Source organism: Parasutterella excrementihominis YIT 11859, from assembly GCF_000205025.1.
Taxonomy (GTDB): domain Bacteria; phylum Pseudomonadota; class Gammaproteobacteria; order Burkholderiales; family Burkholderiaceae_F; genus Parasutterella; species Parasutterella excrementihominis.
Genome location: NZ_GL883690.1, coordinates 1 through 107,713, shown reverse-complemented (window position 1 = coordinate 107,713; position 107,713 = coordinate 1). Strand labels below are relative to the sequence as shown.

The window sequence follows — 107,713 nt, the reverse complement described above, 5'->3', positions numbered from 1 at the left end:
TAGTACAAATAATTGAGAAACCTTTAATTAATTAAATTAAAGGTTTGAAATAAGACGGAGCCCAGAATAAACCGGGCTCTTTTCTTGTGTCAGTCCCCAAGAAAGGAAATAAACTAAAAAAGAGGTTTTTTCCTGGTGCATTACAAGAATTAACCCCTTAATAATTTAGTGATTATTGAATCTAAGAAATCTATTCAATTAAGGTTAACTCTACAAACAACATAAATTTTTTCTATAAGAAAGATTAAAAATATTTAATGTAGGAGGAATTTTTAGGACCCTGTCGGAAACTTGAGGTATGCAGACGAGGACTTGAAAATGAACTTCATATCTAACCTTGTAGAAAGCCTTTTCTTCAGATCTGACTCAATGAGATATTGGTCCGCTTCGCTTTACGGCCTTGAGTCGATCAAAGGAAAAGCGAAAAACCTTTCTGATCCCACAAAGCCCGAAATAAGTTTTGAAATTCTTGTGCCGAAAGAAACCGGAAAGATAAAAAAAGAAAAGCTCAAAACTTTGCCGGTTGTTCTTTACTTCCAAAGCGCTCAATTCAATATGAGTTACAGCATGCAGCAGGTCGCTTTTCTTGCACTTGAGAGCGTCCCGGTTATTTTGTTTGACTATCAGGGCGTTGGGGAAACTGAAGGTGAGGCTCGATTAGACAATTTAGACAAAGATGCAGGTGCGGTTTGGGAATGCGTCAAGAATTCTGATTTGATAAAGGGAAGAAAACTTGTTCTTTTCGGTCAAGGCGTTGGGGCCGATGCTGCGCTTCGTTTCTACCTCAGCCATAAGGATCAAGTGAAAGGTGTTGTCCTTGAATCCATTTACGCATCTCAAAAAGGTCTGATTCAGGAAAGACACGGATTTATTCTTGGCGATCTTTTAGCCAGGACTTTAAAGGAAACAGATATTCAGCCCGCGCAAGCGATCACCCTCGTTACATGCCCCTTAGTCGTCGTTAATCCTGGAAAAGATAATTTTGTGAGAAAAGGACAAAGGAAACTTTTCGAGTTCTCTCTTCCAAAACAGGCAGAAATTTGGAATGTTCCCGGCAAGAACTATTTATGCGTATTTGCCGACAATAATTCGCCTGTCCGAGAAAAATTATTAGATTTCATAAAGAATGTCGATTAATCAAAAAGATATTTTCAAACATTTTTCGAGTTCTCAAGAAGTGGCGGGGGAACATTTTTTTTCTCGTTCCTTCTCAGTGTTTATGAAGGTTATGGAGGAAAAGAAGTTTTCGGCAGCCGCTGTAAAACTTCAGCTCACACAATCCTCAATCTCTCAAACGATTGCGGGACTTGAAAGGTCTTTGGGAGTGGACCTGTTTAACAGAGAAAGCAGGCCTCCTCAACCGACAAAAGAAGCGGTCAAACTCTACGAGGCGCTCAAAGAAAGCGAAAAGAACGTAAGCCAAATCTTAGTCAATATTCAGTATGAAAATCTTGTCAAGCCTGCTGTTCGTATCGGCATGATTGAATCTGCGGGGAAAGTCATTGCTGCAGATCTCTGCAAACAGATGCAGAAAACCCTCGGTCTCGTTTCTCTTACGTCCGAACCCAGCGGAACTTTGATGGAACAATTGAAAGAGGGAAGCTTGGATATTGCTGTATTGGCCGGAGAGGAAAGTCATGAAGACATTAATAAGTATTTTCTTGGGGAAGACCCTTGGTATTTTATATTTCCGAAAGAATTTACCCTGAATCAAGAAAAATTGACTTTTGAAAAACTCAAGCTTTGCGGTCTTCCCTTTATCTATCATTCAAAAGAAACCGCTGACGGAGGCTTGCTCAATGAATACTTCAGAAAGCACAATTTATATTTTCCGAAGGTTTTTGAAATACAAAGCAACGCCTTTGTTTACGACCTTGTCGGTGCGGGCCTGGGCTGGTCCGTGTCGCATATGCTTGGTTTAATGTCGCACGAGAAAAATACCCTGAATATTTGTCCTATTTCTGATGACTTTAATCCAAGAAAGATATATTTCTGTGTCCGCAAGGATTTCGACGTGAGAATTTCTAACCTTGTTCTCGATTGTGTCCGAGGTCTAATCGAAAGCCTCCGAGCTGTCAAACATGACCAGTAGAAATAGAAAAGGGAGGTGATTTACCTCCCAAGTTCTTAATTAAGACTCATTATCTTCTTTGAGCCTTCAGCTGACCGCGTTTTTCTTTTTCTTTGGTGATAAAGCCCATAAAAGCCAACATGGTCATAGCACCGAGACGAGCTGTGATACCTGACGGATCATATTGAGGGGCTACTTCAACTAAGTCGAAAGCCACGACGTTTCCTTTCTTAGCAATTCCCTCTAAGACGTCTGTGACGAAGTTATAGTTCAAACCGCCTGGGGAAGGAGAGCCGACACCGGGGGCCGTGCTCATGTCATATCCGTCGATGTCTATCGTGACAAAATAGTTCTTGGACTCAGGAATCATTTTGATGACTTCTTCGGCTCCAAGAGACAAGGCTTTTCTGGAAGGGATAACAACAGAACCATAATCATAGGCTGATTGGAAGTCTTCTCTAGTGTTGCTTCCTAATCCGCGCATACCGATTTGGCACATTTGAGTAAAGTGCGGCATCTCAGAAATCATTCTCATCGGAGATCCGTTGGTCCATCTCCTCTTGCCGAAATCCAAATGGGCATCAAACTGAACTACGCAAAGATCGCTGTACATATCCAATGCACGGGCAGTCGGGATAGTTACGGAGTGATCGCCGCCCATAAAAACGGGGAGTGCACCTTTAGAAATAATCTTTCTTGCAGCTTCCGTCACATTATCGAAGCTCGCATGAAAGTCCATTGGATCCATGTCGACGTCTCCTGCATCAACAACTTTTACAGGAGCTTCTAAGTACTGAGTCATTCTCTCAGGATCCCAGAAACCGGCATCTCCTCGTCCGTAATGGCAGGAGACCTCGCGGATTCTGCGGGGACCGAACTTAGTACCGCTCAGGTAAGGAGCACCCATATCGTAAGGAATACCCATGACGCAAACGTCTGCGTCATCTAATTGATCCAAATCCGTGCAGATCGGATATTTCGCAAAGCTTGCAATTCCGGTAATCGGAAGGTTATGAATAATCTTTGGCATCGTTTCTCCTAAAATTTTGAAGTTCTAGGATTAGCTTAAAGAGAAAGTTTCGAAGGTCCAAAGAGCATTAATTAAAGAGGATAAGATCTTTAATTAAATTTAAGAAAATTCAGCCAACTAACGGATTATCCTGAATTACCATCTTCTGAAAATTATGAAAAAATTAATCGATAAATAACCAATCTGAAGAAAAATGAGCGACCTCAATCTCATTAATACATTGCAGCTAAAAATTTTTGTTACCGTGGCCGAGGAACGGACGCTTAAAGCAGCAGCTGTAAAAATAGGTCAAACACCTTCGGCGATCAGCCAAAACATCAAAGCATTAGAGAACTTTCTCGGAGTAACGTTATTCGAACGGGATTCAAGACCGATTCTGCTGACTAAAGCCGGAAGGCGTTTATTTGCCCTGGCAAGAGAACTTTTACAGAAAAATGATGAAATCTTAGAAGCAGTCAGAAGTGAAAAGAAAAAATATGAGACCCTTCGCTTAGGGCTCGGGGAGTCGGCGGCAGGTTCTTTCGGGCCCCAGCTTATTGCAGAGCTCAATAAAATCATCACTTCCGTGGATGTCGTTTCCGGCCTGACACTCCCACTGGTATCGGCATTGATGTCTGAAAAAATAGATGTTCTTCTTTCACCTTACCCGATTAAAGACGAAGAAGAACTCGAACGAGAAGTCCTTTTCCAAGAAGATTTTGTATTAGTTGTGAAAAAGGGTCACGAACCGATCATTTCGGAAGAGGCGTTTCAAACGTTGATTATCTCTCGGCCCTTGATTGAATATAACCAGGACAGTTCCGATAGAATTCAGGCCGACCGCTTACTTAGATCTCTTGGGCAGAAGCCGGCATTGCACACTTCAGTGTCCACAAGTTATTTAGTCGTAGGATTGGTATCTCAATTGGACGGATGGTCGTTGATTCCCCCATTCAATCTTTGGGCTGCAGGCCTTAGTAGCAGTGAGGTTGATTTTTATCCGATCCCGGGCCGTTCGCTGACCAGAACTTACTGGATGGTTCGTAAACAGATCAGGAATCATGCTCTCTCTCAATTGGTCGGAGAAATAACCAAAAAGGTGCTGACAGAGCGTTTTTTGGTCAAAATGGAACGCCAGCTCCCGGGACTTTCTCGATTTATTCATGTTCCCGGCAAATAACAAAAAGGGCTTTGGCAATTACAACCTTGCCAAAGCCGGGGAGGATTTAGAAATTTTTATGAAGGGTTTCTTTTCTTACTGTTTTTGCTTTTCTCCCTTCCATCGAGCGATGACTTCAGCCATTTTCTCGGGGTTAACCAAAAGTGCCGGATCCAAAAGCATATCTGCTTCTTCCTTGGTCATGATTCCCATCTCAAGAACGGCATCGGCAACAGCTAAATTGTGTTCCTGTGCATACTTCGCAACTTTGACGCCTTCAGGGTAGCCTAGCGTAGCTGCAACGACGGTGGACAAAGCAATGGTTTCTTTCGCTTCTTTTGCACAGCGGTCACGATTTGCTGTAATACCATTGATACATTTGTCAATAAAGAGCGGAATCACTTTCGTCAGCAAATCGAAGGACTCAAAAAGATTCTTGTAAAGTGTAGGAGCCCAGACACTGATCTCTAACTCACCCTGTTCAAAGGCCATGGAAATAACGACATCATTACCGCAGGTTTGCTGAGCGACTTGACTGACGAGTTCAGGGAGGATCGGGTTGATCTTTCCGGGCATGATGGAAGATCCCGGAGAAAGAGAGGGCAGAGTAATTTCTCCGAACCCAGCTCTCGGACCGGAACTCATAATTCTCAGGTCTTTTGCGATTTTTGAAATACCGCAGGCTGCCTGCTTCACGGCTGCAGATACTTTTACGCAGAAGTCATCGTTTTGCATACCGTCAAAAAGGTCGGCCGTGCTTTTAACGTCTTCACCGAGCTGAACGGAGAGATGTTTATAGAAAGCTTCCTGATACCCTGGAGCTGCACCCAAGCCCGTTCCGACCGCTGTAGCACCGACCAGCAGATAGAAGCACTCTGCTCTTAAACTGCGGATGTTTTCTGCCTGACGGCGGCAAAATTCGGCGTAGCCTCCGAATTCTTGCCCAAGCGTTAAGGGAACGGCATCCTGAAGGCACGTTCTGCCAACCTTGATGACATCGGCAAATTCAATAGCTTTCTTTGCAAAAGCGTCTGCAAGCTTGTCGAGTTCCGGTGCTAATTTATCCAATGCCGGATAAATGCAAAGGTGTTCTGCACTCGTAACAATATCATTAGTTGACTGTCCCATATTGACATGGGTATTGGGATGAACTTCATCTTGTCCTTTATGACCGGTCAGATGTTCGTTCGCAAGGTTGCCGATCACCTCATTTACGTTCATATTGACGCAGGTGTAACCGCCGCCTTGGAACATATCCAGCGGAAATTGGTCATCATATTTTCCGGTAAGTACTTTGTCGCAAGCCCAAGCAATGGCTTCGGCTCTTCTTTCATCTAAGGCACCGATCTCTTTGTTTGCTAAGGCAGCGGCTTTTTTCATCTGCACTAAAGCTCTGTGGAGGTAGGGATATTTAATAACCTTCTCACCTAGAATGCCCGATACTCCCATGACGCGAAGGGTCTGGATTCCGTAGTAAACGTCATCCGGGACTTCCATTTGGCCTAAACAGTCTTTCTCAATACGGCTCATAACTTTCCTTTAGAAATTTGAGGTTAACGTTTTATCTTTCTATGAACATTCTCCGATAAAACGGTTAACATCGTTAAGTAGATAAGTGATTTTTAACGATGACGATTTGATTTCCTTATAAGAGCTTCGCCAGACGTTCAATATGCTTGAGCAGAAGGTAGTTACTCACGGAAATTCCGATTGGAGTCTGGAATGCGAAATTTTTCTCTCGAATTAAATCAGCTGAAAGTGTTCATGGAAGTTGCAAAGGATTGCAATATGACACGAGCCGCACAAAAGCTCGGCCTTACTCAGCCGGCAATTTCGACTGTCATTAAAAAAATAGAGAATGGTCTGGGAATTGAACTTTTTGATCGGGCCTCTCGTCCGATGAGACTTACTGCAGCCGGACACGTTCTTTTTAAACGAGGTAATGGCGCTATTGAACTCATCGAAACCATCCTTGCGGATATGTACAGGACAGCCAATGGAAAAAATCCCGATATCAGGCTCGGTTGCTCTGAGGCCATTATGAATATTTTCGGGGGTGAATTAGTTTCTCTTTTGGCTTCCAAACCCGGCAGACTAACGCTATCCAGCGGAACCTCTCTTGAAGTTTCCGATAAATTAAGAAACAAAGAAATTGACATCTCTTTGTCCACTGATCCTTTAACAAAGGACGACGGAGTTCAGAATATTCAGCTTCTTGAGGATGAGTTTCTTTTGGTTATCCCGAAAGAAATCCACGACAAAATTCGGCCGAAGTCAATTTCCGACTTAAATGAATTTTTAGAGAAAACGCCATATGTAAGAGCGGGAAAAACTACGATGGATTACTTTCAGACAGAAAGGCTTCTTCGTACGCTCAACTTTCAGAAGTTCGATTCGATCGAGATCGATTCGTGCCTCGCTATGGCAATAGTCGTCGCGGAAGGCAACGGCTGGGCCATTTTGCCTACTTTCTCTTTACTCCAGGCAAGCTATTTTCTGCCTCAGCTTTCTTTTCTCTCTTTTAAAGGAAAAAATGCTGAACGACGATTCTATATTTCTTATGAAGATACAGTATTTGAACCGACGGCAGAGAACATTTCTTCAAGCCTAAAAACATACCTTCATGAAAAGGTAATACCGATGGTTCGTGAACTCAAACCCGGACTCGAGAAGTTCATTAAGGCTTAATCCGACAGAAAGCAGCGCCTGATTAAGCCTTACGGAATTATTTGAAAGACTTTCGATAAATTTCAGCGCAGTCTTCAATTGTTAAGAGCGTCGGATCGCATTCAAAAGCCGGCGCTAGAGATTCTCTGACTTCTTTTGCCATTGCAGGAAGCTCTTCGGCTTTGATTCCGAATTCACTCATTGTTAAATTGGAGACTCCGCAGTCTTCTAATAATTTATCGAGCGCAGAAAGAAAATCCTGAGGTTCGGAGGCATTTTTATTCCCGAGAGCGCGAGCCATGTCAATGAATTTTTGGCGGCAAAGGCCTTTGTCGATAAAAAAGCCGAAATAGGCACGAGATATAAGGATCAGTCCGGCACCGTGGGGCAAGTTCGGATGATATGCACTCAAGATATGTTCCAAAGAATGCTGACTGAGGAGTTTTCCTGTGGACATCACAAAGCCACCGAGCGTATTGGCGAAGGCCACATTTTCACGAGCTTCTAAGTCGTTTCCTTCTATAACGGCTCGCGCCAGATAGGCTCCGATCTTTTCGATGCCCGTGATGGAAAACATCTCGTTAAAGTAATTTGCCTTCTTCGAAAGATAGCCTTCTGCTAGATGGAAGAAGGTATCAAGGCCTTGATAAGCAGTTAAACGAGGAGGCACGGAACGCATTAATTCCGGGTCTACAACAGAGAGAACGGGGAAGAGACTTTGGAAGCCGATGCCCAATTTTTCGTGTGTGATCGGATTTGTGACCATACCACTGTTGTCTGCTTCGGAACCGGTTCCGGCTGTGGTGGAAATACATACGACAGGAAGAGGCTGATTCGTCGGCAGCTTTCTTCCGCCGGAGCCTTTCTGGCAATAATCCCAAATGTTTCCAGGATTGGTCGCCGCCAGAGCGATAAGTTTAGCCGAGTCCATAGGGGAGCCGCCTCCGAAACCGATAATAAAGTCGCAGGCAGAGTCCTTCGCGGTTTTAGCTGCGTCCATGATGCTGTCAGTAGTCGGATTCGGGGTAATACCGTCAAAAACTTCATACTCTTTGCCGGCTAAGGAGAGTTGATTTTCCAACTCCGCGAGATATCCGCTGTTCCGAATGGATTTACCGTTAGTTATCACAATGAGAGCTTTCTTTCCCGGTAGATTGTATTTATGAAGTTCTTTAAAACAACCGGTGCCGAAGACAAACTCGGTAGGGATGCAGAATGAAAACATAGCTGACCTTTGAATAAAAGGGGCAGAAAGGATTAACCTTGCCGCCCCGAAAATGAACAAATACCTATTTAGGCAAGAAGCGCTTGAATTTTAACTTCGGTTTTTTGTTTGGCTCCTTCTAATTGAGCTCTGCGCTGAGTTACTACTGAGATGTTTTCTTCCAAACGTGCCATAAGTTCATCGAGTTGGCGGAGGACCTCCTCAGGTGCTGAGCCGCCTAAAGAGTCCTTTGAGTTGGCATTTTTGACCGGATCAAGGCCAAGCTGAATTTCTTCATTGGTCACCTTGGTCTCAATGTTAAACAACTGCTTAGCAATCGGTGCGATAACATCCACGTCAATCTCACTGGCTTTCTTTCCATGTGTGAGCATGAAGTCAACGACGTGCGCAACAATATCATGAGCGGTACGGAAAGAGATATGGTCTGCGCGAACCAGAGTATTGGCAAGTTCAGCCATAGTGCAGAAGTTATTTGATGCGGTCTCAACCATCAATTCTTTATTGAGCTTAATTCCGCGGAAAGTTATGTTCAGAAGCTCTATGCAGGCTTTCATTTCATCGAATGCATTCCAGAGGAAAGTCGGGCCTTCTCCGCTGCTTTCGTTATTGTGAGTATACGGGGTGTTTTTCATAACAGCCCAAGCGCCGACACAAAGACCTTCGATGTTGGCAGATTTCCCCTTAATGTGTTCCAACGTCCAGGGATTCTTTTTCTGCGGCATGATGGAGGAGCAGACAGCGACTTCATCCGCAACTTCGACGTATCCGTAATCAGGTGTTGCCCAAACGTATAAATCCTGACAGAGGCGGGTAAAGGTGCTGGCGGCAATTCCGAAGGCAGACAGAATTTCCAAAATGTAATCTCTAGAGCCGACGGCATCAATGGAGTTGCCTAAAGGTGCATTAAAACCGAGAAGTTCAGAAGTGAACTGGCGATCGATCTTCCATGTGGTTGAGCCCATGGAGCCGCCGCCCAGCGGGCAAAGGTTCAGCTGTTCCCAAGCATTTTGGATTCGCTGATAGTCACGGTCCATTCCATAAAGAATAGCTGCGCAATACTGAGCAAAGGTGATGGGTTCGGACGGCTGAAGGTGAGTATAACCGGCCATAACGGCGTCTGTATTATTCCTCGCCACCTGCTGAATCGTCTTGCGCATTTCGTTGTAAAGTTCACATACTTCCAAATAGAACTTACGAACATCCATCCTAACAACGGTAGCGTATAAATCATTGCGGGAGCGGGCAGTGTGCTGCTGACCGCCGACTTCAATGCCAACCTTGGAAATCAAGTAGTTTTCAAGGTTGAAATACATCTCTTCGAGTTCTGGACGAAGTGCAAAGGAAGGTTTGCTTCCCATAGCAGTCATCTCTTCAGCGACTTCAAGAATCTTTTTAGCGACTTCCTTTTTGATAATACCTTGTTTTTCAAGCATTAAAACGTGAGCTTTGTTGCATTCGACATAATTTTGGAAGGAGCGCTCAGCCTCAGCGTCAGAGATGCTCGGATTGATGATGTATTTAATGACCTCTTTTGCAGGGGGCTGTTTAATTTTTCCGCGATTATTACCTTGAATCATTTTTACCTCTTGGGAGTTGAAGAAATTATGTTTCTATTTTGGGTTAGGAAATTCAAAAACGAAATCAGTATTAACAAACTTTATTCAGAAGTATTAAAAAACGATAAGCTGAGTGAGTCCGAACCGTTTCAAATCTTTCTGCGTTTTCGGTTGCTCGGAAAAGAAAAACCTGACCTTCGCCGTAATTCAAATTCTGTTAATTAGAGCAACTCTTCCAATATCTGAGCTTTTCGATCGAAGTTTTCAAGCTGCATGTAGTATTCACAGCAGTCCATCAGGGCGCTTTGGGAAACCATGCCGCAAATGTCTGTTCCGATGATGGATAAGCCGTAACGCTTAGCTTCAGAACGCACCATTTCGATAATTCGGTAGAGCGATACGATCTGCGGATTGATCATGCAGCTGACCTGGCAGATGTTTCTGTCCTCCAGATAAACGCCGATTGCCCGGGCCTCTGCATAGCCGCCTTTGGCTTCGCGGAAAGATTGTGCAATTTTTTTAGCTATAGCGACATCCGAAGTATTTAACGAAATATTGAAGGCGACCATGGGATTGCGAACGCCGAGCGGCATGGCTCCGGCCGTCGGGTGCATCTTTGCCTCACCGTAATCAGGCGCCCATTCCGGTTTGTCAATTAACTCCAACAAACCTTCATATTCCGGGTGGCGGATATTCTGTAACTTCACTCGTTCTGGTCTTTTAGCCGCTTTTTCATAAAGATAGACCGGGACCTGAAGTTCTTTGGCAACACGTTCGCCTAGGCGATTGCAAAGATCAACGCATTCTTTGGCCGTCATATCTTCCAGAGGAATAAACGGAGAAGCATCTACAGCTCCGATACGAGGATGTTCTCCTTTATGGTGATTCATGTCGATCAGCTCGACTGCTTTTTGGCACATGCGGAAGCCTGCTTCCAATACAGCTTCGGGATCTCCTACAACCGTATGGACACAACGGTTATAGGAAGGCTCAACATTGACATTGATAAGTTTGGCACCGGGGACGCCTTGAGCTGCTTCACTTATTTGATCGATAACTTCCTGACGGCGTCCTTCAGAAAAGTTGGGTATGAATTCCACAAGCTTTGTCATGGCTTTTTCTCCAAAGAATTTATTGATTGAGTAATTGGTAACCAATCTCCGTTATTTCTTTTTCCTGCTCATTGGTCAAAGTTTCCAGGCGCAGAACTTCTTCTAATGTGGTTCGAACGAACTCGGGATCATGGATTGAACGCAGATTAATGCGTACATTAAGTAGCGCTCCGATAGCTGCTGTTCTAGCGGCCAGAGCGCTCACCATTGCATCGGTTGCCGCGTTTTTATTTCCTCGTTCAAGCATGAGACGCGAAAATTTGAAAATCCTGACAGACTGTCCGGCCACTTTCAAAGGGACGAGGGAGGCAGTTTTTAAGGCTTGGGACATGGCGGTTTTCCTCAGCGCTTTTTCTTCCTCGGTATTCTTAGGCATTTTTAAGGCCGTCATAAAGCCGATAAAGCTTTCTGAATCTTCATCAATCGCTTTCAGGAGTATGGTGCGAATTTCTTCGAGCTCAGCTAAGGCTTCCCTGATTGATTCTTGAGCATCATCGCAGCCGCGGCGTCCAAGAGTCAAATTTCCGACCATTTCCGCGAGTGCTGCTGCCAATGAGCCGCACAGTGCAGAGACACTGCCCCCGCCCGGGGCAGGTGCGTCCGAAGCAGTCAAAGCACAGAACTCATCAACAGGCATAGAACTTAATCGCATATGAGAACTTCCTTTAGGGAAAGCAGCCGCGGCAATGACACAAGGGCCATGTAAAGCGACTTTAATACTAAAAACCGTTGCTTCATTTATATCGTTGAAAACAATAAAATCACCTGCGGGCACTTCTACGGAAAAATCTCCGCTGCGGATTTCGGCATCCTCAACCGCATAGAAGCCAATAATTCCCGATTTTTCTATCTTGATGGATTCATTTTGCAGAAGTGGTTTCAGCCTTCCGGTCCAGTTTTCCGAACAAAGAAGATTAAAGTCAACGGTTTTCCCGATGTGATGTGTGTTCCAGCTGCCGTCAAAAATGTCAATGTCAAACGGATTGAGCAATACTTCGTGATGACCTTCATGAAACATGTGCATCGAACCTTTTAAAGGCAGGATGTGACGTGTGAAGCCGATAAAGTCAGAGTAGGGAGCCCCGTCAACACGACAGTCCGCTGAAGAAATCCTAATTTGAAAGTCTTTCTTCTCCCAACAGGAAGAAGGAGGAAAAAGAAAGATTTCAGATGTTGTTCCTCCGGACCATCGGTGGACAATAAAATCTTCTCTTTTGATGATTTGATATTGCATTCAGAACTCTCAGGTTTGAATCTTTAATCAAATAGTTAAGTCGAATCACAAAACTTTAAATAGATCACATTCCGCCGGCGCTGCTTTCAGCTTCACTGACGACAGGTTCGTTAAGTGAGTTAAACAACATCAACGTATAAACTACACCGCTCACGAGCAATACCATTCCAATAAAAAGGGTTGCGGTAGGAAAGGCTCGGGCGTAAACACATCCCCAGGTAACAGAGAAAATGGTTTCAAAGACCAGCATAGGTCCTGCAACGGCGGTCGGTACTTTCTGACTCATAGCATTCCATAAGGCAGTTGCGCCGAAAGAGCAAACCACACCGGCAAAAAGGGACCATCCGATAAAGGCGAAAGGCGAAGGACCGAAAAATTCCTTGAGATCTCCTGAAAACAGCCAAAGAGCAACGTATAGAACGATTCCGAACGGAAGCAGCAGACTGCATTGCATACTGGTAAAGAAGACAGGACTGATTTTAGGATGGTCAAGCAGCCAGTCTGCATTGCGAATCGGATACCAGGTCCACATCGCTGTCGAGAGTACGGAGTAAATCACGCCGATAAGAAAATTGGGGTTTGACTTATAGTCTTCCAGGACATTGATGAGGCCCTCGAAATTGGCCAAAATCAGTCCGATGAAAATGACAGACAGCGGGAGGATGAGTTTTGAAAGCGGCAAGTACTTTTTCCCCTTCCGCTTGTCTCTTTCATTCGCAATTAGAGCAACTAAAACCGGAATTAAACCGAAAAAAGTAGCTGCTAAGGCCACACCAGCATACTGCACCGCGGAAAACAGACACCAAGGCTGAATCAGATTGCCTATTAAGGTGAGCCAGAAAGCTGTATTCCAATCTTTCAGATTTACCTGTTTTAAATACTGCCTCTGCAGGGCTAAACCCGCAAGAGCGGTAACGCCCATTACAATACCCCTGGCTACCGAAATATAAGTTGTGGGATAGTCAGGAAGCAGAAGGGGTAAGAGATATGTAAAGCCCCACAGCACACAAGCAGCAAGACCGAAAGAAATACCTATGAGCATATTTTTATCCAATATTAGAGCGGACTATAGCCAAAGCATATTTCTTTGAAAACCTCAATTAACAACTCTAATGGCCAGATATAAATCTGATTTATACGAAGAATTTTCCGAAGAATTTAGCGTTAAAGATCATCATGGGGTTATTATTTCTCACTGAATATCTTTGGAATGTTAATAATGAACAGAGAAGGAAACCTTGACTTAACCTCGTTGAGGATATTCATCGAAACCGCAACAGACTGCAACATGACGAGGGCCGCTGCTGCTCTTGGCATCAGTCAACCTGCGGTTTCTGCTGCGATCAAGAAAATTGAAAATTCATTAGGTTCTCCGGTATTTGACCGAGATAGGAGGCCGATTCAGTTAACAACGGCCGGACGGCTACTTTGGAATCGATCCTTTTTGATTCTTGAGCAGTTAGATGATCTTACCCGTTCTATTCAGTTTTCCCTTGAAAATGAGAAACCGGATTTAAGGTTAGGAGCTTCCGATTGCATGAGCGCCTGCGTCTGTCCCTCTCTTATAGATTACTTATTAAATGAGACAGAGAATATTTCTGCTTGTACGGGAAGCACGCCTAAGGTAACAGATCTTCTTAAGCACAGAGCTGTCGATATCGGACTTTCTTCCGATTCTATCGAAGACGTTCCTCACTTCCAGGCTTTACACTTCTTGACAGAACGATTCCTCTTTGTCTTGCCAAGGAGCCTTACTAAACAGAGGAACATTTCTTGTAATCAAGACCTTGTTGCTGCGGTTGAAAGTCTTCCTTACCTCCGTTTTGGAAAAGAGACGTTTGACTTCGTGCAGTCAGAAAGAATTTATCGTTCTCTGCACTTTATTGATCAGCGCAGAATCGAAGTAGATACGAATTTTACCATGATGGAGTTGGTTGCTCGAGGAAAAGGCTGGACAATTCTTCCTCCTCTAAGTTTGTGGATGGTCAACCGTAAGTTAGAAGACGTGGATTTTTTACCGCTTTCAATCGAAGCTACTCGTCGGTACTTTGTTGTTTACCAAGAACAGGCATTCACTGTTTTAGCTAATAAGATCCTGAAAAAGACGCGCAAAATATTTGAGAAAGAAATCTTTCCGGAGATGAAAAAGGTACGCCCGGAGCTTTTGCAATTCATAGAACTCGAATAGACATCTCCTAGAAATCCTTTACTTATAGAAGTTTTCGGACGGAGTTTTTTGATTCAAGCACAGTGAAACGGCTGCTTTCTCGAATGAGAAGGCAGCCGTTCAACTTATTCAGAAAAAACTGTTATTGTTAAGCGAAAAAGCTGACAAGTCCAAAGGCAGTCACGACGGAGATTGCAACCATCACAAGACCGGGGAGTTGGAATGAATGGTTGAGAATGTACTTGCCGATGTAAGTCGTACCTGAACGGTCCATACCCACTGCAGCCAGAGCCGGACCTGTTGTCGGAAGAATAAACAGGCAGTTAACGGCCGGGAACATAGCGATAAGATACCAGGGGTTAATACCCAAAGCAAAACCTAAAGGCATAATGGCACGAGTTGTAGCGCCCTGGCTGGCCAGAAGAGCTGACATACCGGCCAAAATGAATGTGAAGAGCCACGGAGCTACCTGAGCCAAAGAACCGGCAACCTGCATGAATACGTCTTTATTGGCAGCAATAAAAGAGTCGGACATCCATGCCACACCGAAAACGCAAGTGATAGAAACAACGCAGGCTTCCATTACAGGGCTCTTGACGATTTTCTTAACGTCGGGTTTGCAGAAAAGCATCATAAAGGCGCCTGCAGCAAGCATAACGGCTTCAATGACAAGAGCCATACCGACAGCCTTTGTTCCACCGGGCAAAACTCTGAGATTCGGGAAGAAGCCGGCTAAAACGATGACAACGATAGCACCGAAGAAAATAAGCACGGACCAAGCAGCCTGAGGAGGAAGCTTTCTGTCGGAAAGCTTTTCGGGAGGAAGAACGAGGCCGGCCTTAAGACGAGCTTGATAAGCCGGATCATTCTTGAGATCTTTGCCGAAGAATACGCAAATGATAGATCCGAGGATGACACCGATCAAACAGGCCGGGAATGTGATCATAAGAATCTGACCCAATCCGATATCGCCGTGACCGTTTTGTGCAAACAAGCCGATCATCGCAGCCATAGCAGCGGCAATCGGGCTGGCTGTAATACCAACCTGACCGGCGACTGCCGTTCCGGCCATTGCGGGTTCAGGACGAACACCCGCGTTATAGGAAACTTCATAAACGACAGGAAGAAGAGCATAAACAGCGTTACCTGTACCGGCGAAGAATGTCAGGAAAAAGCTGACGACCGGAGCAACCACTCCGACCATCTTAGGTTTGGCACGAATGATTTTTGCTGCGAATCTAACGAGAATGTCCAAGCCGCCGACAGCTTCCATGCAGGAGGCGGCCGTGCAGACGGCCAAGATGATCAGCATAACGTCGATCGGGGGCGCCGTCGGGAAGACGCCGAAAACTACAGCTAAGACGATTAAGCCGAGACCGCCCCAAAAACCGAGGGCCAATCCGCCATGCCGCACGCCCATGAAAATCGCCAGGAATACGATTGCAAGTTCTATTAAGGTGACCATATTTGTCGAAGCAATCGAAAAGACTTGCTTCTCCTCCGTGGGTTAAAAGTTATGTAATGAGATTGATTGGGAAAACTCATACCACTATCGGTTTTCCCTTCATTCATGGTCAAAGTTTTTAAGCCTTTCGTCATTTTTGATAACCGAAAATAAGGTATTCGGATAAATTTGCTTTATGGCGAAGGACAGTAAGACAATTGATCACGAAAGCAAGCTCAGATTAAATTCACGAAGAAATAGTCAAAAGAAGCGTTAGCTGAATTAAGGATAAGTTAAAGAAATCTAAATCTATTTAGTCCGACGAATAATTTGTCGAATGGGAGAGCGGGGCCAAGCAACGTGCAGCTAAAAATTACCTCAACGACTCAAAAGTTAAACTTACATCGTCACTGCATTACGTCCCGCAATCCTTCCAAAAACAAAGGCAGAAGTTAATGCAACACCGCCTAACCGATCATGTCCATGAGGACCGCCTGATGCTTCACCGCAAACATACAATCCGGGAATAATTGAACCATCAAGTTTCACAACTTCAGCATTTTTATTTAACTTGATTCCACCGCAGCAAAAATGGACAGCCAGTTTTTCTTTGCCGAAATAAAAAGGCGGTTGATTAATTTGTTGAGTAAAAACCTTTTTGCCAAAAATCGGATCCATTCCTTCGGCAGAAAACTTGTTGTAGCTTCGAATTGTTTCTTCTAAGTTTTGTATAGGAACGCCCATGGCTTTTGCCATTTCTTTAATCGTAGAAGCCTTTTTTACAGTACCGTTCATTAATTTCACACCAAGGCTGGCTCCTTTTTTAGATTGGGAATCTGTAATAGCCCACATTTCCCGCTTGTCCTGTTCCAAAATCGCGTTGGAAACATCTCGCCAGGAAGCCGCTTCATTTACAAAACGGAACCCTTGGTTGTTGACGTAAATGTCTGCGCCTACATAATCAAGAAGACGGCCGCCCCAGAAAGGTATGAGCTGAAGGAATTCCGCATCCTTGGTCGCGGCGCCTAATTTCTGAGCCATTATCAGACCGTCCCCGGTGGCACCGTCAAAGGATTTTCGATTCGGATTTGCCGTCGTCGGGAATTCAGACCCTAATCTCGGATCAAATTTGCTCCTTAATTCGACATTGGCGGTGAAGCCGCCTGTAGCAAGGATAACTGCTTTTGCAAAGAGATCGGTTATTGAACCATCGGGGTTTTGAACGCGAATTCCGATAACTCTCTCGTCCTTTTCTATTAGGTCTAAAGCTTTTGTGTTCAACGCCAATTTGGCGCCCATTCGTTTTGCCGAGGAGAGCAACGCCATCACATAGTCGTATCCGGCTCGCACAAAATTCGTTATATGGCTGCGAGGATGAAGACCGGCGACAGTTTGATATATATTACCGTCCCACTTAACACCCATCCTTTCTAACCAATAAACGGTATCTTCGGAATTCTCACAAACGATTTTTGCAAGCTCTACATCATTCAGGTAACCGCCGACCTCAAGCATGTTTTGAAGCATAAGAGAAGGAGAATCTTCAATGCCGGCTCTTTGTTGTCTCGGCTTGTCCACAGCTGCAACGTAGCCGGTCGATAAGATGGAATGACCTCCGACAACAGGAGATTTTTCAAGAATGAGAACATTTCCGGCGCCGGCCTCTAATGCAGAGCAAGCTGCTGCAAGACCTGCGACTCCCGTTCCGACAACAATGACATCCCAATCTTATACTTCGGAAGCAAAAGCGGGTATGCCGGAAAGAAGCATAGAAGCAAGAAGGTTTCTCCTGGACAGCATCAACGATCCTTATCTTTTACTGCATTCAGCTTATGAAGGGCCTCTATAGAGGAGTGCACGGACATTTTCTCAAAAGCATTGGCCCGGTGCATCTTTACGGTCGCCACAGCAATATCCAAATCTGAAGCGATTTCTTTATTGGATTTGCCGCCGGCTGCGAGCTCAAAGATTTCTTTTTCTCTAGGCGTCAGAGATTTGAAAGCTTTTATTACTTCTCGATCTTCGAGAGATGCTCCGAAATTATCCAGACTTAATCGACATGCTTCTTCGATAGTCCTATTGAATTTCAGTGGATTCACCGGTTTTTGGAGAAAATCAAAGGCACCTCTTTTTAATGTATGCACTGCTGATTCAACGTCACCGTGGCCGGTAAGAAAGATAATGGGAAGAGCTTTCTCTTTATCATTAATAAGTTGCCTTTGAAGTTCTAAACCGGTCATCCCAGGCATCCGCATATCTAGCACGATGCATCCGGGAACCTTGAAGTTTTCTTCTTGTAGGAAATCCTGAGCAAGAGAAAAATCTCGAACCTTCCAGCCCATCATTTCCAGCATTAACTTCATAGAACGAAGAAAATCCTTGTCATCGTCGACGAGGCGAACAATGACTTTGTCCTGAAGTTCGGGGGTATCTAAAAATTCGGACACGTTTCCTCCTTAGACATGCAGCTGATCGATTCTTAATGAGGCGATGACACCGCCTTTATCTCGTCCGGTGAAACCCAAATCGGCCCCATGAAGATCGGCAATGCCTCTAATGATCGACAAACCTAGGCCGAGGCCGTCCGGCTTGACGCTTTCTCCTAAAGATACCAATCTCGATAAATCCTTGTCAGTCATGAGTTTCCCCGAATTTTCTACTAACAGAATAAAGCTCTTGTTATCGTTTGATAAGGAGAGTTCTACTTTCAGAATCGGACTTCCTTTTGCTGTGTTTGAGACGGCTTCCTGGGCCCCATTTCTCAGGAGATTAAGTATCAGTAGTTCTAACGAAAACGGATCTGCCAGAACAAGGGCTGTCTTAAGCTTTGAGTTAAATGAAATTTTTACTTTTTCTATATCCGGCTCTGTTGCCTCCAAGTTCCTTATTGCTTTTTGCGTGATGAGAACAAGGTCGGTTTTAACCTGAGGATTCTGCTTTTGTTTTGCGAAATTCCTAACGGAATTCACCAAAGTATTCAAGCGAGAAACCTGGTTTTCCATATTTTCAAAAACATCTTTGGAAAAAGCGTCGTTATCGTTTTTTCTATCCAAATACATCTTGAAAATCTGTAAGTAATTCGTCAGAGTTGCGATTGGCTGCTTGGCCTCGTGCGCAATAATCGTGCCCAACTGGGCAATAATTCCGTTTTTTTCCAATGTTGCGAACTTTTTGCGCTCTTCTGCCGCTTCTCTATCAGCTTCCTCTTTTGCTTTTAAAGCATCGGAGAGCTGGCGAGTTCGTTTGTTAACTAAACGACGTAGATTAAACTCGTTGAAGATAAGAAAAAGCAAGATACCGACAAAGGCGATGATTTCGGTTTTATACCGTTTTGCCAATCCGGTTAATGAGTTATCTCTGAGGTATGAGTAGGGTCCGAGCCGGAGCTCCCGGAGAAGTTTACGGATGGAATACTGATCATTCTCTACAGACCAACGTGAATGATCAAAAACCGGCATAGAAAGAAGGGCAACAGTCACTTCTCTAACTAAAGGCTCCGGAACACCTTGAAGGCTGACGAAAGACATGTCGGAGTAAAGCTGGGTAGATCTCGCACAATGAATTGGAGATAAGTCATCCGTCTTTTTGTTAATCACACGAAGGCTGCCTTTTTCGATCATCCCTAAAACCTCCGCCTCTTCCAAAATGCATGTCGAAAGAATGCCGACATCGGAAGATCCGCTGAGGACTGAATTTAGTACATCAGGTACCTGGAACTGTGTAAAGTTTTTTGTTTTAAAGAAGTTGTCCGGATCGAATCCGTGCTCCTTAATTTCCCCGAGAGCGGCAAGCCAGCCCCCCAAGGAATCGGGAAGGGAGGCTGCGCAATTTTTACCTCTTAAATCTTTGATACTTTGAATATCATTTCGCTCGGCACGAACAACGAATGTACTTCCGACGGTTTTTGCTGGATCTTTTGTACCGTCGAAAATCCGAGTTGCTAGGTGCGTGAAGGGAATGCCTCCTGAGAGTTCTACAAAGAAATTACTTGGCGCGATTAGAAAATCTATCTTTTCTTTCTTAATGTCTTCCTGAGTATCTACGGAGGATATCGGCAATAACTCAAACCGATAATTTGGAATCTTTTTCTGGAGATACTCCAGAGTTTCTTTCAATATTGAAGATTGATGGTAAAGCTCAAGCCCCTGCGCGTATCCGATTTTGACGGTTAAACCTTCATAAGCTAAGCAAGGGACGCTGATCACAAGGATCAGAACCCATAGAAAAGTACTCAGTAGTTTCTTGAGATTCATAGGCAAAATCCGAAAGGAGGCTTTTTAGTCTCCCTTCGGAATTGTGGATCAAGGTTCTTAGAACTTAATCTTACTTGTTCAGTGACTGGACGGCACGTTCGGCAGCTAACTTACCGCTGGTCATAGCCCAGGCCATGTTGCCTCCGGGAGGGGAGTCATCGCCCATAGCGCCGCCGACGAGTTCACCTGCTGCAAACAAACCTTTTATCGGCTTGTTGTTCTCATCCAAAACATTGAGGTTCATGTCAGTGACCACACCGCCCATCGTTGTAGCAAAACGAGGCTGTTGTTCAACGATGTAGTAAGGTCCTTTATCAGCAATGACTTCTTTCATGAACTTGGCCGGACGATTGAAGTCTGCGTCTTTGCCGGCTTTCACGAAACCGTTGTAACGAGCAACTGTCTTGAGAAGTTCTGCGCCGTCAACACCGGCTTTCTTAGCGACGGCAGGAATGCTGTCAGCTTTAACAACGATCGGATAGCCTTTGCCGTTCTGGGCGAGCCACTTGTCCATGTCACCTTTGCTGATGCCGGTAATGGAAAGTTTGGTCAGGAAAGCATCGTAAGAGGGCTGATCCATCAGGATGAAGAGCTTGCCGCCTTGTTTAACTTCTTCATTCTTAATATTGTGGTTCGTGTCGAGCTCGCTGATGACGCGCTTACCGGCTTTGTTGACCATAATGCCGCTGTGGTCCTCAAAGGCTGCCTTGTTAGACCAAATGGTGGACTTAGCAATTCCGGGAGCGACTTCCATGCCGTTCGGGTAGATCTTGCCCAGATCCATCATCTGAGTCTTGGCACCGATCTTCATCGCCATTTGGTGGCCTTCGCCGTTGGAACTCTTTACACCATAGTAGAGAGAGTTCTTAAGGCTGCCGGCAAGCATCGACTTATTGGCACCGAAACCACCTGTCGTCAAGATAACCACAGGAGCCTTAATGGTGTAGTGGATGCCGTTTTCGCCTTCCGCTTTGACACCAACCACGCGGCCATTGTCAACGATGAGTTCTTTCGCCGGAGTAGCTAAAAGAACTTTCGCGCCGGATTTTTCAACAGAAGCTTTGAAGTTACGAGTTGCACCCTGAGCACCGTCAACCCAACGCATGACGCGAGGTTTGCTGTGTTCAGCTTCATTGGTGAAGCCTGCTTTTGTATTGAGCTGCATTCCGCCTTCGGTCGTTGCCCAATCAACCATGGGGCCGACGTTGTTGACGTAAAGCTCAAGCATTCTGCGGTCGTTCAGATTGTGGCCGTTTTTGATGTAGTCCTCGGTCATGATGGCAGGAGAGTCATCTTTAACACCGGCTTCTTTCTGGATCTTAGAACCCTGAATCACAACCGTGCCGCCGTTAACCGCTGCAGCGCCCCCAGCAAAAGGCATCTTTTCAATCAGAATGACTTTCTTGCCGAGCTGGCTTGCACGGATAGTGGCAGTCTGACCAGCAGCACCGGCGCCGACGACTGCGATGTCAGCATTCAAAGTTTCATTTTTGACGACAGCTTTCTGTGCTTTGGCTTTGGAAAGTTCGTCAACATTGCCGCCGGCTTGTTTCACGCAGGCAGCAACAGCTGCGAGGATTGCGTGACTTGTGATGGAGGCGCCGCTCACACCGTTCACAGCCAGACTTTGGCTATCAACGATTGCTTTAGGAAGTTTTTCGATGGCAATAGAACCGATTCCCGGTGTTTCTTTGTTTGCACCGATCTTGACGGATTCGATCGCATTCTTGGTAAAGGTCACCGTGACCGGAACTTCACCGCCGTTGCCTTTCGAAACGGCTGTGTAGGTTCCCGGATTGAACGTTGCTGCCTGGGCTGCGCCAGAGAGTGCAACAACGCTCAATGCGGAGAGAAATACTAATTTATTCAGCATGTTCGTTCCTTGAGAGGAGTTTCTCTTAAGAATTATTTAACCGGGTACATGGCCTTGTGAATGGAATTCAGGATCTGTTCGGCTTCTTCACTAGGGATCTGGCCCGGAGCGGAAGGTTTGCCGCCAACCATGCAGAAAGTGATGTCGGAACCTGTGAATTCACCGGTCATGCGGCTTAAGACGCCATCTTTGCCCATAGCCATTGTGAGCATCGGTTTGCGGGAGAAGTAATTGCGTGTCTTCCAAGTTGCGTTCATCAGGTTGAGTGCGTCACCGGTGTTGTGGGCCATTACAGCAATCTTCAGAATGTCGGAGCCTAATTGTTCCTGAAGGAGAAGACGACGAATGATTTCAGCTTCAGAGGGAGTCCATCCGAATTCGTGGTCGCTCATCACAACTTTGACGCCTTTTTCTTTGGCTTTTTTCACGATCTGCTTGCAGATATCGGCGTTGCGGAACATTTCGATGTCGATAAGGTCAATCTTGCCATTGTCGAGAACGTCAAAATAGAAGTCTCTGTAGTATTCGTCGGAAACGTGTCTGCCGCCGCCTTCGGTCTTGTCGCGGAAGGTCATGAGAATCGGTTTGTTCTTGACGATTTCATAGACCTGCTTAGTGAGCTTGGCAAATTCTTTACCGGAAATTTCACCGATGTAGTCAGGGCGGAGCTCGATCATCTGAAGTTCAGGACGACTGTTGTAGTCCTGAACCAACGCGATGAAAGCTTCGGGCGTCTTAGCAGTCGTGGAAGCAATGATCTTAGGACGGCCTTCACCGATTCTGACGCCCTTGATTTCCAAGACTTCAACAGGTTCTTTGTCCCAGCCGGGTTCGTGGTTCAGGGTGTCGACCGGCATCATCTTTTCATTGCCTTTCAATTTTGTGCTGGCAAAGGCAGAGGCAGAGAAGGCAGCAGCCAAACCGCCGATGCCGGATTGAATCATGGTTCTTCTTTTCATATTTCCTCCGAAACAGATTGAATTGAGATTCGATCAATAAAGTCATTGTTGACTTTTTCAGGAGGATCAAAAACAGATCAAAGGCGGTTAAATACATCCCGTGGGATGTATTCGAAGAGAGTTTATGCGGGATCAGGCTATGGGTGTTTTCCCGAAAAACTTTATTTTTTGATTCACCAGGAGTTGAAATCGCGCACAGTGTTCCAAGCAATACGCTGTAATTTTTTACCGGTTTCCGGAGCCACAATCAAATCGTCAAAACGTCCGTAGAAATCGCAATCCGTCGGTGTGATTCCTGTCAAGGAAGCAAAGAACACCGCTGCCTCTAAATAAGTTCCGGCTACCGTCGGATGTCTGTTATCAGATCGAATGAGCTCAATCTCGGGAAAATCTTTCGAGGATCGTTCAAATGCCATGCCACAGGGTATAACGGAAGCAGAATTTTCGTTAGCCACTTCAATCGTTGCATCGGCTAAAAGACTGGTCATCTCAGGTTTGTCTTTGTAGGCCCAGGTCATCATAAAAAACGGTCTGGCGCCGGCTTCACGAATATCCTGACAATGTTTCCTAGCCGACTCCCGAAAAAGCTCTTTTAGCTCCGGATGAATCGGCCCTTGACTCGAATCTTCTAAAACAACGGCATCAAAGATCTTTCCGTCTAGATAATCCAAGAACGTTACTTTGTTCGTACCGTCGCTCGCGATTTTGTAGCTTCTTAGAGCATTCGGTCGCAAATAACTCTTCACGTCGTGCCAATACAGGCTAGCGCCTCCGATACCGACAAGCGTGATGACGAGATCTCGGTGTTTTGCTTTTGCAAAACCGTTTATCATTCCGTTAACACCGCAGTTATAGAACATGAAAGAGTTACCAACAAGAAGAACATTTTTTATGCCGACCGGCTTATCAGTCATTAACGGTTTCATAACGTTTTTATAGAACATGTTGAAAAATTTAGATGCAGGATTATCCCTCCGACACTATTTTTTCACGGCCGTTCTGCAGCGCTTCGCCGGGAGCTGCTTCATGAATCTGAAGTAGAGGAACGTCAGGCAGATCGAAGTCACGAGCCAACTGAGCGGGTAGACCATCATCAAAATTTCATAGGTCGGCTTAGCCGCGAACACCGAATACACCCAAACGATTCGGATGGTACAAATGACCACTACTGTGATAATGGCAGGCGGCAGGGAATAACCGTAACCGCGCATTGAGTCGGAAAGAACTTCCATAACGGAGTTCAAGGGTTCGGGAATCACGACCCAGAGCAATCGAATCATACCCAAAGAAATAATCTCTTCGGATTGTGTGAAGAAACCAAGCAAATATCGGCCGAAGCCATAGATCAGAACGCTCAACACCACCGTGATGCCGATATTCAAAGCCATGTTGACGCGAGTAATTCGTTTGCAGCGTTCCAGATTGCCGGCGCCGTAGTTCTGACTAATAAACGTCGTTGCTGCCAGGCCGAAACCGTTAATCACGCAGTAGCAGTTAATTTCGATCGTGAAAGCTGCAACGGAGGCCGCCATTACATCAGCGCCCAACGAGTTGATGGCGCTCTGAATAATTAAGTTAGAAAGGGAGAAAACCGAACTCTGCAAACCGGCTGGCCAGCCGATTTTGATCATGGAGCGCAGGGCCTTCTTATCCATCTTGAAGAGGCGTTTGGGATAAAGACGGAGCGGTCCGTCTGTGCGCATGAGCCTGTAAACAAGGATGCCGGATGCCAACAGATTGGCTAACGCCGTCATCAATGCCACGCCGCCGATACCCCAGTCGACAACGGTAACGACAAATAAATCTCCCAGAGCGTTAAAGACGCTGGCGATACAAAGGGCCCACAGAGGTGTCTGGGTGTCGCCCTGGCTTCTCATGACGGCAGACAAGAAGTTATAGATGGAAATGAAGGGCATCCCCAGCAAGTACATCTGAAGATAAATCTCTGAATGGCGTACAACGTTAGGAGGAACCTGCATCCATACCATCAAAATGGAGGAGCAAAGCTCTCCAATCACCATAGCGATGACGCCGAATATCACAGCCGTGGCAAAAGCCGTGTGGACTGCCTTGGACGCGTCATCATATTTGCGCATGCCCAAATACCGAGCAACCACAACGTTTGCGCCGATGGATAGACCAATACAGAAGGCGACAATAAGACCGACAATCGGAACATTAGTACCGACGGCAGCAACGGCTTCGTTAGATACAAAATGTCCGAGAACGGCAACGTCTGCAAGGTTGTAAAGCTGCTGAAGTACGCCGGTCAGGGCTAGGGGGATTGCGAAGACAACCATCTTGTCCCAGATGGTTCCGTTAAGCATGTCGATATTCTTGCTAAAGAAAGCCATGACCGATCCTTATTTTTATAGTTTGTTTGAGTTAGAAATAAGAATACTCCTACAAACACAAAGCCTGCGCGGTTTTAGTTCGGCGCAGGCACTTGATTATCTAATTAAGAAAATCGGACAAAGATTGTCATGCTTTAGGCTGAGGCACAGTCTCTTCTCTAATCTTGACGGTAGGCAGAACGCCTTGGAATTTTTCTACTTCGACGAGTCCTGAGGAGGCGACGTTGCCGCATGCAAGCTTCGAAGTCGGTACATCCATGGTCAAAGTGTTCGCGTTGCCATGAACATCCAGAGTTGAGCCGTCTGCTTGTTTTTGCGGCTCAAACCAGCCGCCGTGACGAATAAGAACAACATCTTTTCTGACCTTATCGGTAACAACGGCGCCGGCGAGAACGTTTCCACGATCGTTGCGAACAAGAACGACATCACCGGTTTGAATTCCTCTCTCGGCAGCGTTATCGGGATGAATCCATATCGGCTCTCGATCTCCGATGTTATGCGAGGCTGTATGTGTTGTTCCGTCTAACTGACTATGAAGTCTGTGAGCGCTTTTGCCAGACATGTAGGCCAGCGGATACTTCTTCTTATTGTTTAAAGATTCGCTCGGCTCAAAATAACTCGGATATCCGCGGCAGTCGTCATAACCGTAACTTGCGATCCTAGGACTAAAGATTTGGATTTTGCCGCTCTCGGTCCTAAGAGGATGGTTTGCAGGATCTTTTCTAAATTCCTCAAAAGCTACGAACTCCTTGCTCGTTTCATCTTCCGGATAAAAAACGATGCCCTTTGACCAGAACTCTTCGAAGGTAGGGAGTTGGATTCCGGAGCTTAAGCCTCGATTCTTTGCTTCTTGGTAGATCGCCTGAATCCATCCGATCTCATCTAGACCAAGAGTAAATTCCTGCTCCACTCCCATACGACGAGCCAATTCTGAATAAATCCGGTAATCGGAACGAGATTCACCAATCGGCGCAATCATTGCGTGGTTTGCTGCTATGCCGTCGTTCGTGTAAGTGCCGATCGGACAGATGTCGTTGTGCTCAAACACGGTTTGTGCCGGAAGCACAATATCCGCATGACGAGCGGTAGCCGTCATAAAGCAATCGGTGACGACGATGGTTTCCGGTTTCTTCCAAGCAGAGAGAAGGCGATTCGTTTCGGGCTGATGTGCAAAAGGATTGCCGCCCGTCCACATCACCATTCGGATGTCAGGGTAAGTAAGTCTTTTACCGTTATGTTCGATCGTCTTTCCGGGGTTCAGGAAACAATCCGCAAACCGCATAACCGGAATATAAGCACTTCCTTTCCAAGGCTTTAATCTCGGAAGCACAGGTTCTACTCGAGACGCTAAGCCTCCGATCATCGGGCCGATATGGAAAGGGCAGCCGCCGGAAGAATAGTGGTAGTTCGTGCCCACGCCTCCGCCTGGCAACCCGATTTGCCCCAGCATGCTTGCCAGGGTGAATGCCATCCAATGCGGCTGCTCGCCGTACTGAATTCGTTGTATGCCCCATCCCATAATGATCATGGTGCGGTTGTCCGCTAATTCATGAGTTAAGGAGTGGATTTTGTCAGTAGGGATACCGGTAATTTCTGAAGCCCATTCAGGCGATTTAGGAATTCCGTCTGACTTTCCGAGAAGGTGGTCCTGGAAGACCTCAAATCCGGAAGTACAGTTTTGAAGGATGTTCTTATCCGTTTTGCCTGAACATTCGAGTTCATACATCATGCCGAGCATTAAGGCGCAATCTGTTCCGGGCTTGGGTGCGATCCATTCGCTGCCTAAAAACTCGCCGGTTTCTGTTCTAACCGGATTGATGTCGATGGTTTTGATATCAGAGGTTTTGAGTTTTTCCAAGTAAGGGAAGTAGTTGTGAAGCGTTGTAGACCAGTCAATATCGTTTGTGACGATCGGATCTGTGCCCCAGAACACAACTCTTCTGCTGTTTTTAAGAACAACATTCCAGTCCGTCGATTGTGGATCGCCTGTTCCCACAACATAAGGCAATATGGTTCCGATGGCAGCAGTTGAATAAGAATTGACGCCGGAAACATAACCTCCGCAAAGACTCAGCAGCCGCCTCTGAAGCGTACTGGCTGAATTTACGGTACCGGGAGACTTCCATCCGTAAGATTGACCGAAAACAGCACTCGGGCCGTACTCCGAATAGATACGTTTAAGTTCGGAGGCAATCAAATCCAGCGCCTCCTCCCAAGAAACTCGTATCCATTTATCTTCTCCGCGGCGATCTCTTGAAGATATTCCTTCTTTAAAATAACCTTCGCGCACCATCGGATAACGAATCCGAGAAGGTGCATAAGGCAGTTCCGCCAGAGCTTTTAAATTCGGAGAAGGGCGCCGGTCTTCCGGAATCGGTTCGATTTTAGAAATCTTGCCATCAACAGCTGTCGTCTTAACGATTCCCCAATGGGTTACGGAAGTTCCTTCTCGGACGTCGGAGCTCAGTTTTTCTGAGATGCTTTCGGTCATACAAACGTGTTTTCTGTCAGTCGAATAATCGTATTGTGCGTTGAATGGCTGACGGTTTCCTGATTAATCGGAGAAATAACATTCTGAAACTTTTTCAAATGCAAATCATTCTCAATACTTAATAAAATTTTAAGCAGTCGCTCCTAAGCTCGACCTGAAGATTCTGTATTTCTCCTTGTATTTTGGTGAGTGTCAGATGTTGGAATATGAACTTAAAAAGTTAAATCTCAGCGAAAAACGCGAACAGCAGCTCAAACTTCCTTATATCGCTAAGGATGTTGAGACGATTCGCATCATGACCGAGATTTACTGCCACGCTCATCACAACACCAAAGAAGGGCTCTGTCCTGAATGCGAGGAGTTCTATTTATATTCCCTGAAAAGACTGGCTTGCTGTCCGTTCGGAGAGAAGAAGCCCGTCTGCGCAAAATGCAATATCCACTGCTATGGGAAAGGATACAAGGAGAGGGCCAAAGAAATTATGGCTTTTTCCGGTCCGAAGCTGCTGCTCAAGCATCCCATTCTTTCGATGAGGCATATCTTAGCGCTCTTCCGCGAACCTCCGGAAAAACCAACTGCAGCCAAACCGCACCCTTTAGCAAAAGAAAAAAATTAAGCTGCCGGAGTTTTTCTACGGCAGCCCTCTAATTATTAATAGCTAATATTATTTTTTAGCGTCTTTCATCACGGTTTCACCAGCTAATTTGCCGTTGACCAAGCAGTCCATTACTGCATTTGCACCAATTCTGACCGCACCGTGGATGCCGCCTGTACACTCACCGGCTGCATAAAGTCCGGGAATCGGTTTGTCGTCAACAACTGACAAGACACGGGTCGAAGTGTCCGTGGCGATGCCTCCCATCGTATGGTGAATCTTCGGGCTCATTTCAGAGACGTAGTAGGGCGCATGCGTCAAAGGCTTGATGTCCTTATCGAGTTTGCGTCCGAATTCCGTATCTTTTCCGCTTTCGATGGCCTTGTTGAATTCGGCAAAGGTCTGTTTGAGAGCGTCGGGACTGATACCGTAGGCCTTGGCCAAGTCATCGAGAGTTGCGTATTCCTTAACCGCACCGTTCTTTCTCAAGATATCCATGGCGCCGGGACGCACTTTGTTGAAAGAGGCAACGCCGACAGAGTCCGTAACCGAGATTGTCTTTCCACCGGCATCCAGCACTTTGAAAATAGCATCGGTGGTCGTTTTGCGATCACCGAATTCGTCGGTGAAACGCTTGCCGGTCTTGGTGTTGATCCATAAACCGTACAGAGAGCCGCCGACGCTGGCAAAATGCGAGCCCATACCCATGCCTTCTTCGTCCGGCGAAGTGTTCGGCAGGAACTGAATCCAGTCGGCCTGGATGATATTGGCTCCGATTCGGCTGGCTTCACGCATCAATTCAGCTGTAGCGCCCGGTTGATTCGTCGTTTTCAGATTGCCGGTTAACTTCGGATCGAGACGAGTTCTATAACCCACGTCAGCCGAGAAGCCGCCGAAGGCGAGGATCACACCGTCTTTGGCCTTGATCTCAACTGGTTTGCCGGAATCTTCTTTGCCGAACTTGTAATCTTCAAGAGCCGTGACACCGATGACTCGACCGTCTTTATTCTTATCTAAACGAATGACCTTCATTCCAGTCAAGACAGGAACACCGAGTTCCTTGAGTTTTTTCATGAACGGGATCAAGATGCCTTGGCCGGTGCCTTCTTCAGTAATCAGGCAGCGGCGAGCAGAGTGTCCGCCTTTGCCGGTTAAGTCGGTGCGCCAAACAACGCCTTGTTTCTTGGTCCACTCAAATGTCGGAGCAGCGTGTTCTGTCACGACTTTAATGTGTTCAGGATCGCCTAAACCTAAGCCGATGCGTTTCATATCGGCAGCGAGCTTAGCCGGTGAATCTTCGATGCCTTGTTCTTTCTGGACGGAGGAGCCAGGAATAGCCATCATGCCGCCGGAGCGAGAAGAGTTGCCGCCGGCGACCTGCATTTTTTCCAGAACGGCAACTTTTGCTCCGTTTTCAGCCGCCGAAATGGCAGCGGCTAGACCGGCAAATCCTGAACCGATGACGATCACGTCATATTCAGGTGCTAACTTTTGTGTCTGTGCGAAAGCGATAGAAGGGAGGGCCGAGCAAAGTGCACCCGACACCATTACTTGAAGCATGCTTCTACGAAAAAACTGCACTTTTTCTCCTTTTTGGTGGTTGTTATTAATGAATTTCTTTGCACGAAATTCTAGATCCGACTTTTTCTGATGTAAATGAGTAAATATTTAGAGGGTCAATTGGAGAAGAAAAAACAATATTTTTACCGACCTGAAAATCAAATGGCTTAATGTGGGAATTGGAAGACGAAAGATATGATCCGAAACCGCAAAATTTTGATGTACAAATTGAACGGCAGGAAACATACTTAAGAACAAAGCGAGAGACGTTTAAAATCAAAGAGCAGAAGCATTTGGAAATGGAAATGAAATACATATCTGGAATTCATGCTTTAAATTTGAGATGCAGTTTGGAGACGTGTGGGGACTGGCACGCCTCTGGAATTCAATGGAAAAATTTGACCGTTCGTGAGTCTTCTGACTCCGTTTTCGGAGATTACGGTATTGAAGACAATTCTTCTGTGCCAGGGCATCCAGGGAACCACAAGGCCGCCAATCATATCCGAGCGCTTCTTGACCTTGTTGCCGATGGGGCCTTCGGTTATGCACAAGGCATGAAAAACGAATTGATTTGCAACGAAAGTTATACGCCTGAAGTCTTTTCCAAATTGCTGCTGCTGAAAAACTCGCCTCGCTGGTTAAAAATCAAAGAATTCATTGGAAAAGAATATGGAGTGCCTTGGCTGCACTTCTTGAGGGAGCATGGATATGACCGATGAAGAAAAAGATTGGCAGACAAATCATGGTAATTTTATTGAAGCCTTTCTACTGTTTTTGAACAAACAGACGGATCAATTCGTTCTTAAAGGCGGGACAGCGTTGTCTCTTTGTTATGGTTTAGATCGTTTCTCCGAAGATATTGATTTGGATGGTCGGAAACAAGACATCAAAGAGATAGTCAAACGGTTTTGCGTGAACCACGGTGTAAATTTTCGAGTTGCAAAAGATACTGCGACAGTGAAGCGCTGCATCATTGACTACGGAAATGACGTACATCCTTTGAAAATTGAAGTTTCATACAGAAATAAAAATCTCGGCCTGGAAGAAGCCTCAAAGGATTGGACACAAATTCACGGTATCAAGGTTTACGGCATTGATGCCTTGGCTCGGATGAAGGCAATGGCTTATCAAGGCAGAGACAAGATAAGGGACCTCTACGACCTCTCTTTCATTGTTAATAATTTTTCTGACGGCTTGTCTCATCAGACTAAAGGTATGATTCGAGATACATTGTCATACAAGGGAATAGAGCAATTCGATTACTTGGTTGCCACACAGCAAGATACTCTTATTGACAAAGATCGGCTAGCGGAAGGTTTTCTAAAGATGCATGAAAAACTTGGACTATTATTAGATGAGGAAGAGCAACAGACAAACGCTAGTCATTGAATAAATAAACTAGCCATGCTTATTCTGCATCGGATGATGGAGAAAATTTCTGGGAAATTCATTTAGATATAGTTTCAGATTCACGTTAACGCGACAAGAAAAATTAGCCGTTTTTGAAGAGTTGAGGAAACTACTTAGGCAAAATCTAAAAAATTTATATTTCAACTGGAGTTTTAGCCGCTTCTTTTGGACATAATGTCATGTTGGAGTTCGACACCACCCGTCGAACAAAATTTTGTTCATAGCCTCGTTAATGAAGAGTTAATAAAGTCATGGAAACTATCCTGAAATCCCTCCCGATCGGTGAAAAAGTCGGTATTGCTTTCTCCGGCGGTCTTGACACCAGCACAGCTTTGCTCTGGATGAAAAAGAAAGGCGCTTTCCCCTGCGCTTACACTGCTAACCTTGGTCAGCCTGATGAGGACGATTACGAGGCAATTCCTCGAAAGGCTATGGACTTCGGTGCTTCGATCGCCCGTCTGGTTGACTGCCGTGAACAGTTAGTCGCCGAAGGCATCGCTGCGATTCAAAGCAACGCTTTCCACATCACAACCGGCGGTGTCACTTACTTCAACACCACTCCGCTCGGACGTGCCGTTACCGGCACTATGCTCGTCAACGCCATGCGCGAAGACGGCGTCAACATTTGGGGCGACGGCTCTACATACAAAGGAAACGATATCGAACGTTTCTACCGTTACGGTTTAGTTGCCAATCCTGACCTCAAGATTTACAAACCCTGGCTTGACGTTGAGTTCATCAGCGAACTCGGCGGCCGCGCTGAAATGAGCCAGTTCTTGGCCGACAACGGTTTCGGCTACAAGATGAGCAAGGAAAAGGCTTACTCCACCGACTCCAACATGCTCGGCGCAACACATGAAGCCAAAGACCTCGAACACCTCGACAGCAGCATGAAGATCGTTGAACCGATCATGGGTGTTCCGTTCTGGAAAGAAGAAGTCGACATCAAGCCTGAGAAAGTCACTGTTCGTTTCGAAGAGGGCATTCCTGTTGCCCTTAACGGCAAAGAATACGACGACAAGGTTGAACTGATGCTCGAAGCCAACCGCATCGGCGGCCGTCATGGCCTCGGCATGAGCGACCAGATCGAAAACCGTATTATCGAAGCCAAGAGCCGCGGTATTTACGAAGCCCCGGGAATGGCATTGCTCCATATCGCTTTCGAACGTCTCGTCACCGGCATCCACAACGAAGACACGACCGAACAGTGGAGAATCAACGGCATTAAACTAGGCCGTCTGCTTTATCAGGGCCGCTGGTTTGACCCGCAAGCCATCATGCTCCGCGAAACTGCTCAGCGCTGGGTTGCTCGTGCAATCACAGGAGAAGTCGATATCGAACTTCGCCGCGGCAATGATTACACGATCCTTGATACACGTTCCCCCAACCTGACATATGAACCGGAACGCCTCACGATGGAAAAGGGCGATTCGATGTTCACAGCCTCTGACCGTATCGGCCAGTTGACCATGCGTAATCTCGACATCGTCGATACACGCAACAAGCTTGGCATTTACTCCAAAGCTGGTCTTATCGGCGGAAGTTCCAGTTCCATGCCTCTTCTTAAAGGCACGAAAGACAACGACTAACTTTTAGTTTTTTGAAAAAAATCCTTCTTGAGTTTGTGGCTCAGGAAGGATTTTTCTTTTTTGGAACGTCTAGGTACAAAGATGTTTCCTTGCCTTCGGAGGCCCCTTAAAAACTAAGAGAATCGTAATAACCTGAAAAAAGGATGGAAGCTCTTAAAAACAAGGCACCAAAGACTGCAAAAATCGCACCGCCTGTTATCACCTTTTGGCTTCGGGTAATAAGATTGATCAGAAGAGGAAGAGCAGTACCGAAAGTGATTCCCCCGATCCAAAACATCAAGGCCTGGTTCCCGCTAATAAGAGCCTCTGCGCCCGCTCGAGCACCTATGGAAGCAGAACCTAACGCTACATAAACAAAGGAGAAAATCGCAAAGAGCTTAGCTGTATCAACCCAAACAGATGTTCTGGAACACCAGCCGACAGACTTGTGATCAACCAATCCCATTGCCGACATCAGTTCCAACATGGCGATGGAACTCGTCAGGCCGGACATAATCCAAAGAACGGGGATAAGAGACGAATTCCACAGTGAAACTCCGACAGCCTGCGTGAGAAGGAATCCGGAATAAATAGTGCTGCAAACACCGAGAACGGAAAAGACTGCATTAAATCCGTTGGACTGAGCTAATTTTTGCCATTTTGAGCCTTTAAATATAATTCCGGCACAAATCATGGAATAAAACACAGAGCCGACGCTAAGCAGGGAAAGAAGAACTATTCCGATCATCATCCAGGACTGGAAGTTAAAGGAGAAGTCCCGGAGGGCATAAAAAATCACAAACGGAAGGTTGCTGAGGCGTCCTAAATGACTGGTCACCAATGCTAAACCTGCAATTCCGCAGAACGTCAGAACATAAACAAAATTCTTTTGCCGAACCCAATAGTTAATGAAAAATCCCATTCCGGATAACCCGATGAACCAGAGAAATAAGGCAATCGTCCATCCCCAATGAGTTGCCTGAAGCTGAGGAGTAAGTGTGGATAAATCAATCATTTTTGCACCACTACAAAGAAATTAGGTTTCGTGCCTTTGTTCGGCATAAGGAGTTCGGTACGACAGGAAGCGATCTTCTTAGAAATTTCGCTTTGCGGATCTTTCACATCTCCGAAGAAACGGGCTTGAGCCGGACAAGCCTGAACACAAGCAGGTTGTTCTCCCTGTTGAATCAATTTCAAGCATCCGTCACTCATGCATTTCATGGGAAGTCCGTTATCCGGATGAGACCAGCGGGCATCATACGGACAGCTCGCTACGCAGTAGTTGCAGCCAACGCATTTGTTCGGATCATTGCGAACCAAACCGTTTTCGTCGTAGTAATTAGCACCGAAGGGACAAGTCTTAACGCAGGGAGCGTCCGAACAATGCTGACATTGAACCAGCAGATTTACAGGTCTTCTTTCTTCCGAGCGAAAAACGCGAATATTAGAAGCAAGCCAGTCGCGGCCCGGAATAGAGCGATTATGCATTTCGGGAAAGTTAGTCTGAGAACAGGCCACAATACAGGCTCCGCAGCTGATGCATTGTGTAGCATCAAAAAGATGCGCTAATTGTTTTTTCTTTTCGACCATGATTTAGCCTCTCAATTTGTTGATGCGTACGGCACTGTTATTGGCAACCGTTCCGAAAACGGGCTGTGCATAACCTTTGGCGTACCAGTGAGAATTAATCCCTTCTTTAATGAACTGATAATCGGGGTGATCAGCCAAGTGTTTGATTCGATTACCGCCTGAAAATCCGAAAGCGAAGAGTGATCCTGATATAACTTTCTTCGTCACAGTAATTTGAGCATTCCCTTTATAGCCCGTATCAATACCTTCAACTTCGACGGTTTCACCATGAGAAATGCCCAGTCTTTCTGCATCTTCCGGGTTCATCCAAACAGTACGGTCTCCAAGGTATTTAGACGGAAGAGCAAACATACTGAGACCGGAGCAGGAAGTGCAGTTTTTCCCGGATACTAAAATAAACTCGTTACTGTTTCTCTTCGGCGGAGTAAAAGCCGGTGCAGGAATATGTGCCGTGAAAGGAGGAATTCCTCGCACATATGCGGGTTTTTCGAAACTCTTGAAAGAATAAATTTCAACTTTGCCGGAAGGCGTTCCGAAGGGTTTCTTATAGGGATAGACGCCGTACTCTTTAATCTTAATCGTCGACCAGCCTTTCGTTCTAATGTCCTCGTGAATCCGACGAGACCAACCGGGCTTGACTTTGTCGCATTCTTCCAAGAGCTGGGCATAGCCTCTCTTTGTGAATGCGTCAAAGTAAGCATTGAATTCTTCAGCTGTTTTGCATTCCTTGTATCCGACTCTTGCAGCTCTTTCCGGGAAAGCTCTTCTGAGGATCTCTAGCAGAATCCACACATCGTGACGGGCCTCGCAGCCTTCAGGAGGACTCAGTTGAGGATCGGAAAGATAAATCGATCCGTCTCTTGCCCACTTTACGCCCGACATTTCCATTCTTTCCATGAAGTACGTAGAAGGAAGGACATAGTCAGCGTAATCGCAAATCTCTTGAGGGAGAACGTCTTGAACGACACTAAGTTCAAGTTTTTTAAGCCTTTCGGCAAGCTCCTCAGAATTTGCTTCTCTTTGGAACATCGTTGTGCCCACAAAAAAGGCTGCCTTGATGGGGTAAGGTTTTCCGGTCAGAACAGCTTCCATAGCCACTTTGAAAGTGCCCTCGGCTTCCGGATAGATGATCTTATCGATGCGCTTTTCTTTAGCCATCCTCCAAGTTTCCCCATTCGGACCTTTTCCTTGGGAGACACTCGGAATCTTCAGACCGGCAGCAGCCGTAACAATCATTCCGCCGGGTATATCGATGTTGCCGTTAAAGGCGTTTGCGATCGAGACTAAACGATAAACCTGAACATCTGTACCATTTTTAGAGGTATACCACCCGTCATCAATTACCCCCTTGAGATTGGTGAAATCTCGAGCAATTCTGCGAATCATATCGGCGGGTATACCGGTAATTTCAGAGCTTTTTTCGGGGGTATAAGGAGCAAGCGTCTCTTTAATGATGACAAAAGCGGTTTTAACCGGGCAGGAAGATCCATCTGCAAGCTTGACAGATCCGCTCATATTCAGGTCAGCCTTGAAGGAAGAATCCTCATCAAAGGCGGTCGGTATGCCTTTATCATTTCTTAGAATGCCTCTGAAAGAGAGGCGTCCGTCGGAGGAGGCGACGACATATTTCGTTTTATCTCCACCCTGAATGACCTCAGCCTGAGTAAGGGGCTGGCCGTTTTCTTTGATCAGGTAAGCTCCGTTCGTCCCTTTCTCAATAAAGTCTAGATCAGCCGTGTTTGTACGGAGCATTTCATTGATCAGAGCTGAAAGAAAAGCGTCATCTGTGCCGGGACGAATAGCAACCCATTCGGCATCGCCGTAGGTAATGTCCGGCATTTTCGGATCGATAGCAACGACGCGAGCCCCTTTTGCTCTGGCGACATTCAAAGTATGAAGAGCCCCCATCGAAGCTCCCATAGTGCGTCCGATCAGGAGGAGATAGCGCAGATTTTCGTAGTCAGGTTCTAATTTTCCCGCACCGCTGAAGCCGGTACCGAAAACCCAGTTGCGCGCATTTATACCCGCAGCGTTGCAGGAAGATTGGTGTCCGATGTTATTGGGAGAACCTAGCGGGAAAGTCAGCCATTTGCTCATTCCCTGAAAATTATGAGATGTTGTTGTGATGGAGCTTTCACCATACTTTTGGACAAGATCTTTAACTTTGGCGCCGATTTCGTTTAGAGCCTCGTCCCAAGTAATTTCTTTAAATTTACCTTCGCCTTTTTCCCCGATACGTTTTAAGGGTTTGCGAAGACGGAGAGGGTGGTTCCAGATCCACATCGCGCCGGCAGAACGGCCGCAGTAACCTTGCTGAGGATGTCCGGGGTTCGGAAAAATTCGAACGGTTTTTTCTGATATCGGTTCGCCTTCTTTGCGCATCGCTAAGATGCCGCAGTAAGCACCGCACATTGTGCAGGCGACCGGATGTTTGGACCATCCTTCTTTTTCTAATTTTGCAATTTGTTCCGCAAATGCATGGTTCACCAGAGAGGGAGCGGATGCCGCTGCTGCCGAACAGGCTGCTCCCTTAATTAATTTTCTTCTGGTCATCGAAAGATTAACGAAATCGACTGACATTATTTTTGTCCTTTTAATAATGGGGTTTGTCCCTAACGCTCTGGCATACTAGGCTTCTCGAAGAATTTGAATAATCGGAAAATCCCCTTATACCGTTTGAACTAGACTGCCGATTTTTAATCCGTTAGCTGCATTAATATGTCGTAGACTAATATTATTTTTTATAATAAATCAAATAATTAAGTAGTTAAAAATTTTATTACCCCGGTATCATCCTGTCACAATCAGCAACATATCAGATACAGCTTGAAATAATGGGTTACTAAATAAGAAAAAGACGGGGATTTTTGAACAATTTCTGAACTAGGAATATCCTCAAAATTCAAAATTTGAGGTTCTCAGAGGTTCTATTTCTGTAAGAAAATCCTCCTTCAGGACTCGAGTTCTTCTTCACTGAGGCAAATCCCCTAAAAATGCTAATGGGTTATTCGCAGAGAATAAATCCTATAGAAAATTTAATATAGTGAAGCTTATAATCAGTTTTAGGTGGGTTATATTTATTTAAAAAACTACTAGAAATTGGCCTTGCATGTCCTCTTCACACAGGCAGAATGTGGAAAGTTAAAAAATAAGATAGAAAGCGATGTACTTCAATAAAAGAAAAAGAGCACAGAAAATACTGAAGCTGCTTGTCGTCGTCTTATCGCTGGGCGCCTCGATATGTTTTTCAGCCGACAAAACGGATATCAGGGTCGGCATTATTGATTCTTTTAATCCGGAGTTCGCGACGACCACACTCGAACCTACCTTACGATATCTCAACCAAAAATTACCCAACTATCACTTCGTTGCCGTTCCTTTGAATTCGGTAAACCCAGAAAAAGAATTAAAAAACAACCCGGTTGATTTTCTCATCAGTTCAGCAGGTACATTTCATGAACTAAGTATTTCTATAGGCATCGTTCATATTGCCACTCGTAAAACCATTCTCTCTGACGACCCTTCAGCTTCCGAGGGCGCAGCTTTCGTTACATTGGCTAAGAGAGCAGATCTCATTGAGCTCAAAGACCTGCAGGGTAAAGTCGCTGCCGCCTCTCAGCCGAATTCTTTCGACGGCTGGCTTGTCGGACAGCACGAACTCTTCAAAAACGGTCTGAACCCTGAGAAATTCTTCAAGCGGTCTGTTTTTACCCATTTTCAATTTCCTGATGCGTTAATGCTGCTCATTCAAGGAGAAGCAGATGTCGCGATCCTTTCAGCCTGTGTCTTGGAAGAACTCTCTCAAGAGGGGCTTATTGAGTCATCCGATTTCAAGGTTATTTCGCAAAAACCAAGGGATGTTTTGAAGTGTGCGCGGTCTACAGATCTTTATCCCGGAATCGTCTTTGCTGCTCGAGAGAATATTCCTCCGAAACTCATGTGGGAAGTGACTTCGTCTTTGATCAGCATGCCGCCGACCAACGACTATGAATGGACGATTGCAAGTCGGTTCTCTAAAGTGGATGAACTTTTCCGAGATCTGCAGCTCGGGCCTTACCAATATTTAAAAGATTGGAGTCCTGCCGGCATCTTTAAGCGCTTCAAGACAGAAATCTTACTGACCTGTGGCTTGCTTCTTCTTTTAATCCTTAACTCACTATACCTGAGACGAACAGTTGCGAGAAGAACGCTTCAAGTAAGACGAACACTGAATCGCCAAATAAAAATAGAGAAGGAATATCGGGACTCTCGAAACCGATTGGCACAAATGGAAAAATTCGGTGTCATCAATCAGATGTCGGGCATGCTCGCACACGAAGTCCAACAGCCTTTGATGGCAATTAACAATTATTTGGCCGGCTTGCGTGTGTATTTGAAGTCAAAGGGCTTCTCTGATGCCGTTACGGAACAAGCTATCGGTTCTTTAGAACATAACAGCGAACGTATCGGAAGCATTGTGACACGCGTCAGAGGATACGCAAAACAAAAGAAGGGCGAAATGAAAAGCTGTGACTTAACTGCCATTGCTTTAAGCGCACTTAATGTATTGAAGGCACTGAAGTTTGAGCACGTCGAGGTTACTTCTGACTTACCTTCAGAGGCTAGAGTAGTCGGCGATCCGCTGGAACTCGAACTGCTCATCATTAACTTACTTAAAAATGCCTGCAGCGCCGTGGAAAAACAACCCAAGCCGATAGTTGATTTAAAAATCGGAAGCCTCGACGACAGCCATTGGTGTTTGAGTGTCTCGGATAACGGGCCGACGCTTGATGACAAATCCTTCGCCAGACTTAAGACACTGGGAGACAGTGTCAAACCGGAAGGCATGGGCATCGGTCTTTCGATCGTCCGCGGTATTGCAGATAAACACGGAGCGGAACTGGAATTCATCAGACTGCCGAAAGGCGGAATCTGCAGCCGTGTGGTAATTGATAAGGAGGAATGTAAATGACAACCCCGCTGGTTCGTATTGTGGATGATGATGCGGATGCACGATCTTCTTCTTCGTTTTTTCTGAGCATGATGGGTCTGGAAATCAAAGAGTATGACAGCGCTTATCGCTTTTTGGAAGAAGACGACATGAATCGTCCCGGGTGCATCATTTTGGATGTCCGTATGCCGGATATGACCGGCATGGAGCTTCAGGTTAAACTGAATCAAAAGGACTGCCTCCTTCCGATTATATTTCTTTCCGGACACGGAGAATTAGACATGGCCGTCCACGCCTTAAAACGCGGCGCTTCTGATTTTCTTCAAAAATCGGCTAAACCCGAACGCTTGCTAGCCGCTGTCAAGAAAGCTGTCACGGCCAGTATGGAAGAATACGAATCCGGCAATGAGATAGAAACACTCCGAAAAATCTATGATTCTCTGACGCCCCGTGAAAAAGAGGTCGTTCTCGGAGTCGCCAAAGGGGAGCTCAATAAAGTCATAGGCTACAGCCTTGGTATCAGCGAGAGGACCGTAAAAATGCACCGAGCAAACCTCTGCAGCAAACTTAATGTCACCAGCGCTGTCGAGATGGCAACGTTTTTACGCAAAATCGGAGTTTTAAATGCTTAGAAGAAGCTTTGCAGCAGGTTTGAGTTTGTTCGCTGCTTTTCCACTTTCGGTTTTTGCGCAGTCAGATGCCGAAAAGAAATTCGATTTAATCATCATCGGTATCGGGGTAGCCGGTTTATCGACTGCAGTTTCTGCTGCACAAAGCGGCGTAAAAAATACTCTTCTTATCGATAAAGCGGCTTTCGTAGGAGGACATTCTGCACTTTCCGGGGGCTCAGTCAATGCAGTCGATCCGGAAGTTCAAATGAAGCAGGGCATCAAAGACAGCCCTGAGCTTTGGTTCAGACAAATCATGGAAGCGGGAGAATTCCAAAGCGATCCAATACTCGTTAATACCTTAGTAAATAATGCTCATTCAACTCTTCATTGGTTAAGAGAAATCGGCATCCCTTTCGATGACCAAGTCTTCGAAGCGTGGGGCGGAAAGTTCCAGCGGGCGCATTCTGCCGGTCAAAAACGAAACGGAATGACGTACGTTCGAATTATGAATCAAAAAGCTCGCTCCCTCGGTGTCAAGGTACGGCTGAGAACTGAAGCGGTTAGCCTTTTAGAAAATAACGGGCAAGTTATCGGAGTAAGAGTCAAAACCCGAGAGGGGAAATTAGAAGATCTTCAAGCAAAAGATATTGTGATTGCCACAGGAGGTTTCACGGCAAACGTTCCCATGCGTCTGAAATACGATGAGCGCTTAGATGCTTCATTGTTCACAACTGCGAATCCGACGGGCAGAGGCTTTGACGGATCCACTGGAGACGGAATTTTATTAGCAGAAAAAACCGGCGCACAGACGGTTGATATGGAGGCCATACAGCTTATTCCGCTCAGAGGCGGCAGACTGCTCAACTATGTGGGCGGAGATATTTTTGTCGACAGTTCAGGAAAGCGTTTCGTCGACGAAAGCAAAGGGGTTAAGGCTATCGGAGAAGCCTACCTGAATTTACCGGACAGAGTATTCTGGGTCATTACGGATTCTCAATCACAAAAGAGTTTGGATTTAGATGCCAAACTTCTCTCCGGTACAGTTCGAATGGCCGACTCCGTCGCCGAAATGGCCAAGAAAATGCATGTCAGCCCTAAAGTTCTTCAAGAAACCCTGGATCGGTATAACAAATTTGCAGAGCTGGGGGAAGATAAAGATTTTGGGAAGAAGATATTTACCCAGAAAATTGATAAACCGCCGTTTTATTTCGGACGAGAGCAGTTTGATATTCACTACAGCTGCGGCGGGTTAAAAATTAATAAAAAATGCCAAGTCATCGGAAAAGAAAGCAAACCGATTCCGAATCTTTATGCCGTCGGTGAAGTCACCGGAGGTATTCACGGAAGAGATCGTTTAGGCGGAGACTCTCTTATTTCCTGCTTTGTTTTTGGAAAGATCGCAGGAGAGGAAATTGCGAAGAAACAGAAGGATCTCAAATAATCTACATTCCTATTTAAAAGGATAAAGTTAATTACTCAAAACTTTCTCCTAGAAATATTGAAAGATAAAATTAAAACATTACTTATTACTAGAGCTCGATTAATATTCTCCAAAAATATTAACTCAATTTAAATAAGATTCTACTCCTCGAGAAATCCTCTCATTTATCTTTCTAATTCACTTTTTCTCCTGAAAATATTTGCCACTAGATTATTTTTTTTTACACAATATATGTCTCACTCCTTATTTAACAAAGGAGGAATGCCTTTTACCCTAGAGAATTTTTCAGTTATTTTCATCTCCGTTAATATTTTTATTTTTCATAGAAATTTGACCGGTATTTATTCTGGCACTGATTATCCTTTCTACAGCATTTGAGACTTTCGGATCGATATTTACTAGAACATCGTCCCATTATCTTCGTCCAATTCTACGGTCAGCAGCTCGGAAAATATCCAAAGTTCCCAATCATCTTTGAGTATAATGAATGATTGCCTGTCCGCATTGAGATAAACGTTAATCAAATCTGAAATGTCGCTTGCCGAACTTCTATAAACCAAATACATTTCTTTGTAGTTCAGCTTGGCGGAACAATCTTTTGGCCAGTCCCAAATAATTTCATCATTCAGCATCAGAAAATATCTCGGACACACGGAATCAACATGGCCAGGAATTCTGTAAATCGCACAATGAAACTGTAAACGTATATTCAGATCAAAAATTGTGTAAATTCTTCTCTGTAATTTAGACCATCGTCTTGGCATTCTCTACTTCTTATCCTTTGCCAATACGATATATCGACTTGCGTTAAAAAATGGCGTAACAAATTCAATACCATTAGTTTTTGTTATATAACATTTTTATTAATAAGACCAATAATCAAATAGAATTTGTATAAAATACCAGTATTTAATTTAAAATGTTATTTTATTAGGAAGTAATTAAATTAACAGATTCTGTTTTATTTAGATAAAAAAAAGAGGCCGATTAGGGCCTCAATTTCTCTTTTTTAACAATTACAGCGATTTAATACTTTCAAGAAGTTTATCTACGCTTTCTTTCGGAGTTGCCCAACTTGTGCAAAAACGAACTAAGAATTCCTCTTGTCCGACGTTACCTTCACATTCAAATGCATAATCTTTAGAAAGTTTGTCTTTTGCATCTCGAGGAAGGAATAAAAATTGCTGATTAGACGGAGAGTCCACTAAGAAACGATAGCCTTTATCTTTAAAAGCTTCTTTAATTCTCATTGCCTGATCAACGGCGTGTTTACCCATTTCTTCGTAAAGACCGTCTGTAAATAAGGCTTCAAACTGAACGCCGAGGAGGCGTCCTTTTGCGAGCATAGAGCAATTCTGCTTAATCATGCTCTGGAAATTGGCGTCTAAGCCGTTGCCTCTCGGAAATACAATCGCTTCCCCCATCAAAATACCGACCTTTGTTCCGCCAATATAGAAAACATCGGTCAGGCGATCGATATCTTCCAAAGTGACGTCGTTGCCCGGGCTTTGTAAGCCGTAGCCAAGACGAGCGCCATCAAGATAAAGCGGAATCACAAATTCCTGACAAACTTCAGAAAGAGCCTGAAGTTCCGATTTGGAATAGACAGTTCCTAATTCAGTGGGCGAGGAAATATAGACCATGCCGGGCTGGACCATGTGTTCATGTGTCGGATCAGCCCAATAGCTTTCAAGATAATTTCTGAGTGTTTCGGCAGAGAGTTTTCCGTCTTTGCCTTCCAGACCAATGACCTTATGTCCCGTCGCTTCAACGGCACCGGCTTCATGAACATTGATATGACCGCTCTTGCAGCAGACACAACCTTGATAAGGTCTCAAAAGCGAAGCTATGACCGTTACATTGGCAGGTGTTCCGCCTGTGACAAAGTAAACATTGGCCAAAGGATCTTCACAGGCTTCACGAATGAGTTCCTGAGCATGTGCGCAATGGGAATCTGCTCCGTAACCGGGAGATTGTTCAAAATTGGTCTTAACCAGAGCTTCTAAAACTTTAGGATGGGCGCCTTCGGCGTAGTCGCATTCAAATCGGATCATTTTTAGAGACGAAGAGGTTGAGGAATGCTTGAAATAATAGGACAAAAAACGGGGCCGAAGCCCCGCGGCGAATCAAAGCTTTTTATTCAGCCTGATCTTTTAAGAAGTTAATCAGAAGGGGAACCGGACGGCCGGTTGACCCTTTTTCTTTTCCGCTCTTATTAGCAACACCTGCGATGTCCAAGTGAGCCCACGGTGTATCACCGACAAATTCTTCCAAGAAGGCAGCGGCGGTGCAGGCACCGGCGCCGCGAGAGTCGCTGATATTGGCGAGATCGGCAAAGTTGCTCTTCAAAGCCTTGGTAAAGGAAATATCCAGAGGCATTCTCCAGACCGGATCCATAGCAGTGTCGCCGGCCATCATGAGGGACACAGCCAGTTCTTCATCGTTGGAGAACAAACCTGCTATGTCGTTGCCTAAAGCAACAACGCATGCGCCGGTCAAAGTGGCTGCGTCCACAACGCACTTCGGTTTGAACTTATCGATGGTATAGGCGAGAACATCGCAGAGAACCAAACGACCTTCGGCATCGGTATTCAAAACTTCAACGGTCTTGCCGGCATAGCTCTTGAGAATGTCTCCCGGTTTAGTTGCGGAACTTCCGGGCATATTTTCTGTAAAGCCGACGGCAGCAACGATGTTCACCGGCAGCTTCATGGCTGCAGCGGTTGCGATAGAAGCGATCATGGCAGCAGCGCCGCACATGTCGTATTTCATTTCGTCCATTCCCTTAGCGGGTTTCAAAGAAATGCCACCGGAGTCAAACGTCAGTCCTTTACCGACCAAAGCAACCGGAGTATCGTCCTTCTTGCCGCCGTGGTATTCAATGACCACCATACGAGGTTTCTGGTGAGAGCCTTTAGCTACACCGAGCAGGCATCCCATACCCAGTTTTTCCATGGCTTTTTCGTCGAAGACGGTAACGTCAAGACCCAGAGAACCGGCAAGTTTCATGCATTCTTCAGCCATAAACTTCGGTGTGCAGAGATTTGCCGGCATATCTCCGTACTGTTTAGCCATCTGAACACCGACACCGACGGATACGCCTTCGGCATAAGCTTTTTCAACGTCCTTGTTTTCATCAGGAACGTAGAGGTCAATGTTTTTAGGCTTCTTCCAGTTGATGTCAAACGTTTTGTAGTTCTTAGGGCGATCAAGGGCTGTGCAGGCAATAAAACCGGACTGTTCGGCGATCCATTCAGGAACTTCATCCGGCAGCCACTCAAGGGTGGTCAGGACGACTTCTTTGCCAAGGTAAGCATTGTCGATACCGAGTTTTAAAACACGCTGGAAGTCTCTGGCTTTGCATTTTCCTAAGCCGACGAACACAACACGTTCGGCCTTACATCCGGGGAAGTCGCGGAAAACCGCAACCTTGCCGACGCAAGGATGTATATCTCCGGCTTCAATCCAGCGAGAGACGACGCCTTCGGAAGCCTTATCGAGCGCTTCGGCAGTCGGAGTAAGACCGCCGGCAGGAATTCCGACAACCAGAGCTCCGCATTCGAGCTTTAAAACATCACCGCTAACCATTGAAAATTTCATATTTTTTGTTCCTTATGATTCGCAAACAATTTTTCCATTATAGGAAGAGTGGAGTGATGTGCTGAAATATTGAGAGCATTTCAGGGACCAAACTTAGAAGAAATTCGCCGGAACATCCTCAGCGAGGAAGTGCCGGCGATAGAAAAAAAGATAACGGTTTAGACTAGGCAGTTTTTGATTGCGAGGCCTTTGCCTTTTCTTTCAAGAACTTATTTTCCCGACGAACGAAGTAACTCGACATCAATCCGGAGAAAACAATAATCAGCATTCCGCAAATAACAGGGAAGGTCGCCGGTTCGAGGAAAAGGATTTCTCCCAAAATCGTTGAGAAAAGAATGACGGTGTACTGAAGAGAACTCGACAGAACCAGATTGCCTCTGGAGAAAGCTCTGGTCAGACAGAATTGACCGCCGGTTGCACAGATACAAAGTCCCAAAATGTATAAGGCGCCCTTAACGCTCCAGGGATGGAAGCCGCCGGTGAGGAATGTTCCGATGAGGCCGCAAATCGCACCGACCAGAACAAGGTAAAAAATAATTCGTGTTTCCGGCTCATGAAGCATGCCGAGTTTCTTAACAAACGTTGTGGCATTTGCAGTGAAAAAGCCCGCGGCTAAACCCACTACAGCGGCATAGTATTCATGCGGTCCGATGGTTGGTCCGAGCATGATCACGACGCCGATAAAACCGAAAAGCACCATCGCCATCAGCCCCCAGTTCACTCGAGCGTGATGGAGCAGGGAAGTCGTCAGAATGTAAGCCCCGACAAACAACGGCGACGTGTAATTCAATGTCATCGCCAGTCCGATATTCAGATGAGAGACGGAATAAATGCCGCAGATGATTGAAAGAGTGCCGCACATCGAGCGGATCAAATGCTGCCAAGGATGAGTTGTGGAAAGCGTAATTCCACTGAAACGCATAACGCCGTAAAAGAGGACAACGCCGAAAATTGATCTGAAAAAGAGAATTTCCCAGCTACCGATGCCTTCGAATCCGGAATATTTCACGAATACGGCATAAAAGGCATAAAACAATGCCGCAACCACCATCCAAAGAGACTGCACCGAACATCCTCCTAAAAAAAGACATCTTAACCGTCAAATCTTTTGCATAGAAAACTATGGATCACAATATTTTCAAGGAATCTGTTCGATCGATATTTTTATCAGGGTAAAAGGGCGAATTTTTTGACTAAACTTTCCTGAATATTTACTGCTCAGAAAAGCCATGAAAGAAGAACTCAAATCGCTTTTTGCCGAAATTGTCGGCCTCAATAACGTCATTGATGATCCGGCTCTTTTCGGACCTTACACGGATGATTTCACAGACCACTACGTCTCAAAGCCTTTGGCTGTCGTCCGCCCCTCTACCACCGAACAAGTTTCAAAGATCGTCAAACTTTGCGCTCAATACAACGTTCCCATCGTCACCCAGGGCGGCAATACAAGTCTGACAGGCGCAGCGACAACTTATCGACCGGATGCTGAAATCGTCCTGTCCATGACAAAAATGAAAAACGTCATCGACGCGGACCCACTTTCAGACACATTAACCGTTCAAGCCGGAATGACATTGGCCGAAGTGCATGAAGCTGCAGAAAGTGTTAATCGTTTCTTCCCGCTGTCTTTTGCGGCAGAAGGCAACGCAACCATCGGCGGCTGCTGTGCCTGTAATGCCGGCGGAGTAGCCGTACTGCGTTACGGAACAACACGCGACTTGGTTCTCGGCGTTGAAGTCGTCCTTCCCGACGGCCGCATTTACAACGGTTTGAGACGTCTTCGTAAGGACAACACCGGATACGATTTCAAAGATTTATTCTTGGGCAGCGAAGGAACCATCGGCATTATTACTGCCGTCGTTCTGAAACTCTTCCCGGCGGCGAAAGAAAAGGAAACTGCTTTTTGCTGTCTGAACAGTATTCAGGACGCCGGAAAGCTTCTGAACCGATTCAAGATGAAAGCCGGCTCTTCTCTGACAGCTTTCGAGTTGATCAGCGATTTGCCGATCGAGCGAGTTAAAAAGTACCTGTCTGATATCGAAGTGCCTCCGCTCAGCGACTCTCCCTGGAAAGTATTGGTTGAACTTTCTCTGGAAAAGAAGCCTCAGGAAAGCATGATGGAACACATCTTGGAAGGTGCGTTTGAAGACGGAGAAATCACCGATGCCGCCATTGCCAGCTCTCTGCAGGATTCCCATACCTTCTGGCATGTTCGCGAATCAATCCCTCTGGCCGACAGAACGGCCGGCGGCAGTATCCATAGCGATGTCAGCCTCCCCATTTCTTTAATCCCTGAGTTCGTCGAAGAAACAAGCGCAATGCTTTTATCCGCTTATCCCTGGCTCGGGCTTTCTATCTATGGGCACTTGGGCGACGGAAACCTTCATTTCAATTTCGTCAGTCCCGAAGACCCGGGTGCAACCTACCGAAATGAAGAAGGAATTCGAGAAATTCTTTATAGTCAGGTTAATAAATTCGAGGGCTCGATTTCAGCCGAACACGGCATCGGAATGCTGAAACTTGACCATAATTACCAATTCAAGGATCCTTTGGAGATTGAAATGATGCGCAAGATCAAAAACGCTTTTGATCCGAAGGGCATCATGAATCCCGGGAAGCTCTTGAAAACGGAATAACCAACGAGGAAACTGTGGGTAAGAAATCAAAGAAAAAGGAAAAGAAGATGGCAGTCAAAGAAACTCGAAAACTCGCCAAAGAGGAACCTTCCGACATTGCATCCGAAGTTCTCGATGACGGTTACATCGATGTCATGGATGACAAAACCGTTGCTCTTTTCCCTTTGGGCGACATGATTATTCCCACAGGCATCGACTACAAACCCGGTGATCCTGAAGAAGATGCATTGGCGGTAACCGATGCGCTTCCTGAAATTGAAGATCTTTGCTTCTTAGAAGTTCCGAAGTTTTTTTCTTTAAAGGGCAGTGTGATCACACCGGCGATGATGCTTGAGCTTTCCCGAGCCGTCCAAAGGGTTTTGATTCGCCCGGAAGTCTCAGGCGTTGTCGTTACTCAGCCTGCGGACAATATTGAAGAAACAGCTTATTTCGTCAGCATTTCTTTATCGGATGTATTCCAGAATCAGAATTCCAAGCCGATCGTCTTTACGACCTGCATGAATCCCGAAGATCCGATGTTTGACGGGACCAAGAATCTTTTAGATTCCATTCGGGTTGCCTGTCACGACGTGAAGGGTGATATCCCAACGGTTGTCGTCTGCATGAACGGTGAGATCCATGCGGCGTCCCGCGCTCAGCTCACTCACACCAACAAGGCTTCTGCCTTGGCTTCTCCGGGCTGGGGCCCCGTCGGTTATGTCGACCGCGACAATGTTTATTTCCGCTGCGGTGCATTAGAGCTCGATACCGGTTTGAACTTCCCGATGCTCAAAAAGCTTACGGCCAAAGTTCCCGTTGTTAAAGCCATGTGCGGAGACGACGGTGCGCTTCTTGAAATGGTTCTTGAAAAAGAACCGGACGCCATCATCGTTGAAGGTTTCGGCCGCGGTAACCTTCCGGCCGGCATGATGCCTGCGATTAAAAAAGCGGTAAAGAAGGGCATTTTCGTTGTGATCTCGACGAGAGCTTCTTCCGGCCGTGTCTTAGACAGTACGGTTTTCCCGGGAAGCGTCGCGCAATGTCTTGAATCCGGCTGTTTGTTAGCCGGCGAAACGACTACCGCTAAAGCTAGACTTCTTTTGATGTACGTCCTTTCCCAGAAAGAAGCGATCCAACTAAAGAAAGAAGATCCTGAAAGATTCTTCGCCTACGTACAGGAATGTTTGGATCCGGTGCTCACCAATCGTCTCTTCGGTTAATGAGTCAAAAATTTGCTTCTATGGACGAGCTTTTCGAAGCGCTGAGCCATTCAGCGTTTCGAAGCAAGTTTCGTTTGTCTTACGCAGACAGAACTTATGCCGAGACTCGTAATGACGAGCTCTTGAAGAAACACGCCAAAGAAATTCTTCACGACAGAATCGGAAGCGCGAATCCGAAAAACGACGGCAAACAGACGCCGTACAAGGGACATCCGATCTTTACTGCGCAGCACGCGACCGGATGCTGCTGCCGCGGCTGTCTTTATAAGTGGCATGGGATCGACAAAGGCAGAGAACTAACGGAAGAAGAACTCAATACCCTGAGCGATGTGATCTTGGAGTGGATTCATCGAGACTTACAAAAACCGACTCCGAAGAAAAGAGTACGCAAAGGCGAGACTTTGGATCTTTTCGACCAAGATTAAGTTTCCTTTTTTGAAGGTTTTCAACACATTCCAGGAAGGCTTCTTTAGAAGCTTTCGGACTCAACCTAACTAAAAGTTATAACTAACCATCCATAAATAGTATTGGATTGAGAAGAAAAGAATTTTTATGATGGAGGCATATTGAAGGAGAAACTATGCCTCTTAACCGCCGTTCATTCCTCGGACTTTCAACAATTCTTTTGAGTTCTCCGCTTCCGGTATTTTCTTCGGAAAATAAACAAGCCAAGAGAATCTTGGTATACGGAGATTCGAATTCTTTCGGATGGGCCTGGAGCCCTGAAAAAGACATCTATCGTCTTCCAATCGATCAAATTTGGCCTCAGGTCATGGCTCAAAAACTTGGTCCTAACTATGAAGTCGAAGTTAATGCCTTGGGCGGCCGAACGGTAAAAAGAGATCAAAAGGACGGCAACGGAACCGGCAAGAGCCTTTCCGGTAAGTTGTTCAACGGGATGGTTTCACTTCCTGCGGTTCTTTCCGAAAACCTTCCTCTGGATATAGTCATTGTCATGCTCGGAACCAATGACGCGAATTCAAGATACAAGAACAATGCAAAAGCGATCGCCGATGACCTTGAAGAGATGATTCGTATGATTCAAGCAGGTGAATGGCAATCCAACACTAAATTTAAGACACCAAAAGTCTTAGTCATTGCACCCCCGCTCCAGCCTAACGAAACAGCTTACGGCGACGCTTTCAGCGGCGCAGAAAAAATCACCAAAGAGCTTCCGCCGCTTCTGCAGGAAAAATGCCGAATTCTTGGAGCCGAATACATAAACGCTCAAGACTTCGTGAAAGGCATTCCGGGACAGATTGACCGTGTTCACCTTTCCCCGGAACAACACAAAGTTTTAGGCGAGGCGGCAGCTGCAAAGGTCAAAGAAATCTTTGCGCATTAATTGTTGAAAGGATCCTAGGAGGCCTTAATGAAACTTCTGACCGCTGCCGCTGCAATTACGACTTGTTTACTTATGTCCGGAAATGTCATGGCTCAAAACATTCAGATCAAAGTGGATGGCAAAGCTTACGCCGGGGGATTAAATGGTAACGATGCCGCGAAAGACTTTGCTGCAAAGCTTCCGCTCAAACTTAAGTTTGAGGATTTCGGATCGACGGAACGGATTTCGTATTTACCGAAATCATTGAACCTAGGATCCGCGCCTAGAAGCTGCGATCCTCAAAAAGGCGATATTACCTATTACATCCCATGGGGAAACCTGGCGGTTTTTGTCAGAGACTTTCGTCCGTCTGACAACTTAGTCCCGCTCGGAAAACTTTCTCCGGAAGCGCTTAAAGCCATCCAAGAAAGCGGCTCCAAAGATGTTGAAATCAGTCTTGTTAAGTGAACGATATGGAAACAACAGGATTTTTGAGAAGAACGATTCTTTTAACAGCGGCAGCAATGCCGATGATAGGCAGTAAAGTGTTTGCAGCAACTCCGAATCAAGGTGCATCCACGGTCTATTTCTCTAAAGACATCAATGCGGAGAACTTTTTAGCAATTTATGACCGGCTTAGAAAAGACGCCAACCTTCCGGAAGACAGAAGACTCTCCGGCATCAAACTTCACGGCGATGATGTCGATACGAATCGAGGTATGTGGGAAGCATTGCTGAATCACATTCCGAACAGCAAGTTTGTTGAATGCAACTATGCCTCAATCTATCCGGCCGGAAGAGGCAATACGCAAGGAAATATTAGAGCGATAACGGCTCAAGGCGTCGACAAGAATCGCCTCGATATCTTGGATCGCAACAACGAATACACGGAAGTTCCGATCAAAGGCGGTAAAGAACTGAAATCTGTCTCTGCGCCGACGGCTCTATTGAAAGAGTATGGCTGCGTTGCAGTGACGGCTAATTTCCGAATTCCGAGTTTTGCGGGATTTTCGGGTGCGTGTAAAAACGTCGGCATCGGTTTAGCCAGCGGAGAGGGCAAGACTCAAGTTCATGGTCTGGGAGTCAGAAAAGATGCAGGATTCTTCCGAAGACTCGCCGATGCTTCAAAAGGCATTCACGATGCAATGGACAATCGACTGCTTTTTATTAACGTGGTCTCAAACATTCACGTTGATCCGCTGAAAGGTACTAAAGTCCGAACAGGCAATCTCGGCATCGTCGGATCTCTGGATTTGCTCGCTGCCGACCAAGCCGCGGCAGACTTAATTTACGGTCTGACTCCTGCTGAGTACAACGCTTATTCGCTCCAAGAAAAGATTGACAGAGGCTTCTTACAACTCGAGTACTTGGACGAAATCAAAGCCGGAAACCGCACCTACAAGCTCATAACACTCTAATTTTTATAGGAAAAAAAGATGAAAAAACTCCTCATTGCCACACTTCTTGGTTTAACTGCCGCTAGTGCACAAGTTCAGGCCAAAACACTTCTTGTCTATTACAGCTTCACCGGAAATATTGAAAAGGCCGCTGTCGCCGTTAAAGACCAAACCTCGACGGATGTGATTCAGATTCAGCCGGCGCAAAAAGGCTTGAACTACGCGGCCAACAATTATTCTCTCGGAAGTGATTTGGTGGACCAAATTCGAAGCAAGCCTAATGATCCTTCTTCTTATCCCGCCATTGATCCGGTGGACGTTGACTTTTCAAAATATGACACCGTTATCATCGGTACACCGCTTTGGTGGAGCAATATGGCCGCACCTATGCAGACATTCTTGTTCCATAACGGAAAGGCAATCGCCGGCAAGAAAATCGGTTTGATTGTCTCCAGCGCCAGCAGCGGAATTTCCGGTGTTGAAAGAGACGCCAGACGCCTTATCCCTGAAGGTAATTTCACAAAGAGCCTTTGGATTCGTTCCTCTCAGTTTTCATCCGCTCCGAAAGTGGTCGCGGAATGGCTGAAAGCCAACGGTCTGGCCTCTAAGTAATTTTTTCAATAAGAAAGGCGCCGAGGTGCCTTTCTTACTAAATATCAAGAAGATCTAATCGGCCAATTAATATTGGTCAAACATTCTCTGGATTTCTTTCGGATCCTGAGTCTTCGTCAAAGCAAGCTGCAGAAGCAGGCGAGCTTTCTGAGGATTGAGTGTGTCGGATTCTAAGAAACCGGCCTTCGTCCACATCGGCAGAGAAACCGTCGTTGCACCGTTCGGTACGCGGGCACTTCTTACAACCACAACACCTTTAGCCACAGCGTCTTTCAGACCTTCCATTGTCGGGTTGGCGATGGAGCCGTTGCCTGTACCAGCGTGAATGATGCCTTTAGCACCGGCTGCAACAGCAGCGTCGGCCATAATACGGTCGTCGTCAACATGAGAGTAGATGATGTCAACGCGAGGCAGAGTCTCGAGCTTGCTGACGTCAAATTCGCTGTTGGTTGTGTGACGCTTTGTAGACTGCTTGTAGAAACGAACTTTGTTTCCGCTCACATAACCCATGGCGCCGAGTTCCGGAGACTTGAAGGTAGCCGGATTGGTCGTATTTGTCTTGGTGACATCGCGGGCACCGTTGATTTCATCATTCATGACGATCATGACGCCTTTACCTTTTGCTTCAGGCGTAGAAGCAACGCGAACAGCTTCAAGAAGGTTCATAGGACCGTCGGCAGAAATGGCTGTGGCAGGGCGCATAGCGCCGACCAAAATCACAGGCTTGTCGCTCTTAGTAACAAGGTTCAGGAAGTAAGCGGTTTCTTCCAATGTATCGGTACCGTGGGTAATCACCACAGCGTCAACCTTCGGATCAGCCAGCAGTTCGTTAACGCGCTTGGCAAGTTTCAGCAAGGTCTTGGTATCCATATTGTTGGAAGAGATCTTGACGACCTGTTCACCGGAAACATTGGCATAGTCTTTCATTGCGGGAACCGCTTCGATCAAAGTCTGAATGCCTAAATCACCGGCTTTGTATCCGGTTGTCTGAGTGCTGGAAGCAGCAGTTCCGGCGATCGTTCCGCCTGTAGCCAAAATCTTAACGGAAGGAAGGTCAGCGGCAAAAGCTGTGGCGGTAGCCATCAGAGTTGCGGAAAGAAGGATTTTCTTGAACATTTTATTTATGCGTACAAAAAGTTAGCCTCAATCGCTAAATTGAGGAATTACCCACCTAAAAAGGCATTTTTAATCCCGGGCACCGAAGTACCCGGGGCAAATAATCAAAAATTATTTGTAGAGGTCGTTGACAACGTCACGAGCAAACTTGTCCTGAGCTTTGATCAGGTCACCGAGTTCCTTGTTGTCTTTGAAGTCAAGAGCCATACCGGCTTTCTTATGAGCTTCGATGACAGCAGGATCCTGCATTGTCTTCTTGAAGGCTTCAACGTAGTACTGGATAACTTCAGGCTTGGTTCCCTTCGGAGCAACTAAAGCACGAGCAGAGCCGTACCATTCGGGGTAGAGGCCTTTTTCGCCGAGTGTCGGAACATTCGGGAGTTCAGGATCACGTTTGGTGTTGAAAACAGCCAGAACACGGAGTTCTGGTTTGTCGCCCTTAACGAGCTTGGCAACGTCAGCAACCTTGGCGCAGGTGAAGTCAACTTCGCCCTGACGAAGAGCCAGCAGCTGGTCGGCTGTACCGCCGTAAGGAATGGCTTTGTACTTGAAGCCGGCGCTCTTGGCAAGCAGCTGAGCAGCTGTGTGGTTGGAAGCCTTGTTGCCGTTTGTGGAGGCTTTCAGGTTTCCTTTCTCTTTAGCGGCGGCAACGAGTTCTTCGATGGTCTTGTAGGGAGAATCGGCCTTAACAGCAACAACACCGGCTTCAGTCAGATGGTTGGCGATAGGAACGATGTCATTGATGGAGAAGGGTGCCCCCGACTGTGCAGCCAAAGTTGTGAATGTCGGCAGGTTGATGAAGCCGATAGTCTGGCCGTCGGGTTTGGACTGAACTAATTTTGTCCAGCCGATCTTGCCGTCAGCACCGGGAAGGTTCTGAATGATGATGGTTTTCGGAATGTACTTCTGGGCTTCGGTAGCAAGAAGACGAGCACCTGTGTCTGTGCCGGAACCGGCTTTGTAAGCAACGATAACGTTGACGTCACCGGTCGGTTCCCATGCCATAACTGTCATCGGCAGGGTCATAGCAACAGCAACAGCTGCAAGAACTTTTTTCATTTCGAATATCCTCCTAAGGATGGTGATTTTTTTACTTCTGAACCCAGGTCGCTTTTGCAGAATCATTAATTCGACAAATGGTGACTCCGAATCAGTAATGTGGATATTAACGCACGCTTACAAAATTTGGAATACAAATTAGTGAATCGCCCATAAAAAAGCCTCCGGCGAGGCGGAGGCGAGTGGTCAAAGCAACAGATTAATGGTGGGATCTGGCTTCAACATGTTTTTCCCAGCGAGCCATCAGCCACGGAGAGCAAGTGCCGAGGACGCACAAGAGGATGAGCATCCAGCAGAGCGGGGTGCTGAAAAGGATCGTAGGATCGCCGTCGGAGAGATACAGAGAACGGCGCAGGCCGTTTTCACCGATCGGACCCAGGATCAGACCCAGCACGATGGCGGCTGCGTTCAAATCAAACTTGCGAACGAAGTAGCCGATGATGCCGAAAATGAACATGATGATCACTTCCACAAAGTTGTTGTGGATAGCAAAAGAACCTACAACGCAAAGCAGGAAGATGGAAGGAATCAGGATAGAGTCGGAAAGACGGGAGACCTGAGCAAACATACGGCAGCCGATGAGACCGACACCCAGCATCGCAAACTGAACCAGCACGAAACCGGCAAAGAATGTGTAGGTCATCGAAGCGTAAGTGGAGAAGAGCTCCGGTCCCGGCTGCAGACCGTGAATGATCAAACCGCCCATCAACACAGCGGTCACGGATTCACCCGGAATACCGAGCGTTAATGTCGGAATGAGAGAACCACCGGTCACAGCGTTGTTCGCAGCTTCGGAACCGGCCACACCGTCAATAGAACCTTTGCCGAATTCTTCTTTATGTTTGGAGAACCGGCGTGCTTCGTTGTAACCCATGAAGCAGGCGATCGTTGCACCGGCGCCAGGCAGAATACCCAAGATGTTGCCGATGATCCAAGAACGCGTGATGGTCGGAGCCAGTCTCTTGATATCGGCGCGGCTCAGAAGAAGGCTGCCCGTGAATTTGGCTGCTTTCGCGCGTTTCTTAATCGCTTTTTCAGCCAGGATCAAAACCTGAGACATCGAGAACAATCCGATCAGCGCGCAGGTAACGTTGACACCGTTGTACAGCGTAGCGCTGCCCATCATGAAGCGTTCAACGCCTTCCATCGGGTCCATACCGATGGTCGAAATCAGGAGACCCAAGATGCCGGAGATGAAACCTTTTAGAAGCGATTTAGAGGAAACACCGGCGATCACGGTTAAACCGAAAATCGAAAGCCAGAAGTATTCAGGGCTCTTGAACTTCATCGCCAGTTCGGCAAGGAACGGGGAGAAGAAGTAAAGAGAAATACAGCTTAATAAGCCGCCGCAGAAAGAGGCAAAGCAGGCAACAGCGAGCGCCTTAGCGGCCATGCCTTTCTTTGTCAGTTCATAGCCTTCAATGGCCGTTGCCGCAGAAGCAGGGGTGCCTGGCGTATGAATCAAAATGGCGGAAATAGAACCGCCGAAGATGGCGCCGCAGTAGATACCGCCTAAGACGATCAAACCCGTAGCTTGATCCATACCGAAGGTCACCGGGAGCAGAAGGGCAACGCCCATTGCGGCAGACAAACCTGGGAGACAGCCGATCGTGATACCCAGCGCGGTTGCGCCGATCATAAGGATCAATGTAAGAGGATTCATTGCATGGATGAAACCCATGCCCATTAAGGAGAGTGTTTCTAACATGGTTTCTTCTCCTTATTCAAACCAAATCCCGAGGGGAAGAGGAACATGCAGGAACATCGAGAAAACCAGATAAGTCACAATCATGATGCAGGCGCAGCTGATAATTGCGGGTATCGGTTTTACTTTCAGAAAGAACTGGGCCAGCAGCAGATAAAGAACGCTGGAGATGTAATAGCCCAAATAGTTCACTAAGGCCATATAAATAATGCAGCCTGCCAAGACACCGAAAAATTGTCCGGGAAGGAATCCTGCGAACAATTTTCTGAAGTCATTCAGGACAACTCGATGGCGGTAGAAGGAATATAACTGTTTACCTAAGAAAAGCGTATTGCAGCAGTAAAGGGCAGTTAAAAGAATTAGAGGGTAGGATTGAGCAGCCGGCGGCAGCTGCAGCGTCATGACCAAAAACCAGGTCGCAACGCCATAGACTACCGCAATGACGCATAAGTCGGACTCTTTCATAATTGTGACTCTTGTTAATGAGGTTGTTCTATGGACTTGTCGTGATTAGAAGAGATGAGGTTTTTATTTCTCTGAAATAATTACTTACAAGGCCCATTCTGCCTGATTTTACATCAGCGCCTTCGGCTGACCAACGAATTTCAGAACGCTTACCTGTGAAAAGTTCGAAAAGAAACAATAATTCAAAACGTTAATCGATCACCTCATTGTGTAATTTCTTGTAGTTTTTCTGACTTTCTAATTATTCTTACCCAAGAGAGGAGAACGAACGTTTTTCGAAAACCTACAGGCAGCAGCCGGAATGAAGAGCTTAAGAGTGGGTAGACGCTGCTCCGTCAGGCCAGCAAAAAATCCTGTTTTCTGCCTTTACCGCAAAAATAGGCAAAATTTCCAGAAATACGAGACATAGCGGCCTTAGACATATCCCTAATATGTACACATCGATCATTTATTGATTTTTTTATTGATAGGTGCGAAGCATGAAAAAACTACTTTGTGCTGCTTTAGTGGGAGCTCTTATGACTACTTATTCAGCTGTCGCCGCGGATTTCTCTAAGAATCCTTACGGCCTGGTATACGACAATGCAATTACAGAAAATGTTGCTGGTAAAGTAAATATTCATCCTGTTTCCTATACAGTTGACGGCATCCGCGTTGCTGCCAACGTCTACACTCCTGCCGGCTACGATCCGAAGAAATCCTATCCCGCCATCGTCGTTGCTCACCCGAACGGCGGCGTTAAAGAACAGGTTGCCGGTCTCTTTGCAGAAAAACTCGCCGGAATGGGTTACATCACCGTTGCTGCTGATGCTCGTTATCAGGGTGCTAGCGGCGGTGAACCGAGACACACCGACAAACCTGCTAACCGTATCGAAGACATCAACGGCATGGTTGACTACATCAGAACTTATCCTGGTGTGAACGCAAATGAAATCGGTGCCTTAGGCATTTGCGGCGGTGGCGGATACACCCTCGGCGCCGCTCAGAAGGATCCTCGCATCAAGGCTGTTGCCACCATCTCTATGTTCAACAGCGGCCGCGTTCGTAGAAACGGCTTCCAAGACTCCCAGATGGACACGATCCAGCAGAGACTTGCTCAGGCTGCCGAAGCAAGAACCTTTGAAAAAGAAGGCGATGTTCGCTTAGTCGGCGCTATGAATCTGACAGATGAACAGGCCAAGAAGCTCCCGTTCGCACTTTACAGAGACGGCTTCTTCTATTATTTCCGTACTCATGCTCATCCCAATTCCACCTTCCTCTACACGCAGAGCAGCCTGATGGATCTGATGAACTGGGACGTCGATGACCATATGGCCATGATCCACCAGCCGCTTCTCATGATTGCCGGCGATGTTTCTGACACCCGCTACATGACTGATGACGCCATCAAGAAGGCAACCGGTACAAAAGATAAAGAAATTTATCTGGTTAAAGGCGCTCAGCACATTGAAACATACTGGGTTCCTAAGTACGTCAATGAAGAAGCTGCCAAACTTCAGGAATTCTTCGGCAAATATCTGAAGACGTAATCTGAAAGCATCTTCCTAGAGAGTTGAAAAGCGCAGGGCACTTGAATTGAGCTGCTGCGCTTTTTGTATCTCTGCTGTTTCTTGCAGAATTGTGGAAGAACTTTTCAAAAAACATTCAATTAGAGACGCCATTCAACCTAAGGCCCTCAATCTAAAGATCTAGGTTTACAGAGACGGATAGTTACGAATTTATTGGTCTTCTCATTGAGTTTGACCTATCAACAGCTTGCCTGTCACCACCTCAAGAGTTGATTTCCACCGGAGCAAATCAGACTCAACTGTGGGATTTTTGTAAACGTCAAAAATAGCAAAACTCGGTGCCAAAGGTTTGATACCCATATACTGAAACTGTTTGTGCAAAGGCATTAATACACCTTCAAGTCCACGAGCATCAAAGAATTGTCCTGGTTCGCACACGGCGTCCTCGGGAGCGTTCCATGTTGTACTTATCCAATAACGCTTTTTCGTAAGAAAACCGCCCGTACCGTAAAGCTTGTTTGGATCCTTTCGTGTCCGCCCATCTGTACCGCAGACACGCGGATCGGTAAGGACAATGTCTTGCCATTTCGTATACTGCCAAGGCGTGGACATGGCCCATATAGGTGTCTGAACCAGCAGCAAATCGGAACCGAGAACTTTTTCGACTTCTTTTTCCAGGTCCCATTTCTCATTGAGATCCGTAATGATGCTTTCTATCTTTCTGCGCTCGAATGCCTCTTTTGCCATGCGAGTCATTTCGGCATTAAGCCATCCGCCCGAGCCGTCCGGCCGCTTTACTCCAGCATTAATAACAAAAACTCTCATAGATTACTCTCCCGCTAAAGATAACCTTTCGAGATTATCCAAACCGTGTCGACAAAAAATCAAATACTTTACGTTCGGTCTTTTATGCTTTTTAAGCATATCCTGAAGAAAATACTTGAAAAATAGGATGCAGAGAATATTTCCCGGAGATGAAAAATCATTGAGTCATCGACAAAAGTTCCATGTTTTGCAAGAGAAAAATCTGATTTTTACTATCGCTTCAAAATTTCTATTCTTTGCTCTTCTGTCAAATGCCCCATTGAAAACTCGCAGCCGCAGTACCGCTGATTGTAGAAGCCGTTTTCTTTGAGCAAAATACCGCGTCGTTCCTGCAGACCGCCTTTTTTCCAGTTCACGTCCCAATAGGTGCTTTCAGGAATTAAAGATTTAGCGTGAGCTGCCGCTTCTCGAATTTGTTCGGCGCTCTTCCAGCGTGATCCGGCCAAGGTAGTTGTGTAGAGTTCAATCCCTTCGCGCTTCGCGCATTCAGCCGTCACGAGAAGGCGGTGCTTGAAGCAAGCGAGGCAGCGGCGTCCTCTTTCCGGTTCTTTTTCCAATCCGATGACGGCAAGTCTCCAAAGGTCGTGTCGGTAGTCGCCGTCAATAACCCGAATTCCTAATGATTGAGCGAATCGATCCAGTTCGTTTTTACGAATCAAATATTCTTTCACCGGATAAATATTCGGGTTATAGAAAAAGATCGTCGGACGCACGCCATTCTGCTGGAGCCACTCTAAGATGGCGGCAGAGCAGGGTGCGCAACAGGAATGCAATAGAACTTCTTTGGGGAGCGGTCCCAAAACCAGAGAACTCATGCTTATCAAAAGGAAAGACTAGAAACAAGACTAGCGCCGAAGTGGAAACCGGAAAGGAGAGACTTTTCGGTGCCGCTGTCGGCGCTGCTTTTCGCTTATTTATCCGCGAATATTCTTAGATAATCAATTAGGCTGTGGGACCGGATGTGGTCATTTCGGCAACTGCGCCGACCGGACCGGTTTCAGTCATTTCAGAGTCGTTTGCGGGAGCCTGCTGTGCAGCAGCTTCTGCTGCCTGCTGCTGAGCGATATCCTTATGAATCCACTGCAGAACTGTTGCGCGGTTAACTTTCGTTAACTGAGAAATAACGTTGTAGGACTTGCCTTCTTCCTTACGCAGACGAAGCACTTCGGCTTTCTGTTCAGGTGTGTAGGACTGCTGGCGAGCGCCATGTTCTGCACGGAAGGTCCCGATCAGGAAGCTGCGATGCCAGTCACGAGCTGTGTATACGGGAATATTGAGAGTTTTTGCACAATTTTTGTAGCTTCCGCCGGCCTGGAAAATCGCCAATGCTTTCTGACGAGTTTCGAAGGAGTGTCTGGGAAGAGATTTGCGGCGGGATGCGTACGGGGCCTTCGCAAAACGAGCCAGGCCTCTTGCTGTCTTGATTGTCTTTGGCATAACTAAATGCTCCGGTATGCTGATTATCAATGTGGTGGTTTGTAGTGCTCATCAAACTTGAATAACTATTTTATTATCCATGTTCTCTGAGCTATGAGTAATGATACCATTTAGGGTAAAAAAAGATTATTGTTGTTAATAACTAATTAAATAATATTTTTTTCAAGATAATCACCCTGACACGTTACCATTCCGTGCCTGACCTTAGTTTTTTTCCTATAAATCGTTCTACTATTCACTGACGATTCAATATAGGAGGAGCTCAATGTCGATACTCAAGCCCGGTTTGGAAGAACGGTACAAAAGGGTAAAACAATCACTTGCAGACGACGAAATGCGCTTCGGCAGAGAGCCGGGAAGCGTCTTTTTACTTCCGGTTTCAAAAACCTTCGGAATTAATGCTTTGGAGGAAGCAGTGAAGTGCGGCATGAGGGCCTTCGGGGAAAACTATGTTCAGGAAGGGTGCGAAAAAATCGAATACTTTAAAAAGCAGCATCCTGACTTGGAGATTACCTGGCACTTTATCGGGCATCTTCAGTCCAACAAAACCCGCCCTGTAGCTGAACATTTCGATTGGGTTCAGACGGTAGACCGCTTAAAAATCGCACAGCGGCTTTCTGAGCAAAGACCCGCAGATATGCCTCCCTTAAATGTGTTAATCGAAGTTCACATCTCTGACGAAGAGAGCAAAAGCGGCTGCCAGCCAGCCGACGTCCCGGCCCTGGCTCAAGCTATCACATTGCTTCCGAACTTAAAGCTTCGAGGCATCATGGCAATTCCGGCGCCCTCGGATACTGAAGAGGGCAAAAAGGCTCCTCTAAAAGAAATGTATGCCATCTTCCTGCATTTAAGAGATGAGCTGAATTTTGATATCGACACGCTCTCGATGGGCATGAGCTCGGATATGGCAGAAGCTGTGGAATGCGGGAGTACCATGGTAAGAGTCGGCTCGGCAATTTTCGGACCTCGTGACTACACCAAAAAGGAGTAAAAATGAATAGAAAAACAATCGCTTTCATCGGCGGCGGAAACATGGGAGAAGCCATCATTTCTAAGATGGTCTCAAGTGACTGGAAGGGCGATGATATTCACGTCATTGATCACAATGAAGAGAAATTGGAGCGTCTTTCTTCCGAATACGGTGTCCATGCTCATAAGGAACCCGGTTCGTGGCTTTCTGAGATCGATGCCGTTGTTCTTGCAGTCAAGCCGCGGCAGCTTGCTGAAGCCATCAAAGCCAGCAAAGAATGGATCGAAGACGCACTCGTAATTTCTATTGCGGCCGGCGTTCGAGTCAAAGACCTTGAGGCAATGATCGGTCACAACTGCATTTGCCGCACCATGCCGAATACTCCGATGAAAATCGGTCTCGGCGTCTGCGGACTTTATTCCACACCCGAAGCAGAACCCGACCATCGCTTTATTGTCAAAGTTTTTGCGGCCTGCGGCGATTTGATTTGGTGTACGAAAGAAGAAGAACTGGACGGAGTAACAGCCATCAGCGGTTCCGGCCCTGCTTATGTATTCAGATTTATTGAAGCGCTGACAGAAGCCGGACTTCGTTACGGATTCAATGACGTCCAAGCAAAGAGAATGGCCATTGCAACCGTTCTCGGGTCAGCCGAACTCGCCAAACGCAGCGGCGAGTCGCCGTCTGTCCTTCGTGAAAAGGTAACGAGCAAAGGCGGCACAACTTATGAAGCGCTCAAGGTCATGAATGACCGTCACTTTATGGAAATGATGCAGGATGCGATGGACGCCTGCAAGAAACGTGCCGTTGAACTCGGCGACGCTTTCCACGAAAGCGTAGAAGCAGCGGAGAAATAATTGATGCTGAGGCCTTCAAAGAAGGCCTCACTTTCTAAGCTTCCAAATACTTTTCTTTAGACTGATACCAGCGGGCAGCATGCTTTTCTGCCCGCGGATCTTTTTCTCGGATCCACTTATCCGCCATCGCCATGGCTTTCTCAACGAGGAAGCCGTCGGTTTCAAAATCAGCAAAACGAAGCAGGGCAGCTCCGCTCTGACGAGCGCCTAAAAACTCACCAGGCCCTCTCAACTCCAAGTCTCTTCTGGAAATTTCAAAGCCGTCTGTCGTGTCGTTGAATACCTGGAGACGTTCCTTGCCGATCTTTGAAAGCTGGTCTCCGAAAATCGCAAAGCAATAACTCTTGATCGATCCTCGGCCGACGCGTCCTCTGAGCTGATGGAGCTGGGCAAGCCCGAAGCGTTCTGCGTGTTCAATAACCATAATGGATGCGTTCGGAACGTCTACGCCCACTTCAATCACTGTTGTAGAAACTAAAAGCTTTGTTTCTCCCTTAACAAACCGATCCATGACAGCGTTTTTATCTTCCGGCGTCATCTTGCCGTGCAGAAGCTCAATCTTGAACTGAGGGAGGATTTGTTTAATCTCTTCACATGTTTCAGTGGCAGCGGTAAGGTCTACTTTTTCGCTTTCTTCGATCAGAGGGCAGACCCAATAGGCCTGCAGGCCGGCGGCTAAAGACTTGCCGATCCATTCGACCAAATCGCCTTTGCGGCTCATGGAAACTAATTTTGTTGAGATCTCTTGTCTTCCCGGAGGCAGTTCATCGATGACGGAGACGTCGATATCGGCTAGATAACTCATGGCCAAGGTTCGGGGAATAGGCGTGGCCGACAGCATGAGAAGATGCGGCATCATACCGTTTTGCTGTGCACGAATGGCTAATCTCTGATCCACGCCGAAACGGTGCTGCTCATCGACGATGGCGAGCCCCAAAGCCTTGAATTTAACGTCCGGCTGAATGATTGCATGAGTTCCGACCACCAGTTCGGCACCGTCTTCGATTGCCGCCAAGGCTTCACGCTTTTCTTTGGCCTTCTGTTTTCCGGAGAGCCAAACGACACGGACGCCGAAAGGTTCCAGCCAGGAAATAATCTTTTTAAAGTGCTGTTCAGCCAAAATTTCCGTCGGCGCCATAAGCGCCGCCTGGTAGCCTGCATCAATCGCCTGGCAGGCGGCAAGCGCCGCAACGACGGTTTTACCGCTTCCGACATCTCCCTGGACCAATCGGTTCATGGGGCGTTCGCTGCCGAGAGATTCGTAAATATCTTTCCAGACTCGAATCTGGGCCTTTGTCAGCTTAAAGGGCAGGGAATGGAAAAATTTTGCTGTCAAAGAGTTGTTGTCGCCTTTGCGCAGCGGCATCAACGGTCCTTTGTTCATATCCCGCATTTCACGAGATTTCTTCAGCGAAATCTGCTGAGCCAGAAGCTCATCGAATTTCAACCGCTGCCAAGCCGGATCCGTTCGATTCTGCAAAGGACCAATCGGAGCGCCGGCCTTAGGATGATGCAGAGAATTAATCGCTTCAGAAAGTCCCGGAAGGTGCAATTCATTACGCTCTTCTTCGGTCAAGAGGTCAGAAATATCCACGTCCATTAAGGCGCGGTCAATGCGTTTTCTCAGCCACAGCTGAGTCACACCTTCGCCGGCGGGATAAACAGGTGAAAGCGTTTTAGGAAGGTCGCTTTCGGATTTCGGAGCGCGAACCTTGGGATGAATCATTTCAAGACCGCCGCCGAAAGCGGCACGCGGGTTTCCGTAGAGTCGGACACGTTTCCCGACTTTCAGTAAATCACGAATAGAAGGGTAGTAGTGAATAAACCGAACCTTGAGCATGTCGGTTTCGTCATCGACCCAAGCTTCAAAATTTCCGAACCGATTGTCGCTGTTATTGGTGACAACACCTTCAACCTGGGCGTCGACGCCGACTTCAAGTTCTTCGATCGGCGTAATGGAGGTCTCATCTTCGTAACGAAGAGGCAAATGAAGGACAAAATCCCAATCGCTGACCAAACCCAATTTCTTAAGGCGTTCGGCCAGAGGCGCCAATTTTTGTCCGGGTTTTCGTTTCCAAGAAATTTCTGCCACTTTCCTAACAGCCTATATCTATATAGAAGAAGAGCTGCCTGTAAGGCAGCTCGAATCCTCTTTTTTCGTGAGTCGAATGCTTTACACAAGCATTCTATCAATTAAGTAATCAACGGTTAGCACGCATATTCATTGTCAGTGCGTAACGGTCGCCGGGATGATAAGACTCTGAAATTTCGAGGATGTTCCGCTTAATACCCATGTAGTGGCGGAGAATACGGAGGCAAGGTGAGCCGACCTGAGCATCCAGATACATTGCGGCTTCTGCAGGAAGGGGAACGGCGGAAATCTTCTGGACGACTTCAAGACACTTTTCTCCGTATTCTTTCTCGATCAGTGTGGAAAGAAGAACCAACGGATTTAACCGAGCCAAATCCGGCAGACGGGAGTAAGCGGCGTTCACATAAACCGCCGTCCAAACAACAGGCTTTCCGTTGTCTGTCGGATTGGTTCGGACATTAGAAAAACGCAGGAAGCGCAGATACCTCTCGCATTCCAGTCTCTTTGCCAGTGCGTGGTCAACAACACATTCCTGAGTTCCCTGGACAACTCTTTTGTGTGTAGAGGACAAACCGTCGATATCCGCAAATGAGGTGTAGGTATGGGCATAGGTTTCGTCAAATCCTACGGATACGACTTTAGAGCCTAGTCTTGGCCACCGTTTAATCAGGCCCAGGCGTGTGAGGTCTGCAAGTGCGAGTCGGACGGTATACCTACTAACGTTATATTTCTCACAGAGCTCCATCTCGGTTGGCAAATACGAATCGAGGGGATAATCACCGTTGGTGATACCACGAGTCAGATCATCTGCGAGCCTTACCCAGCGTGCGTTTTTCATATAAGGCCTTCTCAAATAAATTATCTTTTTATGACATTAATGTTACCCCTTTTTACCCCTATAACACAATAGGGATAATAGTTAGGAAAATCGAGTAAAAAGAATCACGTATGCCCGTGCATCTACTTAGTAATTTTAAAAATTTACCAAAATGGGAAATCTGACAAATGATAGGCATACCACTTAGAGAATTAGGTTGAAAAATCCCTATTCTGGGGAAGGAGGAAGAGAATCTCATTTCAGTCTATAAGTTTTTATATTTACCCCTGTAATAACACAGTAGTTTTTCTATGTAAAAAAAGAGTTTATATGAGGAATCTCCACTAAAAACCTCTTGCCAAACAGGGCGGTTTTCGTTTTATTAATTCGATGTGGCTATTTTATCGAGAGGGGTTATTTTAGTAAGCAAAAATGACAATTTTTTCGACTCTGACAAAACACCAAAAACTCAAGTAGTAATCAATAGGCAGACGAAATCTCGGAAAATCCTGGGCCCCTTGGGATGAATCGCGGTATTTAGAAGAAATTTCACCTCAGTGTCTGCGATTGAAGGAATAATTTTGTTACTCCTCGAGAAATTCTGCAAAAATGACGGCACAAATAGGAGACAACGATAATGGTTTACCGACTTGTGTGTTCTTTAGTCTATGGAATATGCATCGCTTCAAGCGGCTATGCAGCTGCGCAATCCTCCGAAATCGTAAAAGAGGAACCGGCTGTCCAGACAGAGGAAAAAACAGAGGCAGCAAATCCGGCGCCAACCCAAAAAGCAAGCGCCGAAAAAGAAGTTAAACCTGCTGAAACAGTTTTAGAACCAAGAGAGTCAGAGGAACAACTTCTTGCTCGACAAAAGAAGATCAAAGAGTTAATCGAACAAGCTGAAGTGCAGCTGTACGGGGAAGGCGTTCCTGTTGATCTCTCCAAAGCCGCCGTTCTTTATGGGCAGGCAGCCGATCTCGGAAGTCCGAAAGCCATGATGCGATTGTCGGCTCTTTATAGAAAAGGTACCGGTGTCGAACTATCTCAGGAAAAAGCTTTTGAGCTCATTCAAAAAGCCGCTTCACTTGACTATGCTCCAGCACAAGCCGCTCTAGGTATTTCCTATCTTGAGGGCAGAGGCGTCGAAAAAGACGAGAACTTGGGCTATGACTGGATTCGCAAAGCCGCTGAAAACGGCCATGCGCTCTCCAGAGTGATGACCGGTGAACGTCTGCTTTCTCAAGCAGATAACGAGCAGTCCAAGCAAACAGGGCAGGAATATATTGATTCCATCCTTCAAAACGCTTCTCCTCAAGAACTTTATACGATTAGTTATTCCTTCGGACACGGCTTACGGCTGACAAAGAATCCTGAAAAGGCCAGATATTGGGCAAAAGCCGCCGCGGACAAGGGAAGTGTTAACGGTACATACTATCTAGGCGAACTGTATTGGAATGCCAAAGAAGTGCCGGAAGCGCTTAAATGTTTTGAAAAAGCAGCCGAGATGGGCTTGACGGCTGCTGAACTCCAAACAGGAAGAATTTATCTTTACGGCGCTGAGGGTGTTGCCAAGAATCCTGCAAAAGCCGTTTACTGGATGAAAAAGGCCGCTCCCATCGCTTCTAATGAAGATTTACTGACTTTAGTCGGATTAGAGTTATCCGGACCTCGTGCGGTTAAAAACCATGAAGACGCCCAAAAGTATCTTGATATGTACATCGCTCGGGCTAAGCCGGAAGAGCTGGAAGAAAACGCTGAGAAATACTGGAACGGTGTCGGCGTACGCAAAAACTTCGATATCGGCGGGGCCTTGGCTCTAGCAGCCGTGCAGAAAGGCAATAAAGCGAATGTCTGCAGCTATGCCATGAAGTTAGCCACTCCGAATTGGTTCGGAGGCGATCCTGTCATCGCTTATGCAATTTTGAACGATTGCGTACTTCAAAAAGGTGCCTCGGAAGAAGAGGTCAAAGCCTTTGAAGCTTTGGAAAAGAGAATGAGCGCTGAAGACCTCAGAAAGGCCCAGAATTTAAATGGTGAGGACGCTATTGAGGCCATCAAAATTCGTCGAGTCTATTTAACAAGCAAGTAACTTCTTTTACGATAATTTTCGGCCGATCTTCGCGAATTGCGACGATCGTTTTTTTTTCATGCTCGCCATTAGGCTTTTAATGGCTCGAGTAGACAAAAAAGCCAGAAAAGCTTTTGGAGATACAGAAGAAAAACAAGTAAGCAAGCTTAAATAAGCGATGCTCTTAGGAAATTCTGAAATGGAAGTTGATGGTGGAGATAATGGGGATCGAACCCACGACCTCTGCATTGCGAACGCAGCGCTCTCCCAGCTGAGCTATATCCCCACCGGCGTGAAAACTCACAGGCAGAATGATGCACTAAATTACAAATAATTTCAACTTCAGCAAAAAAATATTTTTATCTACGGAGATAAAAAGTTCGAAAAGGCGTTCGGAGAATCTGTCATCTCTGATGGTTTTATTTGGAATATGGTCCATATTGGTGGCAATGAAAAGGATAATAAACGAACGCGGCGGAAACCTTGGCGACTCAATGCACGAAGAAATCGCCGCTGTTTACAAAGGCTCAAACGATGAGGAAACCTTCACGGCAGCATTCATGTTTATGGAGTACTACCTCGACTTTTTGTTCAAAGGTTGTCGTAGTCGTAGCTTTCAGCTCGAAGACAGTGCCGAGGAATGGATTCTTCGTGATCTAGACATAGAAAACAGATGGGCTGAACCGTTGCCTTCCATCTTCGACTAACATTTAGGCTTGCTGTTCTATTGAAAAAAGGCGAGCTCAAATGATTCAGGATTATTTTTCTCTTGATAAGAAGGGCGATGACTATCTTCTTCTTCGTATCATCAACAAAGTTGACTTTGAAGAGGAGGTCGTCTGGGCTCGCGATTTCTCTTTATCTGATCGAAGTGACATTTCTAAGCCCGTCGAGCATTTAATGAGTTATCTGAAAGGCGGCTTCGATTCTCTTTCTGAATGGAACGGAGATATGGAAGGATTCCATTCATCTATTCAGCATTTCGGATTTGAAAATCTTCTGAGGACCGACAATCTCATTCCCGCATTCATTTTGAGGAAGGATGCAAAAACACCAGAAATCAATCAGTTGATTTTCAATGAATTGGAGAAAGAAAGAGAAACCTTGGGAGGTAAGGAGCTTGAGACGAAGGTCGGCCTCCTTCATGAGGCACTTTCTTCCATCGGCGCAAAGTCATACCAACCCAACGACCCTGAAGCCACCGTTCCGGTCCCTTTAAGTTTGATTTTTAATAAAGATTGGAACGCTGTCGGCGCGCTATTGGAAAACTATTCCTAACCGACAGCGTTGTTAGAGACGATTAGATAGGCTCAGGAATGGCGCGCTGCAGCTTCAGCAGTGTCTTTCTGATCATCGTAGACGGGGCCCAGTCTTCTTTTGCTTTTCTTAGACCCGGAATACCGAGGTCTTCTTCGCGATTAATCTGTGTAAAGCGTTCAGGCAAAGTCTTGCACAAAGCGCTGGCTAAAGCAGGGTAGGCACCGGTAACAGTGCGATCAGCCTTTTCAATATGAACGGAGAAAATGTTTTCACCGACGTCGGAGCCATAGGTGAAGCCGTACATATTGTCTCCGTCCATTAAAGCGCCGCCAATCAAGCGGAACTCTTCAAAATGATCAAAGGCAAGCTCGATTGCGTCTCTTTCAGCTTCAAGACTCTTCGTCATTTCGCCGTAGTTGGCATACCAGTTCTTCAGAAAAACCGTTGCTTTTTCAATCAGCTCAGGCGTGAAAGATACAAATTGAGCGTTCGGGTAGGCCTTATAAAATCTCTTATTGAAATTGCGTTTCCCGTGAAGTTCTCTGCCTTCCAGGTTTTCGATCTTGTCACGTTCATAGACATAATCCCACCAGGAATTTGAAGACACGGTAATGAAGTTGCGATATCGCATCAGTTCGGAAATTCTTTCCGTCATATACGTAAAGCGCCCGAATAAAATCACCGGCTCTTTGCAGCACTGACATTCAGAAGCAATGTCTTCGATGATAGCTAAAGCGTTTTCGCTGCGAAGCGGAATGACATAAGCCGGCGGAATATCCGGATAAGGGGCCCAGTTCAATACTAATTCGCCCTGAGAAATTCCCCATTTGATGTTGTATTCCTTAGCGCGTCCGATGACGGATGCGATAGAAAGATTGCAGTCTCCGTTCTGAAGTTTCGGCAGTTGTTCTTGTAGAAGCGGTAATTCGTTAAGCGTGACGGGTTTTAGTTCGATCGGCATGTCGTGGTTCGATTTTATGATTTCAGTGGAGAATATACTATTCGGATCAGAGGCGATTATAGTTTCTCGTTCCGTAACGAGCACGGGACATTTTCAAACACAGGCGGGCCCATGGATTTCTCTCAAGTGGACGGCATCTTGCACATTCATTTGGATAATTTTTTTATCCTCGGCATTGCATGCCTCTGCTATTTCCTCGGCCGATGGATCAAATCCGAAATCAAACTTTTACAGGACCTCTCGATTCCCGTTCCGTTTATCGGCGGATTGCCGGCAGCGATTATTTTTGCATGTCTAAAAATTTCCAAGACTGCTGTCATTGTCTTAAATCCTGATCTCAATGCCCTGATTTTTCAGTTCTTTCTAACCATGATGGCTTTGATGGGAAGCTGGAAGCTCATCAAAACAGGTTTTGTTATTTCAATCATGTTTTGGTCTCTGGCGATGGTACTCGGTGTACTTCAGGCGCTCATCGGACTGACCGCAGCTCAGGCTTTAGGGCTGCATCAGCACCTCGGACTCCTTATGGGAACCCTCTCCATGATGGGAGGAACTGAGACGCTCACCAATTTCATCCCGGCAGTTGAGCATCTGGATAAATTCTCAGGCGCCGCTCAAGCCGCAATGGGTGTAGCGACACTGGGAATGGTTTGCTCCATGATGGTTAGTGCCCCGATGGGCGAGTACCTCATCAAGAAATACTCACTCAAGAACCCTAGCCGCAGTGAATTCGACAATGCCCGACTCATTCGATCTATCGAACGAAGCAATAAACCTTTTTATCAAACGCATACTGTTGAGTGCATCAAGATCATTGCCATCTGCTTTGTCTGCATGGCTTTCAGCCACCTCATCAAACAGAAATTTTTAGCGGATGTCTTAATTCCCGACTATACGGTCTGTATGGTTTGCGCTCTGATTGCCAGAAATTTTGCAGACACGACGGGCTGGTTCAGTGTGGACGGATTAGCGCTGAGGACTTTGACGAAGATTTTTTTGATTCTTTTCATTTTGGTTTCGACATGCGCGCTGCAGTTGGACTTAATTTTTGATCTTTCGGCACCGATCATCGCTGTATTTTTCCTCGAGCTCATCGTTAATTTTTTATTTGCACGTTTTATCTATTTCAATCTTTTGGGGAAAGACTTCCGAGGGATGCTCATTGCTGTCGGAGGATTGGCTTTCTCTATGGGGATGGCCGCCAACGGACTCAGCAACATGCAGAGCCTTTGTGAAAAGTACGGCCCTAACACCGACGGCTTCCTGGTCGTCTGTGTCGTGGGCTTGATTCTCTTGGCGATCTCCAATACGCTGTTAATTAAATTTTTACTCACTATTTTCTAGATTGAAGAGGTAACGCAATGGCTGATGAAATCGTTCTCCATGTCACAGAAGCAAATTACGAAGATACTGTCGTGAAATGCGACAAGCCGGTTCTCTTAGCAATCGGCGCTCCTTGGTGCATTGACTGTAAACGAATCGAACCGATGTTCATGGAATATGCACAGAAGTACCATGACAAAATTCAGTTTGCTCATTGCGATTTCGATACTGAAGCAGGGCTCAACACTAAGTTCCGCGTCCGCCATATCCCGACCTTGCTTTTAATTCGCAAGGGCGAAATCCTGGATACATTGGTTGAACCGAAAAAAGTTGAAGCCTTCGACGAGTTTGTCCAGAAGGCCTTGAAAGAAATCTAATTTCTAAATTACGACTCAACCGCGGCTGACGTCCGCGGTTTTTTCTTAATTTTCACTAGCCGAAGCTTCCACTAACGTATTGACGCGTTTTTACTTTTGTGGCGTTAGAAAAGATTTGTTTTGTCGGACCGTGCTCAATTAACTCGCCCATGTAAAAGAAGGCGGTGTTGTCCGAAATTCGCATCGCTTGCTGCATGTTATGGGTCACGATGATGATGCAAAGATCCTTCTTGAGTTCTTCCATGCCTTGTTCGAGTTTTTCTGTCGCAATAGGATCCAACGCGCTGGCAGGTTCATCCATAAGCAGCACTTCCGGCTCTACTGCCAAAGCCCTTGCAATACACAATCGTTGCTGCTGACCGCCGGAAAGGGAAAGGGCAGAGTCTTTGAGGCGATCCTTGACTTCGTCCCATAAAGCCGCTCTTCGAAGACTTTCTTCAGCCTTATCCATTAAAAGCGATTTGTTCCTAACGCCAGATACTTTCAGACCATAGACGACATTTTCAAAAATACTTTTGGCAAAAGGCGTCGGCCTCTGGAAAACCATGCCGATCCTGCGCCTTAACTCAACGACATCACAGTGCTGATGGTTGATTTCTTCATCTCCGAATTTGATGGAGCCTTCAAGACGCGCACCTTCAATTAAATCGTTCATGCGATTCAATGTTCTCAGAAAAGTACTTTTCCCGCAGCCTGAGGGTCCGATTAAGGCCGTGATTTCTTTTTTGTTGAAAGAGAGAGAAATATTTTTTAATACTTGTTTTGAACCGTAAAAGAAATTCAAATTAGAAGCGATCAATTTCGTAAATTCATTATTTACTTGCATATTTACTTTTTCAACATTCCTGATTCATTTTCAAATTCGCGAAAATTGTATTTGGCCTTTATGACAGTTGAATGTCAGGAATATGTCAATTTGATGACAACTTACTCGTTGATTTATTGTCATAAAACTTTCACGGAAATGTAATTTTCTTGTCATTTTTTACTTCTAGTATTCGCCGTGTTCCTTGAGGAAAAAATCTTTCTTGGAACGCAAAATTTGTTAATAAAACATAGGAGAATTTATGAGAAAAAATTATTTAATTTCCTTACTTGCTTTATCTGCCATGACTGTTTCCGCTTCTTCCATGGCAAAAGAAAATGTGACGGTTTCCGGTTCAACAACCGTTTTGCCGGTCATGCAAAAAATCTCTGAGCATCTCATGCAAAAAGATCCTTCTGTTGTCATCGAACTTTCCGGAGGCGGTTCCGGCAGCGGCATTAAAGCCCTGAACGAGAAACTCACACAAATTGCCATGAGCTCGAGAAAAATCAAAGGCAAGGAGGTTAAGGCAGCTGAAGAAAAGGGCGTTAAACCTTTCGAAATCCCAGTCGCCGTTGATGCGATCGTACCAATCGTGAATCCTAAAAATACTTTGAATGGTCTTTCATTGGATGATCTCAGAAAAATTTATAAAGGCGAAATCAAAAACTGGAAAGAGGTAGGCGGTCCCGATGCTCCGATTGTTCTTGTTTCCAGAGATTCTTCCTCTGGGACCTTTGAATCTTGGGAATCGCTAGTGATGAAGAATCAGCGCGTCAGTCCGAGGGCACTTCTTCAGAATTCCAACGGAACGGTTGTTCAAACCGTCTCTAAGAACCCAAATGCCATCGGATATGTCGGCCTCGGTTACGTAGCTCCGATCATCAAGGCTGTAGAAATCAACGGAATTAAAGCAACGCCTTTGACTGCTAAAGAAGGCAAATGGCCGCTCTCACGAGATCTATATCTCTATACGAACCGACAGCCCCAAGGCGCTGTTAAAAAAGTAACCGACTTCTGTTTATCTGAAGAAGGCCGAGGTCTCATCAAAGAAGCCGGTTTCGTTCCGCCCGCAAAACAATAATTTCTTATCTATTCCGACAGAAAGCTTGAAGATCGAAGTAAGCTTTCCAACCATTTCCATCCTTTTTGCTGTGACCGGCATTGAATAGCCGGAGCCGCATAAGTGATTGAAATCTCGGAGTCTTCTAGTGAAGCGAACCATCAAGGATTTCATTTTTGAAAAATCTCTTCTTTTCTTAGCTCTCCTAACACTTGCCGGCCTCGCCGGAATCGTCTGGTTCTTATTTAAAGAGGGCATGCCCGTCCTCGATACGATATCGCTCAAACATTTTCTAACCGGTCACGACTGGTATCCGACGGAAGATCCTCCGTCATTCGGTATATTTCCTTTAATCATCGGATCGGTTTCGGTAACGCTGCTTGCTGCCGTGTTGGCCATTCCTCTGGGAATCCTCTGCGCCATTTTCTTGTCTGAAATTGCCTCGTCACGGCTGCGTTCAATCTTTAAACCTTTTATTGAGCTGTTGGCAGCCATGCCTTCCGTAGTTATCGGCTTTGTCGGGATGACAGTGCTTGCACCTTTTCTTCAGGATTACTTCGGAGCCCCTACGGGACTGAATATATTGAACGCGGCCATCCTGCTGGCTCTCATGGCGGTTCCGACGATCTGCACCATTTCTGAAGACGCTCTTCGCTCTGTTCCGAGAAGTCTCAAAGAATCTTCTTTAGCACTCGGCGCCACACATTGGGAAACGCTAACAACTGTCACGATCCCGGCAGCTTTTTCCGGAATTGCAACCGGAGTGATGCTGGGTTTAAGCCGCGTCATCGGCGAGACCATGGTCGTACTTATGGTTGCAGGCGGTGCGGCACTCATCCCGGAAAGCCTTTTTGATCCGGTCAGGCCCATGCCGGCTTCCATCGTTGCTGAGATGGCTGAATCTCCTTTCGGGAGCAGCCATTACCACGCCTTGTTCGCCATTGGCATCGTATTGTTTTTCTTTACCTTCCTCTGCAATCTGGCTGCCTTCTTGGTTTCGCAAAAATACAAACTGAAAGCCTCTAGTTAATTCGGGAACTTCAATGAATCTATCAATAACTCTAAGAAACCGCAGAACATACAAAGAGTATGCGGGTCTTTTTATGATTAAGTCCGGCGCCTGGATTATGGTCGCATTATTTCTTTCTTCACTCGGCTACATTGCTTATCACGGAGCCGGAACACTTTCTCCCTCTTTCCTGTCAACGTTTCCTGAAAAAATGATGGAAGAGGGCGGCATCCTGCCTTGCATCATCGGCACTGCGATTCTGTCCATCGGTGCCATGGCCGTTGCGCTGCCCCTGGGAATCGCTTGCGCTGTCTGGCTCAATGAATATGCAAAAGAAGGTCCACTTAAAAAACTTATCACTTTGGCCGTTGCTAATCTTGCCGGTGTCCCTTCCATTGTCTTCGGATTATTCGGCTTAGCCTTCTTTGTCACCGTCTGCGGCTTAGGAGTCAGCGCCATTGCCGGAATATTGACGTTGGCTGTTCTTACGCTTCCGATCGTTATCAATACCGTTCGTGAAACACTTTCTCAAATACCGAACAGCTGGAGAGAATCCTCCCTTGCCTTAGGAGCGAGCAAAACCCAGACCGTTTTACGGACGGTACTTCCGGCTGCGCTTCCGGGAATTTTGACCGGCGCCATCTTGGGATTGGCCAGAGCAGCCGGAGAAACGAGCGCCATCATGTTTACAGCAGCCGTCGTCTCGACGACTAATTTGCCGAATTCTCCGTTCGCCGCCGTCATGTCACTGCCATACCATATCTACGTGTTAGCAACGACAGGCATGAATCCGGATAAAGCGGTACCGATTCAGTGTGCAACGGCTTTGGTTCTTCTCATGACCGTATTCGCTTTGAATCTGATGGCTTTCTATATCCGACAAAAATCCTCGAAGCGACCGGCGTAACAAGTTCTTAGAGTCGGTTACAATGGCTTTTTCCAACCGAAGCGGGCGTCCGTCAAAGGACGACCCGCTTCAATTTCTTCAATGGCAGCAAGAAAGTCTTCTTCGGTTTTACTTTTAAAGATGTTTTTAAAAGCCTTCGGATTTTCTTCAAAAAGATTAGCCTGGAAGAACCAAAACTCTTTCATACGCATCATTGCATTCCGGCGGTTCTGGAAGGCTTCCGTGTAAGCATCGAAAAGGGCGGTTGTGAAATTTTTAATCTCTTCAAGGCTGGCTGCAGGGCCGCCTTTGTATTTACGGAAGAGTGCGGGATCTGCCATCAGCGCACGACCGACCATAAGCATCTTCGGATCACGGAAAGTCTTAGAGAAATCTATCATGTCGGCCGTCGTAATCATGTCGCCGTTTACACCCAGCGGAAATGGAATCTCATCAAGATGCTCAAGGAGCGCCTCTTTTCTGACCTCTCCTTTGTATTGATCTGTCTTCAAACGCATATGGACAATCAAAAGAGAAAGGGGATACTTCTTATATAAGTTGAGGATGTCTCCGAACTCTTCCGTATTCGCCCATCCCAATCTTGTCTTAATGGAAATAGGAATGTCGATGCCGGCGCTGAAAATTTCATCCAGAAAACGTTCCAATGCGTAGAGATCTCTTAAAAAGCCGGAACCTTTTCCTTTGGCCACGACCGTACCGGAAGGGCAGCCGAGATTTAAATTGACTTCCTTATAACCCAAATCCTGAAGAGCTTTGGCGGCCCAGATGAAATCGGCGGAACGGTTGCTCAAAAGCTGTGGAACCACCGGAATACCGGCATTTACTTCAGGTGAAAGTTCCTTCAGATGTCGATCCGTGAACTTCGGTTCGACAGTGGGCGTGATGAAAGGAATGTAATAAAGGTCAGTCCCGCCGAAATACTGATGGTGCAAACGACGGAACACTGCCGTCGTTAATCCTTCCATCGGAGCTGCTGCTAATAACTGACCATTCATTTCTCTTCTTACCTCATTTGAAGGCGTAATTTTAGTGGAGCTGAAGAAAAAATCCTTCTAAAACAAAGTGTATTGCGTGTGAAAGTTTTTCTAAACGCTTGATAGTCCTGACACGGGACTTCCATGTTTCATTTATCAAAGAAAAAATTAGATTAAATTTACATTTAGTTTCATTTATTAAGAACATATCTATTTTATTTTTATATGGACAATATTATTATGTGCATATTGAAATTCAATTGATTGTCAGGAGAAAGAACATGACGATTACATTAAAGAAGAACAGTGTTGATGTCCGTGTCGAACTTCGCCGCAATGACAGCGACTTCATCGGTGATGACCGCGCTTACTACACTTACTTTTTCAGCAAAGCCGGCTGCTTCGGCTCTGCCAAAGTGACGGAAAAAGAGGTTTATCCGATCGACTGCGAATCTTTCACAACGAAAGAAAGAGAAAACTTCAAGGACGCCTTGGCTTCTCTGCAGCCGGACATTCTCAAGCTTGCTTCTTTCCTCAACAAAGAAAATGAGAACAAGGGCGACTTGGAAAGCACCCTAGATCTTCAGTGGGCTCTGGCTAAAAGAGGCCGTCCGAGCTTAGACGACAAACCTCTGATTCGCACAACGATCATGCTAACAGAAGAAGATAAGGAAAAGCTTAAAGTCTTGGGCGGTTCTTCCTGGATTCGCAACCAGATCAGAATGGCCAGAATCGGCGAGATCCAATAAAAAAGCGACCCGAAGATCGCTTGTAATACCAGGGGCTGGCAGAAATGCCGGCCTCAAGTTTTATTACTTAGCAGCCTGAGCAACTTGTGCAGCCTGCTGACTGGCAATACGGCCGAGAGAAGAGTAGATTGCACCGGCAATGACATCAAGCTCTGTGGAGTCAGTCTTAACGATTTCGTCTTTCAGATCGGTGAAGACCTTCTGAGACAAGACCGGATTTTCCTGTTGTTTAAGAATATCGACGTTCTTAATTTTGCCGTCTTCAAAAACAACTTTGATTTCACCGTCTTTACCGATACCGGAACCTTCTTGAGTAATGGTAGCTGCGGCCGCTGTGGCGGAGAGGAATAACGCAGCAAGAATAGCCGCGCTGAGCTTAACGATTCTCATAGATTCTCCTAGAGAAAGTAAATGAAAACAACAGGATAATCTTGCAAAAGCAGACAAAATTGTTTCGTTTTAGACGCAAATTCTTGGTCCATGTACTTAAGTGTTTCAACGGATCACGACTAATAACCCATTCAGAGCGCTTTGCTTACTAACTGCTTGAATCACTGCTGAAGGAGCGGCTTCTGCTTGGTGCGCAGTTTTTTCTCGAAAAATATATTGTTTCCTATCTGTATAATTCCTGTGGAACGCAACGCAAGATTCATAGAAACAGCCCCACAATATATTATGGATGAAATTCTTGGGAAACTTGCCGTAATTCTTGGCATAGACGAGTAAAGTCTTCATTACCCTCTGTGCTCCTGTTCCTGACGCAGAGCCGGAAAAGGAACATGATTACGAAGACGAAGAAAAAACCGATACCTAAAAAGAGGCCGACTTTAGTTCAGAGACCGGCCTCTGCTAGGTAATACTGCAATATTTCAGAAAGACGACTGTTGTTATTGATTTTGGCTAGTTGGCTTAGCCTCTCCAGCGAAGCATTCTTAATCCGTTCGCCACAACAATGAGACAGGTACCGGTATCCGCAAATACCGCCATCCACATGGTTCCGATGCCGGCAAGCGTCAGAACAAAGAAGATAAGCTTGATCGAAAGAGCAATCACAATGTTTTCAACCAGCAGCCGGAAAGTCTTCTTCGAGAGTTTGATGAATTCAGGCAGCTTGCGGAGGTCATCATCCATCAGGGCGACGTCAGCAGTTTCAATCGCAGTATCGGTACCGGCAGCGCCCATGGCAAAACCGATGTCGGCACGAGCAAGAGCAGGAGCGTCATTGATGCCGTCCCCGACCATACCGATCACTTCACGCTTAGCAATGCTGTCCACTAAAGACTGCTTATCTTCAGGAAGGAGATTGCCTTTCGCTCTATCCACGCCGACTTTCTCGGCGATCTGGCGGGCTGCCTTTTCATTATCGCCGGTAAGCATAATGGTCTTAACGCCCAGACCTTTCAGCTGACCGATAACTTCAGGCGCATTTTCCTTGATGCTGTCGGCAACGCCGAAATAAGCCAGAACTTTCTTAGCAGAAGCAAAGATCAAAGGCGTGTAGCCGTGATCCGCCAGTTCAGACACTTTGGCGCGAACGGCTGGACCGTTCAGATAAAACTTATCAAGGCCCTTGATGTTGCCGAGATAGTATTCGGTTCCGTCGATTTCACCGATAACACCCTGACCGGGAGCAGCATAGAAGCCATGGACTTCTTTTTGTGCAGTCGGTTTCTGCTGAGCAGAATAATCGGAGACGGCTTTACTAACCGGATGGTCATTACGAACAGCCAAATCAGTTGCGAGATCAAGGATTTCCTCATCGGTCAGACCGGCACCGGCATTTTCGAACGTGATGACAGCAGGTTTGCCTTTCGTCAAAGTACCGGTTTTATCAAAGGCAATACTCTGCAGGCTTCTGCCTTTTTCTAGATAGACACCGCCCTTAATCAAAATTCCGCGGCGAGCAGCGGTTGCCAAACCTGAGACGATCGTTACCGGAGTAGAAATCACCAGAGCGCAAGGGCAGGCAATCACCAGAAGTGTCAGGCCTTTATAAAGCCAGTCCAGCCAATCTCCGCCCACGAACAGAGGAGGAATCACCGCAGTCAGAACAGCAATAAGAAATACTGTCGGCGTATAGACCTTAGCGAAACTGTCCACAAAACGCTGTGTCGGAGCGCGGGAGCTTTGAGCCGATTCAATCGCGGAAATGATTCGAGCGGGCATCGAATTATCAATGTCGGACTCTGCACGATAAGTAATCGTTCCGTTCTTATTAATAGTGCCTGCGAAGACTTTGTCTTCCGGTTTCTTTTCAACCGGCATGGACTCGCCGGTAATCAGAGACTGGTCAATCGAAGTCTGACCGGAAAGCACGACACCGTCCACGGGCAGGCGTTCTCCCGGAACCACACGTACGACCTCGCCGATTTTGATGTCTTTGGCAGGAACTTCAACAAACGTTCCGTCTCTCTCTACTCGGGCTGTTTGAGGGGCCAGAGAGAGAAGGCTGCGAATCGCGCCGCGAGCGCGGTCCAAAGAAAGCTGTTCAATCGCTTCCGAGAGTTCAAACAGAACCATGACCATTGCAGCTTCAGGCCAAGATCCGATCAAAACAGCGCCGGTAACCGCAACTGCCATCAAGGCATTCATGTTGAAATTCAGGTTTCGGACCGCGATGAATCCTTTCTTGTAAGTGCCCAAGCCGACTAACGCAATGGCAGCGACTGCAAGCGCAATGGAAAGCCATTCGGGCATGCTGAGGTACTCACAGGCTTCGGAACCCGCTGCAATCACAATACCGAGAATGTATTTCCACCAGGCAATCTTGGTCGGTTTGAATTCGGAGAGTTTCGGCTTTTCATGGGCCTCAAGAACTTCCGGGGTGTAATCGAGAGATTTGATTGCAGCAACAATCTCCGGAAGCATTCCTTTCGGGTAAGAAACCGTAAGAACCCGATTCATTAAATTGAACTGCAGGCCGCTCACGCCTTTCATGCCGTTAAGTTTTTTGCGAATCAGACCTTCCTCAGTCGGGCAGTCCATCTGTTGGATTCGAATCTGAGTCGTCTCTTTGCCTTCGTTGGTGCGCATCTTAAGTTTCAGATTATTCGCGTCAAAAGCCTGCTTGATCGCCGGAAGAGCCTCCGGTGTATGAATAATCTTCAAGCCGTCCGGATTTAAACCGACGTCCTTAACACCTGCAATCGCACCGAGGGTAGAGAAGAGCAGACGGTATTGAGAAGGATCAACGCCGGAAACATCCCAATCGGTGTCCATGCTGTTTTCGACATGTTCATGATCATGACCGCAACAGCAGCTATCATGGTCATGATGATGTCCTTCTTCATGAGTGTGACCATGTTCACAGCAGTGGTCATGGCCTTCCTCACCGTGGTCATGACAGCACATTTCATGCTTTTCTTCATGATCGTGAGCGCAGCAGCAGTGGTGTTCTTCATCGTGATCCTCATGCTTGCAGCCGCAATGTTCCGCGCCATGATGATGACCACAGCCGCAAGATTTTTCAGCGTGGTCAGCTTCATGATGATAGCAGCATCCGTGTTCATGTTCATGAGGAGTTGACTTTTCACTCGCTTGAGAAACAGCCTTTTTTTTTCCATCTGAAGGGAAAGCCGTTTTGTTGTCAGTGTTTGTTAACGACATGATTTTTCATACTCGTTTTGTTAATATACCGACATTAAAAACCCTGAAGTAACTTCAAGGTCAAGCGATTTTTTATAGGTGTTTATGCGGATAAGTGAATTAGCAAAGAAAGCAGGCTGTACAGTGGAATCCATTCGTTTCTACGAAAACCACGATCTCATTCCCTGTCCTCCCAGAACGGAGTCGAATTATCGTGTTTACGGCCCTGCCCATCTTTCCCGTTTGCTCTTTATTCGACACTGCCGATCTTTGGATCTCTCTTTAAATGAGATTAAGACGCTGGCAGATGTGATTGAAAACAGCGAGAAGGGCGAGCTCATTCGGGCACACACCATCGTGGAGGAACATCTGAAAGCGATCGATCAAAAGATCGAGGATTTGAATCATCTTCGCGATCAGCTAAACAGCCTCCATAGCCGCTGCCATGGCGAAGACCATGATCACGGCCGCTGCGGATTAATTGAAGAACTCACAAAATAATAAGAACCAAAGAAATACGTATGGATCAATATAAAGAAGGCCAATTCCGCATGGATTTTGAAAACACCGGAAGAGCCAACCGCAAACGAAGAATCTTCCTCGATACCGAAACCACCGGTATGAGTCAGGCTACGGATCGAATTGTCGAAGTCTGCGCGATTGAAGTCGATGATGACTTCAATGAGATCGATAGCTTTCATGCATTTATTAACCCTCAGAGAAAAGTGCCATGGTTTGTCACGCGCATTCATGGATTAAACAATGAGTTTTTGGATGACAAACCGATTTTTTCCGATATCGGAAGAGACCTTCTTCTCTTTTTAGAAGGGAGTGAACTCTGGGCGCATAACATGTCGTTTGATGCCGGAATGCTTAATGCCGAATTTGCACGTAATCGTTTGCCGACATTAGAAAAAGTGGATTGCCGACTGAACTGCACACTGCAGCTTGCCAGAAGCACATTCCCGGGACAAAAGAATTCTTTGGACGCCTTGTTGGACAGGTTTGCTATCGATCGCTCGGAGAGAAGACTGCACGGAGCAATGATAGACACTCGTTTATTGGTAAAGGTATACCAAAATTTAGTAAGCTACCGAACCAAAACTAGCTAGTTTTACAAAATAAATTAGCATTTGTTCGAATAATTGTCTAATATGTAGATTGCCTGATTTGAAAACAGGACACTACATTATGAAAGAATCTCCTACCACAGTAACAAAAAAACAGGGTTGGGGCGGCAAACGGGCTGGTTCGGGCAGGAAGCCCGGTCCGTACGCAGGCACTTCCAAAGTTACCACGATCGTTTTGACGGCAGCTCTGATAGAAAAATTGCATAAGCTCGGAGGTTCTTCCTGGGTCAGAGAACAAATTATCAAGAGCAAGGATGATCTGCTTCCTGCAGAAAAACCAGAATCCCTTGCTTCTCTGACATCCATCGGCTCTTATTTCAATTCCACAGAAGAGGATCCGCTGTCCGCATGTTTGGTCCGAAATCCTGAAGAAACCGTCTTCTGCATTGCCGAGGACGATACAATGAAGGATTCCGGCATCGACTTCGGCGATCTTTTGATCGTGGACCGTTCTGCGGATCCGCAAAACGGTTCCATGGTTGTGGTGCATACTGCTGACGGTTATTCCATCAGAAAGTTTTTACCCGCTTCCGAAGTTCCACAGGGTGAACCGAATCTATTCGTTAGCCCTGACAGCAATTGGCGGCTGCTCGGTGTCATCGTTTATGTGGTTAAAAATATTCAAGGCGCAGTCGACGCTCTTGCCATTAAGGAAGCGGCTGCCGTCTGATTTTTGAAGTTATGGCAACAGAAGAAGATCTGCCCGTTGTTTTGCCTCCGACTTATACGAGGCAAAAAGTTTATCGCTGGCCTTCAGGCGAAACCGTCGATGATGCGATCGCCGACGAAGTTCCGATTTCCATTACTTATAACGGCATCTCTCATGTCGTCATGATGGCTTCTCCCGAACTGCTGGAAGAATTTGCCGTCGGCTTTTCCTTGTCAGAGAGAATTATTCCCGACATTTCCCATATTTATGACATCCAGGTCAAAGAAGGGTGCGGCAACGGTTTAGTTGTCGAAATGGAAATTTCTCCGCGCTGCTTCTTCAAACTCAAAGAGCACAGACGTTCCATGGTCGGCCGCACAGGCTGCGGAATCTGCGGAGTAGAAAGTCTGAAGGATGTTGAGTTAAAACCTGAACCACTGGAACACACCTATCAGTTTGACATGAACTTCTACCAACCTGCAATGAAGTACTTCGAGCAAGTACAAAAAGTCGGGCAGGTTACCGGAAGCACTCATGCGATGCTGGCTTTCACTCCGGACGGTGAGTTTTTAGGCGGAACCGAAGATGTGGGTCGTCACGTTGCTCTGGACAAACTTATCGGAATGAGAGCGATGAAAAAATGGGGACCGACAGTGGTTTTTCTGAGTTCCCGGGCTTCCTACGAAATGGTGCAAAAAGCGGCAGTGACCGGAATCGAAATTCTTTTTGCGATTTCCGCACCGACGAATCGAGCACTCCGTTTAGCAAAAAAATGCGATCTGACGTTGTGCGCATTCTGCCGAGACAATCGAGCAAATATCTACAACGCTCCGGAAAGACTGCTGAATCTCTAAAAATTTAAGCCGCGCATCGCGCGGCTTTTTCAATTAATTATTCTGCTTTGGACAGATCTCGAAGAAGCGTCGGATCATCGTGATGCACCAGCAGCATCGGCAGCTTGGTCTGCGAGGCTACCGACATCGTCACGGATCCTAACATCATGATTCTTAAAGAACTTCCGCCATGTGTACCCATCACCATTAAGCTTAGGTTATGTTCCTGAGCATACATAGAAATTTGTGCAGCCGGATCTCCGGTAAGCAGGGCTTCAACTACTTCATGGCCCTTTTCCTGCATATAGTTTTCAAAAGGTTTTGCAATTTTGAAGAAAGGTTCTCTTTGTTCTTTTTCAAATTCTTCGGAAGAAAGAGCAGGGGCACCGAACGCACTGACTTCCGGAATTAATAGTCCGTTCTGAGGAGACGCCACGTTAATTAAATGAAAGCGGGCGTCTTTGGCAAACAACGGAAGGCGGCGTTTAATAAAAGTTAAAACTGCCGGAGAGTATTCCGAACCGTCCAAGCAGACGCCGACTTCGGTACGACCGGGTTTCTGATAGAACTTGTGACGGACGACCAGAAGCGGAATCGAGGTGCTCGCCAAAACGGAAGAAGTTTTTGACCCCAACAAAATTCCTTTCACCGGTGTGTGGCCGTGAGAACCCATGACAATTAAGGTCGCAGGAATTTCTTGAGCATACTCAACAATTCGGTTTGTCGCCTTTCCGTAGGCGACTTTCATTTTGACTTTATAACCCGCGGCTTCCAACGCCTTCTTTGCAGGTTTCAAAATTTTCTTTGCGGCTTCATCCAGAATCTCTTCTGAATTTGGAATCTTGGAAGCGAATTCGGAGGGAAGTTTTTTCTGAACGTTCAACAGATAGACGGTATCTGTTTTCGCTCTGAGCGAAGAGTGTTCGCAAATATATTCAACCGCTCTGTCACTATAAATACTACCGTCGATCGGTAAAAGAACCTTCATAACATCCCTCCATGGGTTATTTAGTTAATTTCGATTTTAGTTTTGTTTTGTGACCGTCTTATGACGGTCACTTTTGAACTTAAGAAGCCGCGCGATTCAAGGCAATGGTCAGAAGGCAGGCCGCTCCGGTCGCAATTGCTTTATCGTTGAAATCAAACTCGGGATTGTGAACGGAAGCATTATGCGTTTCATCCTGAACACCGAGTCTGAACAAACATCCCGGTTTGGCTTGGAGCATGAAGGAAAAATCTTCACCGCCCGCACGACGAATCATCAGTTTGACTTTATCGAGGCCGAGCGCTTCTTCGAGAAGAGCTTTTGCTTTTTCAACATGTTCGGGAGAGTTGAACATAGCGGGATAAAGTTTGGTGTATTCCAGCTTTCCTTTCATGTCATTGGAAAGCGCAGTGCCGTCAACGATCTGCTGCATTCTTTGAATGATGATGTCTTGAACTTCTTTTTCAAAAGAACGGGTCGTCCCGACAATCGTTGCAGTCTTTTGAACAACACTGGATCCTTTTTCATTTCCGCAGCTGATGCATCCGGCCGAAACAACTGCGGTCTGATTCGGATCGACACTTCGAGAAACAATAGTCTGAAGAGAAAGAACGCATTCGCATGCAGCAACCAAAGGATCTCTTGTCAAATGAGGACGGGATCCGTGACCGCCGACGCCCGTAAATGTAATTTTGAAAATGTCTGCATTGGCCGTTGCAAAACCTGGAATAAATCCGACGCATCCAACGGGAAGCATCGGTTCGGCATGAAGTGCATAAAATTCATCGATTCCGAATTTCTGAACTAAACCGTCTTCAATCATGTAACGTCCGCCGGCGAAACCTTCTTCTCCCGGTTGGAAGATAGCAACTAATCTTCCTGCGAAATCTCTGTGCTGATTAATATAGTGAACCGCTGCGAGCAGGGTGCCGACATGACCGTCATGTCCGCAGGCGTGCATCGCCATCGGAACTTTACTGCTCCATTCGACGCCGGTTTTTTCTTCCAAAGGAAGTGCATCAGAATCTGCACGAAGTCCGATCGTTTTTCCGGGACGGCTGCCTTCGATGACGGCGACCACACCTGTAACGTTTGCGCCTCCGACAAAAGTCGAAATTTCTTTAATTCCGAAAGACTTTAAAGCATTAACGATTTTTTCCTGTGTTTTAGGAAGATAAAGACCGATTTCCGGTTCTTCATGAATGCAGTGGCGGAACTGAGCGCCGAGTTTGGCACTTTCTTCCAGTTGAGAGGGTTTGATGATGATGGGCATGAAAACTTCTCCTTAGTTTTGATTTGTAACTATTTTAATCGGGAATAGTCCTTGTCTCCCAAGAGAAGTACAAGAAGTTTTGCTGACAAACTAAATTTTTCGTTATTTTTTAGTGAGTTCTTTTGCGAAATCTTTCCATCTCCAACGGGGTACAGGGTTTCTATTTAGAGAACAAACTGTTACTTTTCTTACATGTAGTTATCTGTACTCATCACTTGAGAGTTAATTTTTATTATTATGCAAATAGGTCGAATTCAATCGGCCGGTAAAAAGTAAATAATTAAACATCCCAAAAAACAAAATATTCGAGGGGCTTTACCCTCTTTTTGGAGGAGAGGAATGGATACTAAAGCATATTTGTATCGACAAGAAGCGATGAAAAGATGGATTCTTCTTTTCATTGTTTCACTGTTTTCCCTTTTTGTTCTCGGCACATATGCCATCGCCGCTGAAAGATATTACGACGAAAGCGGCAGATACATGGGCAGAATGGATGATTCCGGAAGAATGTACGATAAAAGCGGAAGATATCAAGGCCGAGTTTCTGAAGACGGACGTTTTTATGACAACAGCGGACGCTATCAGGGAAGACAAAGTTCCGACGGCCGCTACTACGACAACAGCGGCAGATATCAAGGCCGGATTCAAAACAACGACTAAAATTTCAGCAAAATTGAGGCCCTTCGGGGCCTTATTTTTTTACCTTCAAATCCTATAATCACACGAATGATTTCAATTTATAGGCCAATTTTATGTTATTAAGCAAGCTAATAATTTGACTGTAACATTTGCTTGTCACTTATTGATTTTTAATGGTTTTTCCTGAGTGCAGAGTTCATTTTTTTAATCTAATGTCGCAAAATATTTTTTAAGAAGATTCCCAATCATGGAAATGGACGTCAGAGCGCTCAACGCACTCATTCCTGTTTTTGACTTTGTGGGTATTGTCGCTTTCGCACTTTCCGGAGTGTTCGAAGGCATCAAGAGAAGAATTGACCCGGTCGGTGTTTTTATCGTCGCTTTTTCGACGGCGTTCGGAGGAGGTATGCTCCGTGACATTTTGATTGACCGACGTCCGTTTTACTGGATCGATCACGAAGCTTACGTTGTTGCTACTTTCATCATCTGTATGGCAGCGCCGTTCATTTATAAATTTTTCCAGAAAACCAAACATGCTCATGACTGGTACATCTTTGCGGATGGCATCGGTCTCGGAATTTTCTGTATCTCCGGAACTTCGCTTTCCCTCGCAGCCGGGGTGCCCTGGCTGTCTTCCGTCATCATCGGATGTATCACCGGTGTGTTCGGCGGTTTGATGAGAGACTGCTTCTTAAATCAGATGCCGGCAGTGGTTGCCGACCGCCAGCCTTATGCGGTTGTTGGTTTTATCGGATGCTGGTTCTACATCATGCTGCTGGAACTCAAAGTTCCGGTCGACGCTGCACTTTGGGCCGGTTTCATTTTCATTACCGCTCTCCGTATGGCTTGCGTGTCGTTTAAGTGGAAGATTTCTTACTTCCTCAAAGAAGACCAAGAAAAAACCGCTCAAGATAAATAATCTTTCCGGCCTGCATCAGCAGGCCATTTTTTCGAACTCAAAAAAATCCCCCGGTGTTTTTGACATCGGAGGATTTTTGTTAATCAGGAAGGAAGATTATTCCTGGATGAAGTGAGCGTGTTTCGGATCCCACATTGCATCCTTAACGGCTTTCTTCAAATCGGCAGGTTTCTCGATTTCGGCAAGATTCTTGTCGAAAATGTAACCAGCAACCGCAGCGCCGATTTCTGCAGAAATTTCACGAACTTCGGAAAGTGCAGGGTACAGGCTGCCGCGTTCCAGATCTTCAGGTTTGACCATGTCGGCCAGAACTTTAGCTGCAACGAGGAAGACTTCGTTCGGGATCAGTTTGGCACGGGAGAAAATAGCGCCGAGACCGATTCCAGGGAAGACATAGTGATTGTTGCCCTGACGAGGAACAAAAGTTTTTCCTTTGTATTCAACAGGTTTGAACGGAGAACCGCAGGCGAAGAGGCAGCGTCCGTCAGTGTAGGTGTAAGCTTCTTCGGCTGTGCATTCTGCCTTGGAAGTGGGGTTGGAAAGGGCAAAAATGATAGGACGTTCGTTGATCTTAGCCATTTCTTCCAAGCATTCTTTTGTGAATGCGCCGCCTTGGGCGGAAACACCGATGATGGCAGTCGGCTTGATTTCGCGGATAGCTTCGAGGAAAGTTTCAGCCGGAGCGTCTTCGGCAGCAAACGGCATCTTGGCCGGAGTCAGCGGAGCAGTACGTTTCTTGGTAACCAGTCCTTTAGAGTCAAAGAGTTTGATGCGGGCAAGTGCTTCTTCTCTGGTCAAACCTTCTTCAACCATTGCGTCGGCAATCAAGTGAGCAATACCGGTTGCAGCAGAACCTGCGCCCAAGAACAAGACTTTCTGATCCTTAAGCTGCTGCTTGAGGGCACGCATAGCAGAGAACATACCGGTCACAACAACCGAAGCCGTTCCTTGAATGTCGTCATTGAAGCAGGGGACTTTGTCTTTGTACTGATCGAGCAGGTCATAAGCATGGCTGTTGTGGAAATCTTCGAACTGGATCACAACATTGGGCCAGCGTTCTCTGACGGCATCCACAAATTCAGCAATCAGTGCATCGTATTCCGGTCCGGTAATACGTTTTTGGCGAAGACCCATGTAAAGCGGGTCGTTCAGAAGTTCTTCGTTATTGGTGCCGACGTCGATACAGACCGGTAGTGTCTTCTGGGGGTTAACACCTGCACAGGCAGTGTAAAGAGCGAGCTTGCCGACAGGAATACCCATACCGTTGACGCCCAAGTCGCCTAAACCGAGAATGCGCTGACCGTCCGTGACGACAATGATGTCGACATCTTTGTGCGGAACGTTGGCGACCAACTGACGAACACGGCCTTTGTCTTCACTGGAAACATAAAGACCGCGGGCATAACGGAAAATGTGGCTGTACTGCAGACAGGCCTGTCCGACCGTCGGTGTGTAAACAATCGGAAGGAACTGGTCGATATAACGAACCAGCAGTTCAAAGTACAGACATTCGTCGGAGTTATGTGCTCCTTCAAGAACGATGTACTTGTTGATAGGTTTTTCGTACGTGTCGATGATGCCTTTAAGGCGAGTTACTTGTTCGTCGAAAGTAGACACTCTCGGAGGGAGAAGACCTCTTAAACCCAGCTCATCGCGTTCTTTCTCTGTGAAAGCACTGCTTTTATTGAACCAGGGATTTCTCAAAAGGTTAACACCCCTCAATGTTGTGTCTTTAATATCCGTCATTTGTCATCCTTTATTCTGCACTTCATTGTGCGCTTGTGAATAACCGCATTATCCATGAACACCTTCGTGCTTGCACGAAGTTTCAAAAAAAGAAGTCAGACTTCCTTTCCAACATTCGACAAGATTGCCTTACATGCAGAGTTATCGAATACCGAGCTTCCAAAAACACTCGGACGAGATAAAAGAAACATTTCTTTTTTCTCGCGTTCTCTAGGTCACTGTTTAAAACACGCCTCTTAACGTACTTATTTCTACCGGGCTCGGTCCTTAGAGACACCAAAGAATTTTATCACGCGGACCCGAGCCTCTATACGTTCTAAGGTTCATAGTCGTCTTCCGCGAAACACAACATTTCGTATTCCGCTGAAAACCAACCGCTTGAAATTCGGTTCTGCGCCTAAAGCGCAGAACCGAAGAAAAAGTTTAGATCGTGACGCCGTAAAGGCTCTTGAAGATTTCTCTCAAAGTTTTATCCAAAATCTTCGTGTATTCGCCTCTGAGCTGATCGGCGTCCGCCGCTTTTTCTTTCAACGCCTTGAAATCAATGTTCTGGGCCTTAATGATATCTTCGGCTAGTTTCTTCCAGAAAGCCGGAGATTCGCTGTCTTCCCATTGACCTCTGCCTCGGCCGAAGTGCGCAACGGCCAAATAAAGAAGAACGGTATCCAGAAGGAATCCTTCCATCGAGGCAGGAGACCAAGTGATGATGTTTTCTTTGTGGCCTTTTTGAACGTTATAAGCGGCAGCTGCTCCTGCACCGCCCAAAGCTCCGACAATTGCACCGCCTAAAGCACCGAGTCCCAGAGTCGCACCGCCGGTGGCAATATCGGCGGCGATACCGCTGACCGCTCCGCCAGCAACCGCGCCGAGAAGAGAGGCAGCTTTCGGATCGATCGTTGCCTGAGTTTCCCAATCACTGCGCATACGACGCAAGATTTCTGCCTTAGTTCCGCTGCCTTCCAGACCATTAATATTAATGAGGCGCTGAGTCAGTGTGCAGAGCCAATCCGCAGCCCGGGTGGACAAGGCGACTTGAGCATCTTCCATCGCTCCGTGAAGGTCTTTCTTGATAAAGCCTAACGAACGGCCGATCGAACGAAGTCGGTCAATCAAAGACTGGCTCGCTAAAACTTCCTTGTCGTTGGCGACTTTAACCATGTAAGCGGCCATAGCTTCCAAGGAAGAAGCATAAAGCGCCTGTTTCTGACGAATCCACGTCGCATGCAAAGAAGCGAACGTCGGCTTGTCGGCGTCAGACAAGCAGGACTCAATTTCTTTCCAAAGCTCGTATTCCTGGACCCAGCAGCGAGCGAAGGCGTCCATGGGCATGACGGCTTTGACGAAAGAATAGGGCTTTAAATAATCTCCCCAAAGTTCGACTTCTGCTTTTTCTTCTTCCGGCGGACGAGCTTCGCCCATTTGGTTCAGCAGAACGATCACCGGTTTATTCACCCAGGCCAGAATATCCATTTCGGCCTTAACGTAGGGTACGGCTTCCGGAGATTCACTGGCGTTCACTAAATATAGGATCACCAGAGATTTATCGCGGACATGTTTAATAGCTTGTTGGTTCAGCCAGAGAGATTTGTCCGTCAATCGATCCCAGATTTCACTTGTGAACCAGCCAATCGGATTGCTGCGGGCTTTAAGGCGTTCGGCCAAACGAACGCTGTCGCCGAAACCTGGTGTATCCCAAAGAATAAGTTCGGAATCGTCCGGAGCTCTTAATAAAACATAATCTTCCGGTTCGATGGTGACGTGAGAACGGTCACCGACTTCTCCGATATCTCTGCCCAATAAAGTACGGGCTAGAGTGGTCTTTCCGACATTGGTGTGGCTGACTAAAGAAAGATTAATTTTTTGAGGATCTTTATTCATTTTTTATGACTTATCCTTATCAAGCTTGTTCGAACTGCGCGGCTGCGTCCTTCGAATCTGCATCGGTCAGATTCACAAAGGCAAAACTGACGCCGTACGGTGTGAGGAAGTTCGACCAATTCTTTTTACGCTCTGCAATTCGTTGGGGCGTATTGGCAAAACGGGCTAAGAAGCCTGAGGTATCAACAACGATACGTAAGAGGGCTTTCGAAGCCTGGGCCTTTTCCTTGAGCTCAGCAATAAAACGGCCTTGGACTTCGGTCTCCGGTGTAGAGGTCATTGCAAAAACGGCCACGACTTCCGTTTGCTCACCGGCAGGAATCTCCGGAAGCTTGGTGTCTTCATGCTGAGCGGCAGAGAAGATACAGCGGGAATTTTCCGGATGCAGCTCGGAAGCAAATTTCTGAATTCCGTCCTTTACCTTTTCCGTTAAAGGATAAGAAAACGGAATAATTTGAATCAACATAGTTTGTCCTCTCCATTGACGGAGAATATTAGAGTAATAAACCGACTCAAGATCAACCGGGAAGTGATTCTCGATATATTGGGTCTTTGCTAAAGCATAAAGCCCTAAGAGGATTCGAGGCACCACAACGACCAAGGAAATAATGTAAAAAAGCTGGAGCAGCCAGGGTGCGGCATTTTGTCCGTGACCGGATCCGAAATTCATCGACTCAATGACCTGCGGCGTCAGCTGATTAAATAGATCTGAATTCACCGGAATCATTCCGTAAAACAGGTTGATAAAGGTCAGCACTGCAGAGGGCTTATCGGAAAGCCAAGTGCTTTCCCATCCGACGGTATATTCCGTGCCCCAGCCGTGGATACCGATAGAGGCAATGAGTCCCAAGCCGAAAAGGGCGGCAGAAAAGTGAAGAATTTCTGCAATGCGGCCGCGCAGCAGCGGCATCTCCGCTTCTGTCCATTTAGAGTAAAAAGTAATTAGCGCCTGCTGGCCGTGACTTCCGCGAGTCTGAAGTTTTAAAAGCGCTCCGGCAAAAAAGCGGCGAATGAGGCCGACCGGAGATTTTCCGCGGTTAAACAAAACGGCAATTGCAATCCAGCAGTAAACGATGAGATTCCATGCAATAACACCTAAAAGAGGAGGCGAAAGCAGGTTGATTCGATTATTCGTGACAGAAAATTCGTTAGTCAAAACGCCGCCGACAAAGGCCAAAACTGCAAAAACAGAACCGATCAATAGATAGGGAATGCCTTGAGGCTTCTTCAAAGAAACGGCACTTTTCGATCTGAGTAAATCCAGAACACCTTCTGCACGGGTCAGAAGAAGTTTTTTAAAGTCAGCCTGTTCCCCGACTTCGCGTGCGCAGCGAGCCGTAACTTCCTTGAGCTCTGAAATGGTGATCTTCCGGCGCTTTACCGCTTCCTCTTCCAGAACTTTCGTCCAAGTCAGCAGGCGCGCCTGTTCCTCCGTAAACGGCGAGGAAAGATCGGTCCGACTGCCAAAATTAAAAAATGCCATTACTTTCTTGTCTTCTTCAACAAATTACATTATCCAACAGGACGGCTCCTGCGTGCGAATCAGGTCACGATTTTAGGTCTCGGCAGCTAGAGAGATTAAAATTTCAGAAACAAAGAATAAGGACAAATAATGCAGGAAATATTAATTAACAATGCCGTCCACGAGACGCGAGTAGCAGTCTTAGAAGACGGCGTCTTACAGGAGCTCCGCATTGAAAGAAATGCGGATGTCTCTTTAATCGGCAATATATATTTAGGCGTGGTCGGAAAAGTGCTTCCCGGCATGCAGTCCGCCTTCGTTGAAATCGGACTCCCGAGAGCCGCGTTTCTGCATGTCAGTGATATGCGCCAAGCCCACCAGGAAAACGGCGGAACGCTTCCGATCGAGCGGCTTCTTCACGACGGCCAAGTGGTTCTCGTCCAGGTCGCCAAAGATCCGATCGGTACAAAAGGCGCTCGACTCACCACCGAAATCAGTTTAGCCGGTCGGCTGTTGGTTTACCTTCCTTACACTTCTCACATCGGCGTCAGCCAAAAAATCGAAGATGAGGCCGAACGTGAACGTTTAAAGGAAGCCGTTGCCAAGTTAACGGAAGAACAGGGCATTCCGAAGGGCGGTTTTATCGTTCGTACCAGCGGTGAAGATGCCAAGCCGGAAGACTTCGTCAACGACATGAAGTATCTGGAAAAACTTTGGCTCGACATTGAAGCTAAAACGCATATCGCCGGCGCGCCCTGCCTGCTTTACTCAGATGTCTCTATCTCGCAGCGAGTGCTGAGAGATATCGTGACGGAGCAGACTGGAAAAATCATCGTTGATAATCCGGAAGTCTTTGAAGAACTTCAGAGATTCGGAAAAAAATTCGTACCTGAAGCCGTTGAACTGCTTGAGTTATATAACAGCGAGCGTCCGCTTTTTGATCAATACAATCTCGAAAAAGAAATCGAAGCTTCGCTCAGCCGCCGTGTCGATTTGAAATCCGGCGGTTATCTGATTATTGATCAGACTGAAGCCATGACGACTATTGACGTCAACACGGGCGCTTTTGTAGGCAGAAGAGATTTCTCGGACACGATTTACAAAACGAACCTGGAAGCTTCTCAGGCCATCGCTCGTCAGCTCCGCTTACGCAACTTAGGCGGAATCATCATAGTCGACTTTATCGACATGGACTCCAAAGAACATGAGCAGGGCGTTTTAACCGAACTAAGAAAGGCCGTTGCAAGAGACCGCAATCGCATTTCGATTTCTGAATTCACTTCTTTAGGCCTTGTTCAGATCACACGCAAACGTACACGAGAATCCTTGGCGCACACGCTTTGCGAAACCTGCCCGACTTGCGGCGGCAGAGGAGAAATCAAGACGGCGCGCACAGTTTGCTATGAAATTCTTCGTGAAGTCGTGCGCGAATACCATCAGTTTAAAGATGCTAAAGAATTTCGAATTCTGGCTTCTCAATCCGTCATCGACCTCTTCTTAGACGAAGAAAGCGAGGCTCTGGCCCTCGTCGGTGATTCCATCCAAAAACCGATCACTTTGTCGGTCGAGACGGAATACAACCAAGAACAATACGACGTGCTGGTGCTCTAATGGCTAAATCTTACGAAATGTATGTCTTTGATTGGGACGGAACATTAATGGATACAACCCGCCTCATCATGCAGGGATACCAGCATGCCTCGAAAGCATTGGGTTATCCAGTACCTTCGGACGAGCTGGTACTTTCAACTATCGGACTTAATCGTTCTGATTCCATTGCTCTTTGCTGCTGCGACTGTCCGAAAGGCCGCTATTCCGAATTCATCCAAGCCTACATGGACTGGTACGCTAAAAAGGAAGCTCAGCTGGAATTGGTTCCGGGCTTCAGACAACTGCTGGAGAACATGCACAAAGACGGCAAGCGTCTGGCCATCGCGACCGGAAAGAGCCGAGAAGGGATGAAACGAGTTTTTAACGCCACCGGGATTGAGCATTTATTTGAATGTGTCCAAACCGCCGACACGAATTTCTCTAAGCCGAATCCCGGAATGCTTTTAGCCATTGCGGATGAATCCGGACTTGAGACCAAAGACATAGTGATGGTCGGCGACGCAGTATTAGATATGCAGATGGCAACGAATGCAGGATCGGACTCGGTAGCAGTAAGTTACGGCGCAAGTCCGAAAGAGCGATTACTGGAAACCGCCTCACTAGGTGTGGCAGATAACGTTCCTCAGCTGGCAGCGATTCTCGGGCTGGAAAAGTATCTTTCTTAACAAACGACTCTAAATGGGGCAGATATTGTCTGCTTATTCGTGATTTCCCTTATAGTCTAACCATCGACAGGTCGGAAGTGACTCCGGTCCAATAACTTAAAAGGTGATCGAAATGGGAAAAGCTGAATGGAGCGTAACAGTATCGGATGAACTTAATGATGCCGTAATGGCCTATCTCGCTAAGAGCGGACAGGGCGTTGAAGGCTTGTCCAACTTGGTTGAAAACGCCGTTGGTAAGTTCGTTAAAGATCCGCGCGCTCTGGATAAAGAAAGTGACGTTACTGAAGGCGAAATCAGTGACATGATCAATGCCGCTGTTCAGCGCACTAAGGAAAAATATTCCAGCCTGACCGAAGGCGAAATTCGTGAAATCATTGCCGACGCCGTTCAGAAGACTAAAGAAAAGTATTCCGGTATCACAGCCGGCCAGTTCAATGACATGATGAACTGCGGGTTGGATGCTTTGAAGAAGAAATTAGATAAGTAATTGAAATTGAGGTACCGGCACCGAGATTAGGTGCCGGGTTGACCGAGGCCCGTTCAGATGGAATGGGATAAGGTGCGACTTCCTTGGCAAAACTTGTCAGACCGAAAGGTCGGCAGGTTTTTCTTTTTTGTGCTTTCGGAGCTCTTAGATAGAATCCGAAAGCTACGAACTTGAGTGAAATGTGCGGAAAAATCAGAGCTGTTCGACTTTAATGCCGGCTTTCTTTAAGAACTGAATCCCTGCATCATCACGATAGTTCTCGTGATAATAAACTTCGTTAATTCCGCACTTCTGTATTAATAGAGAGCAGTGAATACAAGGGGAGTGCGTAATAAAAATTTTGGCGCCATTGGAGCTGTATCCGTTCTGTGCAAGTTTTGCGATGGCGTTTAGCTCGGCATGCTGAACCTCGGGACGAGTGACGAGTTTCCCGTCAACTTCATATTCGCAGCAGTTGTCGTATCCGGTCGGCATTCCGTTCCAGCCGAAAGAAATAATTGAATGGTTTTTGACAATGATGCAGCCTACTTTTAAGCGCTTGGCATAACTTCTCTGCGCAGCAATCTGCGCAATCGTCATATACATTTCATTGTCTTTTTTGATATCCATCTTATTTTCCTGCCGGAAACATAACTTTCAAGATTTTAGTTTTATACCTCATTTTCGCAAAAATCAGCAAACTACGGTCGGTTCGGGAGATTGAAGGTTTTACAAGGTTGGCAGTGTGCTAATCTTTACACATTGTAACGAGAGGTTTTCTTATGCGTATCATATTGGCGCTTATCTGCTTTATCGCAATGTTTATGCACGCTTTCTTCGGCTATTACCTTTACGTCCGAGGCGAGAGCGTCTTTGAACCGGACAACATGATTGTTGCGGTTCAAAAGAAAGTTGCTGTCAACACCAACAAGCTTTCTATTTTCCAGAAAAAGAGTGATCACATCGATGATCCCGTTGTAAAAGAACAAGCCAAAAACGCTGCCTTTTACGAAAAACCTGATGACGGCCTTGTCAAAACAGAAGAAAGAACCGAACAAGAGAGCGCTAAGACTGAGCTGAATGTCTCGCCAAATTCTTCTTCCTTATCTTCGGCCACTGAACCGACAGTTCCTGCAGTGACCACTGCGGCTCCCTCTCCGGTTCCGACTGAAAGTAAGCTGGCTGACGAACCGAAAGCCAAAGAAGAAACGCATTACCTTCCTTTCAGCACCGGTTGGTCTGGATTCCTCCAGGTTGAAAATGCTCTGATTACCGTCATTCTTTTCCTGCTCGGTTTCTCGATTTGCTGCGTCAAAGGAAGAGGGCCTGCATCCCGCTGGGTGTTCGGTTTCAACCTGATTTTCTGGTCGGCTTTAGGCGGATCGATCTACTTCTTCCTGCCTGCCAACACGCCTCTTGTCATTTTCAACATTAAATTCGCTTTCCCGCAGTGGTACCTTGTGATTTCCATGTGCAGTTTGGCGGCCCTTTTAAGCCTGCTTCTTTTCTTCAATGCTTTCCGCAAACCGATTGATGCCGCTGCAAGGCCCGTTAAGAAGGAACCGGAAAAAGCTCCGAAAGCTGAACCTGCTGCTCAAGCTGAAGCTCCGAAACCCAGCCGTTTCGGTTTCGGCGCCAAGAAAGAAGAGAAAGTAGAACCTGCCGCTACCATCATTCCGGTGCCTCCCGAACAAACACACGGTCCGGAAAAACGACCCGAATAAGACCAAGTATCTCATCCCGCTCCGGCGGGATTTTTTAGGCCCAATTTGAAGGGGATAACCATCTGACTTGCGCTTAAGTGAATAGAATGCCAGCAATAGACTGGTGATTCTTAATTTGCTAATTAACAATGATCCATCCCTCTGTGACAGACACGGCAGATGTCAATGAATTCGGTGCCGTGCGTATCCCCGAAGAAATTCTTCGTAAACTCGGTGCCGGCGTAGGCGATTTAATTTCTTTTGTGAAAGACGGCGACAGTATTCGTCTCGTTGTTAAAAAACAAAATTCAATTCAAAAAGACCAGCCCAAAGCAGCCACAGGCTTAACAAAACCATTGCGAATTCCTACAATGCAGTTTGCAACTGATTAACGGAGTATAAGAATGTGTCATTTGACAGGAAAGAGCGAGCCTGTGGCTCCTAGCGAAGACGAATGCAAAGCTGTTGTCGGCGAACCCGCTCCTGATTTTGAATTAGAAAGCGACTTAGGCGGAAAGGCTAGACTTTCCGATCTTCGAGGCAAAAAAGTCGTTCTTTATTTTTACCCGAAGGACAATACCTCCGGCTGCACCATGCAGGCCGTGAACTTCCAGGCCGCTTTAGATAAATTTGAAAAAGCCGGATATGTGGTCATCGGAGTATCTAGAGACAGCATAAAGAGCCACACCAATTTCAGAAACAAACAGGGGCTCAAATTCCCGCTGCTGAGCGACGCTGACTCTGAAGTTTCCAAACTCTACGGGGTTCTTAAGTTGAAATCGATGTACGGCAGAAAGTACCTCGGCATTGTCCGCAGCACTTTTGTGATCGATGAAAACGGTATTTTGACAGCTGAATTCAGAGACGTAAAAGCCAAAACCAGCGTTGCCGATTTAGAGAAAGCTCTCGGAATTTCTTAATAGAAAGAACAAGTTAAGCTGTAAAAGCGTCCTTAAGAGGGCACTTTTATTTTATTAGTAGCCGAGGAATCCTCCGGATAAAAGTGAAGGGATGTAGTGAAATAAACCCTCGAAGATACTTTCTATGGCCCAAAAAAATTCATCCAAACCGCCTCTTATCTTGGCAAACTCAGCCGTGAGATTAAACGTACTGGCAAACCAATAAAGCGCGGTTTCAAAAAAATCGTGAAATTGTGCCCAAAAGCTAGGAAACATCTTCGTCTTCGTTGGATATTAGTTGTCCATAAGCATAACAAAATGCCGCGATTAGTTAGCCGGCTAAAACCTATTTTAGCCACGAAAAAGCCGGGCTTTCGCCCGGCTTTACCTTGCCAATCTCTTACTTTTTATTTATTAAAGTTGTTCTTTAACAACTGTGTCCTGATCCATCAGTTCTGTGCCGAGAACACCTTCGGACTTAGAAACCACTAGCGCGGTTAAGCTGTCGCCGAGGACGTTGACAGATGTACGGATCATATCAAGGATACGGTCGATACCGGCAATCAGAGCAACGGCTTCAAGAGGAATACCGACTTCTGTAAAGACCAGAGTTGTCATAATCAGGCCGGCACCTGGAACACCGGCTGTACCGACGGCAGCCAGAACGCCCATCAAAACGATCTGGAACTGCTGAGCCAGAGTAAGGTCAATACCGAAAACTTCGGCAGCGAACACAGCGGTTACGCCCATGTAGATGGAGGTACCGTTCATGTTGATGGTGTTGCCCAGAGGAATTGCGAAAGAAGCAATAGCTTTAGAGGCACCCATCTTGCGGGAAGCTTCAAGGTTGACAGCCAAGGCTGCGGCAGAAGAGCAAGTTGTGAAAGCGATAAGCCAGGGTTCGAAAGCGCCTTTGAGGTAATCGGAAATCTTCATGCCGATAAGTTTGATGATCGGCAGATAGGTAATGCAGACGAAGATAAGCGTTGCGATGAAAGCGGTAAGAATGAGCTTGCCCAGCGGAAGCAGAACAGCCAACCCATGACGTGTAACCGTGTAAGCGATCAAGCCAAACACACCGATCGGAGCGTAAAGCATGACATAGTTGGTCATCCGAATCATGACGTCGCCGACTTTCTGGAAGAAGTCTGTCACCATGCGTACGGAATCGCCCATAAGCGAGAGGCAGAAACCGAAGAAGATGGAGAAGAAGATAACCTGAAGCATGTTGCCTTTGGCAAAAGCTTCGATCGGGTTAATCGGGACGATCTCAAGAAGGACCTTAGAAAGGGGAGGCGCAGCAGCTGCTTTAGCCTTCAGACCTTCGACGGAAATCGTTAAACCGGTACCCGGTTCCATGAAGTTAGCAACGATCAGACCGATCGTAACTGCAATAGCCGTCGTAATTGCGAAGAAGAGAATTGTTTTAACAGCGATCTTGCCGATTTTGCTGGCATCACCCAAGCCGGCTGAGCCTGCAATCAAAGTCGCAACAACCAACGGTACTACGACCATGCGGATCAAACGAATGAACAGCTGGCCAAGCGGCTGCAGGTAGGTGGCACCGAATTCGGAAGATACCATCGTACCTACGATCACGCCTAGGACCAAGCCATACATCATCTGCATGGGCAGTCCTATCCAAAAGTTTTTCTTAGTTGACATAGAATCTTTACCTCCAAAGGATTGGCATTGTGGGCGACAAGAGAGAATCCCCCATAACCCTGACTCTGATCATAGGCTAAAACCCGACGGAAATAAATAGTTACAGACAAAAAATTTTGCGTTTCTACTAATAAGTTATGAATAACGGTGGTAGAAAAGAATAAGTAGAGGTATCTAAAATTTCAAAACATGAAAAAACGAGTTCAGACAGTGCCAAATCGTTCAAACAATAATTAAAAAACAGACTAAAAACCTCCAAATTCAACTCAACATAATAATAGTTATGTTGAATAAAATATTTTTGTAGTTTTTATTCAATTAGTTAAGTTACAATTTCGCAGATTTTCTGTAGCCCTTTTCTTAATTTCACTTTGATCTGTCTTAGCCAAGTGGCTCGGAGAATAAAATTTTGTTGTTCGATGACTTTGAAAAGGATTTCAGCAAAAAATGATTTATCTTTCCGTGATGATCGGCGGCGGTCTTGGCTCTTTACTGCGCTTTCTGATTAGTTCCTTCGGCTTTCTTCCGTTCGCCACCGTTTTTATCAATATCGTCGGCAGCTTTATTCTCAGCTTTTTAACATTCTTCTTTTTGGATCGCCCTGAGGTTCCGCCGGACCTTCGTTTCGGGCTAACCGCCGGTTTCTGCGGCGGCTTTACGACTTTCAGTACTTTTTCCGTTGAAGTCTATGCCATGGTTTTAGACAATCACATCGGACAAGCAGCCTTCTATGTTTTGGCCAGTTTTTTAGGCGGCCTCCTCGCCGTTGCTTTAGGTGCATTTTTGGCGAAGAATTGCTGACGCGTTTTCGGGCAACCTCTCAGACAAACGTTCACTAAAAATGACTTTGAGGCTTTAAAACGCGTCTCATTTTCATTCGTTTTTAGCGGGAAAGCCTGATATTCAGGCTCTCCGACCTTTTTTCGCTGTATTTTTTTAGTTATTTCGAGCCTTTTGTTTTCAAAGACCTCAAGATTTTCTTTATATTTTTCTTAGAGTTATCTAATTTTTCAGGATTTGTTCTGCTGCTGAGCGTTTCTTTGTTTTTTCTGCCCAAGAAATAAGCGATTCTTTCTGCGTTTGCACCTGAGGGATGAGGGAGTTCCGGCAAAAGACGATTCTCGAACTGCGTGCCTTTCACGACCTTTTCTAAATAATGCTGAACTTTTGGTCCTAACGGAAGCAGCACTGCGTTGGGTGCTTTGCTCAACTCTTCTAATGTCAGCGTTGACGCAAATTCAAATAATTCAGTGCCCTGCTTAATTTCTGCGTTGAAATTCGACTCCTTGCCGTTTTTGACCGCAAAGGTCGGATAACGAATACACGATGTCAGATTCACTAACTCCTGCTTATTTGAAAATAACTGCGCTGTAGTTTCAACATCCAGAAACTCTGCAATTCCGGCCTCGTCCATTAATTCAACGAGATTCTTGCGCATCGGCCCACTGAAGCTTCCCACCGCTTTGCATCGCCTCAGAACCTCATCGTCGGACAAGCCTTGATGAATTAATCGAGCTGCTTCAACCAGCATGTTATTCATCTGGATCTCACCCGGCGTAATGCCGACAATGAATAAACGAGCTTCTGGATTTACATAATCAAACGGCGCGTAATAGATCCTTTCTTCTCCGGAATCTTCCAAGAGAAGATTCTTCCTGTCTTTCACATCTCTAAAGGAAACAATAACAGAGCGGTATTTTTCAAACAAACTATGGTTTTTCATGGACAGAGACACTAAAAGGATCCGGAAACAGCCTTTTGCCGCTCCCGGATCAGTTGTATATTTAACTTTTAGGTTTATTTTTTGATTTTGACGATATCGTAGCCTGCCAGCTGTTTCTTACCGACCTTCGTCCAGAGATATAGTTCAGTATCGACATCTGGAACTGTGAAAGCCACCGCTGTCTTGATCGGGAAGGTAAAGACCGCATCTTTCAGACCATCTTTATTCACATCCATAAACTCAACCTTGAGAGGTTTCGGCATTTTGCGGTTAACCTCCAAATCAGCATTAGAGAACGGAGATCCGAAACGTGTTGCTTCCTTATCAACCCTTGTCATGTGTACTTGAGGAGTAGAAAGCGCTGTGACTGTAAATGTACCGTCAGAACTTTGACTCAGCTCCTTGCTGTTGATGATAATCGGAAGATGATGAAGCTCGTGAAGTTCTTGTTCCGTGGCGTGAAGCACATTGTGGAAAGAATAATTATTAAATTCGTGCAGGAAAGCTTTAGCTTTGCCCGGATCTACCCGATAAAGCATTCTAGCTTCCTTATCAGCCTTCTGAACTTCAGCCGCTGCCTGTTTTTCAAAAGCCCTCTTATTCTTGGCAAAAATCGGATAATCCTGATGCTGCCAATCTAAGAAATTCTGCATGGTCAAGAACGTATAGAGTGGACGATCTGCGCGATAAGACAATTGCTCCGGCGTTGCGTGAAACTGAGCCGTAGTTGCAGTCTTGGGATCCATGAAATTCTGCCCGATCGCAGTTCCGGCAAGCGGATACTGCGGATAAGAAAACTGCTGAGATGGTCTCCCGTTGGTTCTCCAAGCGAGTGTAAATAGAGGATTCGGACGCAGAACATAAACGACACTGTCATAAGTACCGATATTACAAATGTCGTTCATCCCTTGGTGATACCAGCCGGAGTCCCTGACTTCATGTTTGCTGTGTCCGCTGATCATTTGACGAACTTGTTCCGCTGAAACTTTATTCTTCAGTTTCATAGACATCGGGAAAGCATGCTCATCTTTAAAGTCCTTGCCTGTAAGGTAATTGAGAAGGACGCGAACACGCTCTTTGGTCCAATCTGCTGAGGTTCTTTCGTCAAGTTGATAGGCTTTTCTCAGATTAAAGTCAGAGAAATTCTTCGGATCTTTTGGTTTATAAGTACCCTTCTTTATAGCGTTCTCAATTAAATCCGGAGAAGCAATTACATTTGCAGTGTCTTTCAGATCAATATTCGTAATGTTGATTGCATTGGCCAGGAAGGCAATTTCGTCATCCTGAACTTTACGAGCGACGTATCGGCTGCCGCGCAAAAGCACGAGCTGCCAAGCTTCATTAGCGTCTGCAATGGTATATGTCCGACCTTCTTGAAAATAGCCATACTTCTTTACGAGATCGATAGCCAGGTTCACTCCATCTCTTGCCGAAACTGCTCTTTCAGCAATTAAACGGCGAATCCCGTAACCGATGCCGCCTTCGTTGATCTTTTCGCCTTTTTCAATGGTCTGGTTGCAGTTGTTGGAGACAACTACAACACCTTTCTCATTCACGAAGCCATCGGAGAATGAATAGCCGGTAGGCGCCAAAGTCTGCGACCACCAAAATCCCAGTGTCTTTTTGACTTGAGGAATTTTGGCGGCAGCGGGCTCAAATTCGATGAGCTCTCCGTCTTCATGCATTGCCGGATCGACCCAATACTGACTGGTGATAATGCGCATTTCATTGTCTTCATTATGACCAACAAGAATTTCACCAGTTGAAGAAACTTTCTTTCCGACAATTACAGTAAAGCATGCATTAGAGGGGAGTGCAAAAGCGGCAAGTGAGATGCCAACGAGTGCGGATAGAGCGGTTAGTCTTAAATTCATACCGATCTCCTTGAAGATAATTTTGGTGATTTTTTATGTTTCTATATTCGCACGGAATACCCTGTTTGAATAAGTATAGCGAGAAATAAGCCTTAACTTAATCAGGGTTTCCGATAGGGTAATAAGAGAATAGAAAGAGTTTTATTTACACCATTCGTCTCAAAAGTTCTCTTAGCCGCACAATGAACAAAGCAAAAGACGAAGGCTTTATTACTTCCTTCGTCTTATGTTGTTAAAGCTCACCTATGAAACAAAATGTTAGAAAACGAACTTCGCTCCAATAGTTGCCGACAATTCTCGATAGTCGTGAGAGCCAAATCTTGAACCCACGTTGCCCCATAAGTGGAGGTTCTTTCCGACTTTTCTTTCGCCGCCGAATTTCAATTCAGCCAAGTTGGAAGCACCCGCCTGAGTAAATCCGTCTTGGTTCATCGTCACCCCAAACTTGCGAGTGTTATGAATCCAATTCACGTCAGTGTAGAGCTGAAAACTTCCGACTCCTTGATCAGAACCGGGCACTCTGCCCTGGATATAGAATCGAGTACCTATTCGGCTTTGAATGTTGCCGTGACCGTTAAACCGAACGTGAGTTCCGTTTTTCTCTGTCCTATTCGGGGTGGTTACGCCCATCCAGATCACTTGAGCCTGAGGCTGGACATACCAGTCGCCATAGTTATTAGAGCCAAGTTTTTGTGTATAACCGGCTTCCAGCGATCCGGTTAAACCTCTAGATCTATATTTTTCTTTCGGATTGTCATTGCCATTCACGGAGCTCTTAAACCAGCTGTAATTGAACCAGGCATCGACATAAGCACCCTGTTGATTAATTTCATCCTCAAACCAAGTTGCATACATTCCCAGTCCATAACCGTCAGTTTTACCAATGGAACGCTGACCATTCACCACCGAATGAGAAATCGCTCTGGAGTGGGCATAACCGGCCATCAATCCTAAGTGCAACGCTTGTTGGTTTTCAGCATCCGTCCATGCTGCTATATCTCCTCCGATCTGGGAAATATATCGGTTAGAGCGAGTTTTGGTATTTCCCGAGGAATCTTGCCAAGAGTTATATCGACCTGCTTGTCTTAACCACAGACTTGTAGATTTTTTCTCTCCTGTGAAGAAGTCCGTATATTCAGTCTTACCGCCTCTGTCCAGCTGTCGCGTTACAAAGGATGTTTGTACGGTTTCTTCATTTGCAATATAAGAACCTATCTCCGGACGAACCTGATCGTCTTCAGTTTTCAGGTACCAATGATTTGAATTCGCACCTTCTCCGCGTACTAAACGATATTCAAATGCGCCGGCGACTATTCGCCCTTCCTGGATAAAAGTACCGTCTGACTGTCCATCGACATGAATAAGTTCAATGCCTTTCGATGTCCTTCCGCCCATTGCCCCCATATTTGTGACAACCACTCTGGATGTCCCTGACGTACTTCCTCTGACAATGAGTTTATCCACTGGGGAAGAATCACCTTCTAAATATCCCTTAAAATTAACTAAGCCGTTGTTACCGATATAATTTCCTTCCACTAAAAAAACGGAAGGCTCACTGTCCTGTGTACCGATATTCAATGTTCCGGCATGAACTAAGTCTCCTTTTAAGACAGCAAATCCGCTTAAAGTTCCATTCTGGCCGATTACAACAGAACTGCTATTGCTAGTCACGACAGAATTCGGCGTGCCCAGGTGCAACTCCCCTTCGTTGATTTCTGTTTTTCCGTTCCAAAGTGTGTCATTGATAATCGAGAGTGTTCCATGCCCTTCCTTACGCACGGAGCCGCTTCCGGTAATATCGTTCGATAATGTCCAGTCGTCCGAATTGTTGATGATTAGATAACCGTTATTCGAAGCGGCCGCTTTACCCAGATTCGAGGCGTTGGACACAGTAAGTTCAGACTGAGGGTCGATTTGAATATCGCCTTCGAAGCCGCTGTTATCCGCCGTGAGGGCTAAATCACTGCTGAACAGGTTCAATCGCCCCATTCCTGACAACTGATTTTGAATAGGACCGTCATTGACACCATTCAAATTTAATTCACCATCAAGCTCAATCGTCCCGTCTCCCAGACCAGAAGAAGACTTCATGTTAACTTTGGCTTCCGTAAACAGAACATTATTCGTATGAAGATTTGGGTTTGAGGCTTCAATATCCAGAGTTCCGCTTTCCACTGTCAATGTCCCGCTTCCCGTTAAGGTATCTGCAGACACGATCTGACCGCCTTCGCGAATGGTTAATTGAGAAGGCTTTTGATCAAGACGGTCATCGGATTCCTTCGGTTCACCGAAATGAACTTTTGCATTCTCTCCGGCGTTCAGGCGCCCGACAGTCTGAGAGGTATTTGCCAGATCCAGAGTAGCGTTTGCTTCCAAAAGAACTTCCGAGGTACTTCCCAATGCCGAATCAGCTAATAATTTCAGTGTACTATCAGGGTCAACAAATGTTTTCCCCGTATAGTCGTTATTGGGGTTCGACAAAGAGATATAGTCATTAGGCGCGTCAATTCGTAGATCACCGTCTCCGGTTACTTTTGCCCTTAGATCCTTTCCCCCTGAGGCGGTTGATTCCGATGGAAGTAACGTCAGAGCATTATCATCTTTTCCCAGCAGCTGAACCTCATTTAACCCATAGGTTAAATAGAGACCGTTGGAGTCTTTGGACGAGTCGAGTGTCGACAGCTGAAAACCATAGAATCCTTTCGCAACTTCAGTCCTGAGACTTCCTTGTAAGATCGAAACTGTTTTAACAGAGGTTGAAAGGCTTCCTCCCTCATCCGGTGAAAGAGCCGACTGACCGTTTACGAATAATTCAATTCCTCCGGCATAGCCATTAACCACACTTTTATTTTCATCCTTCAATTGAATCAATGGAATCCTCGGAGCTTTCTCAATGTAATCATCGTGCTCCATAATTGCATTATTCGATTCTGTATCAGGAATTTCAGGAAGTGTAATTTGATCGCCCATCTTTACCTTAACAGTCCCAGTTGAACTTACATCTAGACCACTTAGGACGTCGCCATCAATTAAAATCTGGGCCGACGATTCGGTATCGCTGAATTGAATTTCTTTTTCAAAATCAATCGATCCGCCGGAAATCATTAAACTTTCAAGCGTTGCTGGATCACTAGTTCCGTCGGTCTTTAATTCCGCACCGCCTTTGACAACCAAACCTAACGAACCTAAGTTATCTTCATGATTTAAAACGTAAAAAAGATTGCCACCGTTCTTACCGTCCAAAACCATAGTACCTATAAAGTCTTGGTTGTTCTTAAGGTTGTTATCGAACTTAAATTCTTGATTGATGCCTTTTGCGTTTGGATCTGAATAAATCCATAACGCTCCGTGACCAGTTAAGGAATTGTCATAAGTAAAACCATCGTCGGAAACAAAAATTTCAATATTTCCCCAATTCAACTCGGTCTTTCCGCTGCCCCAAAGTTCCTGGCTGGTGTGAGCCCCTTTATCCGAGCTTAATTTGCCTAAAACAAGCCAATCGCCCGTATAGCTGTTATTTTGGACAGAATTATTAGAAACCGTCGCATATCCGTGAACTACTGTGGTTCCATTGCCGGAGAGGAAATTGTCGATATAGGAATACTCTTCGTCAAACAAAAGATCCAACTTTCCGCTATTTTCTATTTTCGCTTCACCGAGGGCGCTGTTCTTAAAAACAGCAATATCAGAATCAGCACCAACTTCAATTGTTCCGTTAAAGTCCGAATTTTTTCCTGTAAGGGCAAAGGAACTGTTCTCTGCGTTCAGCTTACCTGAACCGATAAGAGTATTGGCAAACTCATCGTAGGTGAGATAAGTCTCATAATGAAGCGGATTTCCGCCGTCAGATGGTTTCTCAATGTTTTTCAACGTCAGTGTACCGTTGTCCTGTACTTCGTTGTCACCGAGTCCCAAGACAGAATTGATTTCTACCGCTGCATCCGGTTTGATTGAAGTTGATGCATGGAAATCAGCATTAGCACCTGAAATCTCTAACGTTCCTCTTTGAACAATTAAATTCCCCGATCCTTTTAATCCACCGGCTGAGACGGTTCCTCCCTCTTTGACCGTCAATTGAGACGAGTCTGCCATATCAACCTGTGCATCTGTGGCAACTGTTAATTTTCCAATTTCTTGGGAATGATCGTTAAGATTCAAAATAGCTCTTTCTGCTAAATTGACCTCCTTAGTTGCACCTAAAGCAGAATCAGCTCCAAGTTTTAACGTACTGTCGGACGTTACAAAAGTTCCGCCGGTATAGGTGTTCTCCGGATTAGACAAGGAAACGGTCTCTCCGACTGCAGAAATTTTAAGATCGCCGCTACCAACGACTTTGGCACTGAGGTCATTGGCTAAGGAGTTTTCTGGAAGTCGGGGGGTCGCATACAAAATAAGCGCTGAATCCCCCTGACCTAATAATTCAACTTGAGTCAGACCGTAGTTGAGATAAAGACCGCTCGCCTCTTCTTCCGATCCGCTTGTCGTCAGTTTCCAGTCATAGCCGGCGTTGGCAACATGAACTCCGTTTTGAATAACTTTCGAGGTCAATGCGTTAGAGAGAACTTTCCCGTTTTGATCTACCAAAGATAAACCTCCGCCGGATCCGATAATTTCTGCCCCTTTCGCGTTCACCAACATCATTGAGGTTTTTTGCAAACCGTCATCTTGCTCCATAAGCGGCAGTGTTTCCAACTTGCTTTCTGTCGTGGGTACAGCGTTTATAAATCCGGCTGAAGTATCAATTCGAACAGTTCCTTCACCGTCAGCGTTCAATTTCTTTGTAACTCGGATCGTCTTATTCGAAGTCGGACTGCCGGTTTGAATGTCACCGATATTGAGTTCTCCTCCCGCAATATCAAGCTTACCCAACGTGAAAGTTCCCTTAGAGGAATCATCCCTGCCGACAGAGAGAACTGAGTTGTCGCTAACGCGGATTCCTGATGTCGATAACTCATCGCTATCAAGGATATAAACGACCTTCTTATTTTTTTCTCCCGCTAACTCCACCATGCCGGTAAACTCCGAAGTCGTACCTTGTTGGATCTTGAAAGTAGGGGCATATAAATCTGTACCATTCTCGGAACCAGAAAAATTCACTAAAAGCGTCCCCGATCCGGATAAGGTATTGTCAAAGACAAATAAAGAACCGTTCGAGTTATTGGTCACAACCACCGATCCCTGAGGCTCAATGTTGACATTTCCCGTTCCCCATTGAGAGGAAGTAGTGAAGGACCCATCGACCGTTTTCAATTTACCTAAAACATCCCACTCACCGTGATAATCGGAAATGTCGGAACTTTTAACCGAAACCTCACCCGCAACCCGAATAACTCCGTCCCCGGAGATTTTGTTTTCAATCGGACCAGCATCGGATTGAAACTGAAGATAAAGACCTTTCGTGGTATTACCTGCTTCGGTGTTAACTTCGATATTACTTTGGCCGGCCCCGGTAGGAGCGGCAAGAATTAAAGTACCGTCAGTTACCACAGTTTTGCCTGTATAGGTACTCTCAGCACTTCTTAAGACGTTGTAGCCGCCGAGATTCTCAATATGTCCATGCCCCGTAATTTTGGGAACAAACACAATCTCTGGAACCCCTGCAGTTGTCAAGCAC

The 107,713-nt window shown here is 46.1% G+C and carries 93 protein-coding genes, 1 tRNA gene and 1 pseudogene; 46 read left to right on the top strand and 49 right to left on the bottom strand.

From position 1 onward, the window contains the following. The first annotated feature begins 318 nt into the window (after nt 1-318). Entirely contained in the window at nt 319-1,137 is an 819-nt protein-coding gene (locus HMPREF9439_RS03870; RefSeq protein WP_008811346.1) for an alpha/beta hydrolase, read from the top strand. Then, on the top strand, nt 1,127-2,092 hold the full coding sequence (locus HMPREF9439_RS03865; protein ID WP_008811347.1) for a LysR family transcriptional regulator: 966 nt from the start codon (nt 1,127-1,129) through the stop codon (nt 2,090-2,092). The genes HMPREF9439_RS03870 and HMPREF9439_RS03865 overlap by 11 nt, the downstream gene beginning before the upstream one ends. Nucleotides 2,093-2,141: 49 nt before the next feature. Here HMPREF9439_RS03865 and HMPREF9439_RS03860 read toward each other — a convergent pair whose 3' ends face one another. Further along, complete coding sequence (locus HMPREF9439_RS03860; RefSeq protein WP_008811348.1) at nt 2,142-3,101, bottom strand: agmatinase; 960 nt, start codon at nt 3,099-3,101, stop codon at nt 2,142-2,144. Between the two features lie 193 nt (nt 3,102-3,294). Here HMPREF9439_RS03860 and HMPREF9439_RS03855 point away from each other — a divergent pair, with 193 nt between their 5' ends. Beyond that, nucleotides 3,295-4,260, top strand: a complete 966-nt coding sequence (locus tag HMPREF9439_RS03855; protein ID WP_008811349.1) for a LysR family transcriptional regulator — start codon at nt 3,295-3,297, stop codon at nt 4,258-4,260. Nucleotides 4,261-4,335: 75 nt separating this feature from the next. On the opposite strand, the gene HMPREF9439_RS03850 is transcribed toward HMPREF9439_RS03855, so the two are convergent. Next, the gene (locus tag HMPREF9439_RS03850; protein ID WP_008811350.1) at nt 4,336-5,769 is read right to left on the bottom strand and encodes an aspartate ammonia-lyase; all 1,434 of its coding nucleotides are present in this window, start codon (nt 5,767-5,769) and stop codon (nt 4,336-4,338) included. A gap of 192 nt (nt 5,770-5,961) precedes the next feature. Between HMPREF9439_RS03850 and HMPREF9439_RS03845 the strand changes: the two genes are divergently transcribed. Continuing rightward, complete coding sequence (locus tag HMPREF9439_RS03845; protein ID WP_008811351.1) at nt 5,962-6,927, top strand: LysR family transcriptional regulator; 966 nt, start codon at nt 5,962-5,964, stop codon at nt 6,925-6,927. A 37-nt stretch (nt 6,928-6,964) separates the two neighbouring features. Here HMPREF9439_RS03845 and HMPREF9439_RS03840 read toward each other — a convergent pair whose 3' ends face one another. The 5 genes from HMPREF9439_RS03840 to HMPREF9439_RS03820 form a co-directional block, all read right to left on the bottom strand. Beyond that, nucleotides 6,965-8,131 carry an iron-containing alcohol dehydrogenase gene (locus HMPREF9439_RS03840; RefSeq protein ID WP_008863776.1) on the bottom strand — a complete coding sequence of 389 codons (1,167 nt, stop codon included), beginning with the start codon at nt 8,129-8,131 and terminating at the stop codon, nt 6,965-6,967. A gap of 68 nt (nt 8,132-8,199) precedes the next feature. Beyond that, nucleotides 8,200-9,708: an argininosuccinate lyase gene (gene argH / locus HMPREF9439_RS03835; RefSeq protein WP_008863774.1), complete on the bottom strand. Its 1,509-nt coding sequence runs from the start codon at nt 9,706-9,708 to the stop codon at nt 8,200-8,202. Nucleotides 9,709-9,908: 200 nt separating this feature from the next. Next, entirely contained in the window at nt 9,909-10,799 is an 891-nt protein-coding gene (ftcD, locus tag HMPREF9439_RS03830; protein WP_008863773.1) for a glutamate formimidoyltransferase, read from the bottom strand. A 19-nt stretch (nt 10,800-10,818) separates the two neighbouring features. Continuing rightward, the gene (locus HMPREF9439_RS12880) at nt 10,819-12,033 is read right to left on the bottom strand and encodes a HutD family protein (RefSeq protein ID WP_008863772.1); all 1,215 of its coding nucleotides are present in this window, start codon (nt 12,031-12,033) and stop codon (nt 10,819-10,821) included. A 64-nt stretch (nt 12,034-12,097) separates the two neighbouring features. Further along, a complete protein-coding gene (locus tag HMPREF9439_RS03820; protein ID WP_008863771.1) occupies nt 12,098-13,075 on the bottom strand; it encodes a DMT family transporter in 978 nt (325 codons plus the stop codon). Nucleotides 13,076-13,243: 168 nt separating this feature from the next. Between HMPREF9439_RS03820 and HMPREF9439_RS13545 the strand changes: the two are divergent. Continuing rightward, nucleotides 13,244-13,444 (top strand): annotated as a pseudogene (locus tag HMPREF9439_RS13545) (LysR family transcriptional regulator); the annotation flags it as partial. 33 nt (nt 13,445-13,477) lie between these two features. Further along, entirely contained in the window at nt 13,478-14,221 is a 744-nt protein-coding gene (locus HMPREF9439_RS03815; protein WP_244862382.1) for a LysR family transcriptional regulator substrate-binding protein, read from the top strand. Between the two features lie 127 nt (nt 14,222-14,348). Here the strand turns inward: HMPREF9439_RS03815 and HMPREF9439_RS03810 are convergent, their stop codons facing one another. The 9 genes from HMPREF9439_RS03810 to HMPREF9439_RS03770 all read right to left on the bottom strand — a co-directional run bounded on the left by HMPREF9439_RS03810 (nt 14,349) and on the right by HMPREF9439_RS03770 (nt 27,574). Then, the gene (locus HMPREF9439_RS03810; RefSeq protein ID WP_008810092.1) at nt 14,349-15,665 is read right to left on the bottom strand and encodes an anaerobic C4-dicarboxylate transporter family protein; all 1,317 of its coding nucleotides are present in this window, start codon (nt 15,663-15,665) and stop codon (nt 14,349-14,351) included. Nucleotides 15,666-16,043: 378 nt separating this feature from the next. Beyond that, complete coding sequence (locus HMPREF9439_RS03805) at nt 16,044-17,360, bottom strand: FAD-dependent oxidoreductase (RefSeq protein WP_244862381.1); 1,317 nt, start codon at nt 17,358-17,360, stop codon at nt 16,044-16,046. Between the two features lie 83 nt (nt 17,361-17,443). Beyond that, the gene (locus HMPREF9439_RS03800; RefSeq protein ID WP_008863768.1) at nt 17,444-18,091 is read right to left on the bottom strand and encodes a response regulator transcription factor; all 648 of its coding nucleotides are present in this window, start codon (nt 18,089-18,091) and stop codon (nt 17,444-17,446) included. 9 nt (nt 18,092-18,100) lie between these two features. Continuing rightward, the gene (locus HMPREF9439_RS03795; RefSeq protein ID WP_008810095.1) at nt 18,101-19,897 is read right to left on the bottom strand and encodes a sensor histidine kinase; all 1,797 of its coding nucleotides are present in this window, start codon (nt 19,895-19,897) and stop codon (nt 18,101-18,103) included. 70 nt (nt 19,898-19,967) lie between these two features. Next, the gene (locus tag HMPREF9439_RS03790) at nt 19,968-21,770 is read right to left on the bottom strand and encodes an FAD-dependent oxidoreductase (protein WP_008810096.1); all 1,803 of its coding nucleotides are present in this window, start codon (nt 21,768-21,770) and stop codon (nt 19,968-19,970) included. 32 nt (nt 21,771-21,802) lie between these two features. Further along, nucleotides 21,803-22,729, bottom strand: a complete 927-nt coding sequence (gene aroD, locus HMPREF9439_RS03785) for a type I 3-dehydroquinate dehydratase (RefSeq protein ID WP_008863767.1) — start codon at nt 22,727-22,729, stop codon at nt 21,803-21,805. Nucleotides 22,730-22,902: 173 nt separating this feature from the next. Continuing rightward, nucleotides 22,903-23,643, bottom strand: a complete 741-nt coding sequence (locus tag HMPREF9439_RS03780; protein WP_244862380.1) for a DUF4886 domain-containing protein — start codon at nt 23,641-23,643, stop codon at nt 22,903-22,905. Nucleotides 23,644-23,709: 66 nt separating this feature from the next. Beyond that, on the bottom strand, nt 23,710-25,083 hold the full coding sequence (locus HMPREF9439_RS03775) for an MATE family efflux transporter (protein WP_008863765.1): 1,374 nt from the start codon (nt 25,081-25,083) through the stop codon (nt 23,710-23,712). A 127-nt stretch (nt 25,084-25,210) separates the two neighbouring features. Further along, a complete protein-coding gene (locus HMPREF9439_RS03770; protein ID WP_008863764.1) occupies nt 25,211-27,574 on the bottom strand; it encodes a molybdopterin-dependent oxidoreductase in 2,364 nt (787 codons plus the stop codon). Between the two features lie 196 nt (nt 27,575-27,770). Between HMPREF9439_RS03770 and HMPREF9439_RS03765 the strand changes: the two genes are divergently transcribed. Next, nucleotides 27,771-28,190 carry a nitrous oxide-stimulated promoter family protein gene (locus HMPREF9439_RS03765; protein WP_008863763.1) on the top strand — a complete coding sequence of 140 codons (420 nt, stop codon included), beginning with the start codon at nt 27,771-27,773 and terminating at the stop codon, nt 28,188-28,190. 48 nt (nt 28,191-28,238) lie between these two features. On the opposite strand, the gene HMPREF9439_RS03760 is transcribed toward HMPREF9439_RS03765, so the two are convergent. Further along, a complete protein-coding gene (locus tag HMPREF9439_RS03760) occupies nt 28,239-29,750 on the bottom strand; it encodes an FAD-dependent oxidoreductase (RefSeq protein ID WP_141555109.1) in 1,512 nt (503 codons plus the stop codon). Nucleotides 29,751-29,899: 149 nt separating this feature from the next. Between HMPREF9439_RS03760 and HMPREF9439_RS03755 the strand changes: the two genes are divergently transcribed. From HMPREF9439_RS03755 to argG, 3 genes are all read left to right on the top strand, one after another. Further along, nucleotides 29,900-30,448, top strand: coding sequence for a hypothetical protein (locus HMPREF9439_RS03755; protein WP_008863761.1), 549 nt, complete (start codon nt 29,900-29,902; stop codon nt 30,446-30,448). Next, nucleotides 30,438-31,118 carry a nucleotidyl transferase AbiEii/AbiGii toxin family protein gene (locus HMPREF9439_RS03750; RefSeq protein ID WP_244862379.1) on the top strand — a complete coding sequence of 227 codons (681 nt, stop codon included), beginning with the start codon at nt 30,438-30,440 and terminating at the stop codon, nt 31,116-31,118. The genes HMPREF9439_RS03755 and HMPREF9439_RS03750 overlap by 11 nt, the downstream gene beginning before the upstream one ends. Before the next feature lie 272 nt (nt 31,119-31,390). After that, nucleotides 31,391-32,728, top strand: coding sequence for an argininosuccinate synthase (argG, locus tag HMPREF9439_RS03745; RefSeq protein ID WP_008863760.1), 1,338 nt, complete (start codon nt 31,391-31,393; stop codon nt 32,726-32,728). Nucleotides 32,729-32,834: 106 nt separating this feature from the next. Here argG and nrfD read toward each other — a convergent pair whose 3' ends face one another. Genes nrfD through HMPREF9439_RS03730 form a run of 3 tightly spaced genes read right to left on the bottom strand, consistent with a single transcriptional unit; the run spans nt 32,835 to nt 36,877 of the window. Then, nucleotides 32,835-33,722: an NrfD/PsrC family molybdoenzyme membrane anchor subunit gene (nrfD, locus tag HMPREF9439_RS03740; protein WP_008810106.1), complete on the bottom strand. Its 888-nt coding sequence runs from the start codon at nt 33,720-33,722 to the stop codon at nt 32,835-32,837. Continuing rightward, nucleotides 33,719-34,297 carry a 4Fe-4S dicluster domain-containing protein gene (locus tag HMPREF9439_RS03735; protein WP_008810107.1) on the bottom strand — a complete coding sequence of 193 codons (579 nt, stop codon included), beginning with the start codon at nt 34,295-34,297 and terminating at the stop codon, nt 33,719-33,721. Before HMPREF9439_RS03735 ends, nrfD begins: the two co-directional genes overlap by 4 nt. A gap of 3 nt (nt 34,298-34,300) precedes the next feature. Beyond that, nucleotides 34,301-36,877, bottom strand: a complete 2,577-nt coding sequence (locus HMPREF9439_RS03730; RefSeq protein ID WP_008863757.1) for a molybdopterin-dependent oxidoreductase — start codon at nt 36,875-36,877, stop codon at nt 34,301-34,303. Between the two features lie 583 nt (nt 36,878-37,460). Here HMPREF9439_RS03730 and HMPREF9439_RS03725 point away from each other — a divergent pair. Genes HMPREF9439_RS03725 through HMPREF9439_RS03715 form a run of 3 tightly spaced genes read left to right on the top strand, consistent with a single transcriptional unit; the run spans nt 37,461 to nt 41,279 of the window. Further along, a complete protein-coding gene (locus HMPREF9439_RS03725) occupies nt 37,461-39,248 on the top strand; it encodes a sensor histidine kinase (RefSeq protein ID WP_008863756.1) in 1,788 nt (595 codons plus the stop codon). After that, complete coding sequence (locus HMPREF9439_RS03720; protein WP_008863755.1) at nt 39,245-39,859, top strand: response regulator transcription factor; 615 nt, start codon at nt 39,245-39,247, stop codon at nt 39,857-39,859. Before HMPREF9439_RS03725 ends, HMPREF9439_RS03720 begins: the two co-directional genes overlap by 4 nt. Then, nucleotides 39,852-41,279 (top strand): FAD-dependent oxidoreductase, encoded by a 1,428-nt coding sequence (locus tag HMPREF9439_RS03715; protein WP_008810111.1) that lies wholly within the window; start codon nt 39,852-39,854, stop codon nt 41,277-41,279. The genes HMPREF9439_RS03720 and HMPREF9439_RS03715 overlap by 8 nt, the downstream gene beginning before the upstream one ends. Before the next feature lie 398 nt (nt 41,280-41,677). Here HMPREF9439_RS03715 and HMPREF9439_RS03710 read toward each other — a convergent pair whose 3' ends face one another. The 4 genes from HMPREF9439_RS03710 to HMPREF9439_RS03695 form a co-directional block, all read right to left on the bottom strand. After that, on the bottom strand, nt 41,678-41,911 hold the full coding sequence (locus HMPREF9439_RS03710) for a hypothetical protein (RefSeq protein WP_008863753.1): 234 nt from the start codon (nt 41,909-41,911) through the stop codon (nt 41,678-41,680). Between the two features lie 384 nt (nt 41,912-42,295). After that, nucleotides 42,296-43,333 (bottom strand): threonine aldolase family protein, encoded by a 1,038-nt coding sequence (locus HMPREF9439_RS03705; RefSeq protein WP_008863752.1) that lies wholly within the window; start codon nt 43,331-43,333, stop codon nt 42,296-42,298. 82 nt (nt 43,334-43,415) lie between these two features. Next, entirely contained in the window at nt 43,416-44,879 is a 1,464-nt protein-coding gene (locus HMPREF9439_RS03700; RefSeq protein WP_008810114.1) for a leucyl aminopeptidase, read from the bottom strand. Between the two features lie 163 nt (nt 44,880-45,042). After that, nucleotides 45,043-45,945, bottom strand: coding sequence for a DMT family transporter (locus HMPREF9439_RS03695; RefSeq protein WP_244862378.1), 903 nt, complete (start codon nt 45,943-45,945; stop codon nt 45,043-45,045). A 163-nt stretch (nt 45,946-46,108) separates the two neighbouring features. Here HMPREF9439_RS03695 and HMPREF9439_RS03690 point away from each other — a divergent pair, with 163 nt between their 5' ends. The 7 genes from HMPREF9439_RS03690 to HMPREF9439_RS03660 all read left to right on the top strand — a co-directional run bounded on the left by HMPREF9439_RS03690 (nt 46,109) and on the right by HMPREF9439_RS03660 (nt 52,047). Next, nucleotides 46,109-47,515, top strand: a complete 1,407-nt coding sequence (locus HMPREF9439_RS03690; RefSeq protein WP_008810116.1) for an FAD-binding oxidoreductase — start codon at nt 46,109-46,111, stop codon at nt 47,513-47,515. Between the two features lie 47 nt (nt 47,516-47,562). Then, complete coding sequence (locus HMPREF9439_RS03685; RefSeq protein ID WP_141555110.1) at nt 47,563-48,714, top strand: asparaginase; 1,152 nt, start codon at nt 47,563-47,565, stop codon at nt 48,712-48,714. After that, nucleotides 48,714-49,139, top strand: coding sequence for a DUF4186 domain-containing protein (locus tag HMPREF9439_RS03680; RefSeq protein ID WP_008863750.1), 426 nt, complete (start codon nt 48,714-48,716; stop codon nt 49,137-49,139). The genes HMPREF9439_RS03685 and HMPREF9439_RS03680 overlap by 1 nt, the downstream gene beginning before the upstream one ends. 155 nt (nt 49,140-49,294) lie before the next feature. After that, entirely contained in the window at nt 49,295-50,059 is a 765-nt protein-coding gene (locus HMPREF9439_RS03675; protein WP_008810119.1) for a GDSL-type esterase/lipase family protein, read from the top strand. Nucleotides 50,060-50,086: 27 nt separating this feature from the next. Next, a complete protein-coding gene (locus HMPREF9439_RS03670; protein ID WP_008863749.1) occupies nt 50,087-50,506 on the top strand; it encodes a cyclophilin-like fold protein in 420 nt (139 codons plus the stop codon). 5 nt (nt 50,507-50,511) lie between these two features. Next, nucleotides 50,512-51,456 (top strand): DUF362 domain-containing protein, encoded by a 945-nt coding sequence (locus HMPREF9439_RS03665; protein ID WP_244862377.1) that lies wholly within the window; start codon nt 50,512-50,514, stop codon nt 51,454-51,456. 18 nt (nt 51,457-51,474) lie between these two features. Next, nucleotides 51,475-52,047, top strand: coding sequence for a flavodoxin (locus HMPREF9439_RS03660; protein WP_008863748.1), 573 nt, complete (start codon nt 51,475-51,477; stop codon nt 52,045-52,047). A gap of 66 nt (nt 52,048-52,113) precedes the next feature. Here the strand turns inward: HMPREF9439_RS03660 and HMPREF9439_RS03655 are convergent, their stop codons facing one another. From HMPREF9439_RS03655 to HMPREF9439_RS03640, 4 genes are all read right to left on the bottom strand, one after another. Beyond that, nucleotides 52,114-53,163: a type II asparaginase gene (locus HMPREF9439_RS03655; RefSeq protein ID WP_008810123.1), complete on the bottom strand. Its 1,050-nt coding sequence runs from the start codon at nt 53,161-53,163 to the stop codon at nt 52,114-52,116. Between the two features lie 111 nt (nt 53,164-53,274). Then, a complete protein-coding gene (locus HMPREF9439_RS03650; protein WP_021868046.1) occupies nt 53,275-54,222 on the bottom strand; it encodes a tripartite tricarboxylate transporter substrate binding protein in 948 nt (315 codons plus the stop codon). 199 nt (nt 54,223-54,421) lie between these two features. Continuing rightward, nucleotides 54,422-55,930, bottom strand: a complete 1,509-nt coding sequence (locus HMPREF9439_RS03645; protein WP_008811990.1) for a tripartite tricarboxylate transporter permease — start codon at nt 55,928-55,930, stop codon at nt 54,422-54,424. A gap of 12 nt (nt 55,931-55,942) precedes the next feature. Next, on the bottom strand, nt 55,943-56,392 hold the full coding sequence (locus HMPREF9439_RS03640) for a tripartite tricarboxylate transporter TctB family protein (protein WP_008811989.1): 450 nt from the start codon (nt 56,390-56,392) through the stop codon (nt 55,943-55,945). A 479-nt stretch (nt 56,393-56,871) separates the two neighbouring features. On the opposite strand from HMPREF9439_RS03640, the gene HMPREF9439_RS03635 reads away from it, so the two are divergent. Continuing rightward, complete coding sequence (locus tag HMPREF9439_RS03635; RefSeq protein ID WP_008863746.1) at nt 56,872-57,921, top strand: alpha/beta hydrolase; 1,050 nt, start codon at nt 56,872-56,874, stop codon at nt 57,919-57,921. A gap of 201 nt (nt 57,922-58,122) precedes the next feature. On the opposite strand, the gene HMPREF9439_RS03630 is transcribed toward HMPREF9439_RS03635, so the two are convergent. The 3 genes from HMPREF9439_RS03630 to HMPREF9439_RS03620 form a co-directional block, all read right to left on the bottom strand. Continuing rightward, complete coding sequence (locus HMPREF9439_RS03630) at nt 58,123-58,725, bottom strand: NAD(P)H-dependent oxidoreductase (RefSeq protein WP_008811987.1); 603 nt, start codon at nt 58,723-58,725, stop codon at nt 58,123-58,125. A gap of 212 nt (nt 58,726-58,937) precedes the next feature. Beyond that, entirely contained in the window at nt 58,938-59,540 is a 603-nt protein-coding gene (locus tag HMPREF9439_RS03625) for an epoxyqueuosine reductase QueH (RefSeq protein WP_008863745.1), read from the bottom strand. A gap of 127 nt (nt 59,541-59,667) precedes the next feature. Beyond that, nucleotides 59,668-60,162 carry an RNA polymerase sigma factor sigma-70 region 4 domain-containing protein gene (locus HMPREF9439_RS03620; protein ID WP_008811985.1) on the bottom strand — a complete coding sequence of 165 codons (495 nt, stop codon included), beginning with the start codon at nt 60,160-60,162 and terminating at the stop codon, nt 59,668-59,670. Nucleotides 60,163-60,427: 265 nt separating this feature from the next. Between HMPREF9439_RS03620 and HMPREF9439_RS03615 the strand changes: the two genes are divergently transcribed. Both HMPREF9439_RS03615 and proC read left to right on the top strand, forming a co-directional pair. Next, a complete protein-coding gene (locus HMPREF9439_RS03615; RefSeq protein ID WP_008811984.1) occupies nt 60,428-61,153 on the top strand; it encodes a YggS family pyridoxal phosphate-dependent enzyme in 726 nt (241 codons plus the stop codon). A gap of 2 nt (nt 61,154-61,155) precedes the next feature. After that, nucleotides 61,156-61,989: a pyrroline-5-carboxylate reductase gene (gene proC / locus HMPREF9439_RS03610; RefSeq protein ID WP_008863744.1), complete on the top strand. Its 834-nt coding sequence runs from the start codon at nt 61,156-61,158 to the stop codon at nt 61,987-61,989. Between the two features lie 34 nt (nt 61,990-62,023). Here the strand turns inward: proC and recG are convergent, their stop codons facing one another. After that, complete coding sequence (gene recG, locus HMPREF9439_RS03605; RefSeq protein ID WP_008811982.1) at nt 62,024-64,081, bottom strand: ATP-dependent DNA helicase RecG; 2,058 nt, start codon at nt 64,079-64,081, stop codon at nt 62,024-62,026. A 109-nt stretch (nt 64,082-64,190) separates the two neighbouring features. Next, nucleotides 64,191-64,919, bottom strand: a complete 729-nt coding sequence (locus HMPREF9439_RS03600) for a GntR family transcriptional regulator (RefSeq protein WP_008863743.1) — start codon at nt 64,917-64,919, stop codon at nt 64,191-64,193. Between the two features lie 616 nt (nt 64,920-65,535). Here HMPREF9439_RS03600 and HMPREF9439_RS03595 point away from each other — a divergent pair. Continuing rightward, nucleotides 65,536-66,987, top strand: a complete 1,452-nt coding sequence (locus HMPREF9439_RS03595; RefSeq protein ID WP_008811980.1) for a tetratricopeptide repeat protein — start codon at nt 65,536-65,538, stop codon at nt 66,985-66,987. 189 nt (nt 66,988-67,176) lie between these two features. Here HMPREF9439_RS03595 and HMPREF9439_RS03590 read toward each other — a convergent pair. Then, nucleotides 67,177-67,252 (bottom strand) — tRNA-Ala (locus tag HMPREF9439_RS03590). A gap of 127 nt (nt 67,253-67,379) precedes the next feature. Between HMPREF9439_RS03590 and HMPREF9439_RS03585 the strand changes: the two genes are divergently transcribed. Next, nucleotides 67,380-67,673 (top strand): hypothetical protein, encoded by a 294-nt coding sequence (locus HMPREF9439_RS03585; protein WP_008863742.1) that lies wholly within the window; start codon nt 67,380-67,382, stop codon nt 67,671-67,673. A gap of 40 nt (nt 67,674-67,713) precedes the next feature. After that, nucleotides 67,714-68,244, top strand: coding sequence for a hypothetical protein (locus tag HMPREF9439_RS03580; protein ID WP_008863740.1), 531 nt, complete (start codon nt 67,714-67,716; stop codon nt 68,242-68,244). Nucleotides 68,245-68,266: 22 nt separating this feature from the next. On the opposite strand, the gene HMPREF9439_RS03575 is transcribed toward HMPREF9439_RS03580, so the two are convergent. Beyond that, a complete protein-coding gene (locus HMPREF9439_RS03575) occupies nt 68,267-69,187 on the bottom strand; it encodes a DUF2156 domain-containing protein (protein ID WP_008811977.1) in 921 nt (306 codons plus the stop codon). Between the two features lie 111 nt (nt 69,188-69,298). Between HMPREF9439_RS03575 and HMPREF9439_RS03570 the strand changes: the two genes are divergently transcribed. Both HMPREF9439_RS03570 and HMPREF9439_RS03565 read left to right on the top strand, forming a co-directional pair. After that, nucleotides 69,299-70,531 (top strand): sodium/glutamate symporter, encoded by a 1,233-nt coding sequence (locus tag HMPREF9439_RS03570; protein ID WP_008863738.1) that lies wholly within the window; start codon nt 69,299-69,301, stop codon nt 70,529-70,531. Between the two features lie 17 nt (nt 70,532-70,548). Then, nucleotides 70,549-70,887, top strand: coding sequence for a thioredoxin family protein (locus HMPREF9439_RS03565; protein ID WP_008863737.1), 339 nt, complete (start codon nt 70,549-70,551; stop codon nt 70,885-70,887). Nucleotides 70,888-70,942: 55 nt separating this feature from the next. Here HMPREF9439_RS03565 and pstB read toward each other — a convergent pair whose 3' ends face one another. Then, on the bottom strand, nt 70,943-71,713 hold the full coding sequence (pstB, locus tag HMPREF9439_RS03560) for a phosphate ABC transporter ATP-binding protein PstB (RefSeq protein ID WP_008811974.1): 771 nt from the start codon (nt 71,711-71,713) through the stop codon (nt 70,943-70,945). 241 nt (nt 71,714-71,954) lie between these two features. On the opposite strand from pstB, the gene HMPREF9439_RS03555 reads away from it, so the two are divergent. From HMPREF9439_RS03555 to pstA, 3 genes are all read left to right on the top strand, one after another. Then, entirely contained in the window at nt 71,955-72,776 is an 822-nt protein-coding gene (locus HMPREF9439_RS03555) for a PstS family phosphate ABC transporter substrate-binding protein (protein ID WP_008811973.1), read from the top strand. A gap of 127 nt (nt 72,777-72,903) precedes the next feature. Then, complete coding sequence (gene pstC / locus HMPREF9439_RS03550; protein WP_008811972.1) at nt 72,904-73,785, top strand: phosphate ABC transporter permease subunit PstC; 882 nt, start codon at nt 72,904-72,906, stop codon at nt 73,783-73,785. Between the two features lie 13 nt (nt 73,786-73,798). Next, nucleotides 73,799-74,671: a phosphate ABC transporter permease PstA gene (gene pstA, locus HMPREF9439_RS03545; RefSeq protein WP_008811971.1), complete on the top strand. Its 873-nt coding sequence runs from the start codon at nt 73,799-73,801 to the stop codon at nt 74,669-74,671. Between the two features lie 17 nt (nt 74,672-74,688). Here the strand turns inward: pstA and HMPREF9439_RS03540 are convergent, their stop codons facing one another. Next, nucleotides 74,689-75,666 carry a tRNA dihydrouridine synthase gene (locus HMPREF9439_RS03540; RefSeq protein WP_008863735.1) on the bottom strand — a complete coding sequence of 326 codons (978 nt, stop codon included), beginning with the start codon at nt 75,664-75,666 and terminating at the stop codon, nt 74,689-74,691. 260 nt (nt 75,667-75,926) lie between these two features. Between HMPREF9439_RS03540 and HMPREF9439_RS03535 the strand changes: the two genes are divergently transcribed. Beyond that, nucleotides 75,927-76,394 carry a hypothetical protein gene (locus HMPREF9439_RS03535; protein ID WP_118631322.1) on the top strand — a complete coding sequence of 156 codons (468 nt, stop codon included), beginning with the start codon at nt 75,927-75,929 and terminating at the stop codon, nt 76,392-76,394. 63 nt (nt 76,395-76,457) lie between these two features. Here HMPREF9439_RS03535 and HMPREF9439_RS03530 read toward each other — a convergent pair whose 3' ends face one another. Together HMPREF9439_RS03530 and HMPREF9439_RS03520 are read right to left on the bottom strand one after the other, a co-directional pair. Continuing rightward, nucleotides 76,458-76,784, bottom strand: coding sequence for an FMN-binding protein (locus HMPREF9439_RS03530; RefSeq protein WP_008811968.1), 327 nt, complete (start codon nt 76,782-76,784; stop codon nt 76,458-76,460). 519 nt (nt 76,785-77,303) lie between these two features. Further along, nucleotides 77,304-79,613 carry a heavy metal translocating P-type ATPase gene (locus HMPREF9439_RS03520; protein WP_087941991.1) on the bottom strand — a complete coding sequence of 770 codons (2,310 nt, stop codon included), beginning with the start codon at nt 79,611-79,613 and terminating at the stop codon, nt 77,304-77,306. Between HMPREF9439_RS03520 and HMPREF9439_RS03515 the strand changes: the two genes are divergently transcribed. From HMPREF9439_RS03515 to fdhD, 5 genes are all read left to right on the top strand, one after another. Beyond that, nucleotides 79,572-79,919 (top strand): hypothetical protein, encoded by a 348-nt coding sequence (locus HMPREF9439_RS03515; protein ID WP_141555164.1) that lies wholly within the window; start codon nt 79,572-79,574, stop codon nt 79,917-79,919. The genes HMPREF9439_RS03520 and HMPREF9439_RS03515 overlap by 42 nt on opposite strands. A gap of 165 nt (nt 79,920-80,084) precedes the next feature. Continuing rightward, complete coding sequence (locus HMPREF9439_RS03510) at nt 80,085-80,480, top strand: MerR family transcriptional regulator (RefSeq protein WP_039896330.1); 396 nt, start codon at nt 80,085-80,087, stop codon at nt 80,478-80,480. A gap of 20 nt (nt 80,481-80,500) precedes the next feature. Further along, entirely contained in the window at nt 80,501-81,091 is a 591-nt protein-coding gene (locus HMPREF9439_RS03505) for an exonuclease domain-containing protein (RefSeq protein WP_008811964.1), read from the top strand. A gap of 79 nt (nt 81,092-81,170) precedes the next feature. Next, nucleotides 81,171-81,779, top strand: a complete 609-nt coding sequence (locus HMPREF9439_RS03500) for a LexA family protein (RefSeq protein ID WP_008863729.1) — start codon at nt 81,171-81,173, stop codon at nt 81,777-81,779. 11 nt (nt 81,780-81,790) lie between these two features. Beyond that, complete coding sequence (fdhD, locus tag HMPREF9439_RS03495; protein ID WP_008863728.1) at nt 81,791-82,612, top strand: formate dehydrogenase accessory sulfurtransferase FdhD; 822 nt, start codon at nt 81,791-81,793, stop codon at nt 82,610-82,612. A 37-nt stretch (nt 82,613-82,649) separates the two neighbouring features. Here fdhD and HMPREF9439_RS03490 read toward each other — a convergent pair whose 3' ends face one another. Then, complete coding sequence (locus HMPREF9439_RS03490) at nt 82,650-83,579, bottom strand: universal stress protein (RefSeq protein ID WP_008811961.1); 930 nt, start codon at nt 83,577-83,579, stop codon at nt 82,650-82,652. 79 nt (nt 83,580-83,658) lie between these two features. Next, nucleotides 83,659-84,849: a M20 metallopeptidase family protein gene (locus tag HMPREF9439_RS03485; protein WP_008863727.1), complete on the bottom strand. Its 1,191-nt coding sequence runs from the start codon at nt 84,847-84,849 to the stop codon at nt 83,659-83,661. A gap of 339 nt (nt 84,850-85,188) precedes the next feature. Here HMPREF9439_RS03485 and HMPREF9439_RS03480 point away from each other — a divergent pair, with 339 nt between their 5' ends. Next, a complete protein-coding gene (locus HMPREF9439_RS03480; RefSeq protein WP_008811959.1) occupies nt 85,189-85,509 on the top strand; it encodes a hypothetical protein in 321 nt (106 codons plus the stop codon). 226 nt (nt 85,510-85,735) lie between these two features. Then, nucleotides 85,736-86,407 carry a trimeric intracellular cation channel family protein gene (locus HMPREF9439_RS03475; protein ID WP_008863726.1) on the top strand — a complete coding sequence of 224 codons (672 nt, stop codon included), beginning with the start codon at nt 85,736-85,738 and terminating at the stop codon, nt 86,405-86,407. Between the two features lie 96 nt (nt 86,408-86,503). Here HMPREF9439_RS03475 and maeA read toward each other — a convergent pair whose 3' ends face one another. The 3 genes from maeA to HMPREF9439_RS03460 all read right to left on the bottom strand — a co-directional run bounded on the left by maeA (nt 86,504) and on the right by HMPREF9439_RS03460 (nt 91,514). After that, nucleotides 86,504-88,153 (bottom strand): NAD-dependent malic enzyme, encoded by a 1,650-nt coding sequence (gene maeA / locus HMPREF9439_RS03470; RefSeq protein WP_008863725.1) that lies wholly within the window; start codon nt 88,151-88,153, stop codon nt 86,504-86,506. Between the two features lie 423 nt (nt 88,154-88,576). Beyond that, nucleotides 88,577-90,031, bottom strand: coding sequence for a DUF3482 domain-containing protein (locus HMPREF9439_RS03465; protein ID WP_008811956.1), 1,455 nt, complete (start codon nt 90,029-90,031; stop codon nt 88,577-88,579). A 19-nt stretch (nt 90,032-90,050) separates the two neighbouring features. Then, a complete protein-coding gene (locus HMPREF9439_RS03460; protein WP_008811955.1) occupies nt 90,051-91,514 on the bottom strand; it encodes a DUF2868 domain-containing protein in 1,464 nt (487 codons plus the stop codon). Between the two features lie 129 nt (nt 91,515-91,643). On the opposite strand from HMPREF9439_RS03460, the gene rng reads away from it, so the two are divergent. The 3 genes from rng (at nt 91,644) to HMPREF9439_RS03445 (ending at nt 94,256) form a co-directional block, all read left to right on the top strand. Then, nucleotides 91,644-93,104, top strand: a complete 1,461-nt coding sequence (gene rng, locus HMPREF9439_RS03455) for a ribonuclease G (protein WP_008811954.1) — start codon at nt 91,644-91,646, stop codon at nt 93,102-93,104. After that, entirely contained in the window at nt 93,104-93,769 is a 666-nt protein-coding gene (locus tag HMPREF9439_RS03450) for an HAD family hydrolase (protein WP_008811953.1), read from the top strand. Before rng ends, HMPREF9439_RS03450 begins: the two co-directional genes overlap by 1 nt. A 112-nt stretch (nt 93,770-93,881) precedes the next feature. Next, nucleotides 93,882-94,256, top strand: a complete 375-nt coding sequence (locus HMPREF9439_RS03445) for a ribbon-helix-helix domain-containing protein (protein WP_008863723.1) — start codon at nt 93,882-93,884, stop codon at nt 94,254-94,256. Nucleotides 94,257-94,448: 192 nt separating this feature from the next. Here the strand turns inward: HMPREF9439_RS03445 and HMPREF9439_RS03440 are convergent, their stop codons facing one another. Beyond that, nucleotides 94,449-94,865, bottom strand: coding sequence for a deoxycytidylate deaminase (locus tag HMPREF9439_RS03440; protein WP_008863722.1), 417 nt, complete (start codon nt 94,863-94,865; stop codon nt 94,449-94,451). A 152-nt stretch (nt 94,866-95,017) separates the two neighbouring features. Between HMPREF9439_RS03440 and HMPREF9439_RS03435 the strand changes: the two genes are divergently transcribed. From HMPREF9439_RS03435 to HMPREF9439_RS03425, 3 genes are all read left to right on the top strand, one after another. Further along, nucleotides 95,018-95,959, top strand: coding sequence for a hypothetical protein (locus HMPREF9439_RS03435; protein WP_008863721.1), 942 nt, complete (start codon nt 95,018-95,020; stop codon nt 95,957-95,959). Nucleotides 95,960-96,087: 128 nt separating this feature from the next. Then, nucleotides 96,088-96,330, top strand: a complete 243-nt coding sequence (locus HMPREF9439_RS03430; RefSeq protein WP_008811949.1) for an AbrB/MazE/SpoVT family DNA-binding domain-containing protein — start codon at nt 96,088-96,090, stop codon at nt 96,328-96,330. Between the two features lie 12 nt (nt 96,331-96,342). Then, nucleotides 96,343-96,858, top strand: a complete 516-nt coding sequence (locus HMPREF9439_RS03425; RefSeq protein ID WP_008863720.1) for a peroxiredoxin — start codon at nt 96,343-96,345, stop codon at nt 96,856-96,858. A gap of 393 nt (nt 96,859-97,251) precedes the next feature. Here the strand turns inward: HMPREF9439_RS03425 and HMPREF9439_RS03415 are convergent, their stop codons facing one another. After that, on the bottom strand, nt 97,252-98,502 hold the full coding sequence (locus HMPREF9439_RS03415; protein ID WP_008811946.1) for a dicarboxylate/amino acid:cation symporter: 1,251 nt from the start codon (nt 98,500-98,502) through the stop codon (nt 97,252-97,254). Nucleotides 98,503-98,949: 447 nt separating this feature from the next. Here HMPREF9439_RS03415 and crcB point away from each other — a divergent pair, with 447 nt between their 5' ends. Next, the gene (gene crcB, locus HMPREF9439_RS03410) at nt 98,950-99,303 is read left to right on the top strand and encodes a fluoride efflux transporter CrcB (RefSeq protein WP_008863718.1); all 354 of its coding nucleotides are present in this window, start codon (nt 98,950-98,952) and stop codon (nt 99,301-99,303) included. A 139-nt stretch (nt 99,304-99,442) separates the two neighbouring features. On the opposite strand, the gene HMPREF9439_RS03405 is transcribed toward crcB, so the two are convergent. The 3 genes from HMPREF9439_RS03405 to HMPREF9439_RS12875 form a co-directional block, all read right to left on the bottom strand. Further along, complete coding sequence (locus HMPREF9439_RS03405; protein ID WP_244862376.1) at nt 99,443-100,237, bottom strand: uracil-DNA glycosylase family protein; 795 nt, start codon at nt 100,235-100,237, stop codon at nt 99,443-99,445. Nucleotides 100,238-100,299: 62 nt separating this feature from the next. Continuing rightward, nucleotides 100,300-102,099: a C69 family dipeptidase gene (locus HMPREF9439_RS03400; RefSeq protein ID WP_008863716.1), complete on the bottom strand. Its 1,800-nt coding sequence runs from the start codon at nt 102,097-102,099 to the stop codon at nt 100,300-100,302. A 258-nt stretch (nt 102,100-102,357) separates the two neighbouring features. Further along, the gene (locus HMPREF9439_RS12875; protein WP_217176396.1) at nt 102,358-107,682 is read right to left on the bottom strand and encodes an autotransporter outer membrane beta-barrel domain-containing protein; all 5,325 of its coding nucleotides are present in this window, start codon (nt 107,680-107,682) and stop codon (nt 102,358-102,360) included. Nucleotides 107,683-107,713 lie beyond the last annotated feature (31 nt).

Excerpts from the sequence above, each read along its gene's own strand:
- HMPREF9439_RS03870 (WP_008811346.1), top strand. The coding sequence starts at position 319 with ATGAACTTCATATCTAACCTTGTAGAAAGCCTTTTCTTCAGATCTGAC.
- HMPREF9439_RS03865 (WP_008811347.1), top strand. The coding sequence starts at position 1,127 with ATGTCGATTAATCAAAAAGATATTTTCAAACATTTTTCGAGTTCTCAA.
- HMPREF9439_RS03860 (WP_008811348.1), bottom strand. The coding sequence starts at position 3,101 with ATGCCAAAGATTATTCATAACCTTCCGATTACCGGAATTGCAAGCTTT.
- HMPREF9439_RS03855 (WP_008811349.1), top strand. The coding sequence starts at position 3,295 with ATGAGCGACCTCAATCTCATTAATACATTGCAGCTAAAAATTTTTGTT.
- HMPREF9439_RS03850 (WP_008811350.1), bottom strand. The coding sequence starts at position 5,769 with ATGAGCCGTATTGAGAAAGACTGTTTAGGCCAAATGGAAGTCCCGGAT.
- HMPREF9439_RS03845 (WP_008811351.1), top strand. The coding sequence starts at position 5,962 with ATGCGAAATTTTTCTCTCGAATTAAATCAGCTGAAAGTGTTCATGGAA.
- HMPREF9439_RS03840 (WP_008863776.1), bottom strand. The coding sequence starts at position 8,131 with ATGTTTTCATTCTGCATCCCTACCGAGTTTGTCTTCGGCACCGGTTGT.
- argH (WP_008863774.1), bottom strand. The coding sequence starts at position 9,708 with ATGATTCAAGGTAATAATCGCGGAAAAATTAAACAGCCCCCTGCAAAA.
- ftcD (WP_008863773.1), bottom strand. The coding sequence starts at position 10,799 with ATGACAAAGCTTGTGGAATTCATACCCAACTTTTCTGAAGGACGCCGT.
- HMPREF9439_RS12880 (WP_008863772.1), bottom strand. The coding sequence starts at position 12,033 with ATGCAATATCAAATCATCAAAAGAGAAGATTTTATTGTCCACCGATGG.
- HMPREF9439_RS03820 (WP_008863771.1), bottom strand. The coding sequence starts at position 13,075 with ATGCTCATAGGTATTTCTTTCGGTCTTGCTGCTTGTGTGCTGTGGGGC.
- HMPREF9439_RS03810 (WP_008810092.1), bottom strand. The coding sequence starts at position 15,665 with ATGGTCACCTTAATAGAACTTGCAATCGTATTCCTGGCGATTTTCATG.
- HMPREF9439_RS03795 (WP_008810095.1), bottom strand. The coding sequence starts at position 19,897 with ATGAATCTCAAGAAACTACTGAGTACTTTTCTATGGGTTCTGATCCTT.
- HMPREF9439_RS03790 (WP_008810096.1), bottom strand. The coding sequence starts at position 21,770 with ATGCTGAATAAATTAGTATTTCTCTCCGCATTGAGCGTTGTTGCACTC.
- aroD (WP_008863767.1), bottom strand. The coding sequence starts at position 22,729 with ATGAAAAGAAGAACCATGATTCAATCCGGCATCGGCGGTTTGGCTGCT.
- HMPREF9439_RS03780 (WP_244862380.1), bottom strand. The coding sequence starts at position 23,643 with ATGACTGATAAGCCGGTCGGCATAAAAAATGTTCTTCTTGTTGGTAAC.
- HMPREF9439_RS03775 (WP_008863765.1), bottom strand. The coding sequence starts at position 25,083 with ATGGCTTTCTTTAGCAAGAATATCGACATGCTTAACGGAACCATCTGG.
- HMPREF9439_RS03770 (WP_008863764.1), bottom strand. The coding sequence starts at position 27,574 with ATGACCGAAAGCATCTCAGAAAAACTGAGCTCCGACGTCCGAGAAGGA.
- HMPREF9439_RS03765 (WP_008863763.1), top strand. The coding sequence starts at position 27,771 with ATGTTGGAATATGAACTTAAAAAGTTAAATCTCAGCGAAAAACGCGAA.
- HMPREF9439_RS03755 (WP_008863761.1), top strand. The coding sequence starts at position 29,900 with ATGTGGGAATTGGAAGACGAAAGATATGATCCGAAACCGCAAAATTTT.
- HMPREF9439_RS03750 (WP_244862379.1), top strand. The coding sequence starts at position 30,438 with ATGACCGATGAAGAAAAAGATTGGCAGACAAATCATGGTAATTTTATT.
- argG (WP_008863760.1), top strand. The coding sequence starts at position 31,391 with ATGGAAACTATCCTGAAATCCCTCCCGATCGGTGAAAAAGTCGGTATT.
- nrfD (WP_008810106.1), bottom strand. The coding sequence starts at position 33,722 with ATGATTGATTTATCCACACTTACTCCTCAGCTTCAGGCAACTCATTGG.
- HMPREF9439_RS03735 (WP_008810107.1), bottom strand. The coding sequence starts at position 34,297 with ATGGTCGAAAAGAAAAAACAATTAGCGCATCTTTTTGATGCTACACAA.
- HMPREF9439_RS03730 (WP_008863757.1), bottom strand. The coding sequence starts at position 36,877 with ATGTCAGTCGATTTCGTTAATCTTTCGATGACCAGAAGAAAATTAATT.
- HMPREF9439_RS03725 (WP_008863756.1), top strand. The coding sequence starts at position 37,461 with ATGTACTTCAATAAAAGAAAAAGAGCACAGAAAATACTGAAGCTGCTT.
- HMPREF9439_RS03720 (WP_008863755.1), top strand. The coding sequence starts at position 39,245 with ATGACAACCCCGCTGGTTCGTATTGTGGATGATGATGCGGATGCACGA.
- HMPREF9439_RS03715 (WP_008810111.1), top strand. The coding sequence starts at position 39,852 with ATGCTTAGAAGAAGCTTTGCAGCAGGTTTGAGTTTGTTCGCTGCTTTT.
- HMPREF9439_RS03710 (WP_008863753.1), bottom strand. The coding sequence starts at position 41,911 with ATGCTGAATGATGAAATTATTTGGGACTGGCCAAAAGATTGTTCCGCC.
- HMPREF9439_RS03705 (WP_008863752.1), bottom strand. The coding sequence starts at position 43,333 with ATGATCCGATTTGAATGCGACTACGCCGAAGGCGCCCATCCTAAAGTT.
- HMPREF9439_RS03700 (WP_008810114.1), bottom strand. The coding sequence starts at position 44,879 with ATGAAATTTTCAATGGTTAGCGGTGATGTTTTAAAGCTCGAATGCGGA.
- HMPREF9439_RS03690 (WP_008810116.1), top strand. The coding sequence starts at position 46,109 with ATGAAAGAAGAACTCAAATCGCTTTTTGCCGAAATTGTCGGCCTCAAT.
- HMPREF9439_RS03685 (WP_141555110.1), top strand. The coding sequence starts at position 47,563 with ATGGCAGTCAAAGAAACTCGAAAACTCGCCAAAGAGGAACCTTCCGAC.
- HMPREF9439_RS03680 (WP_008863750.1), top strand. The coding sequence starts at position 48,714 with ATGAGTCAAAAATTTGCTTCTATGGACGAGCTTTTCGAAGCGCTGAGC.
- HMPREF9439_RS03675 (WP_008810119.1), top strand. The coding sequence starts at position 49,295 with ATGCCTCTTAACCGCCGTTCATTCCTCGGACTTTCAACAATTCTTTTG.
- HMPREF9439_RS03670 (WP_008863749.1), top strand. The coding sequence starts at position 50,087 with ATGAAACTTCTGACCGCTGCCGCTGCAATTACGACTTGTTTACTTATG.
- HMPREF9439_RS03665 (WP_244862377.1), top strand. The coding sequence starts at position 50,512 with ATGGAAACAACAGGATTTTTGAGAAGAACGATTCTTTTAACAGCGGCA.
- HMPREF9439_RS03660 (WP_008863748.1), top strand. The coding sequence starts at position 51,475 with ATGAAAAAACTCCTCATTGCCACACTTCTTGGTTTAACTGCCGCTAGT.
- HMPREF9439_RS03655 (WP_008810123.1), bottom strand. The coding sequence starts at position 53,163 with ATGTTCAAGAAAATCCTTCTTTCCGCAACTCTGATGGCTACCGCCACA.
- HMPREF9439_RS03650 (WP_021868046.1), bottom strand. The coding sequence starts at position 54,222 with ATGAAAAAAGTTCTTGCAGCTGTTGCTGTTGCTATGACCCTGCCGATG.
- HMPREF9439_RS03645 (WP_008811990.1), bottom strand. The coding sequence starts at position 55,930 with ATGTTAGAAACACTCTCCTTAATGGGCATGGGTTTCATCCATGCAATG.
- HMPREF9439_RS03640 (WP_008811989.1), bottom strand. The coding sequence starts at position 56,392 with ATGAAAGAGTCCGACTTATGCGTCATTGCGGTAGTCTATGGCGTTGCG.
- HMPREF9439_RS03635 (WP_008863746.1), top strand. The coding sequence starts at position 56,872 with ATGAAAAAACTACTTTGTGCTGCTTTAGTGGGAGCTCTTATGACTACT.
- HMPREF9439_RS03630 (WP_008811987.1), bottom strand. The coding sequence starts at position 58,725 with ATGAGAGTTTTTGTTATTAATGCTGGAGTAAAGCGGCCGGACGGCTCG.
- HMPREF9439_RS03625 (WP_008863745.1), bottom strand. The coding sequence starts at position 59,540 with ATGAGTTCTCTGGTTTTGGGACCGCTCCCCAAAGAAGTTCTATTGCAT.
- HMPREF9439_RS03620 (WP_008811985.1), bottom strand. The coding sequence starts at position 60,162 with ATGCCAAAGACAATCAAGACAGCAAGAGGCCTGGCTCGTTTTGCGAAG.
- HMPREF9439_RS03615 (WP_008811984.1), top strand. The coding sequence starts at position 60,428 with ATGTCGATACTCAAGCCCGGTTTGGAAGAACGGTACAAAAGGGTAAAA.
- proC (WP_008863744.1), top strand. The coding sequence starts at position 61,156 with ATGAATAGAAAAACAATCGCTTTCATCGGCGGCGGAAACATGGGAGAA.
- HMPREF9439_RS03600 (WP_008863743.1), bottom strand. The coding sequence starts at position 64,919 with ATGAAAAACGCACGCTGGGTAAGGCTCGCAGATGATCTGACTCGTGGT.
- HMPREF9439_RS03595 (WP_008811980.1), top strand. The coding sequence starts at position 65,536 with ATGGTTTACCGACTTGTGTGTTCTTTAGTCTATGGAATATGCATCGCT.
- HMPREF9439_RS03585 (WP_008863742.1), top strand. The coding sequence starts at position 67,380 with ATGGTTTTATTTGGAATATGGTCCATATTGGTGGCAATGAAAAGGATA.
- HMPREF9439_RS03580 (WP_008863740.1), top strand. The coding sequence starts at position 67,714 with ATGATTCAGGATTATTTTTCTCTTGATAAGAAGGGCGATGACTATCTT.
- HMPREF9439_RS03575 (WP_008811977.1), bottom strand. The coding sequence starts at position 69,187 with ATGCCGATCGAACTAAAACCCGTCACGCTTAACGAATTACCGCTTCTA.
- HMPREF9439_RS03570 (WP_008863738.1), top strand. The coding sequence starts at position 69,299 with ATGGATTTCTCTCAAGTGGACGGCATCTTGCACATTCATTTGGATAAT.
- HMPREF9439_RS03565 (WP_008863737.1), top strand. The coding sequence starts at position 70,549 with ATGGCTGATGAAATCGTTCTCCATGTCACAGAAGCAAATTACGAAGAT.
- pstB (WP_008811974.1), bottom strand. The coding sequence starts at position 71,713 with ATGCAAGTAAATAATGAATTTACGAAATTGATCGCTTCTAATTTGAAT.
- HMPREF9439_RS03555 (WP_008811973.1), top strand. The coding sequence starts at position 71,955 with ATGAGAAAAAATTATTTAATTTCCTTACTTGCTTTATCTGCCATGACT.
- pstA (WP_008811971.1), top strand. The coding sequence starts at position 73,799 with ATGAATCTATCAATAACTCTAAGAAACCGCAGAACATACAAAGAGTAT.
- HMPREF9439_RS03540 (WP_008863735.1), bottom strand. The coding sequence starts at position 75,666 with ATGAATGGTCAGTTATTAGCAGCAGCTCCGATGGAAGGATTAACGACG.
- HMPREF9439_RS03535 (WP_118631322.1), top strand. The coding sequence starts at position 75,927 with ATGACGATTACATTAAAGAAGAACAGTGTTGATGTCCGTGTCGAACTT.
- HMPREF9439_RS03530 (WP_008811968.1), bottom strand. The coding sequence starts at position 76,784 with ATGAGAATCGTTAAGCTCAGCGCGGCTATTCTTGCTGCGTTATTCCTC.
- HMPREF9439_RS03520 (WP_087941991.1), bottom strand. The coding sequence starts at position 79,613 with ATGGACACCGATTGGGATGTTTCCGGCGTTGATCCTTCTCAATACCGT.
- HMPREF9439_RS03510 (WP_039896330.1), top strand. The coding sequence starts at position 80,085 with ATGCGGATAAGTGAATTAGCAAAGAAAGCAGGCTGTACAGTGGAATCC.
- HMPREF9439_RS03505 (WP_008811964.1), top strand. The coding sequence starts at position 80,501 with ATGGATCAATATAAAGAAGGCCAATTCCGCATGGATTTTGAAAACACC.
- HMPREF9439_RS03500 (WP_008863729.1), top strand. The coding sequence starts at position 81,171 with ATGAAAGAATCTCCTACCACAGTAACAAAAAAACAGGGTTGGGGCGGC.
- fdhD (WP_008863728.1), top strand. The coding sequence starts at position 81,791 with ATGGCAACAGAAGAAGATCTGCCCGTTGTTTTGCCTCCGACTTATACG.
- HMPREF9439_RS03490 (WP_008811961.1), bottom strand. The coding sequence starts at position 83,579 with ATGAAGGTTCTTTTACCGATCGACGGTAGTATTTATAGTGACAGAGCG.
- HMPREF9439_RS03485 (WP_008863727.1), bottom strand. The coding sequence starts at position 84,849 with ATGCCCATCATCATCAAACCCTCTCAACTGGAAGAAAGTGCCAAACTC.
- HMPREF9439_RS03480 (WP_008811959.1), top strand. The coding sequence starts at position 85,189 with ATGGATACTAAAGCATATTTGTATCGACAAGAAGCGATGAAAAGATGG.
- HMPREF9439_RS03475 (WP_008863726.1), top strand. The coding sequence starts at position 85,736 with ATGGAAATGGACGTCAGAGCGCTCAACGCACTCATTCCTGTTTTTGAC.
- maeA (WP_008863725.1), bottom strand. The coding sequence starts at position 88,153 with ATGACGGATATTAAAGACACAACATTGAGGGGTGTTAACCTTTTGAGA.
- HMPREF9439_RS03465 (WP_008811956.1), bottom strand. The coding sequence starts at position 90,031 with ATGAATAAAGATCCTCAAAAAATTAATCTTTCTTTAGTCAGCCACACC.
- HMPREF9439_RS03460 (WP_008811955.1), bottom strand. The coding sequence starts at position 91,514 with ATGGCATTTTTTAATTTTGGCAGTCGGACCGATCTTTCCTCGCCGTTT.
- rng (WP_008811954.1), top strand. The coding sequence starts at position 91,644 with ATGCAGGAAATATTAATTAACAATGCCGTCCACGAGACGCGAGTAGCA.
- HMPREF9439_RS03450 (WP_008811953.1), top strand. The coding sequence starts at position 93,104 with ATGGCTAAATCTTACGAAATGTATGTCTTTGATTGGGACGGAACATTA.
- HMPREF9439_RS03445 (WP_008863723.1), top strand. The coding sequence starts at position 93,882 with ATGGGAAAAGCTGAATGGAGCGTAACAGTATCGGATGAACTTAATGAT.
- HMPREF9439_RS03440 (WP_008863722.1), bottom strand. The coding sequence starts at position 94,865 with ATGGATATCAAAAAAGACAATGAAATGTATATGACGATTGCGCAGATT.
- HMPREF9439_RS03435 (WP_008863721.1), top strand. The coding sequence starts at position 95,018 with ATGCGTATCATATTGGCGCTTATCTGCTTTATCGCAATGTTTATGCAC.
- HMPREF9439_RS03430 (WP_008811949.1), top strand. The coding sequence starts at position 96,088 with ATGATCCATCCCTCTGTGACAGACACGGCAGATGTCAATGAATTCGGT.
- HMPREF9439_RS03425 (WP_008863720.1), top strand. The coding sequence starts at position 96,343 with ATGTGTCATTTGACAGGAAAGAGCGAGCCTGTGGCTCCTAGCGAAGAC.
- HMPREF9439_RS03415 (WP_008811946.1), bottom strand. The coding sequence starts at position 98,502 with ATGTCAACTAAGAAAAACTTTTGGATAGGACTGCCCATGCAGATGATG.
- crcB (WP_008863718.1), top strand. The coding sequence starts at position 98,950 with ATGATTTATCTTTCCGTGATGATCGGCGGCGGTCTTGGCTCTTTACTG.
- HMPREF9439_RS03400 (WP_008863716.1), bottom strand. The coding sequence starts at position 102,099 with ATGAATTTAAGACTAACCGCTCTATCCGCACTCGTTGGCATCTCACTT.